Annotated in this window: 109 protein-coding genes and 1 pseudogene; 71 read left to right on the top strand and 39 right to left on the bottom strand. The window is 71.1% G+C overall.

Features of this window, described 5'->3' with window-relative positions:
* Nucleotides 1–163: 163 nt before the first annotated feature.
* Nucleotides 164–1,174 carry a DMT family transporter gene (locus CG747_RS34405; protein WP_100605798.1) on the bottom strand — a complete coding sequence of 337 codons (1,011 nt, stop codon included), beginning with the start codon at nucleotides 1,172–1,174 and terminating at the stop codon, nucleotides 164–166.
* A gap of 75 nt (nucleotides 1,175–1,249) precedes the next feature.
* Between CG747_RS34405 and CG747_RS34400 the strand changes: the two genes are divergently transcribed.
* Entirely contained in the window at nucleotides 1,250–2,215 is a 966-nt protein-coding gene (locus tag CG747_RS34400; RefSeq protein WP_100605797.1) for a LysR family transcriptional regulator, read from the top strand.
* 405 nt (nucleotides 2,216–2,620) lie between these two features.
* Here the strand turns inward: CG747_RS34400 and CG747_RS34395 are convergent, their stop codons facing one another.
* The 3 genes from CG747_RS34395 to CG747_RS34385 all read right to left on the bottom strand — a co-directional run bounded on the left by CG747_RS34395 (nucleotide 2,621) and on the right by CG747_RS34385 (nucleotide 6,283).
* On the bottom strand, nucleotides 2,621–4,063 hold the full coding sequence (locus CG747_RS34395) for a carboxyl transferase domain-containing protein (RefSeq protein WP_100605796.1): 1,443 nt from the start codon (nucleotides 4,061–4,063) through the stop codon (nucleotides 2,621–2,623).
* Nucleotides 4,056–5,561, bottom strand: coding sequence for an acyl-CoA synthetase (locus tag CG747_RS34390; RefSeq protein ID WP_100605795.1), 1,506 nt, complete (start codon nucleotides 5,559–5,561; stop codon nucleotides 4,056–4,058). Before CG747_RS34390 ends, CG747_RS34395 begins: the two co-directional genes overlap by 8 nt.
* A 221-nt stretch (nucleotides 5,562–5,782) precedes the next feature.
* Nucleotides 5,783–6,283, bottom strand: coding sequence for a pyridoxamine 5'-phosphate oxidase family protein (locus CG747_RS34385; protein ID WP_100605794.1), 501 nt, complete (start codon nucleotides 6,281–6,283; stop codon nucleotides 5,783–5,785).
* Between the two features lie 159 nt (nucleotides 6,284–6,442).
* Between CG747_RS34385 and CG747_RS34380 the strand changes: the two genes are divergently transcribed.
* Nucleotides 6,443–7,087, top strand: coding sequence for a cysteine hydrolase (locus CG747_RS34380; protein WP_100605793.1), 645 nt, complete (start codon nucleotides 6,443–6,445; stop codon nucleotides 7,085–7,087).
* 16 nt (nucleotides 7,088–7,103) lie between these two features.
* Here the strand turns inward: CG747_RS34380 and CG747_RS34375 are convergent, their stop codons facing one another.
* Together CG747_RS34375 and CG747_RS34370 are read right to left on the bottom strand one after the other, a co-directional pair.
* Nucleotides 7,104–9,266, bottom strand: a complete 2,163-nt coding sequence (locus tag CG747_RS34375; protein WP_100605792.1) for a prolyl oligopeptidase family serine peptidase — start codon at nucleotides 9,264–9,266, stop codon at nucleotides 7,104–7,106.
* Nucleotides 9,267–9,703: 437 nt separating this feature from the next.
* The gene (locus tag CG747_RS34370) at nucleotides 9,704–10,171 is read right to left on the bottom strand and encodes a hypothetical protein (RefSeq protein WP_100605791.1); all 468 of its coding nucleotides are present in this window, start codon (nucleotides 10,169–10,171) and stop codon (nucleotides 9,704–9,706) included.
* A gap of 178 nt (nucleotides 10,172–10,349) precedes the next feature.
* Between CG747_RS34370 and CG747_RS34365 the strand changes: the two genes are divergently transcribed.
* The 3 genes from CG747_RS34365 to CG747_RS34355 all read left to right on the top strand — a co-directional run bounded on the left by CG747_RS34365 (nucleotide 10,350) and on the right by CG747_RS34355 (nucleotide 13,067).
* Complete coding sequence (locus CG747_RS34365; RefSeq protein WP_100605790.1) at nucleotides 10,350–11,594, top strand: sensor histidine kinase; 1,245 nt, start codon at nucleotides 10,350–10,352, stop codon at nucleotides 11,592–11,594.
* Nucleotides 11,591–12,229 carry a response regulator transcription factor gene (locus CG747_RS34360; RefSeq protein ID WP_100605789.1) on the top strand — a complete coding sequence of 213 codons (639 nt, stop codon included), beginning with the start codon at nucleotides 11,591–11,593 and terminating at the stop codon, nucleotides 12,227–12,229. Before CG747_RS34365 ends, CG747_RS34360 begins: the two co-directional genes overlap by 4 nt.
* A 175-nt stretch (nucleotides 12,230–12,404) precedes the next feature.
* Nucleotides 12,405–13,067 carry an SDR family NAD(P)-dependent oxidoreductase gene (locus CG747_RS34355; RefSeq protein ID WP_100605788.1) on the top strand — a complete coding sequence of 221 codons (663 nt, stop codon included), beginning with the start codon at nucleotides 12,405–12,407 and terminating at the stop codon, nucleotides 13,065–13,067.
* Nucleotides 13,068–13,086: 19 nt separating this feature from the next.
* On the opposite strand, the gene CG747_RS49975 is transcribed toward CG747_RS34355, so the two are convergent.
* Entirely contained in the window at nucleotides 13,087–13,221 is a 135-nt protein-coding gene (locus CG747_RS49975) for a hypothetical protein (protein ID WP_257980925.1), read from the bottom strand.
* A 133-nt stretch (nucleotides 13,222–13,354) separates the two neighbouring features.
* Here CG747_RS49975 and CG747_RS34350 point away from each other — a divergent pair, with 133 nt between their 5' ends.
* The 3 genes from CG747_RS34350 (at nucleotide 13,355) to CG747_RS34340 (ending at nucleotide 15,422) form a co-directional block, all read left to right on the top strand.
* Complete coding sequence (locus CG747_RS34350; protein ID WP_146022198.1) at nucleotides 13,355–13,975, top strand: hypothetical protein; 621 nt, start codon at nucleotides 13,355–13,357, stop codon at nucleotides 13,973–13,975.
* 204 nt (nucleotides 13,976–14,179) lie between these two features.
* Nucleotides 14,180–14,818 carry an ATP-dependent Clp protease proteolytic subunit gene (locus CG747_RS34345; RefSeq protein ID WP_100605786.1) on the top strand — a complete coding sequence of 213 codons (639 nt, stop codon included), beginning with the start codon at nucleotides 14,180–14,182 and terminating at the stop codon, nucleotides 14,816–14,818.
* Nucleotide 14,819: 1 nt separating this feature from the next.
* Complete coding sequence (locus tag CG747_RS34340; protein WP_100605785.1) at nucleotides 14,820–15,422, top strand: ClpP family protease; 603 nt, start codon at nucleotides 14,820–14,822, stop codon at nucleotides 15,420–15,422.
* A 77-nt stretch (nucleotides 15,423–15,499) separates the two neighbouring features.
* On the opposite strand, the gene CG747_RS34335 is transcribed toward CG747_RS34340, so the two are convergent.
* Nucleotides 15,500–15,931 (bottom strand): RodZ family helix-turn-helix domain-containing protein, encoded by a 432-nt coding sequence (locus CG747_RS34335; protein WP_100605784.1) that lies wholly within the window; start codon nucleotides 15,929–15,931, stop codon nucleotides 15,500–15,502.
* Nucleotides 15,932–16,283: 352 nt separating this feature from the next.
* On the opposite strand from CG747_RS34335, the gene CG747_RS34330 reads away from it, so the two are divergent.
* Nucleotides 16,284–16,763 (top strand): hypothetical protein, encoded by a 480-nt coding sequence (locus tag CG747_RS34330; protein ID WP_100605783.1) that lies wholly within the window; start codon nucleotides 16,284–16,286, stop codon nucleotides 16,761–16,763.
* 144 nt (nucleotides 16,764–16,907) lie between these two features.
* Entirely contained in the window at nucleotides 16,908–17,561 is a 654-nt protein-coding gene (locus tag CG747_RS34325) for a PhzF family phenazine biosynthesis protein (RefSeq protein ID WP_100605837.1), read from the top strand.
* A gap of 192 nt (nucleotides 17,562–17,753) precedes the next feature.
* On the opposite strand, the gene CG747_RS34320 is transcribed toward CG747_RS34325, so the two are convergent.
* A complete protein-coding gene (locus tag CG747_RS34320) occupies nucleotides 17,754–18,410 on the bottom strand; it encodes a bifunctional 2-polyprenyl-6-hydroxyphenol methylase/3-demethylubiquinol 3-O-methyltransferase UbiG (protein ID WP_100605782.1) in 657 nt (218 codons plus the stop codon).
* Nucleotides 18,407–19,024, bottom strand: a complete 618-nt coding sequence (locus CG747_RS34315; RefSeq protein ID WP_100605781.1) for a TetR/AcrR family transcriptional regulator — start codon at nucleotides 19,022–19,024, stop codon at nucleotides 18,407–18,409. Before CG747_RS34315 ends, CG747_RS34320 begins: the two co-directional genes overlap by 4 nt.
* A 165-nt stretch (nucleotides 19,025–19,189) precedes the next feature.
* Here CG747_RS34315 and CG747_RS34310 point away from each other — a divergent pair, with 165 nt between their 5' ends.
* The 3 genes from CG747_RS34310 to CG747_RS34300 all read left to right on the top strand — a co-directional run bounded on the left by CG747_RS34310 (nucleotide 19,190) and on the right by CG747_RS34300 (nucleotide 21,606).
* Nucleotides 19,190–19,921: a nitroreductase family protein gene (locus CG747_RS34310; RefSeq protein WP_257980924.1), complete on the top strand. Its 732-nt coding sequence runs from the start codon at nucleotides 19,190–19,192 to the stop codon at nucleotides 19,919–19,921.
* Nucleotides 19,922–20,337: 416 nt separating this feature from the next.
* Nucleotides 20,338–20,922: a TMEM165/GDT1 family protein gene (locus CG747_RS34305; protein WP_100605779.1), complete on the top strand. Its 585-nt coding sequence runs from the start codon at nucleotides 20,338–20,340 to the stop codon at nucleotides 20,920–20,922.
* A 288-nt stretch (nucleotides 20,923–21,210) separates the two neighbouring features.
* Nucleotides 21,211–21,606 (top strand): glyoxalase, encoded by a 396-nt coding sequence (locus CG747_RS34300; RefSeq protein WP_100605778.1) that lies wholly within the window; start codon nucleotides 21,211–21,213, stop codon nucleotides 21,604–21,606.
* A gap of 78 nt (nucleotides 21,607–21,684) precedes the next feature.
* Here the strand turns inward: CG747_RS34300 and CG747_RS34295 are convergent, their stop codons facing one another.
* Nucleotides 21,685–22,413, bottom strand: a complete 729-nt coding sequence (locus tag CG747_RS34295; RefSeq protein ID WP_374701856.1) for a GntR family transcriptional regulator — start codon at nucleotides 22,411–22,413, stop codon at nucleotides 21,685–21,687.
* A gap of 77 nt (nucleotides 22,414–22,490) precedes the next feature.
* On the opposite strand from CG747_RS34295, the gene CG747_RS34290 reads away from it, so the two are divergent.
* Nucleotides 22,491–22,886 carry a hypothetical protein gene (locus CG747_RS34290; RefSeq protein ID WP_180985819.1) on the top strand — a complete coding sequence of 132 codons (396 nt, stop codon included), beginning with the start codon at nucleotides 22,491–22,493 and terminating at the stop codon, nucleotides 22,884–22,886.
* A 139-nt stretch (nucleotides 22,887–23,025) separates the two neighbouring features.
* On the opposite strand, the gene CG747_RS34285 is transcribed toward CG747_RS34290, so the two are convergent.
* Nucleotides 23,026–23,466: a nitroreductase family deazaflavin-dependent oxidoreductase gene (locus tag CG747_RS34285; protein WP_100605777.1), complete on the bottom strand. Its 441-nt coding sequence runs from the start codon at nucleotides 23,464–23,466 to the stop codon at nucleotides 23,026–23,028.
* Between the two features lie 250 nt (nucleotides 23,467–23,716).
* Between CG747_RS34285 and CG747_RS34280 the strand changes: the two genes are divergently transcribed.
* Nucleotides 23,717–24,493: a TetR/AcrR family transcriptional regulator gene (locus CG747_RS34280; protein WP_100605776.1), complete on the top strand. Its 777-nt coding sequence runs from the start codon at nucleotides 23,717–23,719 to the stop codon at nucleotides 24,491–24,493.
* A gap of 148 nt (nucleotides 24,494–24,641) precedes the next feature.
* Here CG747_RS34280 and CG747_RS34275 read toward each other — a convergent pair whose 3' ends face one another.
* Entirely contained in the window at nucleotides 24,642–25,148 is a 507-nt protein-coding gene (locus tag CG747_RS34275; protein WP_100605775.1) for a DUF1269 domain-containing protein, read from the bottom strand.
* A 2,307-nt stretch (nucleotides 25,149–27,455) separates the two neighbouring features.
* Here CG747_RS34275 and CG747_RS34270 point away from each other — a divergent pair.
* The 15 genes from CG747_RS34270 to ectB all read left to right on the top strand — a co-directional run bounded on the left by CG747_RS34270 (nucleotide 27,456) and on the right by ectB (nucleotide 44,655).
* Complete coding sequence (locus CG747_RS34270; protein ID WP_100605774.1) at nucleotides 27,456–27,932, top strand: hypothetical protein; 477 nt, start codon at nucleotides 27,456–27,458, stop codon at nucleotides 27,930–27,932.
* The gene (locus CG747_RS34265; RefSeq protein ID WP_100605773.1) at nucleotides 27,929–28,402 is read left to right on the top strand and encodes a GNAT family N-acetyltransferase; all 474 of its coding nucleotides are present in this window, start codon (nucleotides 27,929–27,931) and stop codon (nucleotides 28,400–28,402) included. The genes CG747_RS34270 and CG747_RS34265 overlap by 4 nt, the downstream gene beginning before the upstream one ends.
* Nucleotides 28,399–30,051, top strand: a complete 1,653-nt coding sequence (locus tag CG747_RS34260) for an amino acid adenylation domain-containing protein (protein ID WP_100605772.1) — start codon at nucleotides 28,399–28,401, stop codon at nucleotides 30,049–30,051. Before CG747_RS34265 ends, CG747_RS34260 begins: the two co-directional genes overlap by 4 nt.
* The gene (locus CG747_RS34255; protein WP_257980922.1) at nucleotides 30,044–30,955 is read left to right on the top strand and encodes an alpha/beta hydrolase fold domain-containing protein; all 912 of its coding nucleotides are present in this window, start codon (nucleotides 30,044–30,046) and stop codon (nucleotides 30,953–30,955) included. The genes CG747_RS34260 and CG747_RS34255 overlap by 8 nt, the downstream gene beginning before the upstream one ends.
* 106 nt (nucleotides 30,956–31,061) lie before the next feature.
* Nucleotides 31,062–32,705, top strand: a complete 1,644-nt coding sequence (locus CG747_RS34250) for an AMP-binding protein (protein WP_100605771.1) — start codon at nucleotides 31,062–31,064, stop codon at nucleotides 32,703–32,705.
* Nucleotides 32,696–33,388 carry a rhodanese-like domain-containing protein gene (locus CG747_RS34245; protein ID WP_100605770.1) on the top strand — a complete coding sequence of 231 codons (693 nt, stop codon included), beginning with the start codon at nucleotides 32,696–32,698 and terminating at the stop codon, nucleotides 33,386–33,388. Before CG747_RS34250 ends, CG747_RS34245 begins: the two co-directional genes overlap by 10 nt.
* A gap of 46 nt (nucleotides 33,389–33,434) precedes the next feature.
* Nucleotides 33,435–34,688, top strand: coding sequence for an NAD(P)/FAD-dependent oxidoreductase (locus tag CG747_RS34240; RefSeq protein ID WP_257980921.1), 1,254 nt, complete (start codon nucleotides 33,435–33,437; stop codon nucleotides 34,686–34,688).
* Nucleotides 34,689–34,731: 43 nt separating this feature from the next.
* Complete coding sequence (locus CG747_RS34235; protein ID WP_180985815.1) at nucleotides 34,732–35,715, top strand: DMT family transporter; 984 nt, start codon at nucleotides 34,732–34,734, stop codon at nucleotides 35,713–35,715.
* Between the two features lie 82 nt (nucleotides 35,716–35,797).
* On the top strand, nucleotides 35,798–36,352 hold the full coding sequence (locus tag CG747_RS34230) for a DUF3291 domain-containing protein (protein ID WP_100605767.1): 555 nt from the start codon (nucleotides 35,798–35,800) through the stop codon (nucleotides 36,350–36,352).
* Nucleotides 36,353–36,798: 446 nt separating this feature from the next.
* Nucleotides 36,799–38,766, top strand: coding sequence for a class I tRNA ligase family protein (locus CG747_RS34225; protein WP_100605766.1), 1,968 nt, complete (start codon nucleotides 36,799–36,801; stop codon nucleotides 38,764–38,766).
* The gene (locus CG747_RS34220) at nucleotides 38,763–39,887 is read left to right on the top strand and encodes an FAD-binding oxidoreductase (RefSeq protein WP_257980920.1); all 1,125 of its coding nucleotides are present in this window, start codon (nucleotides 38,763–38,765) and stop codon (nucleotides 39,885–39,887) included. Before CG747_RS34225 ends, CG747_RS34220 begins: the two co-directional genes overlap by 4 nt.
* Before the next feature lie 65 nt (nucleotides 39,888–39,952).
* Nucleotides 39,953–40,462 carry an N-acetyltransferase gene (locus CG747_RS34215; protein ID WP_100605765.1) on the top strand — a complete coding sequence of 170 codons (510 nt, stop codon included), beginning with the start codon at nucleotides 39,953–39,955 and terminating at the stop codon, nucleotides 40,460–40,462.
* A complete protein-coding gene (locus tag CG747_RS34210) occupies nucleotides 40,459–41,760 on the top strand; it encodes a lysine N(6)-hydroxylase/L-ornithine N(5)-oxygenase family protein (protein WP_100605764.1) in 1,302 nt (433 codons plus the stop codon). The genes CG747_RS34215 and CG747_RS34210 overlap by 4 nt, the downstream gene beginning before the upstream one ends.
* Before the next feature lie 137 nt (nucleotides 41,761–41,897).
* Entirely contained in the window at nucleotides 41,898–42,986 is a 1,089-nt protein-coding gene (locus tag CG747_RS34205) for an amino acid:polyamine antiporter (RefSeq protein WP_257980919.1), read from the top strand.
* Between the two features lie 418 nt (nucleotides 42,987–43,404).
* Complete coding sequence (ectB, locus tag CG747_RS34200) at nucleotides 43,405–44,655, top strand: diaminobutyrate--2-oxoglutarate transaminase (RefSeq protein WP_100605763.1); 1,251 nt, start codon at nucleotides 43,405–43,407, stop codon at nucleotides 44,653–44,655.
* Nucleotides 44,656–44,818: 163 nt separating this feature from the next.
* Here the strand turns inward: ectB and CG747_RS34195 are convergent, their stop codons facing one another.
* Together CG747_RS34195 and CG747_RS34190 are read right to left on the bottom strand one after the other, a co-directional pair.
* On the bottom strand, nucleotides 44,819–45,007 hold the full coding sequence (locus CG747_RS34195) for a hypothetical protein (protein ID WP_100605762.1): 189 nt from the start codon (nucleotides 45,005–45,007) through the stop codon (nucleotides 44,819–44,821).
* Nucleotides 45,008–45,188: 181 nt separating this feature from the next.
* A complete protein-coding gene (locus CG747_RS34190) occupies nucleotides 45,189–46,028 on the bottom strand; it encodes a sulfite exporter TauE/SafE family protein (protein WP_180985814.1) in 840 nt (279 codons plus the stop codon).
* A 70-nt stretch (nucleotides 46,029–46,098) separates the two neighbouring features.
* Here CG747_RS34190 and CG747_RS34185 point away from each other — a divergent pair, with 70 nt between their 5' ends.
* Nucleotides 46,099–46,902, top strand: a complete 804-nt coding sequence (locus CG747_RS34185) for a helix-turn-helix domain-containing protein (protein WP_100605760.1) — start codon at nucleotides 46,099–46,101, stop codon at nucleotides 46,900–46,902.
* A gap of 33 nt (nucleotides 46,903–46,935) precedes the next feature.
* Here CG747_RS34185 and CG747_RS34180 read toward each other — a convergent pair whose 3' ends face one another.
* Together CG747_RS34180 and CG747_RS34175 are read right to left on the bottom strand one after the other, a co-directional pair.
* Nucleotides 46,936–47,331, bottom strand: a complete 396-nt coding sequence (locus tag CG747_RS34180; protein ID WP_219621562.1) for a hypothetical protein — start codon at nucleotides 47,329–47,331, stop codon at nucleotides 46,936–46,938.
* Nucleotides 47,332–47,444: 113 nt separating this feature from the next.
* On the bottom strand, nucleotides 47,445–48,836 hold the full coding sequence (locus CG747_RS34175) for an MFS transporter (RefSeq protein ID WP_100605759.1): 1,392 nt from the start codon (nucleotides 48,834–48,836) through the stop codon (nucleotides 47,445–47,447).
* A gap of 198 nt (nucleotides 48,837–49,034) precedes the next feature.
* Between CG747_RS34175 and CG747_RS34170 the strand changes: the two genes are divergently transcribed.
* The 11 genes from CG747_RS34170 to CG747_RS34120 all read left to right on the top strand — a co-directional run bounded on the left by CG747_RS34170 (nucleotide 49,035) and on the right by CG747_RS34120 (nucleotide 59,086).
* On the top strand, nucleotides 49,035–50,519 hold the full coding sequence (locus CG747_RS34170) for an aldehyde dehydrogenase family protein (protein ID WP_100605758.1): 1,485 nt from the start codon (nucleotides 49,035–49,037) through the stop codon (nucleotides 50,517–50,519).
* Nucleotides 50,520–50,585: 66 nt separating this feature from the next.
* A complete protein-coding gene (locus CG747_RS34165) occupies nucleotides 50,586–51,518 on the top strand; it encodes a VOC family protein (protein WP_100605757.1) in 933 nt (310 codons plus the stop codon).
* A complete protein-coding gene (locus tag CG747_RS34160) occupies nucleotides 51,515–52,324 on the top strand; it encodes an aspartate dehydrogenase domain-containing protein (RefSeq protein ID WP_100605756.1) in 810 nt (269 codons plus the stop codon). Before CG747_RS34165 ends, CG747_RS34160 begins: the two co-directional genes overlap by 4 nt.
* A complete protein-coding gene (locus CG747_RS34155; protein ID WP_100605755.1) occupies nucleotides 52,321–53,121 on the top strand; it encodes an alpha/beta fold hydrolase in 801 nt (266 codons plus the stop codon). The genes CG747_RS34160 and CG747_RS34155 overlap by 4 nt, the downstream gene beginning before the upstream one ends.
* The gene (locus CG747_RS34150; protein WP_100605754.1) at nucleotides 53,112–53,633 is read left to right on the top strand and encodes a cupin domain-containing protein; all 522 of its coding nucleotides are present in this window, start codon (nucleotides 53,112–53,114) and stop codon (nucleotides 53,631–53,633) included. Before CG747_RS34155 ends, CG747_RS34150 begins: the two co-directional genes overlap by 10 nt.
* The gene (locus CG747_RS34145) at nucleotides 53,626–54,390 is read left to right on the top strand and encodes an SDR family oxidoreductase (protein WP_100605753.1); all 765 of its coding nucleotides are present in this window, start codon (nucleotides 53,626–53,628) and stop codon (nucleotides 54,388–54,390) included. The genes CG747_RS34150 and CG747_RS34145 overlap by 8 nt, the downstream gene beginning before the upstream one ends.
* A 37-nt stretch (nucleotides 54,391–54,427) precedes the next feature.
* A complete protein-coding gene (locus CG747_RS34140) occupies nucleotides 54,428–55,210 on the top strand; it encodes an SDR family oxidoreductase (protein WP_100605752.1) in 783 nt (260 codons plus the stop codon).
* Nucleotides 55,211–55,220: 10 nt separating this feature from the next.
* The gene (locus CG747_RS34135; protein ID WP_100605751.1) at nucleotides 55,221–56,846 is read left to right on the top strand and encodes a thiamine pyrophosphate-binding protein; all 1,626 of its coding nucleotides are present in this window, start codon (nucleotides 55,221–55,223) and stop codon (nucleotides 56,844–56,846) included.
* Between the two features lie 13 nt (nucleotides 56,847–56,859).
* Nucleotides 56,860–57,795: a PDR/VanB family oxidoreductase gene (locus CG747_RS34130; RefSeq protein WP_100605750.1), complete on the top strand. Its 936-nt coding sequence runs from the start codon at nucleotides 56,860–56,862 to the stop codon at nucleotides 57,793–57,795.
* A 35-nt stretch (nucleotides 57,796–57,830) separates the two neighbouring features.
* Nucleotides 57,831–58,058, top strand: coding sequence for a recombinase-like helix-turn-helix domain-containing protein (locus CG747_RS34125; protein ID WP_100605749.1), 228 nt, complete (start codon nucleotides 57,831–57,833; stop codon nucleotides 58,056–58,058).
* Nucleotides 58,059–58,060: 2 nt separating this feature from the next.
* Complete coding sequence (locus CG747_RS34120) at nucleotides 58,061–59,086, top strand: aromatic ring-hydroxylating dioxygenase subunit alpha (RefSeq protein ID WP_100605748.1); 1,026 nt, start codon at nucleotides 58,061–58,063, stop codon at nucleotides 59,084–59,086.
* A 15-nt stretch (nucleotides 59,087–59,101) separates the two neighbouring features.
* Here the strand turns inward: CG747_RS34120 and CG747_RS34115 are convergent, their stop codons facing one another.
* Entirely contained in the window at nucleotides 59,102–59,635 is a 534-nt protein-coding gene (locus CG747_RS34115; RefSeq protein ID WP_100605747.1) for a MarR family winged helix-turn-helix transcriptional regulator, read from the bottom strand.
* 322 nt (nucleotides 59,636–59,957) lie between these two features.
* On the opposite strand from CG747_RS34115, the gene CG747_RS34110 reads away from it, so the two are divergent.
* The 5 genes from CG747_RS34110 (at nucleotide 59,958) to CG747_RS34090 (ending at nucleotide 64,388) form a co-directional block, all read left to right on the top strand.
* A complete protein-coding gene (locus tag CG747_RS34110; RefSeq protein ID WP_100605746.1) occupies nucleotides 59,958–60,443 on the top strand; it encodes a CrcB family protein in 486 nt (161 codons plus the stop codon).
* Nucleotides 60,444–60,528: 85 nt separating this feature from the next.
* Entirely contained in the window at nucleotides 60,529–60,903 is a 375-nt protein-coding gene (gene crcB, locus CG747_RS34105) for a fluoride efflux transporter CrcB (protein ID WP_100605745.1), read from the top strand.
* Nucleotides 60,904–60,950: 47 nt separating this feature from the next.
* Complete coding sequence (locus tag CG747_RS34100) at nucleotides 60,951–61,394, top strand: helix-turn-helix transcriptional regulator (RefSeq protein WP_100605744.1); 444 nt, start codon at nucleotides 60,951–60,953, stop codon at nucleotides 61,392–61,394.
* Nucleotides 61,395–61,404: 10 nt separating this feature from the next.
* Nucleotides 61,405–61,815, top strand: a complete 411-nt coding sequence (locus tag CG747_RS34095; RefSeq protein WP_100605743.1) for a VOC family protein — start codon at nucleotides 61,405–61,407, stop codon at nucleotides 61,813–61,815.
* A 191-nt stretch (nucleotides 61,816–62,006) separates the two neighbouring features.
* The gene (locus tag CG747_RS34090; protein WP_100605742.1) at nucleotides 62,007–64,388 is read left to right on the top strand and encodes an excinuclease ABC subunit UvrA; all 2,382 of its coding nucleotides are present in this window, start codon (nucleotides 62,007–62,009) and stop codon (nucleotides 64,386–64,388) included.
* A 132-nt stretch (nucleotides 64,389–64,520) separates the two neighbouring features.
* On the opposite strand, the gene CG747_RS34085 is transcribed toward CG747_RS34090, so the two are convergent.
* Nucleotides 64,521–65,384 carry an SDR family NAD(P)-dependent oxidoreductase gene (locus CG747_RS34085; protein ID WP_100605741.1) on the bottom strand — a complete coding sequence of 288 codons (864 nt, stop codon included), beginning with the start codon at nucleotides 65,382–65,384 and terminating at the stop codon, nucleotides 64,521–64,523.
* Nucleotides 65,385–65,442: 58 nt separating this feature from the next.
* Here CG747_RS34085 and CG747_RS34080 point away from each other — a divergent pair, with 58 nt between their 5' ends.
* Entirely contained in the window at nucleotides 65,443–66,180 is a 738-nt protein-coding gene (locus tag CG747_RS34080; protein WP_100605740.1) for a TetR/AcrR family transcriptional regulator, read from the top strand.
* Nucleotides 66,181–66,256: 76 nt separating this feature from the next.
* Nucleotides 66,257–67,387 carry a VC0807 family protein gene (locus tag CG747_RS34075; protein WP_146022197.1) on the top strand — a complete coding sequence of 377 codons (1,131 nt, stop codon included), beginning with the start codon at nucleotides 66,257–66,259 and terminating at the stop codon, nucleotides 67,385–67,387.
* Between the two features lie 232 nt (nucleotides 67,388–67,619).
* On the opposite strand, the gene CG747_RS34070 is transcribed toward CG747_RS34075, so the two are convergent.
* The 3 genes from CG747_RS34070 to CG747_RS34060 form a co-directional block, all read right to left on the bottom strand.
* Nucleotides 67,620–68,252, bottom strand: coding sequence for a TetR/AcrR family transcriptional regulator (locus tag CG747_RS34070; RefSeq protein WP_100605738.1), 633 nt, complete (start codon nucleotides 68,250–68,252; stop codon nucleotides 67,620–67,622).
* A gap of 43 nt (nucleotides 68,253–68,295) precedes the next feature.
* A complete protein-coding gene (locus tag CG747_RS34065; protein WP_146022196.1) occupies nucleotides 68,296–68,727 on the bottom strand; it encodes a hypothetical protein in 432 nt (143 codons plus the stop codon).
* Between the two features lie 394 nt (nucleotides 68,728–69,121).
* Nucleotides 69,122–69,775 (bottom strand): TetR/AcrR family transcriptional regulator, encoded by a 654-nt coding sequence (locus CG747_RS34060; protein WP_100605736.1) that lies wholly within the window; start codon nucleotides 69,773–69,775, stop codon nucleotides 69,122–69,124.
* Nucleotides 69,776–70,006: 231 nt separating this feature from the next.
* Here CG747_RS34060 and CG747_RS34055 point away from each other — a divergent pair, with 231 nt between their 5' ends.
* On the top strand, nucleotides 70,007–70,681 hold the full coding sequence (locus CG747_RS34055; RefSeq protein ID WP_100605735.1) for an SRPBCC family protein: 675 nt from the start codon (nucleotides 70,007–70,009) through the stop codon (nucleotides 70,679–70,681).
* A 47-nt stretch (nucleotides 70,682–70,728) separates the two neighbouring features.
* On the opposite strand, the gene CG747_RS34050 is transcribed toward CG747_RS34055, so the two are convergent.
* Nucleotides 70,729–71,136 (bottom strand): RidA family protein, encoded by a 408-nt coding sequence (locus tag CG747_RS34050; protein WP_100605734.1) that lies wholly within the window; start codon nucleotides 71,134–71,136, stop codon nucleotides 70,729–70,731.
* 341 nt (nucleotides 71,137–71,477) lie between these two features.
* Here CG747_RS34050 and CG747_RS34045 point away from each other — a divergent pair, with 341 nt between their 5' ends.
* A complete protein-coding gene (locus CG747_RS34045; protein ID WP_100605733.1) occupies nucleotides 71,478–71,999 on the top strand; it encodes a DUF4232 domain-containing protein in 522 nt (173 codons plus the stop codon).
* Between the two features lie 262 nt (nucleotides 72,000–72,261).
* On the opposite strand, the gene CG747_RS34040 is transcribed toward CG747_RS34045, so the two are convergent.
* Nucleotides 72,262–72,702 carry a phage tail protein gene (locus tag CG747_RS34040; protein WP_100605831.1) on the bottom strand — a complete coding sequence of 147 codons (441 nt, stop codon included), beginning with the start codon at nucleotides 72,700–72,702 and terminating at the stop codon, nucleotides 72,262–72,264.
* Between the two features lie 254 nt (nucleotides 72,703–72,956).
* On the opposite strand from CG747_RS34040, the gene CG747_RS34035 reads away from it, so the two are divergent.
* Together CG747_RS34035 and CG747_RS34030 are read left to right on the top strand one after the other, a co-directional pair.
* Nucleotides 72,957–73,391 carry a VOC family protein gene (locus CG747_RS34035; RefSeq protein ID WP_100605732.1) on the top strand — a complete coding sequence of 145 codons (435 nt, stop codon included), beginning with the start codon at nucleotides 72,957–72,959 and terminating at the stop codon, nucleotides 73,389–73,391.
* 114 nt (nucleotides 73,392–73,505) lie between these two features.
* Nucleotides 73,506–73,772, top strand: a pseudogene (locus tag CG747_RS34030) (response regulator transcription factor); the annotation flags it as partial.
* Between the two features lie 126 nt (nucleotides 73,773–73,898).
* Here the strand turns inward: CG747_RS34030 and CG747_RS34025 are convergent.
* The gene (locus tag CG747_RS34025) at nucleotides 73,899–75,053 is read right to left on the bottom strand and encodes a YncE family protein (protein ID WP_374701855.1); all 1,155 of its coding nucleotides are present in this window, start codon (nucleotides 75,051–75,053) and stop codon (nucleotides 73,899–73,901) included.
* On the bottom strand, nucleotides 75,050–75,646 hold the full coding sequence (locus tag CG747_RS34020) for an ankyrin repeat domain-containing protein (RefSeq protein ID WP_100605730.1): 597 nt from the start codon (nucleotides 75,644–75,646) through the stop codon (nucleotides 75,050–75,052). The genes CG747_RS34025 and CG747_RS34020 overlap by 4 nt, the downstream gene beginning before the upstream one ends.
* A gap of 600 nt (nucleotides 75,647–76,246) precedes the next feature.
* Here CG747_RS34020 and CG747_RS34015 point away from each other — a divergent pair.
* Complete coding sequence (locus tag CG747_RS34015; protein ID WP_100605729.1) at nucleotides 76,247–76,924, top strand: hypothetical protein; 678 nt, start codon at nucleotides 76,247–76,249, stop codon at nucleotides 76,922–76,924.
* Nucleotides 76,925–77,077: 153 nt separating this feature from the next.
* On the opposite strand, the gene CG747_RS34010 is transcribed toward CG747_RS34015, so the two are convergent.
* Nucleotides 77,078–77,674 (bottom strand): TetR/AcrR family transcriptional regulator, encoded by a 597-nt coding sequence (locus CG747_RS34010; protein WP_100605728.1) that lies wholly within the window; start codon nucleotides 77,672–77,674, stop codon nucleotides 77,078–77,080.
* Nucleotides 77,675–77,843: 169 nt separating this feature from the next.
* On the opposite strand from CG747_RS34010, the gene CG747_RS34005 reads away from it, so the two are divergent.
* A complete protein-coding gene (locus CG747_RS34005) occupies nucleotides 77,844–78,800 on the top strand; it encodes an alpha/beta fold hydrolase (RefSeq protein ID WP_100605727.1) in 957 nt (318 codons plus the stop codon).
* Nucleotides 78,801–79,099: 299 nt separating this feature from the next.
* On the opposite strand, the gene CG747_RS34000 is transcribed toward CG747_RS34005, so the two are convergent.
* The gene (locus CG747_RS34000) at nucleotides 79,100–79,366 is read right to left on the bottom strand and encodes a hypothetical protein (protein ID WP_100605726.1); all 267 of its coding nucleotides are present in this window, start codon (nucleotides 79,364–79,366) and stop codon (nucleotides 79,100–79,102) included.
* A 257-nt stretch (nucleotides 79,367–79,623) separates the two neighbouring features.
* Here CG747_RS34000 and CG747_RS33995 point away from each other — a divergent pair, with 257 nt between their 5' ends.
* Nucleotides 79,624–83,160, top strand: a complete 3,537-nt coding sequence (locus CG747_RS33995; protein ID WP_100605830.1) for a trypsin-like peptidase domain-containing protein — start codon at nucleotides 79,624–79,626, stop codon at nucleotides 83,158–83,160.
* Between the two features lie 51 nt (nucleotides 83,161–83,211).
* Nucleotides 83,212–83,616: a CU044_2847 family protein gene (locus CG747_RS33990; RefSeq protein WP_180985813.1), complete on the top strand. Its 405-nt coding sequence runs from the start codon at nucleotides 83,212–83,214 to the stop codon at nucleotides 83,614–83,616.
* Between the two features lie 105 nt (nucleotides 83,617–83,721).
* On the opposite strand, the gene CG747_RS33985 is transcribed toward CG747_RS33990, so the two are convergent.
* Nucleotides 83,722–83,940: an EF-hand domain-containing protein gene (locus tag CG747_RS33985; protein ID WP_100605725.1), complete on the bottom strand. Its 219-nt coding sequence runs from the start codon at nucleotides 83,938–83,940 to the stop codon at nucleotides 83,722–83,724.
* A gap of 685 nt (nucleotides 83,941–84,625) precedes the next feature.
* Between CG747_RS33985 and CG747_RS33980 the strand changes: the two genes are divergently transcribed.
* A complete protein-coding gene (locus CG747_RS33980; protein ID WP_100605724.1) occupies nucleotides 84,626–85,522 on the top strand; it encodes an alpha/beta fold hydrolase in 897 nt (298 codons plus the stop codon).
* A 94-nt stretch (nucleotides 85,523–85,616) separates the two neighbouring features.
* Here the strand turns inward: CG747_RS33980 and CG747_RS33975 are convergent, their stop codons facing one another.
* Both CG747_RS33975 and CG747_RS33965 read right to left on the bottom strand, forming a co-directional pair.
* The gene (locus tag CG747_RS33975; protein ID WP_100605723.1) at nucleotides 85,617–86,087 is read right to left on the bottom strand and encodes a hypothetical protein; all 471 of its coding nucleotides are present in this window, start codon (nucleotides 86,085–86,087) and stop codon (nucleotides 85,617–85,619) included.
* A 536-nt stretch (nucleotides 86,088–86,623) separates the two neighbouring features.
* Nucleotides 86,624–86,995, bottom strand: a complete 372-nt coding sequence (locus tag CG747_RS33965; protein ID WP_100605722.1) for a VOC family protein — start codon at nucleotides 86,993–86,995, stop codon at nucleotides 86,624–86,626.
* Between the two features lie 81 nt (nucleotides 86,996–87,076).
* On the opposite strand from CG747_RS33965, the gene CG747_RS33960 reads away from it, so the two are divergent.
* Together CG747_RS33960 and CG747_RS33955 are read left to right on the top strand one after the other, a co-directional pair.
* Nucleotides 87,077–87,538 carry a MarR family winged helix-turn-helix transcriptional regulator gene (locus CG747_RS33960; protein ID WP_100605721.1) on the top strand — a complete coding sequence of 154 codons (462 nt, stop codon included), beginning with the start codon at nucleotides 87,077–87,079 and terminating at the stop codon, nucleotides 87,536–87,538.
* A 197-nt stretch (nucleotides 87,539–87,735) separates the two neighbouring features.
* Nucleotides 87,736–88,164, top strand: a complete 429-nt coding sequence (locus CG747_RS33955; protein ID WP_100605829.1) for a carboxymuconolactone decarboxylase family protein — start codon at nucleotides 87,736–87,738, stop codon at nucleotides 88,162–88,164.
* Nucleotides 88,165–88,230: 66 nt separating this feature from the next.
* On the opposite strand, the gene CG747_RS33950 is transcribed toward CG747_RS33955, so the two are convergent.
* On the bottom strand, nucleotides 88,231–89,667 hold the full coding sequence (locus CG747_RS33950) for an FAD-dependent monooxygenase (protein WP_100605720.1): 1,437 nt from the start codon (nucleotides 89,665–89,667) through the stop codon (nucleotides 88,231–88,233).
* A 115-nt stretch (nucleotides 89,668–89,782) separates the two neighbouring features.
* Here CG747_RS33950 and CG747_RS33945 point away from each other — a divergent pair, with 115 nt between their 5' ends.
* The 3 genes from CG747_RS33945 to CG747_RS33935 all read left to right on the top strand — a co-directional run bounded on the left by CG747_RS33945 (nucleotide 89,783) and on the right by CG747_RS33935 (nucleotide 91,781).
* The gene (locus CG747_RS33945) at nucleotides 89,783–90,748 is read left to right on the top strand and encodes an Lrp/AsnC family transcriptional regulator (protein ID WP_100605719.1); all 966 of its coding nucleotides are present in this window, start codon (nucleotides 89,783–89,785) and stop codon (nucleotides 90,746–90,748) included.
* Between the two features lie 181 nt (nucleotides 90,749–90,929).
* A complete protein-coding gene (locus CG747_RS48355) occupies nucleotides 90,930–91,076 on the top strand; it encodes a hypothetical protein (protein ID WP_180985812.1) in 147 nt (48 codons plus the stop codon).
* Between the two features lie 69 nt (nucleotides 91,077–91,145).
* Nucleotides 91,146–91,781, top strand: coding sequence for a DUF3558 domain-containing protein (locus tag CG747_RS33935; RefSeq protein WP_100605717.1), 636 nt, complete (start codon nucleotides 91,146–91,148; stop codon nucleotides 91,779–91,781).
* Nucleotides 91,782–92,160: 379 nt separating this feature from the next.
* Here the strand turns inward: CG747_RS33935 and CG747_RS33930 are convergent, their stop codons facing one another.
* Nucleotides 92,161–92,583, bottom strand: coding sequence for a cysteine/serine endopeptidase inhibitor (locus CG747_RS33930; protein ID WP_100605716.1), 423 nt, complete (start codon nucleotides 92,581–92,583; stop codon nucleotides 92,161–92,163).
* A 462-nt stretch (nucleotides 92,584–93,045) separates the two neighbouring features.
* A complete protein-coding gene (locus CG747_RS33925) occupies nucleotides 93,046–93,867 on the bottom strand; it encodes an NAD(P)H-binding protein (protein WP_100605715.1) in 822 nt (273 codons plus the stop codon).
* An 87-nt stretch (nucleotides 93,868–93,954) separates the two neighbouring features.
* Here CG747_RS33925 and CG747_RS33920 point away from each other — a divergent pair, with 87 nt between their 5' ends.
* Nucleotides 93,955–94,374, top strand: coding sequence for a helix-turn-helix domain-containing protein (locus CG747_RS33920; RefSeq protein ID WP_100605714.1), 420 nt, complete (start codon nucleotides 93,955–93,957; stop codon nucleotides 94,372–94,374).
* Between the two features lie 215 nt (nucleotides 94,375–94,589).
* Here the strand turns inward: CG747_RS33920 and CG747_RS33915 are convergent, their stop codons facing one another.
* From CG747_RS33915 to CG747_RS33905, 3 genes are read right to left on the bottom strand one after another with little or no spacing between them, the layout of a single operon-like run.
* Nucleotides 94,590–97,343, bottom strand: a complete 2,754-nt coding sequence (locus tag CG747_RS33915; protein ID WP_100605713.1) for a bifunctional YncE family protein/alkaline phosphatase family protein — start codon at nucleotides 97,341–97,343, stop codon at nucleotides 94,590–94,592.
* A gap of 4 nt (nucleotides 97,344–97,347) precedes the next feature.
* The gene (locus CG747_RS33910; protein WP_100605712.1) at nucleotides 97,348–98,709 is read right to left on the bottom strand and encodes an ABC transporter permease; all 1,362 of its coding nucleotides are present in this window, start codon (nucleotides 98,707–98,709) and stop codon (nucleotides 97,348–97,350) included.
* Nucleotides 98,706–99,647, bottom strand: a complete 942-nt coding sequence (locus tag CG747_RS33905; protein WP_100605711.1) for an ABC transporter ATP-binding protein — start codon at nucleotides 99,645–99,647, stop codon at nucleotides 98,706–98,708. The genes CG747_RS33910 and CG747_RS33905 overlap by 4 nt, the downstream gene beginning before the upstream one ends.
* Before the next feature lie 344 nt (nucleotides 99,648–99,991).
* On the opposite strand from CG747_RS33905, the gene CG747_RS33900 reads away from it, so the two are divergent.
* Nucleotides 99,992–101,131, top strand: a complete 1,140-nt coding sequence (locus CG747_RS33900) for an RICIN domain-containing protein (protein ID WP_100605710.1) — start codon at nucleotides 99,992–99,994, stop codon at nucleotides 101,129–101,131.
* Nucleotides 101,132–101,255: 124 nt separating this feature from the next.
* Here CG747_RS33900 and CG747_RS33895 read toward each other — a convergent pair whose 3' ends face one another.
* Entirely contained in the window at nucleotides 101,256–104,108 is a 2,853-nt protein-coding gene (locus CG747_RS33895) for a LuxR family transcriptional regulator (RefSeq protein ID WP_100605709.1), read from the bottom strand.
* A gap of 473 nt (nucleotides 104,109–104,581) precedes the next feature.
* Between CG747_RS33895 and CG747_RS33890 the strand changes: the two genes are divergently transcribed.
* The 6 genes from CG747_RS33890 (at nucleotide 104,582) to CG747_RS33865 (ending at nucleotide 109,906) form a co-directional block, all read left to right on the top strand.
* Entirely contained in the window at nucleotides 104,582–105,274 is a 693-nt protein-coding gene (locus tag CG747_RS33890) for a DUF3159 domain-containing protein (RefSeq protein ID WP_100605708.1), read from the top strand.
* Entirely contained in the window at nucleotides 105,271–106,476 is a 1,206-nt protein-coding gene (locus CG747_RS33885; protein WP_100605707.1) for a cytochrome P450, read from the top strand. Before CG747_RS33890 ends, CG747_RS33885 begins: the two co-directional genes overlap by 4 nt.
* A 53-nt stretch (nucleotides 106,477–106,529) precedes the next feature.
* The gene (locus CG747_RS33880; protein WP_100605706.1) at nucleotides 106,530–106,724 is read left to right on the top strand and encodes a ferredoxin; all 195 of its coding nucleotides are present in this window, start codon (nucleotides 106,530–106,532) and stop codon (nucleotides 106,722–106,724) included.
* 8 nt (nucleotides 106,725–106,732) lie between these two features.
* Nucleotides 106,733–107,905: an NAD(P)/FAD-dependent oxidoreductase gene (locus CG747_RS33875; protein ID WP_100605828.1), complete on the top strand. Its 1,173-nt coding sequence runs from the start codon at nucleotides 106,733–106,735 to the stop codon at nucleotides 107,903–107,905.
* A gap of 112 nt (nucleotides 107,906–108,017) precedes the next feature.
* Entirely contained in the window at nucleotides 108,018–109,217 is a 1,200-nt protein-coding gene (locus CG747_RS33870) for a sensor histidine kinase (RefSeq protein ID WP_100605705.1), read from the top strand.
* Entirely contained in the window at nucleotides 109,214–109,906 is a 693-nt protein-coding gene (locus CG747_RS33865) for a response regulator transcription factor (protein ID WP_100605704.1), read from the top strand. Before CG747_RS33870 ends, CG747_RS33865 begins: the two co-directional genes overlap by 4 nt.
* 1,655 nt (nucleotides 109,907–111,561) lie before the next feature.
* Here the strand turns inward: CG747_RS33865 and CG747_RS48350 are convergent.
* Nucleotides 111,562–111,717 carry a hypothetical protein gene (locus CG747_RS48350; RefSeq protein WP_180985811.1) on the bottom strand — a complete coding sequence of 52 codons (156 nt, stop codon included), beginning with the start codon at nucleotides 111,715–111,717 and terminating at the stop codon, nucleotides 111,562–111,564.
* Between the last annotated feature and the right edge of the window lie 219 nt (nucleotides 111,718–111,936).

The raw sequence follows: 111,936 nt of genomic DNA, 5'->3' as shown, positions 1-111,936 counted from the left end.
CCCAGGGGGGAGGGGTAGGGCAGTCGGTCGCTGAGGGGGCTTTGGGGCTGAGGGGGTGGAGGTGGCGCCTTCTGGTGCTCGGCGGCGACTTTGGCGTTGGCCTTGGCCTTGGTTGCGGTGGTGCGGTGGTGCGGTGGTGCGGTGGTGCGGGCCGGTGTGGGGGCTACGGGGTGCGGGGCTTGCTCTGGGTGAGGGCCGCGCCGGCCAGGATGATGAGGGCGCCCAGCGGGGTGTTCCAGGCGAGGTGCTCGTTGAGGAGGGCCACGCCGGACGCGGCGGCGATGACGGGGACGAAATAGGTGACCATCTGGGCGGTGGTGGGGCCGACCTCCGCGACCAAGCCGTACTGCAGAAGGAACGCGACGCCGGTGCCCAGAGCGCCGAGGGTGAAGACGGCGAGTAGTGGGACGACGGGGAACGACGTGGGTGCCGAGGTGAACAGCGCAGTGACCATCGCCAGTTGGAGGGTGGCGAGCAGTAGCTGGGTGCTGGACATGGCGAGGTGCGAGTGCTCGCCCCGGGCGAGGGTGCGGCGGACGTAGATCCAGCCGACGGGGTAGCTGAGCGCGGCGCCCAGTGCCATGGCGGTGCCCGTCAGGTCGGTGCCGGAGAAGCCCTGCCACGCGCCGAGGACGGTGAGCACGCCCAGGAATCCGATGCCGAGCCCCGCGACCCGGCGTCGGGTCGGGCGGTCCTCCGAGAGCGCCACGACCGACAGGGCCATGCCCCACAGCGGCGAGGTGGCGTTGCAGATGCTGGCCAGTGTGGAGGGGATCGTCAGCTCGGAGTACGCGAAGAGCGAGAACGGCAGTGCGTTGAGGAAGAACGCGGCGACCGCGAGGTGCCCCCAGGTACGGGCCGAGCGGGGGAGCCGTTCACGCTTGATCACGAGGAACACCAGCAACACCAGCGCGCCGAAGGCCACCCGCCCCAATGTGACCTGCAACGGCGCGAACCCCTCCGTCCCCACCTTGATGAAGAGGAAGCTGAAACCCCAGACCAGGCAGAGGACGGCGAACCGGATCTGCCAGGCGAAGGTGCGGCGCGCGGGCCCGTCCTGGATGGGGCCGGAAGCGGCCGAGGTCCTGGCGGCGGATGTCGGCGCCGGCGCACGTCCGGGGGTGGGGGTGTCGGTGGGGGTGGCGGGCGCGGTAGCCGCGTCGGTGGTGCTCATGGCGTCTACGATGCAGCGATTCAAATTCGTAGCACAAGTGATAATTAATGGCGGGTACCGCTTAGCATTGCTTATATGTTGAACCTTGATCGGCTACGGACGTTGTCTGCGATCGCTCGGCACGGCTCGGTCAGCGCGGCCGCCGAAGGGCTGCATGTGACGACATCGGCGGTCTCCCAGCAGATCGCCAAGCTGGAACGCGAGACGGGGCAGCAACTACTGGCGAAGAACGGGCGGGGCATCCGGCTGACCGATGCCGGACGCCTGCTTGCCGACCATGCGGCCCGGATCCTCTCCCAGGTGGAGCTGGCGCAGGCCGAGCTGGAAGCCCATCGTGGTCGGCCGGTGGGTGAGTTGAGGATGGGTGCCTTTCCGACCGCGGTGCGCGGACTGTTCCCCTCCGCACTGGCTGCACTGCGCGCCGAGCATCCGCAGCTCCGACCGCGGTTGCAGGAGATGGAACCGGACGATTCGGTGCGCGGCGTCGTCCGAGGTGACCTCGATGTGGCCGTCGTACTGGACTGGTACAACCGGCCGTTGTCGCTGCCCGACGGGTTGGCGAAGGAGCCGTTGCTCGACGATCCGTCCGATGTGGCGATGCCGTCGGACCATCCTTTGGCCGGGCGGCAGTTCGTAGAGCTGGAGGAGTTCGCGGACGATGAGTGGATCTCCTGGCCGCGGGCGGAGTTCTGCCATGACTGGCTGATGTTCACCCTGCGCAGCAAGGGTGTGGAGCCCCGTATTGCGCATATGGCCGAGGAGCATCAAACCCAGCTCGCCCTGATCGCTGCGGGGGCGGGCATCGCGGTGTCGCCGCGGCTGGGGCGCGGACCGGTTCCGGAGGGCGTGAGCATGGTGCCCGTACGCCATCCCATGCGGCGCCATGTATATGCCATCTGGCGTGCGGATGCCGACCGCAGGCCCTCGATCCGGGCGGCCGTGGCGGAGCTCCGGAAGGCCGCGGAGGTGGTGGAGGCCAGGGACGCCGCGGATGCCGGGAGGGGTGGGGACGGCCGGCCGCCGAGTGGGGGAGGTAGCTGACGGGTTGGGGTGGTTGACGGGTGGGGGCGGCGGTGGGGGTGGTTGACGGGTGGGGGACGGGCGGGCTGTGGGCAGGGGCTTTTGAGTCCGTTGGTTTCGTCCCCCGCCCCCGCCCCCGCCCCTCCCCCCCACCGCCACCCCCGACTCCCTCCCCCCCCGCAAGGCAGCGTCAACTGCCTTGCTCAGGCTGTGCGTAGGTGCCCCCTCCGGACCGGTGTCCAGCGCGCCTCACCCCAAGGCGGCAGCACTCCCCGCCAGCCCTTGTCATGCCCCCGCACTCCACGCCTGGCCCCATGCAAGGCTGCCCCCGCCACCACGAGTTCACCTCCTGCCCGCACCGACACCCCAGCCCGCACCGACACCCCCACGCCATCCCTCTGCCGCCCCCCCGGAACGCAAAGCCCCTCACGCCGTAGCGGAATCCGGGTGGGCGATGTCCTGGATGATTCCCAGGTCGAGCAAGTCCTGTGGGCGGATGTGGAGTTGGTCGGCGGTGTGTTGGGTCTGGTCCGGGCCGCGTTTGAGGATGGCGGCGGCCAATTCCGGGGCGATCACGGAGAAGTAGCTGTCGGGGGTGGCCCAGAGGCGGTTCGGGGCGGCCAGGGCCAGTGCGCCGCCCGAGCCGCCTTCGCCGATGAGGAGCGAGGTGACCGGGACGCGGGCGGCGGCGAGTGCGGCGAAGGTGTCGGCGATGGCCGCGCCGGCGCCTGCGCGTTCGGCAGCCGCGTCGTTGGCGGCGCCCGGGGTGTCCACGAGGGTGAGGACCGGGATGCCCAGCCGGTCCGCGAGGCGTATCAGCCTGGTCGCGGTGCGGAATCCGGCTGGTCGGGTGGCGGTGCCGCACTGGGCCGCGAAGGCGATGGTGCGGCCGTTTCGGTGGCCGAAACCGCAGCGCATTCCGGGGTCGCGCCCGCCGCACCGGTCGCCGCCGATCTCCTCCCAGTCGTCGAAGTACGCCCGCAGGTACGCCTCGGCGCGCGGGCGTCGGGCGTCGCGGGCCCGGCCCACCGCGTCCCAGCCGGTTTCCGGCAGGTCGGTGGTGCCCAGTGCGGACGGAACGGGGGCCGGGTGGGGTGGTTCGATCTCCGGCGTGGGCGCGGCGCCGAGCAGGTGGAGCCAGCGGCGGAGCGTGGTGCGGAGTGCGTCGGCGGGGACGACGGCGTCGACCTGGCCGGCCGCGAACTGTCCTTCGGCGGAGTATGCGTGGGGATCGGCGTCCGGGGGGCGTACGCGTGAGCCGGCGAAGCCGACCTGGGCGTTGGGGAGCGCGAGGATCACGTCGGCTCCGGCGCCCAGTGTCGCCCAGCCCCCGCCGGTGGTCGGGTCGCGGAGCACCGCGACCTGCGGGAGTCCTGCGGCGCGGTTGAGCGCCGACTGTCGGGCCACCCGCTGGAGTTGGGACAGGGCCCGCATGCCCTCCTGCATTCGGCTGCCGCCCGTGGCGATCAGTGATACGAGGGGGAGACGCCGCTCGCGGGCCTCGGTGTAGGCGGCCTCCAGCCGGTCGCCGGTGCGTTCGCCGAGGGAACCGCCGAGGAAGCCGAACTCGAAGGACAGCACCACGGCGTCGGTGTCGCCGATCGTGGCGAGCGCGGTGAGCACCGACTCCTCTTCGCCGGTCCGGTCGCGGGCGCGCTGCCGGGAGGCGTCGTAACCGCGCCAGCCGAGCGGGCCGTCGGGGGGAGGGAGTGGGGCGACACCTGGTGCACGTGCGGGTGTCCGCGGCTCCTCCGGGGCGGTGGTGGAGGTGAATTCGGTGTAGGAGTCGGTGACGGCCGCGATGGCTTGACGGGCCGTCAGGCGGAAGTGGGGCAGGGCGGCCGCGTCGCGCGGCGGGTGCTCATGCATCGCCGGCTCCTGCCGGGGGTGCCGCGGCCCGCAGGTCGCGCTTGAGGATCTTGCCCATGTCGTTGCGCGGGAGTGCGTCGAGGAAGTGCACGATGCGCGGCCGCTTGTGGGGAGCCAGCTGGCGGGCGACGTGGTCGGTCAGCTCCTGGGCGGAGGGGGGCGGGCCAGCGGTGGGGTCGGCCTCCGGCACGATCCAGGCGACGATCCGCTCGCCCAGGTCCTCGTCGGGCTCACCGGTGACGGCCGCCTCGGCGACACCGGGGTGCGCCAGGAGGGCGTTCTCGATCTCGCCGGCGCCGATCTTGTAGCCGCCGCTCTTGATGAGGTCGGTGGCCTTCCGGCCGACGATGCGGTAGTTCCCCGAGGAGTCCCGCACGGCCATGTCGCCGGTGCGGAACCAGCCGCCGTCGAAGGCCGCGGCGGTGGCGTCGGGGCGGTTGAGGTACTCGGTGAAGAGGTTGGGGCCCCGCACCTGGATCTCGCCGACCGATTCGCCGTCGCTTGCCTCTATGGCCTGGCCCGCGTCGTCGACGAGGCGGACGTAGACCCCGGGGAGGGGGACGCCGACCGTGCCGGTGGCGTCGGGGCCGTCCGCGCGCACGCTGGTGTTCATCAGCGTTTCGGTCATGCCGTAGCGTTCGATCACTCGGCGGCCGGTGGCGGCCGTGAGTCGCTCGTGGTCGGTGAGGGGCAGCGCGGCGGAGCCGGAGACCAGCAGCCGGGCGCGGGCCAGTGCCTTGGCGAGAGCCGGATTCTCGCCGGCGTCGAGGGCGAGGCGGTGGTACATCGTCGGTACGCCGAAGAGCATCGTGCCGTCCGCGGACAGTTCCCGGGCGACCGCCTCGGTGCTGAAGCGGCCCAGGTGGTGGACGCTGCCGCCGCGGCGCAGCGGGCCGAGGACGCCGAGGATCAGGCCGTGGACGTGGAACAGCGGCAGGGCGTGGACCAGTACGTCGTCGGCGGTCCACTGCCAGGCGTCCTCCAGGGCGTCGAGGGTGCGGGCGAGGGCGCGCCGGGGGAGGACGACACCCTTGGGCGGGCCGGTCGTCCCGGAGGTGTAGACGATCAGGGCGGGGGATTCGTCGCCCGGCTCCACGGGGAGCGGGCCGGGCGCCGGCTCCTCGGCGGGCGCGGTGACCTCCACGTCGATGCGGGGGAGCGCGGCCAGCGGGCCCGGCAGGGTGGCGTCCGGCTCGGCCAGGACCAGTGAGGGGGAGCTGTCCGTCACGATGTGGGTCAGCTCATGCTCGCCGATCTTCGGGTTCACCGGCACCGCGGCCACCCCGGCGAGCAGTGCGGCGACCACGCCGACGGACGTCTCCAGCGTGGGTGTCGCCCAGACCGCGATCCGGGGCGCGCTGCCGGGGGCGAGTGCGCCGATCCGTTCGGCGAGCGGGCCGGCCACCGCGGCGAGTTGGCGATGGGTGAGGGCACGGTCACCGAAGCGCAGCGCGGGTGCGGGCGAGCCGTCGTACAGGGCGGGGAAGAGCGCGTTCACCGGGTCTCCTTCGTTCGTGTCGGCGGCCGGCCGGCCGGCCGGGCGGGCCGGGGCTGTCCCGATCCCGCACGCGCCGCCGCGCGGAACGGGCTGACGGAGACCACTCTCGCAGAGACCGACGATGTTGTGATCGACGTGCCGCCTGCCTGTGGACAACTCGGCTCGCGCGGCGGGCCGGGGCGCGGGTCCGCGGCGGTCGTGCGACGTGAAGTCCCGTGCAGTCAGCTTTGGATCTTGCGGAAGTCCCAGGACACCACCGATTCGGGTGCCAGGCGCAGCCAGGCGTGCCGGCCGTCGTGCGGCATCTCATCGAGCCCGAAGTTCTTCTTCGCGAACAGCCTTTCCGGAGTGACGAGTTCCGGGCAGGTCCCTCCCGTGCGCGGCGCCTCGCCGACGAACTCGGCGCGGCCGGTGAGTTCGACACCGCGCAGTTCCCCGTAGTCGTGTCCGTCGTCCACGACCACCGCGATCCGGGGGTCCTTGCGCAGCTGCGCCCACCGCTTGCTGCGGGTGATCGAGTACAGCCAGAGCGCCGTCCCGTCCCAGACGAACCACAGCGCGCCCACGTGTGGCGTGCCGTCCCCGCCGACCGTGGCGACCCGGCAGGTCCGCTGCTCGGCCAGAAAGGCGTCCAACTCCGGCGGGGTCATCATGATCCGGCGGCCGCGCCGCTGGGGCGAGGCGGTCCGCGGTGTGCCGGCCGTGCGCGGTGTCTCGGTCATCCTCGCCGCCCTTTCCATGAATCTGATGGAGTGTCAGAAATCATGGGGGCTCTTCCTGCCGGACGCAATGGTCGGTACCCTCGCGCCTCCCGGTCCGCCGCCCCGGCGCCCGCCTGTATTGCGCGGACGCCGGGGCGTCTTCCGCAGAGGGGAACGCCGATGCCTTCGGACGCCCGGCTCGTCGAGCAGCTGGACCCGGCCACGACCGTGCTGCTCACCGTCGAATGCCAGCGCGGCGTGGTCGGCACCGACAGCGCACTGCCCGAACTGGCCGAAGCGGCACGCACCTCAGGAGCACTGACGCGGATCGCCCGCCTGGTGGCGGCCGCTCACGACGCCGGTATCCAGGTGCTGCACGCGATCGCCGAACGGCGCCCCGACGGCCGGGGCGCCAGCCGCAACGCCCGGCTCTTCCGCGCGGCCGAGCGGCTGCCGGTGCGCCAGACCACCGGGTCGACCGCGGTGCGCGTCGCCGACCCCATACCGGTGTCCGAGCACGACCTGGTGGTGCGCAGGCTGCACGGCCTCTCACCGATCGCCGGCACCGACGTGGACGCGCTGCTGCGCAACTTCGGGTGCCGCACGCTCGTCGTCACCGGGGTCTCGGCGAACGTGGCGATCCCCAATGCCGTGTTCGACGCGGTCAACCTCGGCTACACGGCGGTCGTTCCGGCCGACGCCATCGCGGGGGTGCCCGCCGATTACACCCCCGCGATGGTCCGCAACACCCTGTCCCTGGTGGCCACCGTGACGACCACGGAGGACGTCCTCACCTGCTGGCGGCACCCACGGCGCGCCCACTGACCAGCGGGCGGGCGCGTCAGCGTCCGGTGGAATCCTCCTCGGGGGCGGGCAGCGCGTCCTTGAGGAAGTCCCGCTGGACGCGCAGCAGATTGGCGTTGACCGCGTCGTCGGCGGGGAGGTGCGTGGCACCGGGCAGCGGCAGCACGGTGTGCGGCCGGCCCGCCGCCAGCAGCTCCGCGGAGAACCGCAGGGTGTGCGCGACGGCGACGTTGTCGTCCGCCAACCCGTGGACGAGCATCAGCGGGCGGCGCAGCAGATGGCCGTGGCCGGTCAGGGAGGAGCGCGCGTAGGTCTCCGGCTGCTCATCGGGGTGGCCCAGGAACCGCTCCTTCCAATGGGTGTCGTACATCCGCTGGTCGGTGGGCGGGGCGCCGGCGACCGCGGCGTGGAAGACGTCCGGGCGGTGCAGGACCGCCGCCGCGGCCAGGAACCCGCCGAACGACCAGCCGCGGATCGCCACCCGCCCCAGGTCCAGGTCCGGGAAGCGCTCCCCGGCCGCGCGCACCGCGTCCACCTGGTCCTCCAGCGCGGGCCCCACCAGGTCGCCGTACACGGCCTTCTCCCAGACGGGCCCCCGCCCGGGAGTGCCCCGCCCGTCCGTCACCAGGACCGCGAAGCCCTGTTCGGCGAACCACTGGGACACGCAGCCGGTCCACCCCCGCGCCCGTACGGCGAGCTGCAACGCCGGCCCCCCGTACGGGTCGAGTAGCACCGGCAGCGTCCCGGTGCCCTGCCGGTACCAGGACGGGAAATACAGCACCGAACACAACTCCCTTTTCCCAAGGGCGAGATGGATCGGCCGCGGGATGATCACCGGTTCCTCGGCGAGCGAGGCGATGCCCGGAGCGGAGCCCTCCGCCGGACCGTCGTCGTCCCGGAGGACGCGCACCTCGTGCCCCCGTGGTGTGAGGCCCGCCAGGACGGTCGTCCCGCCGCGGCCGGTGCCGGTCCAGACACCGGGCTCTCCGCTCAGCCGACGGCACCCGGCTCCGGGCTCGTGGCGCCACACATGGGTCTCCGTCGGATCCTCGCTCGCCGTGAACAGCACCCGTTCGCCCTCGACACCCAGGACCGCGCGCAGCTGTAGCCCCTCGGGCGTGACCCGCCGCCCGTCCACCGTCAGCCGGCGGGTGTCGCCGTCGTCCTCCGGGACCACCAGAGCGCCGGCGGCCGTCCGGGCCGGGGTGCCGGGCACCAGTTCCACCCAGGCGGGATCGGTGCGCTCGTGCCGCACCTCGGTGGCGCCGGTCACCGGATCGACCGCGAGGGTCCGCAGCGCCCGCTGGTCCCGGCTCTGCACGGCCACGAACGGGCCGTGCGCGTCCCAGCCCGCGTCGACGACGTACTCGTACCCCGCGCGGTCCCAGGACACCTCGGTGCGGGCGCCGTCCAGAGTGAGCAGATGCAGCGTCACCTCCGCGTTGGCGGTGCCCGCCGACGGGTAGCGGATCACCTGCGGCGGCCGGGCCGGGTCCGCCGGATCGCTGAGGTAGCGCCGCGCCACCGGCGAGGTGTCGGCCCGCGCCACCAGGAGGCCACGGCCGTCCGGTGCCCACCAGTAGCCGCGCGACCGGCCCATCGACTCGGCGGCGATGTACTCGGCGAGTCCGTAGGAGACCTCCGGCCCCTCCGGGCGCGCCAGCTGCCGGTCGTCGCCGTCCAGTTCGACGACGTGCAGCGCACGCCCGCTCACATACGCGATGTACCGTCCGTCCGGGGACGGCCGCGGATCGACCACCGGCCCGGCCGCCGGCACGGTGAACGGCGCACTACCGTCCGTCCGCACCGCCCACAGCGCACCGGACAGCGCGAACGCCACCACCCGCACCGCGTCATCGGTCGCGTACCCCACCACGCCCACCGAACGCTCCCGCGCCCGCTCCCGACGCAGCCGTTCCTCCTCGGGGACGTCCTCGGAACCGCCGCCCACCAGGAGCACCGGATCGGCCAACAGCCGTTCCTCACCTCCCTCGTACTGCCACAGCCGCCCTACGGGATCGCTGCCCGACCCGGTACGCACGAACAGCACCCGTCGCCCGTCGGGGGAGAGGGTGAACTGCCTGGGCACGCCGAGGGAGAAGCGCCGGGTGCGAGCGAACTGCTCGGGGAATCGTTCGGAGTCGGTGCCTGGATTGTTCGCGGTGTCATCGGTCTGTCGTTTCACGGTGGTGTCCTCCATGGGGGCGACAAGGACGGCAGGCGCATACCTGGACAGGCGTGCGCGGTGTGCGTGGTGTCCAGAGTGTGCGCATGCCGTAGTGAGGCGTCGCCAGGTGGGTTGACGTGCGGCCCGGCCACAGAGCCGGGGAAGTCGCCGCCGGAACGCGGCTGGTGGTCCGGGAATCCGAAGCCGCTGAGGGCTCGTTGTCGTCCTGCCGGGCGTCTGCGCGGGGACGACGGCGGCCTGCGGTGATCGCAGGGGCGACGGTCGAACGGAACCAAGGCATCATAGCGGGACGGCGCCGGCGGCCGCAGGAGAACGCAGGAATCGCAGCGTCGACCGCACCCGAGGTGACGTCGGCGCTGCGCATTCCGCATCGTTGGCAGACCGCGGCGCAACGAAGGCGCCGTCGACGGCGACCAGCCGGAGGCGGCGGAAGTCGGCCTGCCCGGTCGTCAGGACGCCCCGTCGCCCGCCCCCAAGGTGCCCCGCGCCGGCCGCGACGCAAGCCAGGCGCACAGGGCGGCCAGGGGAAGTTCGGCCGCGACGGCCATGGCCGTCGCGGCCGCCAGCTCCGGGCCGGGGGCGGTGGTGGCGAGGTCGATGCAGGCGTCGGCGAGGAGGAGCACCGCCGCGGCGGCCGCGGGGGCGCGATGGCGGACGTCGGCGCGCAGCAGACGGGTTCCGGCGGTGAGCAGGGCGGCGGCCTCCAGCGCGTCGAGGGGGACCCAGGCGGCCGCCTCGCCCGGTGGCAGGGTCCCGGCGAGGTAGCCGAGCCACGGCAGCAGGGCCAGGCCGGAGGCCGCCAGTACGCGGCCCTGCCAGCGGTGCGCGCGGCCGACGCGCACCGGACCGCCACGGCCGACGCCGGTCTCTGCACAACGTCCGTCGTCCACAAGCGGGTCGAAGGCGAGGAGGGCCATGGCGGAGGAGGTCCTTCCGATGTCACGAACCCGGCCTTCGGGCTCGTGAGCAACGCTCCACCCTCCGCCGGCCCCGGTCAGTAACACCGCTGTCCGACTTGGGGTGGCACCAGCTACACCCCCGTTCCGGACACTGGCGTGATAGCCCCTGCTGACCTGGGCGTCTACCGTCGTACCCATGACCCGACCCGACGTGCGGCCACGCCGCCCGGCCCGCATACGCAGGCAGCTCGCCTTCCTGTACACCGGCGTCCCGCTGCACGGTGCCGCCTTCCTGCTGTGGGTGTGGTTCAGCCTCACCGTGGTCTACGCCCCCGGCGGCGCCGTGGTGGCACTGGCCCTCGCCACCGTCGGCGCGACGGCCGTGACCTGGCTCCAGCGCCGCCGCTTCGCCGCCTACGCGGACACCGGCATCCCCCGCACCCCGCCCGTGAAGGGGCGCAACGACCTCCAGCGCGCCTGGCGGCGGCTGCGCACCGGCTCGTACTGGCGCCAGCTCGGCTACCACCAGCTGGCCGGTCCGGTACTGGGCGTCGTGGAGGCCGTGGCACTCGTCCTGTGGGTGGGCAGCATCGCCGGCATCACCTTCTACGGCTGGTACTGGTTGCTGCCGCAGGAGTGGGCTTTCATCCAGTGGGCCAACGTCGACGGCTGGAAGATGGCCGTGGCCGGGCTGGTCGTCCTGCCGTTCCTGCCGCGCCTGACCGGTGCCCTGATACGCCTGGAGTCGGTGATCGCCCGGCGGCTGCTCGGGCCCAGCCGGGCCGAGGAGTTGGAGCGGCGGGTCGAGGACCTGGCGGAACGCCGCGCCGAGACGCTGGCCGCCGCGGACGCCGAACGCCGCCGCATCGAACGGGATCTGCACGACGGTGCCCAACAGCGGCTGGTGTCCCTGGCGGTCAACCTCGGCCTGGCCCGGGCCACCCTCACCGATCTGCCGCCCGAGGCCCGTGCGGTCATCGACGAGGCGCACCGCGAGGCGAAGGAGGCCCTTGAGGAGCTCAACCACCTGGTGCGCGGCCTGCACCCGCACGTCCTGGACGACCGCGGACTGGACGCGGCACTCTCCGGGATCGCCGCCCGCGCGCCGCTGCCCGTCCAGGTCACCGTCGACGTGGCCGAGCGGGCCGCGCCCGCCGTGGAGGCGGTGGCCTACTTCGTCGTCTCCGAGGCCCTGGCGAACGTCACCAAGCACGCACGGGCGAGCCGCGCCGAGGTCATGGCCACACGGGCCGGTGACACGCTGCGGGTGCGGGTCACCGATGATGGCAGGGGAGGGGCGGACCCCTCCGGGGGGACCGGCCTGACCGGGCTCGCGCACCGCGTGGCCTCAGTGGACGGCACCCTCGCCATCGACAGCCCCCCAGGGGGCCCGACCGTCATCACCGTGGAGCTGCCGTGCACGCTGAGAAGCGCGCTGTGATCGCCGAGGATTCCGTTCTGCTCAGGATCGGGGTGGTCAAAGTCCTGGAGACGGCCGGGTTCGAGGTGGTGGCCGAGGCCGGGGACGCGGAGGGGCTGCTGCGGGCCGTGGAGGAGCACCGCCCGGACATCGCCGTCGTCGACGTCCGCATGCCGCCCGGCTTCACCGACGAGGGGGTGCGGGCCGCCCTGGTCATCCGGCAACAGTGGCCGGACACCGCCGTCCTGATGCTGTCCCAGTACGTCGAGGAACGCTACGCCGCCGAACTGCTCGCCGCGAACACCAGCGGCGTCGGCTACCTCCTCAAGCAACGGGTCGCCGACGTCGAGGAGTTCATCGAGGCGCTGCGCCGGGTCGCGGCCGGCGGCACGGCCCTGGACCCGCAGGTGGTGGCCCAGCTGCTGGTGCGGCGCCCCAGCGACCCGTTGGAGCGGCTGACCGAGCGCGAGCGCGAGGTACTGGCCCTGATGGCCGAAGGCCGCTCCAACGCGGGGATCGCCGCCCAACTGGTCGTCAGCGAGAGCGCGGTGGCCAAGCACATCAACAGCATCCTGGCGAAACTGGACCTGCCCAAGGCGGGGGGCGACCACCGCAGGGTACTGGCCGTACTGCGCTTCCTGGGGGTGGGCGGGTAGCGGGTGGCGGGGTGCGCGCCGGGCGGGTGACCTGCGGCGCGGCCTCGTCGGCACGCCCGGGAATCCGCGCGGCGGAACGCGGAATACGCCGCAGGGCGGCCGGAGTTACCCCTGCAACCGCTCCGGTCGACGGCAGGCGCTCGACCCGGTTCCACCGAAAGGACGTTGACCCACCATGGCTGGAACCTTCGTGATCGGCGCGGGCCCCGGCATCGGCCAGGCCGTGGCCCGCCGGTTCGCCCGGGAGGGCTCGGCGGTCGCCGTGCTGGCCCGCTCCCGGTCCACCGTCGACGGGGCCGTCGCGGCGGTCGAGGACGCCGGAGGCAAGGCCTTCGGCCTGCCGGCCGACGCGGCGGACGAGACCTCGCTGCGGTCCGGGCTCGACGCCGCCGTTGAGCGGCTCGGCGTCCCCGACGTGCTGGTGTACAACGCCGCATGGGTCCGCTACGACCGCCCCGGCGAACTGTCGGCCACGGAACTGGCGGCGACACTGCGGGTCAACGTGGTCGGCGCGGTGAGCGCGGTGACGCACCTGGCTCCGCGCATGGCGGCCGTCGGCGGCGGCACCGTCCTGCTCACCTCCGGCATGCCGACCGCCCGCGCCGCGGCGACCAGTCTGTCCATAGGCAAGGCCGGGCTGTGCGCGGCCCGGGCGGTGCTCGCCGAAGAGTTCGGACCGCAGGGGGTGCACATCGCCACCGTCACCGTCGGCGGCCCGGTCGCCCCGGGCTCCCCCCTCGACCCCGACCGGATCGCCGAGCACTACGTACGGCTCGCCCGGCAGTCGGCCGACCAATGGGAGAGCGACGTCCTGATCGACGGCGAAGCGGCGGACTAGAGCCCGTCCCTCCCTCGGATCATGATCGGAGAGACGGGCTGAGATGGGCCGCGGCGGTGACCGCGCCGAGGTAGACGCAGCCGCGGCTGTCGTACCGAGGCGCGGCGGCTCCGAAGCCGACCACGGCGGGTGTCGCGTGTGCACCGTCTGCCATGGGCCGAAGCGTCGGGGCAACTCCCGTGATCGGACGGCCGCGGCAGGGGGGCTCAAGAGTGAACTTCGGCCTCGCGGGGTCCGGGAGGGGAAGCAACCCGGTTATGGGGTCCCTTCCGCAGCCGCAGTTCCACATGCCGTTCGAGTCCCGGCTCAACCCTCATGTCGACCAGGCCCGCGCACATGCCAAGAAGTCGGCCCGGCAGATGGGCATGTTCGACGAGGAGTACTCGGAGTGGCCGCAACGGTGGAGTGAGGAGAAATTCGATCAGGCCGACTTCCCGTTGTTCATCGCGTTGACCCATCCGGATGCCGACGCCTGCGAGTTGGAGCTGGTGACCGACTGGCATGTTGCCCTGTGGTTCGTCGACGATCTATTCCTGCCGCTCTACCGGCGTGACCACGACCATGAGTCGGCCGCGGCTCAGGTGGAACGACTGATGCTGTTCCTGCCGTTGGACGGATTACCGCGGCCGCTGATCCCGGTCAATCCCGTGGAACGGGCCTTCGCAGGTCTGTGGACCGGCACGGCCGCCACCATGAGCCCGCTCTGGCGCGATCGGTTCGTCAGCAGTGTGCGGCGCTTCCTGGACGGGGTGCTGTGGGAGCTCGAACACGTCGACCATGCCCTGACCGACCTGATCGAATATCTGGGAGCCCGCCGCGACTTCGGCGGTCTGCAGTTCACCGCCGTGCTCATGGAGCACGCGATGGGCGAGCTGCGGCCGCATGTGCTTCGCCGTGGCACGAACTGACCGGCCGCTTCGGCCGGGCAACGGCTGGAACGCTGGGGAAACCCCACGGCCTGGGCACATCGGCGGCCTATGCGTTTTCAGGGATGCGCCGGGGCTGACGTCTCTGCCCGTGGCGAATCTGCGGCGGGCAGAGAAACCGCATCCGGGGACCTCCCGAGGTCGAGAGTGGAGTCGACGGCATCCCCGCCTCGACAAGGAGACAAGATGACTCCCCTCGCCATGCTCCCGCCCCGCGCGGAGGAGGGCGACACACCGCCCAGCCGCTTCGACGACCACCTCGCGGCACAGCTGCTCGCCCAGCGGATCGTCCTCCTCGGCACCCAGGTCGACGACGTGTCGGCCAACCGGGTGTGCGCGCAGCTGCTGCTGCTGTCGGCGGAGGACCCGCGCACCGACATCAGCCTGTACATCAACAGCCCCGGCGGGTCGGTCACCGCGGGTCTCGCCATCTACGACACCATGCGGCTCATCCCGAACGACGTGTCGACGCTGGCGATGGGCTTCGCCGCCAGCATGGGCCAGTTCCTGCTCACCGTGGGGGCGCCCGGCAAGCGGCTCGCGCTGCCGAACTCGCGGATCATGATGCACCAGCCCTCGGCGGGCATCGGCGGTTCCGCCGCGGACATCGAGATCCAGGCGGAGAACCTCCAGTTCACCAAGAAGGCCATCGAGCGGATCACCGCCGAGCACACCGGGCAGAGCGAGGAGACGATCGCGCGGGACGGCGACCGGGACCGCTGGTTCACGGCCGAGCAGGCCAGGGAGTACGGGATGGTGGACCGGGTGGTGGAGTCGCTCGCCGACATCCGCCCGGCCACGTCGCGCCGACGGACGGGGCTGTGACATGGGGTCGTACACGGTTCCCTACGTGATCGAGCGGACCGCGCAGGGCGAGCGGTCCTACGACGTCTTCAGCCGGCTGCTGAACGAGCGGATCATCTTCCTTGGCACCGAGATCGATGACGGGGTCGCCAACGTGGTCATCGCGCAACTCCTGCACCTGGAGTCGGCCAACCCGGAGCGGGAGATCTCGATATACCTCAACTCGCCCGGAGGATCGTTCACTTCACTGATGGCGATCTACGACACGATGACGTTCGTGCAGGCGCCGATCTCCACGTTCTGCGTCGGTCAGGCGGCGTCGACGGCGGCGGTGCTGCTGGCCGGCGGAGATCCCGGGCGGCGGTTCGTGCTCCAGCACGCGCGGGTGCTGCTCGGCCAGCCGGCCAGCGGCGGCCGGCAGGGGACGGTCTCCGACCTCACCCTCGCGGCCAAGGAGATGGCCCGCATCCGCTCGCAGGTGGAGGAGGTCCTGGCCCGGCACACGCAGCACGACGTGGCGACACTGCGCGCGGACATGGACCGGGACAAGGTGCTCACCGCCGAGGAGGCCGTCGCCTACGGGCTCGCCGACGAGGTGCTGAGCCGGCGGCTCGCGTTCGTCTGACCCCGCGCGGCCGTGGCCGCGGGCCGGTGAGCCGGCCGGTACGGCGGTTCGTCCCGCCGTACCGGCCGCCGGTTCGGTCAGGCGGCGAGGCAGAGGCCGTCGTACTGCGCGGTGGGCGTCGCGCGGCCCCGGCCCGGCCGGCTCCGGGCGTACCGGGCCAACTCGTCCTGGGCGAGCGAGAGCAGGTCGGCGAGGCCGAGCCCGAGGGCCTGGGCGGCGGCCGCGAGCACCTCGGAGGAGCCCTCCTTGCGTCCGCGCTCCAGCTCCGAGAGGTACGGCATCGAGATCCGGGCGGCCTCCGCGACGTCCTTCAGCGTGCGCTCCTGGGCGAGCCGCTCGCGCCGCAGCACATCGCCGACGAGGTCGCGCCACAGGGGTTCCCTCGGCGCGGGTGTCTGTGGGGCTCCCGCCGGTCGCTGCGGGGCGCGGGGCGCTCCACCGGAACCGGGCGGCGAGGTCTGCGGGCGCAGCGGGATGACGCGGGCTTCGTTCGACGCATGAGTGCTCACCCCTTCAGCCTAGGGATCCGGGGCGCCGGGGGAAGGGAGCGGCGTTCTGCCCTGGGTGAAGCCGGGTGAAGCGGGGGGAAGCCGTGCGGGCGGACCGGGAGTGTCGCGCGCCGGTGAACCTTTCCGGTCATGACACTGGGCGAAACGGTCGACGGAAGTCCGGCGCCCCCTCCCCGCGTTCGCGCCCGGCGGCAGAAAAAGCGGCGACCGACCGTGCGAAGAGCCCGGGATGAGGGAACTTCCCGCTCCGGCGGTACGTGTTGTGGGGGAGAGCCGTGAAGGCAGCCGCCCGCGGGCGCGAAGGCCGAGCGGACGGGCAAGCCGAGTGACGGCAGGTGGGGAAGGGGCCGGGATGGTCGAGGAAGCGCTGACGGCGGTGGCCGCGGCAGGCGGGGCCGCGGTGGTGCAGGCGGCCGGTACGGACGCGTGGGCCGGGCTCCGGCAGGCGGTGGCCCGCTGGTTCGGGCGCGGAGACGCGCGACGTGAGCGGGCGGAGTGGGAACGGCTGGACCGCAGCGCGGCCGAACTCACCGGAGACGGCGCGGACGAGCAGGCGCGGGTTCGCCAGGCGGCGGTGTGGCAGACCCGTTTCGAGATGGTGCTGGAGGCGCTGGACGAGGCCGAACAGGCCGCGGCCGTGGCCGGATTGCGGGCACTGGTGGGCGATCACGCTCCGGTTCACGGTGTGTCGGCCGACCGCGGTGGCTTGGCCGTCGGCGGGAACGTGGACATCCGGGCCACGCACGGCTCCGCCGCCGCGATCCGGATGGGCAACGTGACGCTGGGAGATCCGCCGACGTCGGGGGCGGAGCAGGAGCGCCGACCGCGATGATCGCAGCGGCCGCGGTGCTCCTGGGAAGTCCGGCCAACTCGTAGCGGATCGAAAGCAGTCGAAGGTGCCTGGTGCGTGTCCGATCGATGGACGTGGGAGGACGTCCTCGGGCCGGTGGCGGGTACCGAGTGGTTGACTGCCCGCGTGATCGATTTTGAGACGGCCCGGGTCTTCTGCGATCCCGACGGCCGCTACGGCAACGTACTCGGTTTTGTCCGGGATGGCGCCGCTGTCCCCACCCGGAGCGAGCGGCTGGCCTTCGCGAGAAGGCTCGGACTCAGCGAGACCGTTTTCGTCGACGATGCCGCCCGGGGAATCATCGACATCTACACCCCCACCGCACGGCTTCCGTTCGCCGGGCACCCCTGCGTGGGGGCCGCCTGGCTGCTCGGGGTGTCCCAACTGGTCACTCCCGCTGGGGTGGTGAGGGTGCGGCGTGCCGGGGAGTTCACCTGGATCGAGGCGCAGGCCGCTTGGTCGTCGGGGCGCACGCTGCGTCAGTACGACTCGGCGGCGGAGGTGGAAGGGCTCGCGGTGCCGCCGCCCGGAGAGTGGATCTACGCCTGGGCCTGGCAGGACGAGGCGGCCGGGCGAGTGCGGGCGCGAGGGTTCCCGGGCCGGGGGGACGGTATCGACGAGGACGAGGCCACGGGGGCCGCGGCCCTGCTGCTGACGGCCCGTCTCGGCCGCGACCTCACCCTCACCCAGGGGCGCGGCTCGCAGATCGTGACGTCGGTCGGCCGGGCGGGAGTGATCGGAATCGGCGGAAGGGTGCGCAAGGGCGCCGAAGGGCTCTGACCCGGCACCGGAAGCGAATCCCGATCGGAGCCCACCGGCCGCATGCGACGCGCGGCGAGGGGAGCCGTGCCGCGAACGGCACCCGGCGTCGGACCGCTGCTCGTGCCGGACGACCACGCCCCCGAGGCCGCCCCCGGGGCTCGGCCGGATGGCTTCGCCGTGCCAACTGGGCCGGATGGTAACGGGGTTCGTTCAGGGGTGGCGCCATACGAGTGTGTAGCGCCAGAACAGCCGGCGGCGCACCCGCGCGCCGGGGAGGACCGCACGGGCTCCGCGGACGACGTCGGGGAAGGACATGTCCGCGGGCCGGGTCGGGGCGGTCATCGAGACCGGGCGGGGTGCCGTGCGGCCCTTGTTCTTGAGCCAGCCGATGGCGGCGTTGAGGGGGCTGGCCGCGGCCCCGAGCAGATAGTCGGCGGGCGTCGTGGGGCGGGACAGCCCGACGAGCACAAGGGTTCCCCCGGGAGCCAGGTGCCGGCGGAACACCGTGAGGGCCTCGGCGAACGGCAGGTGGTGGATCGCGGCGACGCAGGTGATGACGTCGTACGCGCCGGCCGGAAGCCCGGTCAGGGCGTCCTGGGCCGTGAACGTCACCGGCGTCGCCGGAGCCGTCAGCTCGCGTGCCCGGGCGGTGATCGTCGGGTCGGCATCGACTCCGTGCACCTCGTCGGCGCGCGTGGTCAAGAGCCTGGCCAGGTCACCGCTGCCGGAGCCGACGTCCAGGGCGGTGTGGCAGTGCCCGGGGAGTTGACGCAGGATCCAGCGGTGGTAGTGGGCGTTGTGGTCCCAGGGGTGGGCGGCGTTGAAGCGGTCGAGCGCTCGTAGGACCCGGTGCGGCAGGGACGTCATGTCGGCACTTCACCACATGCCGACCCGTCCCGGGGCAGGGCGTGTTCGAGGAGTGTCTGCGCGGCCGCGCGGGCGTGCCGGCCGTAGTCCGGCTCGTTCAGCACCATGGCACGGCTGGCCGCCCCGTCCGCGAGGGTCACCAACTGCTCGGCGAGCGCTGCGGGTTCGACGCACCCCAGCTCCGCCACCAATGCCGTGACCAGCCGCACCATCAGCAGCTTCTGCTCGCGGGCGTAGGCGTGGATCGGGCTCGCCGGGTCGGGGAACTCCGCGGCGGCATCGATGAACGGGCACCCGCGCACCGAAGCCAGGTCCGTGGCCGGCTGGTCGAACAGCCGGAGGATCCGCTCCCGAGGGCTGAGCTCCGCAAGGGTCAGCACGCCCTCCAGGGTCTTCCCCGACGACGCGAGCGCCTGCAGGTGGGCGATCACGAGGTCGCTCTTGGTCCGGAAGTGGACGTAGAGCGTGCGCTTGGACACCGGCGCTTCCTCCGCGACCTGCTCCATACCGGTCGCGGTGATGCCCTGCTGCGCGAACAACCGGTCGGCGGCAGCCAGGATGCGCTCCCGCGCGCCCCGCCCCCGCTGTTGCGTCGTCTCCTTCGCCGTAACCATGCCGGAAGTATACGTCCGCGTTTACTTCGGGCGCGGCACCCGGTTAGAGTCGGCGCAACTTCGGTAAACGGTTCCGTTTACTTCATTCGTCGTGAGGAGAGTCCCGTGAATCCGTCCGCGAGCCGGTCCACGAGCCGGTCCATGAGTCCGTCCGTGATTCCACCCGTGAGCGCGCCCACGCCTGCGTCCGCGGATCCGTCCGGGCGCACCGAGTTCACCGAGTTCACCGAATTGCGTGGTTACGCGGAGAAGTTGATCCGCGGCCGGCGCGCCGTGCGTGCGTTCCGGGCCGACACCGTGGCCCAGGAGACGATGCGCGCGATCTTCTCGCTGGCCGGTACCGCGCCGTCCAATTCCAACGCGCAGCCGTGGCGGGTGGAGGTGGTCGGCGGCGCGGTGCGCGAGCGACTGGCGGACGCCCTCCAGGCGGCCCACGCCGCGCGCCGCGTCTCCGCCGACTTCCCGTACCGCCAGGACATGTACTCGCCGGTGCAGCACGACCGGCAGGCCGAGTTCGGCGCCCGGCTCTACGGCGCACTGGGCATCGGCCGCGACGATCATGCGGCACGCGGCGCCTACGACGCCGAGAGCCTGCGGTTCTACGGTGCACCGCACGTCGCCTTCCTCTTCGTCGACGGCGGCGCCGATGCCCGGCTGGCCGCGGACGTCGGCGCCTACCTGCAGACGCTGCTCCTGGCGATGACCGCGTATGGCGTGGACAGCTGCCCGCAGGGGCTGTTGAGCTTCTACGCCGACACCGTGCGCCGCGAACTCGGAATCAGTACCGGGAAGTTGCTCGTGGGGGTCTCGTTCGGCTACGCGGACGCCGCCGCACCGGTGAACCAGGTCGCCACCGAGCGCGCCGCGCTGGAGGCGACCACCACCTTCCACGGCTAGGTCGCGTCCCTGACCGGCCGGCCGGCGGGGTCGTGGCGCCGCGCCGGCGGCGCCGGGTCGCCCTGCCCGCCTGATCGGCTCCGCCGCCCTGCGCCCGCCGGGTCGCCCCGAACCGGAGTGACGGGTACCACCTGGCACCCGCCTTACCCTCCCCATACCTGCCGTTTACACTGGTGGGCGGCGAAGGGGAGTAGTCCCGAAACACCGCTGGTCGACACACTGGATGCTCCACGGGGCATCCCGGCCACCGGGCCGGCCGCAGCTGACGGGCCGGTGGACGAGACCTTCGGCCACGGCATGACCTGGCCCGCACAAACGGTGGGGGCTGCACCATCATGCCGGGCCGAAAGGGTTCTCCCGTCACCTCACTGGGTGCCGTACGAGCCGGCGGCCCGGCCCCAGCAGAAAGCACCCGGATGACCCTCGACCCCCTGGCGATCATCACCGCCTTCGGGCTGATCTTCCTCGCCGAACTCCCCGACAAGACCATGTTCGCCTCACTGGCCATGGGCACCCGCATGCGTCCGCTGTACGTATGGTTCGGCACCTCCACCGCGTTCATCGTGCACGTCGCCATAGCCGTCGGCGCCGGCAGCCTGATCGGGCTGCTGCCCACCATCGCGGTCAAGCTCGTCTCCGCCGCCCTGTTCGCCTTCGGCGCCGTTGTCCTGCTGCGCAGCGGCGGCGACGACGAGGACGACGAGGCGGGCACCAAGGCCGTCACCGGGTTCTGGCCCGTGTACGGCACGGCCTTCATGGCCGTCTTCATCGGCGAGTGGGGCGACCTGACCCAGATCACCACCGCCAACCTCGCCGCCACCAACGGTTGGCTGCCCACCGCCATCGGCTCCGCCGCCGCCCTGATGTCCGTCTCCGCGCTCGCGCTGATCGTGGGCCGGTTCATCGCCAAGCGCGTCCCGCTGAAGACCGTGCAGCGCATCGGTGGTGTCTGCATGGCCGGCCTGGCGGTCTGGACCCTCGTCGAAGCCTTCATCGGCTGACGCGGAACGAACCGGGGGAGCCCGCCGGTCCGTGTCGGACGGCCCGCTCCCCCGGGCGCGGCGTTTGCGTGGCTCGGTGGCGCACCACGTACGCAACGGGTACGGCCGCGAGAGTCGCTGCTCCCACGGCGGCCAGGGTGCCGAATGGGGGATTCACTCAGCCCGGGGCGATGTCTGTGCCCTGTCGATTGTCTTCGACGTGAAGGGGCATCGGTGCCGGGTCGGTGCCTCTTGTCGGGCCCGGCCGACCCCACTATCTTGACGTCAAGATTCCACGGAGGGGGAGACGTGGCTCAGGAAACCCTCGGATACGCCCTGGGCGGCCTGCATCACGTGCAGCTTGCGATTCCTCCCGGTGCGGAGGGGCTCTGCCGCGAGTTCTGGGGAGGCGTACTCGGCATGGCGGAGCTCGCGAAACCGCCGGCGCTGGCGGCGCGCGGCGGGTGCTGGTTCCGGGGCGGCGGCCTGGAGGTCCATCTGGGGGTCGAGGAGGACTTCCGTCCGAACCGGAAGGCGCACCCCGGGATGATCCTGGTGAGCTCGCTCCAGGCCCTCGCCGACCGGCTGACGGCCCACGGAGTGGACGTCACCTGGGACGACGACTTCCCCGGGCACCGGCGCTTCTACGCGTGCGACAGGCTGGGCAACCGGCTTGAGTTCCTCGAACCGGTGCGTGAGCGCTGACGGCGCGGCCGGATCGTCCGTTGCCCGTTGCCCGTTGCCCGTTGCCCGTCGGTCCGGCCGGTGCCCCGCGTCGAGGTCTCAGCGACGGGACGCCAAGGACAGCAACGGGGCGCCGGCCGGGAAGAGGTATTTGGCGGCCAGGACGGGGCGGCCGGCGGTCCAGACGGTCTGGGTGAGGAGCAGGGCCGGTGTCTCGGGTGGGCGCGAGATGGCGTGGCCGCGTTCGGTGCCGAGCATGGTCGCGCCGAGGGTGCTGCGTGCGGTGAGCCCGTGGCCCGGCTCGGCGTCGAGGAAGGCCGCGAGCATGGTGCCGTCCGGTGTGCCGGTGGCGTCGTGAGGGGTGGCGTCCGGCTCCGCCAGTGAGGCGCGGAGCGCGTCGGGGAGGTCGCGGCCGGCCGTCGTCCGCAGGACCTTGTCGTCCACGGCCCACTCGTGCGCGAAGCAGGCCGGTGAGCCGTCCACCTCGACGACGGTCTCCCAGAAACAGGCGCGTTCGGCCGGGGCGAGGCGCAGGTGGTAGCCGGAGAAGTCGGTGGGTTCCTCCAGTTCGGCGGCGAGCCGGCGGCAGCGGACCGTACCGGGACCCAGCAGGGCCTCGACGGGCAGCAGACGTTCCAGGCCGGGGGCCGGAGGGAGCTGGTTGACCGTGCTGCCGACGCCCTGGCGGCGGGTGATCACCCCGTCCTCCTGGAGCAGGATCAGCACCTCGCGCAGTCCGGAGCGGCTCACGCCCAGCTGCCCGGCCAGTTCCGGCTCGGGTGGCAGTCGCGCGCCGGGAGGGAACGTGCCGTCGTCGATGGCGGCCACGATGCGCTGGTACAGCTCGACACGCGAGGAGTGCCGGCGCGCTCCCTGGCCTGCCGATCGTCCTCCTCGGCCATTCCATGGGCGGCCGGGCCGCGCTGCGCGCCGGCGGTCACCCCGCCGTCCGCGGCGTCGTCGTCCTCGCGCCCTGGTGCCCACCGGAGGAACCCGTGGCCCATCTCCGGGGAAAACGCCTCGCGTTGCTCCACGACGCCCGCGACCGCACCACCGACTACCGCGGCTCCCGCGAGTTCAGCGAACGCGCCCGCCGGGCCGGCGCGGACGCGCAACTCCTGACCATGCCCCGCGGCCGGCACACCATGCTGCGGGGCGCCGGCCAGTGGTACCGGACCGCCGCCCGCCTCACCCGCGCCATGCTCGCCGGTTCTGGTTCGGGCTCTGTTCCTGGTCTTGTTCCTGGCCCTGGCCCTGGCTCTGGCCCCGGTGCCGACCCCGGTGCCGACCGCGGCGCCTGACCCGCGCGGACGGCCCGCCGGACCACGCCACCGACCGGTGATCACGGCCGGGGTCCGCACGGTCCGTGCTGTCTGCTGGGAGCCGATGTCCGGACGGTGGTCTTGACGCTCATCACCCGGTCAATGTCCCGGCCACTGCTCAGGACTCGGTGATGCGGAAGACGGGATGGCGGGGGGCCGCGGCGACGAACTCCGCTGTGCTGGAGTCGGCGGTGAGGTCGCCGAAGTACGCCTTGACCTCCCAGCCCCAGCGGTCGAGGTAGGTGCGCAGCAGCTCCGGGGTCTCGGCGGGCGGCAGTTCGACCGCGACGAACGGGCGGGTGCGGCGGCCGACGCGGAGTTCGCCGCCGCCGGCCGCCCGCATGTTGCGCACCCACTCGGATTCGCCGCGCGTCGAGACGAGGTAGCGGGAGCCCTCGTACGCCATGGGGTTGACCGGTACGCGGCGCCATTCGCCGCTCTTGCGGCCGCGGACGGCGAGGTCGGCGGAGCCGGCGAGGCTGATGCCGCGACGGGCGAGCCAGCCGATCGTGCCGTTGAGTCGGACGGCGAGACGGCGCGGCTTCAGGTAGTGGGACATGAGGGCCTCGGTTTCGGTGTGCTGGTGGGGCGGGGTCGCCGCGGGGCCGGGCTGGTGTCGTGCACCGTGCGATGGCCGGTGAGTGCTCGGCACGGGTTGCAGGGTGCGCTGTCAGCCAGACTGCGGGTCGTTGCTCTGATTCGAGAGCGGTGCTCTCGCTTAGGAGCAGTGTGCACGTGAACCGTGCGCCAAAGCAAGAGCAGTGCTCTCGTTTTTGTTCGGCGCTCTGAGAGCTGTCACACTGCTCTTCATGACAGCGATTAGAGGAGCCAGGGAACGGGCCCGTAGCGAAATCACCGAGGCCATCAAGGACGAGGCCCGCAAGCAGCTGGCCGCCGAGGGGGCCGCCAAGCTCTCCCTCCGGGCCGTAGCACGCGCACTCGGCATGGCCTCATCCGCGCTCTACCGCTACTTCCCCAGCCGCGACGACCTGCTCACCGCCTTGATCGTCGACGCCTACAACGCGCTCGGCGCGGCCGCCGAGCGCGCCCGCGACGCCCACCCCGCGCCCTCCACCGCTCCGCCCTCCACCACTCCGGCCTCGACCACTCCACGCGGTCGCGCCGCCGAGCGTGCCACCGCCCAGTGGTGTGCCATCTGCACCGCGGTACGCGACTGGGCCCTGGCCCATCCGCACGAGTACGCGCTGATCTACGGATCGCCCGTCCCCGGCTACCACGCGCCGCACACGACGACGGAGCCCGCCGCCCGGGTCGGGCTCACGCTCATCGGCGTCGCCCGGGACGCGTACGCCGCCGGCCTGCTGAAGGAGCCCGCGGAGCCGTTGCCCGATGCGGTGGTGGCCGATGCGCTGGCGCTCGGCGCGGAACTGGGTGTCGAGCTGCCGCCCGCCGTACTGGCCCGTCTGATCGGGGCCTGGGCGCAGCTCTTCGGGCTGCTGAGTTTCGAGCTCTTCGGCCAGTTCAACCGGGTCGTCGAGGCCCGCAGCGCCTTCTTCGACCAGGCCGTCCTGCAACTCGCCGGAAGTGTCGGCCTCACCGCCCAGGGCCGCGGCACCTCGGCCTGAAGGGTCGTCACCCACCGACGGACGACCACGCCGCCCCTGCCCGGCGAACCGGCCCATCCCCCCATCGCCGAACGGCCGAACCGCCCAACTGCCCAGGCTCCCGGAGGTGTCCCACGATCCTCGCGCCGCCGTCGACGCCCCGGACCGATCAGGCCGGCTGCGGGCTCCCGATGAGCTGCTGCTCCAGCTCGTGTTCGTCGGATTGCGACAGCGACGTCTTCAGCACCGTTCCGCCCAAGGGCTGCAGGGCGGCGGCGAACTGGTCCTCCTTGAGCTTTGTGGTCATGACGACGACGGCGGCCTTGCCCGGTTCGAGCAACTCGTGGGCGCGGTCGCGGAACCGCTTGTCGAGACCGGACTGGCTGAGCTTGCCCGCCAGTCCACCGACTGCGGCGCCCAGCAGCCCGATGACCGGCATGAGGAACAGCATGCCGAGGACCAGGCCCCACAGCGCTCCCGCGGTGGCGGAGGTGGCGATGGCCCGACGCGGGATGTCGTCGTGTGTGTCGACGTATATGTGTCCGTTGGCGTCGGCGGAGATCACGGCCAAGCCGGTGAGGACGACGACGTGCTGCCGTTCGAGATCCTGGATGCGGTTTTCCGCCTTCCTGGCCTGCTCCGCGTTCTCGTACCCGATGATGATCAAGTCTGACATGGGTGGCTCCCTCGCCTCAGAAGGTGATGGGCTCACTAATGACCGGACACGTCACGCGGTGTCGGCGCCTGGCGTCCACGATCAGGTGCGATCGCCTCCTCCCTCTTCAAGCTAGACCCCGTGCACCATCGTGTGCATTTCATGTGCGCTGCGTAGACCGCCGAAAACCATCCGTGTCGGCCTTGTCCTGCGGCTATTCCATGCAATGCCGATTTCCTCAGGTCGAGGCATTGTTGCCGGAGTAATAATTGTCGATGAATGTTCGGGCGGCCCGGAATTCAATGGGGGAGGGGAGTTCGGCCCCAGTCTTGGCGCGCTGGTCGGTGCCACGATTTCCACTTCGTTCCCACGGTGCATCACGTGGCGTGTGTGGCGATCCTTGAACCGCCCCCAAAGGGAGCCTGACCTGCAATTTTGTCGGTGCATATGGCGTGCGGTGCGGGTGGTGCGAGCGATATCCCGATGCTGATGTGGCGCTCATTGGGCGCCTCTCCTGATGACCTGTCAGTTGTGTTGCGTCGCTGGTCAGGTGGTCGGATGGCCGACCTCGGTAAGGCGGGGCCGGCGATAATTTCGTGGGTGCCTGGCGGGCGTGCTCCGTCATGTGTGCGGGGCACTTGACGGAGGCGATCGACGGGGCGTCCCCGGGCCTTCGACCGCAACACCACGAGCGGCGCGCGACGCGGCGGAGCGCACCTTCCGGCTCATGGGCCAGGTGCCGGGCCGGGCCGCCCCGAGGGGTCGCCGCGCGGGCGCCGTCGGCCCGCGGGCCTGGCTGATTGTCGCCGCTCGCGCCCGGCTCCGCCCCGCCCGCCCGCTGGTCGAGGGCTTGCGCCGCCCCTGAGAGCGCCTGGCCGGGCCTTGCCTCGACCCCGCGCGGGTGCGAGGGGAGATTGGGTGATGTCCGGGCGACCGCGGCTTGTCCGGCGGCCGCGCCGCAGCCGTCCCGGCCGGGATCGGGGCGACCTCCGGGCTCGAAGAACGGGCGCGGGGGCCGGCGTCGTGAGGTCGGTGAGATGGTCGAGCGCGCCGCACGGATCAAGGGGCGTCAAGCCCGGCGATGTTAAACATCGAGTTAATACTCGCGGCCTGTGCGCAGGTACCCGTACTGGTGGCGCACGGGCTCATCTGGCGGGCAGGTGGATCCTTGCACGCGCGTTTATCAAGTCGCAAGGCCCGGAGGCAAGTTGATGGTCGGTCAAATACCGAATCTATGAGGGTTGATGGCAAACCCTTATGTCAACTGGCGCTGTGGATCTCAATGTTTGGGAACTCGCCTGCCAATGCTTGACATGATCCATCGGCACCGATCTACAGTTGCACGAGTGTCGGCAGTTCGGCCTCTGGTTGGCGGATCCTCCAGAGGGCCAACAGCCGTCATGACCCAGCCCTCCATAGAAAATGACGGTTACTCAGGCCGACTCGACCATTTACCGCATCCGCCCTAGCCCCTATGATCCGGTTAGCTTCTTAACTGTGAGGAGTGGTCAGCTTTCGTGGAGTGCAACGATGGAGGGGGCTGTCATGGGGAGTCTCGCGGCAGAAGCCGGGACTTTTGACAGTGCACTTGCGGAGGGAGCCTCGGACGTCTCCTGTGCATAGCGGAGGGCGTGGCGCGGTTCTGCCGCGATACCCGGTGGAGGTTGAGCTCCGCGGAGCTTCTCGCCGGAATGAACGCTGATCCGCCCCGGACCTGCTTTCAGGGGTCGCGGTGCTGTTCATTCCCAACTCTCCCGAGGGGTACTGCCCTTTGGGCTCGTTTGATGTCTCGCCATGACCGACGCAAGGCCGTCCGAGGTGCATCCCGCCGAGGTCGACCTCGTCTGCCGGTGGCGGCTCACCGCCCTGCCAATATCCGCCTGACCAGCGGCAATGACATGAACGACAGGAACGAGGACCGCCTCGGCGCGGTCGGAGTCGGTGCGTACCCGGGCACGCCGGGAACGCCCGCACGCCCCGACCGGAAGGAGATATGGGCATGACGTCGAAAGGCGGGCTCCAGTGCAATCAGTGAGCAGACCTCAAGGTATCTGAATGTTTGCGGCCAACGGCGCAATGAACTTTTACGCTCCCAGCCGTTAGTACCTACACGGACAGCAGAGTAGCTTTCTCATGGATCGCCACTCTGGGCGCAGCCAAGAGAGATCCAGATCGAATACCGCATGAGTCGTGAAGCGGATGAATAACTTCCGTATCGACGATCTGAGGCAGTTCGGAGGCGAACGAGCGCATGATGGAGATGGCCACATTGCCTGGGGGCGGAGAACGCCGTCAGTCAAATGACCTGCGGATGGGGAATACCGTCTCGTGAACCCGCTGACGTACTCGCCGCGCCTGGTCAAGGCGCTTCCGCCGCTGGATGTGTGCGGCCGGACTCTGAAGGTGTACGGGATGTTCGCGGAGCCGGACAGCTCCGCCACCCTCCCGGAGCCGGAGTGGCTGCGGCAGCAGGCCGCCTCGGTGCTGAGCGAACCCCTCCAACAGGGGGACCACCCCGTCGGCTTCCTGATCCTGCACTACGGGACGGAAGGCACCTACCTGCTGGTGAGCCAGTGGTACGACGCCAACATGCTCAAGCACTGGGTGCGCGGCTCGGCGGTCGACGCCGAGGGGAACAGTACGGTCACCCCGCTTGTCCAGCGTGACCTGATCGCCTGCGTCTGGGAGCTGGAGGTCATCAAGTTCGAGCGCGACGCCTGGGTCAACACCGTGCTGGCACAAGGCCGGTTGGACCGGACCTCGCTCGACGCGTACCTGGACACGACCTTCTCGGGGTGGGTATGAGCCGCGACATCAAGGTGCAGCCGATCGAGCCGAGCCACTTGGACGCGCTGCTGGCGCTCTGCCGCGAGCACGCGGCGTACGAGAAGGCGGAGTTCGTCGAGAACGGCCAAGTCGAACGCTGGCGTTCGGCGTTCTTCTCGGAGCGGCCGGCGCTGTACGGCTGGATCGCGACGGACGGCGGGGAGCCCTGCGGCTTCATGACCGTCACCATCGACTTCGCCACCTGGGGCGCCGAACCGTTCGCCTACATGGACTGCCTCTACCTCTGCGAGCCGTATCGCGGGAGGGGGCTCGGCCGCACGTTCTTCGAGCGGCTGCGGGAGTTCGCGGTCGCGCATCGATGCGGCTGGGCCGAGTGGCAGACCCCTCCGGACAACGAGCTCGGCATCGGCTTCTACGGGCGCATGGGTGCCACGGCCAAATCCAAGGTTCGCTTCCACTACGACGTTGAGGGGCAGGGCGTCTCGTGACGGAGACTTCTATACCCATGGCAGCGCCCGCGGCGCTGCCTCCATGGTCGCTGGACTCCGCCGACCGGGCCTTACCGCCGCCCGAGCTCGGCGACCTGGTCCGAGCGGCGGCGACGAACTGGCCGGACCGCCCGGCGCTCCACGACGGACGCGGCGGCCTCACGTTCGCCGAGCTGGAGGGGCAGGCCCGGGCGCTCGCGGCCTGGTTGAGCGAGCAGGGTGTCGGCCGCGGCGACCGGGTCGCGATCCTGGCCGAGAAGTGCGCGCTCATGCCCGTCCTGGCCATCGGCATCTGGAAGTGCGGGGCCGTCTATGTCCCGCTCGACGCCGCGCAGCCGGTGCCCCGCCTGCGCAGCCTGCTCGGCCGCCTGCAGCCGAGTGCCGTGATCGCGCTGGACGACCGGGAGCCGTCGGTCGCCGACGTCCGCTGGGTGGGCCGGACGCAACTCGACGGGATCCTGTCGCGGCCGGCCCCGGACCGGCCGGCCGTGGCGAAGCGGCCCGAGGACACGGCGTACATCATCTTCACGTCGGGGTCGACGGGAGAGCCGAAGGGCGTCGAGATCAGCGTCGCCAGCCTGGTCGCGTACTTCGGGAACCACAACGAGGTGCTCCGGTTCACGCCGGAGTCACGGGTCTTCAGTCTGTCCCCGTTCCACTTCGACGTGTCGATCGAGGACACGCTGCTGCCCCTGTCGCTGGGCGCGTTCGTCTACCAGTTCCGCGGCGTCCATGCCGGCGCCATCATGCGCGCGATCCTCAAGCGCGAGCGGATCACCCATGTGATCGCGGTGTCCACGCTCCTGACCATGATCACTGAGGACGGGCGGCACGTCACCCGGGAGAACTTCCCCTGCCTGCAGATGGTGATGACGGGCGCGGAGGTCTGCGACCCCGGTGTGATCAACGTCTGGAAGACCGGCCTCCCCGAGGTGCGCGTCATCAACGCCTACGGGCCGACCGAGGCGACGATCGTCTGCGTCACCCACGAGATCGAGCGGGCCGACGCGGAGCGGATGAGCTCGTACCCGATCGGCCGGCCGCTGCGCGGGGTGGCGGCGCGGATCGTGGACGACGGGGCCGAGGTCCACGAGCAGGGTCGGGCCGGCGAGTTGTGGATCGGCGGCGAGCAGGTGATGAGCGGCTACTTCGACCAAGTGGAGGAGACCGCCCGCCGTGTGGTCGAGGTGGACGGCGTCCGCTACTACCGCACGGGCGACATGTGCAGCTATGACCAGGACGGCAACATCGTGTTCCACGGCCGGAACGACGACGAGGTGAAGCTGGCCGGCCGCCGGATCCACCTGGGCGAGATCCGGCAGATCGTGCTGGGCTCCCCGGGCGTCGAGCGGGCGGCCGTCGCGCTGGTCCCGCGCAACGGCCACGACGTGATCGCCCTCGTGGTGATGGCGCCGGACCGGTCGGTGGTGACGGACGTCGAGAAGCGCCTGGTGGACCTGCTGCCCGAGTACATGCGCCCGGCGCTCGTCGCCTGGTCGCCCGAGCTCACGGTGTCCTCGACGGGCAAGACGGACGAGAACCGGCTGATGCGGCGGCTCGCCGAGGCGGCCGAGGGGTCGACGGCGACCCACTTCGCGCTCTCGCCAGGTGGGGACGTCCGGCCCATCGACGGGGACGGCGATGCCTGACCCGGCCGGGACCCTGAACGTCGAGTTCGGCCGCCTGGCCGCCGCCAGGAAGATCATGGCGGTGAAGGCGTCCACCGGCTCGCTCGCGGACGACCGGGTGAACGCCGAGCGCTGGATCTCGCGCTTCGGAAGCGTGGTCGATCCGGACGACGGCGCGTCGGTCGAAGAGGGCGAGCACTCGGTGGTCGTCCGGCCGGCGCAGGAGGCCGCGGACAGCCCCTACGTCCTGTATGTCCACGGCGGCGGGATGGTCTACTACTCGACGGCCGTCTTCCAGCCCTTCCTGCGGACGCTGGCGGGCGCCCTGCGCGCGCCCGTTGAGGCGTTCGACTATCTGAAGGCGCCGGAGCACACCGTCGAGCAGTCGGTGGAGCGGCTGTCGGGACACATCGCGGCACGATGCCGCACGTTGGGGGACCGTCAGCTCGTCATCGCCGGCGACAGCGTCGGCGGACTGCTCGCGCTCTACCTCGGCCTGCGCGTCCTGCCCGACGTCTTCTCCCGCATCGTGCTGATCTACCCGGTCCTCGACCTCGGGGCGGAGCGCGAGTCCTACCGGGCGTTCGGCGAGGGCTACTTCCTCGACAGCGGCAGCATGCGGCTGTTCAAGTCGGTACTGAAACCTTTCTTCTCGGGGCGCGCCTTCGATCCGTTCGCCCTGACGGAGAGGGATCTGGCCCGGCTGCCGGCCTGCTCGATCGTGACGACCGGCTGCGACGTGCTCCGCGACGAAGGGCTCGCCTGGGCGGGGCAGTTGGCCGACCGGTCGGTCGGATTGCGGCATCAGCACTTCCCGGATCTGCCGCACGACTTCTGCCTGTACGCCGGGAAGCTGGATTCCGCCAGGAGTGCCGTGGCCGAGATCGCCGAGGCCGCATTTCATGTCGATGAAACACATGTTTAGCCGCCCATCGAATTCACGGCACCGTGGTTATCAATTTACTTGACGGCCGATATCGCCGGTCATTAGCATTTATGCGAGAAATGCGGACGGAAGGGCAGGATTGAGAGTGGCATTCCAAGCCGAGTCGTTAGCATTACCACCGTGGTCGATCGATCCTGCCGACGAGAACAATCCGGCGCCCGCGCTCGGTGATCTGCTGGTGGCTCCGGCCCGCAAGTGGCCGGACCGCACGGCGATCAACGACGGGGATGTCAGCTACACGTTCGCCCAGCTCGAACAGGGCGCGCAGGCCGTTGCGGCCCGGCTGACCGAGCAGGGGGTCGGCGCGGGGGATCGCGTGGCGATCCTGGCCGAGAAGCGCGCGGTCATGCCGATGATCGCGCTCGGCGTCTGGAAGTGCGGAGCGGTCTACGCCCCACTCGACGCCTCCGAACCGGTGGACCGGCTGCGCGGACTGCTCACGCGCCTGGAGCCGGTGGCCGTGATCGCGTTGGACGACCGGGATCCGATCGTTCCCACCGACCGCTGGCTGGGCAAGAAGCAGCTGGACGCGGTCCTTTCCGGGCCGGCGACGCATTCCACCGTGCCCCATCGGCCGGACCAGGCCGTGTACATCATTTTTGCCTCCGGCTCGACCGGTGAGCCGCAAGGCGTCGAGAACAGCGCCGCCGGCCTCCTCGCCTATTTCGGCAATCACAACCAGGTGCTCCGCTTCACGGCGGAGTCCCGCGTTCTGAGCCTTTCTCCCTTTCATGTCGATGTGTCGTTCGAGGACACGCTGCTCCCCTTGTCGCTGGGAGCCTTCGTCTATCAATTCCGGAATCTGCCCGCCGGCGCCATCATGCGTTCCGTACTCGGCCGTGAGCGGATCACGCATCTGATCGCGGTCTCGATGCTCCTGGCCATGATCACCGGGGACGGACGTCAGATCACCCGGGCCAAGCTGCCCGGCGTGGAGACGGTGATGACGGGGGCCCAGGTCTGCGACCCCGCCGTCATGCGCATCTGGAAACAGCAACTGCCGGAGACCCGCGTCGTGCACGCCTTCGGCCCGCCCGAGGCCACGATCTTCTGCCTGACCTACGAGATCGAGGACGAGGCCGCGGAGGGCGGGGCCGCGTACCCCATCGGGCGACCGCTGCGGGGCATGGACGCGAAGATCATGAAGGATGGGGTCGAACTCCATCAGCCCGGTGCGCAGGGGGAACTCTGGGTCGGCGGCGCGCAGGTGATGCGCGGCTACTTCGACGATCCCGGGGAGACCGCCCGTCTCGTCGTCGATGTGGACGGGACGCCCTACTTCCGGACCGGGGACATCTGCAGCTACGCGGACGACGGCAACATCGTGTTCCACCGTCACGACGACGGTGAGATCAGGTGGTTGGCGGGCCGCCGTACCCACCTGAGTGAGATCCGCCGGGCCGCCCTGAGCTGTCCCGGCGTCGACCGGGCGCTGGTGGCCGTGGTCCAACGCAACCAGCGCGACGTGGTCGCTCTCGTCGTCACGTCGGAGGCGCAACGGGTGGTGGCCGACGTGGAGGCGCACCTGGGCGGTCTGCTGCCCGGCTATATGCGTCCGACCCTGTTCGCCTGGTCGCCCGCGGTATCAGCCGCATCGACCGCCGAGGCCGATGAGCGTCAGTTGGTTCAACGGCTCGCGGCAGCAGCTCAGCAGTCGAACTCCAACTATTTCGCACGGTCGGCCGATGGCGCCGTCGAGCCTATTGAGAAGGTGGAGCCATGTCTGTAGCGGTGAAGGATAAGGTCGCCGAATATCTGGAGGCGGCACTGGGCAAGCCGGTGGACCTCGACCCGCTGCCCGACGACACGACACTCAACACCCTTGGCCTGGACTCCCTGTTGACCATCAGTGTCCTGGTCACGCTCCTGGAAGACTGCGGCGTCGACATGGGAGAGCACGCGGACTCCCTGGTCACTCCGAGCAGCCTCGGTGACCTTTTCGCCATTGCCGACCGGTTCATGGAAGTCGAAGACTCGACCTCAAGTGAGAGTGACATGTCCCGAGAACAGCGCTCGCAGTTGGACTACTACCAGGAGAAGCTGGCCTACGAGATCGACTCCGCGGACCTGAAGGCGGCTCTCGAAGAAGGCCAGGACCTGGTCGTCGTCGACGGCCGGAGCACCGAGTCGTATGAGCTCGCGCATATTCCCGGCGCGATCAGCATTCCGCATCGCTCGATCTCCCAGGAGTCGCTGGCCGGTCTCTCCAAAACGCCGCTGTACGTCGCCTACTGCGATGGCATCGGCTGCAACGCCTCCACCAAGACGGCGATCAAACTGGCGACCTCGGGCTTCCGGGTCAAGGAGCTGATCGGCGGTCTGGATTGGTGGAAGCGGGACGGCCATGCCATCGAGGGACTGGCGTCCCAATGCGAGGCCCCTGTCCACGTCGACTGCGGATGCGCCGGCTAGGCAGCAGGGACAGCGTCAGCCCGAGCAGAGAGATGGTAGTCGACCTGTGAGCACTCAGAAGTTCGACCAGTCGCAGTTGGATGTCGCGGTGGTGGGCGGCAGCATCGCCGGCTGCGCCACCGCAATCCGCTTCAGCCAGATGGGATACCGGGTCGCGGTCTTCGACAAGAAGGCGATGAACGACCAGTCCCACAAGCGGCTCTGCACCCACTTCATTCAGCCGCACTCTGTGCCGATACTGGCCGAGCTCGGGCTGTCCCACCTCTACGAGCCTGACTCGTCCGTGCTCACCAAGGCCGTCTTCGTGACGCCCGGGGGAGTGGTCGAGGGCCCCGGCGGCTATGTCCCCGGGCCGCCGGACTCCTACGCGCTCAATCTCGAACGGCGGGTGCTCGACCCCGCACTGCGGGCGGGCGTGCGGGCGCAGGGCGTCCAGTACCTCGACGCCACCACCGTGGAGAGAATCGAGGAGGACGACTCCGGCTGGATTCTCGACACGAGCAACGGGACCGGATCCCAGCGCTTCCGGGCCCGTCTGGTGGTGGCCGCGGACGGGCGCCGTTCGCGGCTGGCCAAGGAGCTCGGCAACGCGACCGAATCCCATCCGAACGAGCGCGCTGCCCTCTTCGGCTATTTCTCCGGGATCAAGACCCGGCCGGACAACCGCTCGGTCTTCATCATGAACGAGCGGGACCTGGCCTGCGTCTATCCGCTCGTCGAAGGCAGGACCCAGCTCGTCCTCTTCGCGGACAAGGCGCGGGTGGAGGGGTGGCAGGGCGCGGACGGCCGGCTCCAGGAGTTCCTGAACTACTTCGACGGCCTGCCGGACGCACCATCGATGTCCGATGCGGTCCCGGAGACGGGCCTGCTGGGCTACAGCGACTATCCGAGCCAGATACGTCAGCCGGTATCGGGCTCGATCCCCTTCGTCGGGGACGCGGCGCTGTCGCTGGACCCCATGAGCGGCGTCGGTTGCGGATTCGCATTGGTGTCGGCAGATCTGCTGGCCCGCTCGTTCGCTGACCGATCGTTGGACAAGACCGATCTCGGAGACGGATTGGCCGAGTATCAGAAGCGGTTCGAAGACGTCATCCTCCCGCATGCCGAGGGTATTTGCGGGGACTCTCTCGTCGACAAGAACGAGGCGTCCCGGCGGAGGATGTTCCAGGCTATCAGCGGCAATCAGGAACTGAGCCAGAAATATCTGGCCCTCACTGGTCGCATGCTGATGCCGGGAGAGTTCCAGCGGGACCTCATGCGCGCGCTGATGTCCCGGGGTGCCGCTGGTCTCAAACGCTAGCCCGACCCATAGGCCCGTAGATTCAAGAAACTGTGATATGCGTATGACTAAAGCTCCGTCACTCGTCATCGGGGTGCTGTGCGGCATCAGCGCCAACCTGCTCTGGGGTCTGGCATTTCTGATCCCGGTGCTGCTCCCCACCTCGGATTCCGTCGCCGTCGCGCTGGGCCGGTACCTCTGCTTCGGAGTGGTGTCGGTCGGTGTCGTGATATTCACCCGCGGCGCTGCGATGCGCGGCTTGGACCGGCGGATATGGCTTACGGCCCTGGCGTTCGCATTCGCCGGTCACGTGGGCTACTACTTCTTTCTGGTGCAAGGGATCACGCACGCAGGGTCGCCCATCTCGACGGTGATCATCGGAACGCTGCCGGTGACCGTTGCGCTGACCGGCAACTGGGTCCGCAAGGAGTTTCCGTTCTCGCGGCTGCTGCTTCCGCTCGGATTCATCACGGTCGGTCTGGTCCTGGTCAACCTCAAGGAGGTCGACTGGGGAACCGCCTTCAGCGGTCACTCCGGAATGACGTGGGTGATGGGTATCGCGTCGACGCTGGTGGCGCTCGGCCTGTGGACCTGGTACGCGGTGGCCAATGCCAGTTTCCTCAGGAGGCACCCGGAGATCTCGTCGGCCAACTGGTCCACGCTCATGGGTCTGTGCGCGCTGGAGCTTTCACTGGTCGCCCTGCCGATCGCCGGCGTCTCCGGCGGAATGCACATCGACGGATCGAGCCTCCTTCCCGTAATTATCGGAAGTGTGGTTCTCGGGGTGCTCGTCTCATGGGTCGGAACGGTACTCTGGAACCGTTCCTCAGGATTGGTGCCGATTTCCATCGCGGGACAGCTTGCCGTTGTCCAGATGATTTCTGGATTGATCTACGTCTTCGCGTGGTATCGCCGTATGCCACCGCTGTTGGAGCTGTTCGGAATCGTACTGCTCATCGGTGGCGTGCTGTTGGCCATCCAGCGCACCCGGAAGATTCCGCCGGTGGCCGCGGCCCAGCCCGCCGACAAGGCCGAGGTGGCTTCGTAAACCGCCGGGGGACCGCGGCGAGAGACAGCGACCTTTAGGGCTCAGACCTGGCAGGGTACACATAAGGGGAGGACAGAGACTGATGTCGCGCGTCGCGTTCACGACTTTCGCGATCCTGAAGAAGCCGTACGGGAATCCTGAGGTTCAGGAGTTCGACGACCTGACGCCGCCCACGTTCGAAGAGGCGGAAAACAGCTCGGGATTCATCGCTCGGGCGAAAGAGGACCCCGGTCAGAGTCATCTCACCAACTTCGAGCGGGACTGGGGGGACTGGGGCAAGTTCGACGTTCCGCGCTTTTACACGGGCGGCCGGACCAATGAGACCGACAGCCGTGCCTCCACCCTGTCGCTGTGGACCGATCTGGACTCCGTCTTCTCCTTCGTCTACACGGGCCTGCATCGCAGCACTCTGAGCAGGCGACACGAGTGGTTCCTCAAGCCCGAGTGGCCCAGCTACGCGATGTGGTGGGTCTCCGACGACACCATCCCGACCTGGTCGGACGCCTGTCATCGGCTGGAGCACCTGCACGACAACGGTCCCACGCCCGTCTCGTTCAGCTTCCGCCGGCCTTTCGACTCCGACGGCACCCCGACGCGGCTGCGCGGCATGGCCGAGGGACGAAAGGCCGGCGCCTGACGAGTGAGGGCCGCTCCTGGCTGCCGGTCGTCGGCACCGGCAGCCAGTAGGACCGCGACAGCCGCTTTTCCTCGTGGAGACCGGGTACGTCGTCCGGCAGACGACCCGGCTCTGCACGACCCGGCCTTCCTCGACCTCCCGGACCGCGCCCACCCGACGCTCGGCCGCCGCCACGGCAAGACGTGTGCGGAGACCGTGTCCACCTCGCGCGGACCGGTGGTGAGGGCGGCGGTGCCGCCGGCCCGGGTGGGCACCGGGCCGCGCCGTCCACCCGCCGCGTACGTGTCGCGCTTCGCCCGCCCTGCCGCCGTGGGGGCCGGCCGCGGAGACTGCACGGCTCATCCCGACCGTCGCCAACAGGCCGTCCGCTTGCCCAGCGGGCCCGCGGTCTGCGTCGCCGGAGCGCTGAGCCACCTCATCCATTCCACACCACCCAGGGAATTTCTGTGATCACGCGTGCCTTCGACAGGTCGGCGATGACCTGGTCCTACGAAATGCACCTTCAACCCATGCTGTCCGCCGCCGACATCGAGGGGCTGCCCTTCGGGTCCGTCTTCGGCAGCGTCCCCGCGCACACCGTCTCGAAGCGGCACGCCCACCAGGACGGCGAGATGTTCATCGTCCTGGCCGGCAAGGCCGTCGTCGTACTCGGGGACGAGGAGCGGGAGTTGGGCCCCGGTTCGGTCTGCTACCTGTCGCCCTTCGGCTACCACGAGATCCGCAACGAGTCCGACGAGGCGTTCGACATCGTCTCGGTCTACTGGGAGCACATCCCGAGCGCCGTCAAGGTCCTGGAGCAAGCCCCGCCGCGCGACGCGCTCCCCGAGCGGACGCTGGTCTTCTGCCCCCCGCCCACGCCCAACGGCGGCCTGCACCTGGGCCACCTCGCGGGCCCGTACGTCCGGGCCGACATGCTGGTGCGCGCGCTGCGCAGCATGGGCCGCGACGCCCGGTACGTCACCGGCACCGACGACCACCAGTCGTACGTCGCCGCCGCCGCGCGACTGCGCGGTACGGAACCGGTCGACGTGGCCACGGCCGAAGGCGACGCCATCCTGGCGACCCTGCGCGCGGCCGCCGTCGGCTGCGACCGGCTCACCCGTCCCGCCGGGGACCCGGAGCACGCCGACCGGATCCGGGAGCTGCTCGCCCGGGTGGCCTCCTCGCCCGCGGCCACGGAGGAGGAGCGGGAGACCGCCTACTGCCCGAAGTGCGACCTGTCGCTGCACCAGGCCTTCGCACGCGGCTGCTGCGGGCACTGCGGCGCGGCCAGCGACGGGGAGATCTGCGAGGCCTGCGGCCGGCCCAACGAGGCCCGGGAGCTGACCGGTCTGGAGTGCCGGATCTGCGGCACCCCGGCCGTCACCCGCCCGGAGCGGGCGCTGTGGCTGGACCTCAACGCCTACGCCGACCGGCTGCGCGACTACCTGCGGAGCTCCTACACCTCGCCCGACCTGCTGGCCCTGGTGGAGCGGCTGCTGGACGAGGGGCTGCCGCCGTACCGGCTCGGCCGGAGCAGCGAGTGGGGCGTCGCCCTGGGCGACGGCCAGGCCCTCGACGCCTGGGCGGACCTCGCGCTGACCTTCCTGGACGCGGCCCGAGCCGAGTCCGAGCAGGACGGCCCGGCGAAGATCACGCTCTTCCTCGGCTACGACAACAGCTTCTACTACGCGGTCCTCCTGCCGGTCCTGGCCTTCGCGGCCGAGCTCTCCGAGCACCTGCCCACCGCGTTCGTCACCAACCAGTTCCTGCACCTGGAGGACGCGAAGTTCTCCACCAGCCGGGGCCACGCGGTCTGGGCCGACGACGCGCTCGCCGCCGCGGGACCGGACGCCGTACGCCTGGCCCTGCTGCGAAACGCCCCGGAAGGACGCGTGACGCGGATCACCCAGGAGCGCGCCGGCGAGCTCGAACAGGACCCGCTGTACCGCGGTGCGCGGGAGTGGCTGGGCGGCTTCGCGGCGCTGACCGAGGAAAGCGGCGGCCAGGTGCCGGGCACCGGTGCCTGGACCGACGCGCACCGCGAGTTCTACCGCTACCTGAATCTGACCACCCGTCAACTCGACGGTCTGCTGCTCCCGGAGTCGTTCAGCGCGCGTGGCTACGTCCAGCTGCTGGAGTCCTTCGTGGCCCGCGCCGCGGAGTTCCGGGCGACGGAGGAGGCGCTGCGCCGGCTCCCGTCGCTGGCGGAGGAGGCGCGCACCAGCCTGGCCCTGGAGTACCTGGCGGCCAAGGTGTTCGCCGCACTGGCCTGGCCGGTCACCCCCGAGCTGTCCCAGCAGGTCTGGGACTGGCTGAGCCTGCCCGCACAACCGGTGCGCGAGGCCGACTGGTCCTTCCTGCCTTCCGGCACCCGGTGCGCGTCGAGCGCGCCCGCAACGGCCGCCGTCCCCGCCGCGAACGAGCGATCGTGAGCCAGGCCGGCACGGCGGCGCCCCCGCACGGCGGGGACTTACCCGCCGATGCGGACGTCGTGGTGGTGGGCGCCGGGATCACCGGTGCCTCCCTCGCGCACCACCTGGCACGCCGGGGAGTGTCGGTCGTCGTGGTCGAGCAGGCGCCGCAGCCGGGCGCCGGGGCCACCGGCAGCTCCGGCGGCATGGTGCGCGCCTACGACGCCGACCCGATGATGGCGGAACTGGCGCTGCCGAGCCTGGCCACGTACCGGGATCCCGGGTGCTGGGCGTCGGGGCGGGCCCCGCTGCACGCCGTCGGCGCCGTGACCGCGGCCCACCCCGACCAGGAGCCCGCCCTCCTGGCGGCCGCCGGGCAGATCAACGGCGCGCTGCACACCTCGGCGCACGTGGTGGCAGGGCGCGACGAGGTGGCGGGGATACGCCTGGCCGGCGGCGTCGCCCTCGTCGAGCCGGAGGCCGGCTGGGTGGCACCGGCGGAGGTCACCGCGGACTGGCTGGTACAGGCACGCGCCGACGGTGCCGTCGTGTGCCACGGAGTGCGCGTGCGCGCCGTGGAGGCACGCGGCGGACGCCCGGTGGTGGTCACCGACGCGGGCGTGGTCCGGGCCGGGGCCGTGGTCGCCGCGGTCGGGCCCTGGGCGGCCGACCCGGTGCCCGGGTTGCGGCCGGCCGCGCCGGTCCGCTCGCGATCGATCCAGGTGAGCGTCGTCGAGCGCCGCCCTCCCGCGCCGTCCCACGCGACCTTCGTCGACCTGCGCACCGGGCTGTACGCCAAGCCGGTCGGCCCGGACCGGACGCTGATCGGGATGCCGCATCTGGTGTGGGACGCCCCCCTCGACGCGCCGCCGGACCCCGCGCACGCGCAGGCCACCGTTTCCGCGCTCACCGCCCATTTCCCGTGGCTGACGACAGCGGTGCACCTCGGCACGGTCCGGGCCGCGGACGCCTACGGCTCGCCCGAGGGCGGCGGGCAGGCGTCCGGCCTGCTGGAGACCACCGGCGTGCCGCGCGTGTGGTCGGTGCGGGGCTGGAACGGCGGCGGTGTCAAGACGGCCCCCGAGGCCGGCCGCCGCCTCGCGGACGCGTACGTGGCCGACGCCTTCTCCGACGTCGCCTGACAGCCGCCCGCCCGGCGGCACCGACACCACCCGACGCCCCCCTCAACACAGCATCGAGGTGTTCCATGCCGGACGCAGCCGCTCCACGCTTCCTCGTCGAGCGCGTGGACGCGTCCCATTTCGAGGCAGTGCTCCCACTCATCGCCGATTACCAGAGGTTCTACGGCCGAGATCCCGACGACTCCGCGAACCGGCGGTTCTTCGGCGAACTGCTCGGAGAAAACCCCCACGGACTCCAGCTGGCCGCCCGTCAGGGGCCGCACACGATCGGCTTCGCCACCCTTTTCTGGGTGCGCGTCTCCACCAGCGCCACCACCGTCGCCCTCCTCAACGACCTGTACGTCCATCCCGACCACCGGGGCGGTCGGGAGGCGGGCGTCGGAACGGCGCTGCTGCACGCGGCCGCACGCGAGGCCCGCGACCGCGGCCACTCCCGCCTCACCTGGGAGACCGCGCCCGACAACCGCTCGGCCCAGGCACTGTACGACCGCTTCCTGCGCGAGGCCGCAGCTCCCGGGGCGCCCTCGACCTGGCTCCACTACTCACATTCGCTCTCCATCAAGGGGGAACAGTGACCCGCTGCCACGATGTGCTCGGCATAGGTTTCGGTCCGGCCAACCTGGCTCTGGCCATCGCCCTGGAGGAAGAGGGCCACGACCTCGACGTCCGCTTCCTGGAAGCCAGGCCGGCTCCGTCCTGGCAGAGCGCCATGATGCTCGACGGGTCGGACATCCAGAACCACCCCGTGCGCGACCTCGTGTCGCTGCGCAACCCGCGCAGTCGCTACAGCTTCATCAACTACCTCTTCGAGAACGGGCGGTTGCTGGAGCACCTCAACGTCCCGATGGAGTTCCCGCTGCGCAAGGAGTACGCGCAGTACGTCTCCTGGGCCGCCGGCCACTTCGGCCACCTCGTCGACTACGGCGTGCACGTCCGCGACGTCGCCGTCGGCCGGGACGCCGAGGACCGTCCGGTCTACACCGTCACCACCGCAACAGGAGACACCCACCAGGCGCGCGCCCTGGTGATCGGCACCGGGCGTGCCCCCTTCATCCCGGAACCGTTCGACGCGGTGGACTCCCCGCGCGTCTTCCACCTCACGCGCTACCTGCCGGCCCTGCAGCAGCTGGAGGAGCTGGGCGTGGCGGGACAGGGCGACGGGTCGCCGCGCGCCGTGACGGTCATCGGGGGCAGTCAGAGCGCGGTGGAGCTCACGCTCGACCTCGCGCGGCGCTATCCCCGCACCCGGGTGGACACCCTCGTACGCTCGCTGACGCTCCGTCAGAAGGACACCAGTCCGTTCAGCGAGGAGGGGTACTTCCCCGAGTTCACCGACTACTACTACCGCGCCTCCCGCGAGCGCAAGAACGCCGTCGACTCCTTCATGCGCCTGACGAACTACTCGTCGGCCGACGGCGACGTGCTGCGAGAGCTGTACCGGCTCATCTACGAGCAGCGCCTGGACAACGACCAGAAGGTGTTCGTCAGCGGCAGCCGCCAGGTGCGCGGCCTCGAAGTGCGCGAGGACGGCGTCCACCTCGACGTCGAGGAGCTGAACACCGGGGAGTCCGAGCGGCAACGGGCCGACTTCGTCGTCCTGGCCACCGGATTCCGCGACCTCGGCCCGGCTGCCCACCAGGAGCGCGTCCCCGCACTCATGCGCGGCATCGCCGACGACTTCGCCTTCGACAGCCACGGCTACCTGGCCGTCGGCCCGGACTACGAAGTGCAGCCGCTGGGCGCCGGCACGCCCACGCTCTTCCTCAACGGCCTGTGCGAGTCCTCCCACGGAATCGGGGACGCCGGTTCGTTCAGCCTTCTGTCGCTCAGGGCGAAGGTCATCGCAGAGGGCCTGCGGAAGCGTCTTCGGTAATGGAGCCGGCAGGCACCTCCGTCCCCGGCGCGGCGTTCCCGCCGCGCCGACCGGGAACGGTTACGGGTGACCGAACGGCGCGGCGGCCGGAGCTGGAGATCGCCGGGCACCTCTCCGGCGGGGTCCTCGGAGCCGGGATGCTGATCATGCCTCCCGTCGTCGCGGCCCTGGCGGGCGGCGACAGCCTCCTCGTCTGGTCGGGCCACCTCCTGCTCGGTGCAGCGGTCAGCCTCGTGCTGGCCCTGCTGGTCCGCGCGAGGGTGCGGTCGACCACGTTGGCGGGTGCCGTCGGGGCCCTGCTGGGCCCGTGGGCGGAACGGGCGGTGGACGGCGCCTTCGCCATCGCCTTCACCGCGGGGCAGGCGGCGATCGCATGGTTCGCCGCGACCTGCCTGCTGACGGCCGCCGGTGGTGCTCTGCCGCGTCCGGGGACCGGCGGTCTGCTGCTCGCCCTCGGCATCCTCGTGGTGGCCGTGCTCGCGGCGCTCGGTCCGCTGTCGCTGCCGGCCGTCGTGCTCCGGCTGCGTCCCTGGGTCACCGGGGTCCTGGCACTGGCCTGCGCCGCATGGGGCTGGCCCGCCGCGCCCGCGGCGGGTGCGCACACGCCGCTCGCGCCGCCGGGACTCTCGTCCGGCGGTGCCGAGTGGCTGGCCCTCGCGGCGCTGTTCTTCGCCGGTGTCGGATGGGAATCGGTCACCGCCGTCGTCCCCAAGGCCGCTGCCGGGCGGCGGCGCACCGCCGCGGGCGTGGCCCTGGGAGCGGCTTCGGTGGCCGTCGTCTACCTGGGGCTGGCCGCGGTCCAGCGGCTGGCCGCCGGGGCACCGGCAGCCCAGGATCCGGTCTCCGCGCCGCTGCGTTGGGTGTTCGCCGTCGCGACGGCGACCGTGCTGGCCTCGTACTGCTTCACCAACGTGCGCACCGCCGCCCGGATCGCCGCGCGGCTGCGCCCGAGCGGGCGGCTGCCCGCCGAACGAGGCCCCGCCAAGGCCGTCATCGCGGCCGTCGGCGCCGCCTGCTGCGCCTTCGCCTGCGCGGGGGCGGCTGCGGACGGTGCCGTCCCGCTCCTGCTGCTGGGGCCGGCCGCGGCGGCACTGATCGGCTACGCCCTGGCGGCGGCCGCCGCCGTGCGCCGCGGTGGGCCGCTCCTGCGGTCCGCCGGAGCCGCGGTACTGCTCGTGCTCGTGGGCATGACGGTCCTCGCCGTGCCCCTCCTGTCCGGTGGATGAGTGATGGCCAAGCTCCTACGCAGTTGTCCGGCAGGTCCCACTCGCCGCCTCGCCGTGGTGGCCCTGGGGGTTCCGATGCCCGGGGCCACCGGCCGAGGGCGGCGGCGTACCGCCATGGGCCTGGTGCCGTGTGCGTCCGCGGAGGCCGCGCCGTGACGGCGCGCGGTGCCGGCGTGGGCGTGCCGGGGCTGTGCCGTTCGGTGGCCAGGTCGATGGGCGTGGCGGTCGGCGCCTGCGCCCTCGGCCCGGACCACCGGTTCACCCGGCTGCCGTCGGCGGCCGTGCGGTCGACCACCGCACCCGGCCGCCACCCCCTCCTACCCCGCGCCGCCCACGCCCACGACGGCGATGGGCATCCGTGCGCACCTGCTCCGTTCACCACGGATTCGTTATCCGGTTCCATCTCCGAGGAGACATCATGAACGCCCCCACAATCGAGTCCGAAGTCCGCAGCTACTGCAGGAACTGGCCTGTGGTGTTCGAGCAGGGGCGCGGCAGCCGCATGTTCGGCCGCGACGGCCGCGCCTATCTGGACTTCTTCGCCGGTGCCAGCGCCCTGAACTACGGTCACAACCACCCCGTGCTCAAGCGCGCGCTGCTCGACTACCTGGAGCGGGACGGGGTCACCCACAGCCTGGACATGCTGACCGCCGCCAAGGAGGACTTCCTCACCGAGTTCGCGGCGCGGGTGCTCGATCCCCGCCGACTGGACTACCGGGTGCAGTTCCCCGGTCCCACCGGGACCAACAGTGTGGAGGCCGCGCTCAAGCTGGCCCGTAAGGTGACGGGGCGTCAGACGATTGTCGCCTTCACCGGCGCCTTCCACGGCATGTCGCTGGGTTCGCTGGCCGTCACGGGAAACGCCGCCAAGCGCGCGGGCGCCGGCATTCCGCTCGGACACACCCTGCACCTCCCCTACGACGGGTTCTCCGGGGACCAGGTGTCCGGGCTGAAGCTGCTGGACAGCCTGCTCGCCGACAGCAGCAGCGGTGTGGACCTCCCCGCGGCCGTCATCGTGGAGACCGTGCAGGGTGAGGGCGGCGTCAACCCCGCCAGGCTGACCTGGCTCGCCGACCTCGCGGAGCTGTGCGGCCGCCGGGGCATCCTCCTGATCGTCGACGACATCCAGATGGGCTGCGGCCGCACGGGGCCGTTCTTCAGCTTCGAGGCCGCCGGGATCACCCCGGACATCGTGTGCCTGTCCAAGTCCATCAGCGGATACGGCCTGCCGATGTCCCTCACGCTCTTCCGCACCGAGTTGGACGTATGGCAACCGGGCGAGCACAACGGCACGTTCCGCGGCAACAACCCGGCCTTCGTGACGGCGGCCGCCGCCCTGCGGGAGTTCTGGGCGGACAGCACCCTGGAGAAGCAGACCGAAGAGCGGAGCGTCCTGTTCGAGCAGCGGCTGGGCGATCTCGCCGATCAACACACGGAGTACGTGGCCGAGTTGCGCGGTCGTGGCCTGGTGTGGGGGCTGGCCTTCCGGGAGCCGCGCATGGCCAGGCAGGTCGCCGACGCGGCGTTCGCCCGCGGGCTCCTGGTGGAGACGTCGGGCTCCAGCGACGAGGTGGTGAAGCTCATGCCGCCCCTGACGTCCACGGACGAGGAACTGGCCGAGGGGCTCGGCCTCCTGCAGGACTCGTTGGCGTCAGCCGTGGGTGCCTGAGCACACCGGAGCCGTCGGCGGGGTGGTGACCGGATCCCCGCCGCGGCTCCCGCGATGGACGTGCCGGGACTGCCAGGACAACCTGAGGAGGCGAACTCCCAGGCGGCGTAGGGCAGTTCATGGCAACGGGTCACCCGACCGCGACCCGCCGCACGAGATCACTTCACGAGACGACCGGGACGCGGGGCGCCGCGCGCCGACTGCGGAGCAGCCAGAGTCCGCCGGCCGCCGCCAGGCAGAGCACGCCGGAGCCGACACTCATCAGAGCCTGAAACGAGCCGTCCCAGAGGAAGTACGAGCCGAGGTTGAAGAGGAAGGCGGCCAGGAGCAGCAGTCGGAGCAGGACCTTCATGCGGGGACTCCCTGGGGACGGAGCAGTGAGTGATCGTCACAACGACTGTATGGGAGCCCCTCGCCGCACCGTATGACGGTCCCGGTCGTCGTGAGCGCCTGGGCCGGGTCCGCAAGGTCCCGCCTGCCGTTCGGCGCCCGACCCGCCCTCCGGGCGAACGACGGGACTGCGCGGACCCGGCCTATCCCGACAGCAGCATCGCCACCCCCACCAGGGCGAGCAGCCCGACGTAGGCGCGGGCGTGGACCCGGTCCGGGATCCGCGGTGGGCGCCGTCGCAGCACGGCGATCACCGGCAAGGCCCCCACGAGCAGCGCCGCGGCGGCGCCGAGGTCGACGAGTCCCACCAGGTGCACGGGTGCGCCGCCGGCGGTCGGGAGCGCGGCGCCGCCCAGGGAGACCGCGGTGGCCGGGAGCGCGATGGCCAGGGTGAGGGGGTTGGCCAGCGCGGTCGCCACGTGCATCGTGTGGCCGGCCCGCCGCACCGCGGGCACGGTCATGACGCTGCCGCCGACGCCGAGGAAGGCCGCGACCGCACCGATGGGCGCGCCGAGCAGGGCCGGTAGCGGCCGCGGCGCGGGGGAGGCCGTCTCGACCCCTGCGCGCGGGCGCAGGAAGCCGGGGCGCGCGAGCAGGTCGACGAGGGTGAGCGCCACGTACCCGACGAACGCCCAGCGGACCAGGGCGCCGGGGGCCAGGCGGGTGGCGAGCGCGCCGGCCGCGGCGCCGGCCGCCAGCAGGAGGAGCAGCCCGCCGCTGCCGCGGAGGGCGCAGAGCACCCGCCGCGGCGTGACGGCCGTGGCGAACCCCGCGTTCACCACCATCACCAGGGCCGAGGTGGCCGTCGCCACCCGCATCGCGTCCGCGCCGAGCGCGGCGTCCGCCCACACCACCACCGGGACCGCGACGAAACCGCCGCCGAACCCGAACAGCACGGTGGTCACCCCGGTGAGGAGTCCGATACCGATCAATGCCACAACGTCCACGGGACCACCCCACCAGCTCCACCGGCCTGCCCGCATGCGAAGCTCGGCACCAAACCTTCGCGTCCCGGCCGGCGTCCGGCCAGCGCCCGGTCAGTACCGTGGCCGGGTGAAGAACGTCTCCCTGGACGCCGTCGACCACGTCGACCGGGCGGTCCTCCCGATCGGCACCGACTACCCGCCCGGCCACGTACTGGACTGGCACGAGCACCGACGCGCGCAGTTCCTCTACGGCGCCACCGGCGTCATGGTCGTCGACACCGCCGAGGGCACCTGGACCGTTCCGCCCGAACGCGCCGTGCTGATTCCGGCCGCCACCCGGCACCGGGTCCGCATGCTGGGGGTGAGCACCCGCAGTCTGTACATCGAGCCGGACGCCGTCCCCTGGTGGCCTGCCACCTGCACGGTCGTGGACGTGCCGGCACTGCTGCGGGAACTGCTGCTGAGCGCCGTCGAGTTCGAGGCCGACTACGGCCTGTCCGGGCGGGAGGGGTGCATCGCCACGCTCCTCCTGCACGAGATCGCCGCGCGCACGCCCCTCCCGTTCCACGTCGCGATCCCGGCCTCGGCCGACCTGGCCGCGCTCTGCCGCGGGTACCTGGCCGCCCCGGACGTCGGCGTCGGCAACGCCGAGTGGGCCGGCCGGGCGGCCATGAGCGAGCGGGCCTTCACCCGCCGCTTCCGTGCGGAGACCGGCGAGAGCCCCGCCGTCTGGCGCGGCCGTGCCCGCCTGCTCGCGGCCGTTCCGCTGCTGCGCACCGGGTCCGTCAGCGAGGTCGCCGGCCGCCTCGGCTACGCCTCGCCCGCCGCGTTCACCGCCGCCTTCACCCGCGCGTTCGGCCTGCCGCCGTCCCGCTTCACCGTGGCCCACCAGGGCGGCGACCCCGGCCGCACCCGCCGTGCGGCGCTCTGACCCCCGGACGCCGGACGGTCCCCGTGCCCGGCGTCAGGCCAGTGCCAGCGCGGTCGCGAACGGCGCCGGAAGCAACCCGGCCGCGCCGAGCCACCATCCCAACCGCCCGCGCCGCCGCAGCGGCAGCAGCACGTCCACCACCGCCACCAGTACCAGCACCAGCAGTCCCGACACCGCCAGCAGGAACATCACCCCATCCGCGTGATCGAGGGTGCTGTAGTTGCAGTGGGTGAGGCCGGGCCGGGTCGCCTCGGCCACCGTCCGGCAGTCCATCGGCAGGTACTCGACCAGCAGCCACCGCGCCAGGAAGAGCGGGACCATCGCCGGGACGCCGAGGAGCAGATTCACCAGGGCCGGCCACCACAGGCCGCCCCGCACCCGCCGGCCGCCACCGCTCCGCACGTCCGTCCCGACCACTGTCACCGTCACCTCTCCGCACAGGGAACACGCTGCTGCGGATCATCTTGCCGTCCGGGCGCCCTCCTGCCGACGGCTTGGCCCCGCGCCCGGTGCGTGGCGGGTGGCCGAGGAACCGCCCGGGTTCAGGAGTTGAGCTCCTCCAGGGTCCTGCCCTTCGTCTCGACGGCGAACAGGGCGATCACCGTGCCCACCGCGGCCAGGCCCGCCAACTGGGCGAAGACCAGGGTCAGGCTGCCGCCGGCCCCCAGGATCGTGCCGACGACGATCGGTCCGAGGATGACGCCGGCCCGGTTCCAGAGTCCGCCGAAGGCCGCGCCCTTGGCGCGGTTGCGCGTCGGGTACAGCTCGGGGGAGTAGAGGTAGAGCCCGGCGTTGATGGCGTAGACGAAGAACGTCGTGCCGGACGCGAACACCGCGACCTGGCCGCCGGAGACGGCGCCGGCCAGTGCGAGGGTCGCCAGTGCCAGTGCGGTGCCGCCGAACGCGGCGACCAGGGCCGGGCGCCGGCCGATCCGGTCGATCACGAGCGCGACCACCAGCGTGCCGAGGAGGCCGGTGACGTTGCTGAGCAGTGTGTAGACCAGCGCGGTGGTCAGGTCCAGGCCGAAGTTCCTGGTGTAGAGGGACGGCAGCCAGGTGGAGATGCCGTGGTTGACGTAGAAGGCGGCGAACCAGAGGCCCGAGACGACCGCGGTGCGGCGCAGGTAGCGCCCTTGGAACAGTTCCCGCAGGCGTCCTCGGCGGTCTGCCGCGGCTGCGGCCGCCGCCGCGGGGGTGGGGGCGGCCGGCTCCGGCAGGGGTGCGGCGGTGGCCCGCGCCACCTCGGCCTCGATCCGGGCGAGGACCTCTTCGGCCTCTGCCGTCCGCCCGCGTGCCTGGAGCCAGCGCGGGGACTCGGCGACCTGCCGGGGGAGGGCGGCGGCGAGCAGTGCCGGCAGTGCGCCGATCACGAACATCGCCCGCCAGCCCAGGTGGGGCACCACCCACACGGCGATCAGGGACGCGGCGGCCAGGCCGGCCGGGAAGACCATCTCGTAGAGCAGTACGAAGCGGCCGCGCTGGTCCGAGCGTGCGATCTCGTTGATGTAGGTGGCGGCGACGGGGACGACGCCGCCGATGCCCAGGCCCTGGACGAACCGGAAGAGCGCGAACGTCCCGATGTCGTGGGCGAGGGCGACGGCGAGGCTGGCGAGCGCGGTGACGGCGACGCCCAGCGCGACGGTCCGCACCCGGCCGATCCGGTCGCCCAGGGAGCCGGCTGCCAGGGCGCCCAGGAGCATGCCGACGGAGCCGGCGGTCACGGCGAAGGTGGCCTGACCGGTCGTCAGGTGCCAGTCGTGGACCAGGACGGGGAGCGCGGAGGCGGCCATCAGCTGGTCGAACGCCTCGAAGAAGGTGACGGCGCCGATCAGGAAGCGGACCTTGACGTGCCAGCGGGAGTGCGGCAGCCGTTCGAGTCGTGCGGCGATTGATCCCGTTGGTCCCGCGGCGGGTCGGCCGGCCACAGTCGTCATGGAGGGGTTCCTTCCGCGAACAGAGAAGTTGCGGAGACAGTAGGAACAGTTACCTAAGCGGTCAATGGTTAAGGGCAAAGTTATTTTCCGCCTCCGCGGGTCTTGTCCGCGAGATATTTAAGCCCTTAGATTCCTAGCGCTCAGGGTCGCCAACGCTCGGAGCAAGACCCATCCGCTGACCGGTCCGGGAGGTCCGTCGTGCCGCGTTTCTCCACCGACATCCTGATCGGAGGGCAGTGGCGCCCCGGTGCGGGCGCCCCGCTTGAGACCGTGGACCCGGCCACCGGGCAGGTCCTCGCCGTCCTCCGCGCGGCCTCGGTGGACGAGGTGGACGAAGCTGCCAGGGCTGGTGCGCGCGCCGCCGCCGACCCGGCCTGGCGCGCCCTCCTGCCCCACCGGCGCGCCCGACTGCTGCACCGCGTAGCCGAGTTGATCGAGGGCGCCGCGGACGAACTGTCGGCCGTCCAGACCGCCGACACCGGCAAGACCCGCACCGAGACCCGGGCCCTCGCCCTGAGCGCCGCCGCCACCTTCCGCTACACCGCGGCCGCGCTGGAGACGGCACAGGACGCGCTCACCCCCTCGCGCGGCGCGTACCTCACGATGAGCGTGTACGAGCCGATCGGTGTGGTCGCGGCCATCAACCCGTGGAACTCGCCGGTCGCCGGCGACGCACAGAAGATCGCCCCCGCGCTCGCCGCCGGCAACGCGGTCCTCCTCAAGCCCGCCGCCTGGACGCCGCTGGCCTCCCTCGTCCTCGGCCGCCTGATCACCCGCGCACTGGACGAACTGGGCCTGCCGACCGCGCTGTTGTCCATACTGCCGGGCAGCGGCCGGGTGGTCGGCGCGGCGCTCGCCGGCCACCCCCTGGTCGGCCGGATCGGCTTCACCGGCGGGACGGACACAGGCCGGTCCGTCGCGGCGGTCGCGGCCGCCAGACTGATCCCCGCCTCGCTCGAACTGGGCGGCAAGTCGCCCACCATCGTGCGGGCCGACGCCGACCTCGAACAGGCCCTGGCCGGTGTGCTGTTCGGGATCTTCTCGTCCAGCGGCCAGTCGTGCGTCGCCGGGTCGCGACTGTTCGTGGCGCGGGACGTCTACGACACCTTCGTCGACGAACTCGTGTCACGGGTGAGGAAGTTGCGTGTCGGGCCCGGTACCGACCCCGGCACCCAGGTCGGTCCGCTCGTCCACCACCGGCACCGGGACGCGGTCGCCGCGTACGTGGACCTCGCCCGCGCGGAGGGCGGCCGGGTGCGGTGCGGCGGCGCCGTGCCCGAGGGCGACGCGTACCGGGACGGCGCCTACTACCTGCCGACGGTCATCGACCGGCTCCCCAACTCCGCCCGGGCGTGCCAGGAGGAGATCTTCGGCCCGGTGCTGATCGCCCTGCCCTACGAGGACGAGGACGACCTGGTCCGCCAGGCCAACGACTCGGTGTACGGACTGGCGTGCGGCATCTGGACCCGCGATCACCGGGCCGCCTGGCGCCTGGCGCGCCGCATCGACGCCGGCACCGTCTGGATCAACACCTACAAGCAGTTCAGCATCGCCACCCCCTTCGGCGGCATGAAGGACAGCGGCCTGGGCACCGAGAAGGGACGCGACGCGATCCGCGCCTACCAGCGGCAGAAGTCCCTGTACTGGGGCACCTCCGACGCGCCCCTGCCCTGGGCCGGCTGACCTCCCAGCGGCCACCGCGACCGCCACCAACTCCACAGCCCCTGAGCCAAGTTGCCGGAGAACCCCATGTCCCAACCCCCCGTCGCCCGACTGCGCGCCCTACGCTCGGTCGAACTGCTCACCCCCGCACTCGGCGAAGCCGCCGACTTCTACGCCGAGGCGTGGGGGCTCACCGTCGCCGAGTCCCAGCGCGACGCCGTATGGCTGCGCGGCACCGGCGAGGAACACCACGCGCTCCAGCTGACCCGCTCCCACCGCCTCGGCCTCGGCCGGATCTCCTTCGCGGTCGGCACCCCCGCCGAGGTCGACGAGGCCGCCCGCCGCCTGCTCGCCCGCGGCATCACACCGGTCGCCGGGCCCGGCCGACTCGACCAGGTCGGCGGCGGCTACGGGCTGCGCTTCACCGACCCCGAGGGACGCCTGGTCGAACTCTCCGCCGAGACCTGGGCCGTCCGGCTCGGCGGCCGGGACCGGGCGGTACCGGTCGGGGTCACCCACGCCGTGCTGAACACCACCGACATCGACGCGTCCGTCGCCTTCTACCGCGACGTCCTCGGCCTGCGCGTCTCCGACTGGTCCGAACACCAGATGGCCTTCCTGCGCTGCAACGCGGACCACCACTGCATCGCCTTCAACCAGGCCGAGTGGGCCTCGCTCAACCACGTCGCCTACGAGATGCGCTCGGTCGACCACTTCATGCGGGGCCTGGGCCGCCTGCGCCACCACGGCATCACCCCCCAGTGGGGACCCGGCCGGCACGGCCCCGGCGACAACACCTTCTCCTACTTCACCGACCCGACCGGCCTGGTCTGCGAGTACACCTCCGAGGTCGCCCAGGTGGTGGAGGACCGCTGGATCGCCAAGGTGTGGCGGCGCACCCCCGAACTCTCCGACCTGTGGGGCACGGCGGGCCCGCCCTCCCCGGAGATCCGCCGCCACATGGCGGGCACCCCCGATCCCGGCCCGCTCGCCGCACCCGACGAGGAGGCGACCGCATGACCCCCCGCACCCCTGGGACCCGCAAGATCGGCCTGGTCGGCTGGGGCGCCATCGGCCGCGTCGTCGGCACGGCCCTCGCCGCACACCGCATCCCCGGCGCCGCGTTGGAATGCCTGGTCGGCAACCACCCCCTCGGCGACAGCGCGCCCGCGCCGCACGTCACCTTCGAGGAGGCCCTGCGGCGCTGCGACCTGATCGTGGAAGCGGCCGGACAGGACGTCGTCCGCGCCTGGGGCGAACGGGTCCTCACCTCCGGCACCGACCTGCTGATCGCCTCCACCGGCGCACTGACCGACCAGGACCTCGCCAAGCGGCTGCTCGCGGCCGGACCGGGCCGGGTGTACTTCACCGGCGGCGCCGTCGGCGGCCTCGACCTCCTCCAGGCCGTACGCGCCCTCGGCCCGCTGCACGAGGTCCGGCTCACCACCACCAAACTCCCCGCAACCCTCGAACAGCCGTGGATGGACGAGGAGTTGCTCACCCGGTTGCGCACCGCGACCGGGCCGGTCGAGGTCATGGCGGGCACCGCCCGCGACATCCCGGCGAAGTTCCCCAGGTCGACGAATGTCGCCGCCTCGGTCGCCCTGGCCGTCGGTGACCTGGACACCGTGCGGGTCCGGGTCGTCGCCGACCCCGGCGCCCACCACACCCGCCATGTCATCGAGGCGTCCGGGCCGCACGGGACGTACCGCTTCGACGTCGCGCACCTGCCCGACCCCGGCAACCCGGCGACCAGCCAGGTCGTTCCCCATGCCGTGCTGCGCAGCCTCGCCGCCCTGGCCGGGCGGACGGGACAGATCCTGTGACCGCCACCGTCCACCTTGACGAGGCCGGCGACCGGGGACCGCTGCTGCTGTGCCTGCACGGCATCGGCTCCTCGTCGGCCGCGTTCGCCCCGCAACTCGCCGAACTGGGGCGGTACGCCCGGGTCGTCGCCTGGGACGCCCCCGGATACGGCAAGTCACCAGACCCCGAGAGGCCGTTGACCCTCGACGACTACGCCGACACGGCGGCCGACCTGATCCGGACGCGCGGCGGACAGGCCCATGTCCTGGGCGTGTCCTGGGGCGGCGTGATCGCCCTGCGGCTCGCCGTCCGCCACCCCGGACTCGTCGCGTCCCTCATCGTCGCCGACTCCGGCCCGGGCTCCGGGGCGGACCCGGCGAAGGCCGCCGCCATGCGGGCCCGCGCCACGGAACTGGCCGAGATCGGGCCCCGGGCCTTCGCCGAACGGCGCGCGCCCCGCCTGCTCTCCGCACAGGCACCCGCCGCACTCGTCCGGCGGGTGACCGACACCATGGCGGACGCCGTCCGGCTGCCCGGCTACGGATCCGCGGCCGCGTCGATGGCCGCCGCCGACCTGCGCGGCGAACTCGCCCGGATCACCGCGCCCACCCTCGTCCTCTGCGGCGACCAGGACCGCGTCACCGGCCCCGACGCCTCCCAGGAGATCGCCGGTGCCGTCCACAAGACCGCCTACGTGATCGTCAAGGACGCCGGTCACCTGGCCAACCAGGAGCAACCCGCGCGCTTCAACGCCTGGGTGCTCGCCCACCTCCGCATCACCGCCCGCATCCCCGAACAGGAGCCACCATGCCGCTGACCACCACCGACTACGACAACGGCGGGGACCTCGCCGCGTACACCGACTCGCTCATCGCGACCAAGGACTCCCGCGAACCCGACTGGAACACCCTCGCCTTCCAGGCCAAGGCCGGGGACCAGTACCGCCGCGCCCAGATCCGCTACGTCGGCTCCGGCGCCACCGGCAACCACGAGGGCGACAACCGGATCATCCCCTCCGGCGGGTTCACCTTCTCCAACATGCTGCTGCCGCCGGGGGCCGAGGGCCCCGAACACACCCACCGCGACGTCGAGGAGGCGTTCTTCGTCCTGGAGGGCCGGGTGCGGGTCGGGATCCACCGCGGCGAGGACGAGGTGGAGTACCGCACCCTCGGCTACCGCGACATGATCGTCGTCCCGGCGGGGGTGGCCCGTTCGCTGAAGAACGAGGGCGACACCGACGCGCTGTTCTGCGTCGTCATCGGCACGCGGAAGCCGCAGGTGCCGACCTACCCCGCGCACTCGCCGATGCACGGCGTCACCCGTGACTGAGCACTGCGCGACCGGCGGCCGGACCGTCGTCGTCACCGGGGCGGGTCGCGGCCTGGGACTGGCCATGGCCCGCCGGGCCGGGCAGGACGGCTTCCGGGTCGTCCTCGCCGAGGTGGACGAGGAGCGGGGCCGGGCCGCACAGACCTCGCTGCGCAGGGAGGGCATCGACGCCCACTTCACGCGCTGCGACGTCGCGGACCCGGAATCGGTAGATCAACTCGCCGTATTCACAGGGCAGTTGGGGCCGCTGTACGGACTGGTCAACAATGCGGCGCTCGCCAACGGCATGGGCGGCAAGGAGTTCTGGGACATCGACGTCGCGGACTGGGACCGGCTGATGACGGTCAACGCACGCGGCCCCTGGCTGGTGTCCAAGGCCCTGCTGCCGCGGCTCCTCGCCCACGGCGGACCGGGCCGGATCGTCAACCTCGCCTCCGACGCGGCCCTGTACGGCTCCCCGCGCCTGGCCCACTACATCGCCTCCAAGGGCGCCGTGATCGCACTGACCCGGGCCATGGCCCGCGAACTCGGCGACCGGGGCATCACCGTCAACGCGGTCGCCCCCGGCCTGACCGAGTGCGAGGCAACCGAGACCGTCCCCACCGAACGACACGACCTCTACCGCGCCAACCGGGCGATCTCCCGCCCCCAGCGGCCCGACGACCTCACCGGGGCGGTCGCCTTCCTGCTGGGCGAGGAGTCCCGCTACCTGACCGGACAGGTGATCGCCGTCAACGGCGGCTTCACCATGCACTGACCACGGTGCACCGACCGCACGACAGGAGACAACTGACATGGATCTGGGCCTCGCCGACCGCACCATCGTGGTCACCGGCGGCAGCTCGGGCGTCGGCCTGGCCACGGTCCGCGCCCTCCTCGACGAAGGCGCGCGGGTCGCCACCTGCGGGCGCGACGCCGACCGCCTCGCCCGGGCGGCGGCCGACCTCGACGGCGACCGCCTGCTGACGGCCGTCTGCGACGTCCGCGACCCGGACGCGGTCCGCGCGTTCACCGAGCGCGCCGCCCGCACGTTCGGCGGCATCGACGGACTCGTCAACAACGCCGGCCAGTCCCGGATGACGGGCCTGGAGGAGTCCACCGCCGACGACTGGCGCGACGAACTGGAGCTGAAGTTCTTCGGCGTCCTCAACCCGCTGCACGCGGCCCGCCCCCACCTGGCGGCGGCGCCCGCACCGAGCGTCGTCAACGTCAACGCCGTCCTCGCCAAACAGCCCGAGACCCGCCTGATCACCACCAGCGCCGCCCGGGCCGGCATCCTCAACCTCTCCAAGTCCCTGTCCGTGGAACTCGCCGCCGACGGCATCCGGGTCAACTCCGTGTGCCTGGGCCTGATCGACACCGGCCAGTGGACCCGCCGGCACGCCGCGGCCGACTCGGGCCGGAGCTACCCCGACTGGCAGGCGGACCTCGCCGCCGACCGCGGCATCGCGCTCGGCCGGCTCGGCCGGGCCGAGGAGGCCGCCTACGCGATCGTCGCCCTGCTGTCGCCCCGCGCCTCGTACATCACCGGCACCAGCATCGACGTCTGCGGCGGCGTCGGCCGCTCCATCCTCTGAGGAGACCCCCATGCGATACGACAACGGAGGCGATCTCCTCGTCGCCGTCCTACGGGAACTCGGCATCTACACCGTCTTCGGCATCGTCAGCGTGCACAACCTGCCGCTGGTCGAAGCCGTCGACCGGGAGCTGCGGTTCGTCCCGGTACGCCACGAGGCGACCGCGGTGAACGCCGCCGACGCCTACGGGCGCGCCCGCGGCGGCATCGGCTGCGCCCTCACCTCCACCGGCACCGGCGCGGGCAACGCCGCCGGATCGCTGATCGAGGCGCTCAGCGCGGGCACCGCCGTACTGCACGTCACCGGACAGGTGGAGAGCCGGTACCTGGGCGGCGGCCGCGGCTACATCCACGAGACCAAGGACCAACTGGGCATGCTGACGGCGGTCTCCGCGTACGCCGCCACCGTGCCGTCCGCCGCCGACGCCGGCCGGATCCTGCGCCGGGCGGCGCACGCCGCACGGACCGCGCCCGGCGGGCCGGCGAGCGTCGAGTGGCCGATCGACCTCCAGTACGCGGCCCAGACCGACGCGGCGGTGGCGCACGCCGCCCCCGTAGTGCCGACCCCCGCGCCGGAGCAACTGGCCGCCGCAGCAGCCCTGTTGGCCTCGGCGCGCCGACCCCTGATCTGGGCCGGCGGCGGCGCGGCCGCGGCCCGGACCGCACTCGCCGAGCTGCTGGCCGCGACCGGCGCCGGACTGCTCACCTCGAACTCCGGGCGCGGCGCGGTGCCCGAGGACCACCCCCAGGTCATCGGCAACTTCGCCACCACCCCGCCGGTCCGCGCCCTGCTCGCCGACGCCGATCTGCTGCTGACCGTCGGCACCCACTTCCGCTCCAACGAGACCGCCGACTACGCACTCCGACTCCCCGCCGCCCACGTCCAGATCGACCTGGACGCCGCCGCGCTGGGCCGGGTGTACCCGGCCCGGCACCCGCTGCACGGTGACGCGGCCGACGTCCTCGCGGCGCTGCTGCCGCACGCGGCACCGGCCGAGCCGGCCTGGACGGACCGGATCACCGCGGTCCGCGGACAGGTGCGGGCCGCGCTCCACGACGCCATCGGCCCCCAGGCGGCACTCTGCGACGCGCTCCGCGCCGCACTGCCCCGCGCGGCCGTCGTCGCCCGCGACGTCACCATCCCGTCCAGCAGCTGGGGCAACCGGCTGCTGGAGCTCTACGACCCGCGCGACAACGTCTTCCCGCGCGGCGGCGGCATCGGGCAGGGCCTCGGCATGGGCATCGGCGCCGCCCTCGCCCGGCCGGAGGCACCCACCGTCGTCCTCGCCGGCGACGGCGGCCTCGCCGTCCACCTCGGCGAACTCCTCACCCTCGCCCAGGAGCGGCCCCGGCTCACCCTGCTCGTCTTCAACGACGGCGGCTACGGTGTCCTGCGGAACATGCAGGACGCCCACCGCGAACGCCGCTCCGGAGTGGACCTCACCACCCCCGACTTCGCACGGCTGGCCGGCGCCTGCGGGCTGCCGTACCTGCGGATCGCCGCCGAGGAGCACGCCGCCCCCGTGCTGGCCCAGGCCGTCGGATCGGACGGGCCGGTGCTCGTCGAGGTCGACCTGGCGGCGCTGGGCCCGATGAAGAACCCGTTCACCCCGCCCGTGAAGATCCCCGGCCAGTGAGGAGCCAGCCGAGATGAGCGAGACGCCCGTGCACCTGATCGTGCGCCGGATGACCTGGGAGGCCGACGGGGTCCTCTCCGTCGAACTGGCCCACCCCGACGGCAAACCCCTCCCCGCCTGGACCCCCGGCGCCCATATCGACGTCGAGGTCGGCGGCCGGATCCGCCAGTACAGTCTGTGCGGCGACCCGCGGTCCGCCGCGACGTACCGGATCGGCGTGCTCGACGCACCCGCCTCCCGCGGCGGTTCGCGCCACGTCCACACCCGGCTGCGCCCCGGCCAGACCGTCCCGGTCCGGCCGCCCCGCAACCACTTCGCCCTGGAGGACGCCCCCGGCTACCTGTTCGTGGCCGGCGGCATCGGCATCACCCCGCTGCTGGCGATGGCCCGCGAGGCCGCCCGGCGCGGCACCCCCTGGCGGATGGTGTACGGCGGCCGCAGCCGCTCCTCGATGGCCTTCACCGACGAACTGGCCGCACTGGGCGGCCCGGTGACGCTCGTCCCGCAGGACGAGCACGGCCCCCTCGACCTGGACGCCGCCCTCGCCGACCTGCCCGCCGGCACCCTCGTCTACTGCTGCGGCCCGGAACCGCTGCTGGCCGCGATCGAGGGAAAGTGCCCGGCCGACCGCCTGCGCGTGGAGCGCTTCACGGCGCCCGTGGTGCCGCGCACCGGCGCCGACCAGGCGTTCGAGGTCGAGTGCCGGGCCTCCGGCCGCACCCTCACCGTCGGCGCCGACACCTCGATCTTGCGGGCCGTGGAGGACGCGGGCATCCTCGTCAACAGCTCCTGCCGGGACGGCATCTGCGGCTCCTGCGAGACCCGGGTGCTCGCCGGCGCCCCCGACCACCGCGACTCGCTCCTCAGCGCCGCCGAGCACGCCGCGAGCGCGACCATGATGATCTGCGTCTCGCGCTGCGCGTCCGACCGCCTCGTCCTCGACCTGTGACCCGACGACCCGCGCCCCGCCCGCTGGAGGCCCCGATGACCACCGCCCCCCGGCCGTACCTGGACCCCCACCAGTCCCGTACGCGCGAACCCACCCCCTACGAGTACAAGCTGGCCGCCACCCTCGAAGAGGTCTTCACCAAGGACGGCCACGAACTCGCCGACGTCATCCGCGGACTGAATGCCCGTCAGGTCCATGCCCCGGACGGCACCCCCTGGACCGAGGAGTCCTTCCGCGCCGAGATGCACCGCTTGGGAGCCTGACCATGACCCTGTCCACCACCGACACCGCCGAGCACATCTACGCCAACGGCCTGCGCAACCAGTGGCACCCCGTCGTCCCGTCGTCGTTCGTCGCCCCCGGCGCGATGCGCAAGGTGACCGCACTCGGCGAACAGTGGCTGCTGTTCCGCCGCTCCGACGGCACCCTCGCCCTGCTCGCCGACCGCTGCCCGCACCGCGGCGCCCCGCTGTCCCTGGGCAAGCACCTGGGGGACCGGGTCGCCTGCTGGTACCACGGCGTCGAGGTCGCGCCGGACGGCACCGTCGTGTCCGTGCCCGGCCTGCCCGGGTGCGCCCTGGAAGGCAGGAAGCTCGTCACCTCACTGCCGGTCCGCGAGGTCGCCGGCGCGGTCCTCGCCTACTTCGGGGACGACCGGCACCCCGAACCGGCCGAACTGACCCTCCCCGACCCCCTCGACGACCCCGACATCGAGCCGATCCTCTGCTACGCCGAGTGGGAGGTCCCCTGGCGGTACGCGATGGAGAACCTCCTCGACCCCATGCACGGCGCGTTCCTGCACCGCGAGTCGCACACCATGTATGACGGGGACACCACGGCCAAGTTCCGCATCCGTGAAACCGATCGCGGCTACTTCTTCGAGAAGACCGACCAGCGGGGCGTCAACTTCGACTGGGTCGAGCTGTGCCGCACCGGTGTCGACTGGGTGGACCTCTCCATCCCGTACCCGCCCTCCGCGGGCCCCGGCGGCGCCTTCGGGATCGTCGGCATGGTCTGCCCGGTGGACGCCGGACGCACCGGCGTCTTCTTCTGGCGCTACCGCCGCGTCCAGGGCTGGCAGCGCGACACCTGGCGGTTCCTCTACAAGACCCTCATCGAGGAACGGCACTGGCAGGTCCTGGAGCAGGACCGCGTCATGCTGGAGGCCATGCCGGCCGACGCCGACCAGCACGAGAACCTCTACCAGCACGACCTGGGCGTGGTGCGGCTGCGCCGCCTGCTCCGCTCCCAGGCCGAGCGGCAGACCACGGCGACCGCCCCCGAGGGGTGACCCGAACCCCCGGCCTCAGCCGGCGGGCTCCTCGTCCGACGCGAGGATCGAGTGCTCCAGCTTGTGCAGCAGCCGTGCGAGCTGGCGGCACTCGGCCGGGGACATCCCGCCGAGCATCCGGCGCTCGTTGTCGAGGTGCTCGGCGAACACCTCGTCCACCTTGGCCAGCCCCTCGTCGGTGAGGCGCGAGTACACCACGCGGCGGTCCTCGGCGTCCCGCTCCCGCACGATCAGCCCGTCCTTCTCCAACCGGTCGATCCGCAGGGTGACCCCGGCGGACGAGACCAGTCCCGAGTCGGCGAGCTGCCCGGCGGTGAGCCGGTACGGCCGACCGGACCGCCGCAGTGCGGTCAGCACGTCGAAACCGGCCACCGAGAGGCCGTGGCGCTCGATGGACGCCGTCAGGCGGGTGCTGTAGCGCAGGAACGAGCGGTGCAGCCGGGCCAGGACCTCCAGCGGAGCGGTGTCCAGCTCGGGCCGCTCCCGCGCCCAGTCCTCGACGACCGTCGCCACGGCGTCCCGTTCCGCCGTCGCCCTGCGCTCCGCCATCCCCGTCCCCTCGTAAGACGTCCAGGACCGTGTCGCCGCAGGTCGGCCGGCGGCGGGCAGGTCCCTCACCCCTGAAAATCCTACCCCTGAGGCGATGGAGCCGTCAGTCGCGGTGACGGGTCCACCTCAACAGGAAGGCCGTGTACGCTTGCGCCGCAGCGGCCGTCGCTCCGGGCACACGGTTCCGGACATCAGGACGGTCGCGCGGCGGTGGGGCCCGCCGTACCCGAACCGCGGCAGTCGGTGCCGCCAACGGTCCCTACTTGCGATGTGGCGTACCCGCCTCGGGGCGGGTGCCTGGCGAGTAGGAGACGTGTACCGCATGAAGACCCCGAAGACGCCGGCCGTGGTGGAACCCGCCGATCCGGATGCCGAACTCCCGCCGTCCGCCCGGCGCCCGGCTCCCCGGCACGCGCAGCTGCCCGTCGTGGCGGTCGTCGCGTGCGGCGGCATGCTCGGCGCGGCAGCCCGCTACGGCGCGACCCTCCTGCGGCCCACCACCGGCACCGGCTTCCCCTGGACGACACTGCTGACCAACGTGGTCGGCTGCGCGGTCATCGGCGCGTTCATGGTGCTCCTCACCGAGGTGTGGACCGCCCACCGGCTGGTGCGCCCGTTCTTCGGCACCGGCGTCCTCGGGGGATTCACCACGTTCTCGACCTACACCGTCGACGTCCAGCGCCTGCTGACCGGCGGCCGGGCCGGCGCCGGGCTCGGCTACCTGGTGCTGACGCCCGCTGCCTGCCTGGTCGCGGTAGGGGCGGCCGCGTGGGCCACCCGGACCCTCGTGGCCCGGAGGGGCACCTGACCCACCGGCCCGAGCACACCAGAAGCCGACCCGTCCGCACCAGCCGCACCCGGCAACCCCTGAGCCGCGACAAGGAATCCACGAAGTGAACTGGCTGCTCGTCATAGCCGGCGCCGCCGTCGGCGCGCCCCTGCGCTACCTGGCCGACCGCGCCGTCCAGAAACGGCACGACACCGTGTTCCCCTGGGGGACCTTCACCGTCAACGTCGCCGGCTGCCTCGTACTGGGCGCCCTGACCGCCGCCACCACCCGCGGCGCCGCCCCGAACTCCCTCCAACTGCTCCTGGGCACCGGCCTGTGCGGGGCGCTGACCACGTACTCCACGTTCTCCTACGAGACGATGCGGCTGGCCGAGTCCGGGGCGCTGCGCTACGCCGCCGCCAACGTCGCCGGCAGCATCGTCGCGGGGCTCGCCGCGGCCTTCGCCGGCGGCGCGCTGGTGGCGGCGCTCGGGCACTGACCCGGACCTTCGCCCCCCGTTCCGGGGCGTGTGGCACGATTTTCCAGGTGACCGAAAATCCACCCTCGGCGCAGCGTCTGCGCGACCTCGCGCTGCTGCGGCGCGTCCGCGACCGGATCGACCGGGAGTACGCGCAGCCACTGGACGTCGAGGCGCTCGCCCGTGGCGTGCACATGTCGGCCGGGCATCTCAGCCGCCAGTTCCGGACCGCCTACGGCGAGTCGCCGTACAGCTACCTCATGACCCGGCGCATCGAGCGCGCCATGGCACTGCTGCGCCGCGGCGACCTCAGCGTCACCGAGGTCTGCTTCGCGGTCGGCTGCGCGTCGCTGGGCACCTTCAGCACCCGCTTCACCGAACTGGTCGGCATGCCGCCCAGCACCTACCGCCGAAAGGCGGCGCAGGCGACGGCGGGGCTCCCGTCCTGCGTGGCGAAACAGGTCACCAGACCGATCAGGAATCGAGAAGCGCCACCCCGGGGCCGGGGCTAGCGTTTCGGCCATGGACATCACCATTCACGTCAGCTCCCTCCCGCACGACGACCCGGACGCGTCCCTGGCCTTCTACCGCGACATCCTCGGCTTCGAGGTCCGCAGCGATGTCGGCCAGGGCAAGATGCGCTGGATCACGGTCGGCCCCGCCGGCCAGCCCGACACCTCCATCCTCCTGGCGCCGCCGGCCGCCGACCCCGGCATCACCGACGACGAGCGCCGCACCATCGCCGAGATGATGGCCAAGGGCACCTACGGCTGGATCCTGCTGGCCACCCGGGACCTGGACGACACCTTCGAGAAGGTGCAGGCCGGTGACGTCGAGGTCGTCCAGGAGCCGACCGAGCAGCCGTACGGCGTCCGCGACTGCGCCTTCCGCGACCCGGCCGGCAATCTGATCCGGATCCAGCAACTGCGCTGAGCCGCCCCGCGCCCCCGGCGACGGCCGTCCGCCGGGGCACACGGGCGCCCCGGCCACCCACCGCCGGTTCCGCCGTCACCCCGCGCCGCCGCCAGGACCGGCGCGCGGTGCACCGGCCGCCCGCCCGGTCCCGGCGACGCCGACACCGGACGAGCGGCCCCTCGCGACGCACAGATGGAGACACGAAGAGCATGGCCAAGAGGACGGACCCGCAGACGCCCGCACGGCACGCTGCTGACAGCCACGATCTGATCCGCGTGCACGGTGCGCGCGAGAACAACCTCAAGGACGTCAGCATCGAGCTCCCCAAGCGCCGGCTGTCGGTGTTCACCGGAGTCTCCGGCTCGGGCAAGAGCTCGCTGGTGTTCGACACGATCGCCGCGGAGTCGCAGCGGCTGATCAACGAGACCTACAGCGCCTTCGTGCAGGGCTTCATGCCGACCCTGGCGCGGCCCGAGGTCGACGTCCTCGAAGGACTGACCACCGTCATCACCGTCGACCAGCAGCGGATGGGCGCCGACCCCCGCTCGACGGTCGGCACCGCCACCGACGCCAACGCGATGCTGCGCATCCTCTTCAGCCGGCTCGGGAAGCCGCACATCGGCCCGCCCAGCGCGTACGCCTTCAACGTCCCCTCGGTCCGGGCGTCCGGCGCGATCACCGTCGAGCGCGGGAACAAGAAGGCGGTCAAGGCGACCTTCAACCGCACCGGCGGCATGTGCCCGCGCTGCGAGGGCCGCGGCTCGGTCACCGACCTCGACCTCACCCAGCTCTACGACGACGCCAAGTCGCTCGCCGAGGGTGCGCTGACCGTCCCCGGCTACAAGGCGGGCGGCTGGAACTACCGGCTCTACAGCGAATCGGGCTTCTTCGACCCCGACAAGCCGATCCGCAAGTACACCAAGAAGGAGCTGCACGACTTCCTCCACCGCGAGCCGACCAGGATGAAGATCGCGGGCATCAACATGACCTACGAGGGTCTGATCCCGCGGATCCAGAAGTCGATGCTCGCCAAGGACAAGGAGGCGATGCAGCCGCACATCCGGACGTTCGTGGAGCGGGCGGTCGCCTTCGCCACCTGCCCCGACTGCGACGGCACCCGGCTCAGCGAGGGCGCCCGGGCCTCGAAGATCAAGCGGATCTCCATCGCGGACGCCTGCGCGATGGAGATCAGGGACCTGGCCGCATGGGTCGGCGGGCTCACCGAGCCGTCGGTGGCGCCGCTGCTCACGGCGCTGCGGCACACCCTGGAGTCGTTCGTGGAGATCGGCCTCGGCTATCTCTCGCTCGACCGGCCCGCGGGCACGCTGTCCGGCGGCGAGGCGCAGCGCGTCAAGATGATCCGCCACCTCGGCTCCTCGCTCACCGACACCACGTACGTCTTCGACGAGCCGACCACCGGCCTGCACCCGCACGACATCCAGCGGATGAACGAGCTGCTGCTGCGGCTGCGCGACAAGGGCAACACGGTGCTCGTCGTGGAGCACAAGCCGGAGACGATCACCATCGCCGACCACGTCGTCGACCTCGGCCCCGGCGCCGGTTCGGGCGGCGGCAGCGTCTGCTTCGAGGGCACCGTCGAGGAGCTGCGGGCGAGCGGCACCGTCACCGGCCGCCACTTCGACGACCGCGCCACACTCAAGGAGGCGGTGCGCAAGCCCACCGGCGCGCTGGAGGTCCGCGGCGCCTCGGCGCACAACCTGCGCGACGTCGACGTCGACATCCCGCTCGGCGTGCTCGCCGTCGTCACGGGCGTCGCCGGCTCCGGCAAGAGCTCGCTCGTGCACGGTTCGATCCCGGCCGGCGAGGGGGTCGTCTCGGTCGACCAGAGCCCCATCCGCGGCTCCCGGCGCAGCAACCCGGCGACGTACACCGGACTGCTCGACCCGATCCGCAAGGCGTTCGCCAAGGCCAACGACGTGAAGCCGGCCCTGTTCAGCGCCAACTCCGAGGGCGCCTGCCCGACGTGCAACGGCGCCGGGGTCGTCTACACCGACCTGGCGATGATGGCCGGCGTCGCCACCACCTGCGAGGACTGCGAGGGCAAGCGGTTCGACGCGTCGGTCCTCGAATACCACCTGGGCGGCCGGGACATCAGCGAGGTGCTGGAGATGTCGGTGGCCGAGGCCGAGGAGTTCTTCGGCGACGGTGCGGCGCACACCCCGGCCGCGCACCGGATCGTCCGGCGGCTCGCCGACGTCGGGCTCGGCTACCTCAAGCTCGGCCAGCCGCTCACCACGCTGTCCGGCGGCGAGCGGCAGCGTCTGAAGCTGGCCACGCACATGGCCGAGAAGGGCGGCGTCTACGTCCTCGACGAGCCGACCGCCGGACTGCACCTCGCCGACGTCGAGCACCTGCTCGGCCTGCTCGACCGGCTCGTCGACGCCGGCAAGTCGGTGATCGTCGTCGAGCACCACCAGGCGGTCATGGCGCACGCCGACTGGATCATCGACCTCGGCCCCGGCGCCGGCCACGACGGCGGCACGGTCGTCTTCGAGGGCACGCCCGCGGACCTTGTCGCCGCCCGCTCGACCCTCACCGGCGAGCACCTCGCGGAGTACGTGGGGGCCTGAACGGCGCGCCGCGCTCCGCACCGCGGGGTGCGGCGCCGGCCCGCACGGCGGCGATCCGCACGCGCCGTCCGCCGCCGTGCGCCGGGCCGACCGGGAACTGCCGCGCCACGGTGCCGAGGGCCGTTCGCCGGGCTACTCGGTGTCCGCCGGGAGCGCGACGGGGTACTCCGCGCCGAAGTCGGCGGAGACGGACACGGTCTGCCACTCCTCGGCCTCGGCGAGCTGCTGCCGCGAGTGGCCGAGCGCCATCCGGACCGCGGTTTCGCCCAGCAGCAGGTGGGTGGGGAGGCGGTCGCGCTTGACCACGCGTACCAGGATTCCGGCGGCGCGGTCCGGGTCACCGGCCATGCGGCTGCCGCGGGCCCGCTCGGTGAAGGCGCCGACGGTCGCCTGGTACTCGGGCGGGATGTCCTGGATCTCCATGGAGGACCCGGCCCAGTCGGTGGCGAAGCCGCTGGGTTCGACGACCAGGTAGCGGATGCCGAACGGCGCGGTCTCGGCGGCGAGCACGCGGGTGAGGCCGTCGAGGGCGAACTTGGCCGCCTGGTAGGAGCCCAGCCCGGCACTGCCGCCGACCCGGCCGCCGACGGAGGAGAACTGGACGACGATGCCGCCGCCCTGCGCCTTCAGCAGGGGCAGGGCCGCCTTGGAGACGTTGTACGCGCCCCAGAAGTTGGTCTCGAACTGGCGGCGGAAGTCGTCCTCCGGGGCCGTCTCGACCGGGGCGACGTTGGCGTAGCCGGCGTTGTTGACGAGTACGTCGATGCGGCCGAAGCGGTCACGGGCGGCGTCGAGCGCGGCCGCGGCCGCGGCGGCGTCGGTCACGTCGAGCGCGACCGGGAGGACCTTGTCGCCGAACCGCTCGGTCAGGTCGGCGAGTTGCTCCGGCCGGCGAGCGGTGGCGACGACCTGGTCGCCCGCCTCCAGGGCGGCGAGTGCGAGGGAGCGGCCGAAGCCGCGGGACGAACCGGTGATGAACCACGTCTGGGTTGCCATGGCGATAGCAAAACACAGTTGCGTTAATAGTGCAACCGGGTTGCGTTAGAGTGCCCGTATGGCCAGCCGCAGTGAGCCCAGCCCCAGTCAGTCCAGCCCCAGTCAGTCCGGCCGCAGCCGGTCCGGTCCCGGTCGGTCCGCGCGAGCCCGGAGCCCCGAGGCCAAGCGCGCCCGTGAGGCCGCGATCCTCGACGCGGCGGCCCGTCTGGCCACGGCGCACGGCATCCGGTCGGTGACCCTGACCGACATCGCGGCGGAGGTCGGCATGCACAAGTCGGCGATGCTCCGCTACTTCGAGACCCGGGAGGAGATCTTTCTCCGGCTGGCCGCCGCCGGGTGGGTGGAGTGGTCGCAGGCGGTGCGCGAGCGGCTCACCGCCGCCTCGCCCGAGGCGCCGCACGGCCCGCACGCGGTCGCCGGTCTGCTGGCCGAGTCGCTGGTGGCGCGGCCCATGTTCTGCGACCTGCTCGCCCAGACACCGATGAACCTGGAGCGCAACGTCTCACTGGAGAGCGTCCGGTCCTTCAAGGTGACCGCCATCGCCGAGGTCGCGGCCGTGGGCGAGGCGCTGCGGGGGGTGGTGGTGCTGAGCCCGGCGCAGGCCGGCGACGTCGTCGCCACGGCCACGGCGATGGCCGGAGCGCTGTGGCAGATGGCGGCCCCGGGAACCGAACTGCGCCGCCTCTACGAGTCGGACCCCGATCTCGCCCACGCGGTCGTCGACGTCGCCCCCCGACTGACCGGCATCCTGAGCGCACTGCTTCGGGGCTACGGCACCGGCGGCGAAACGGAGTAGACGGGGCGCCGCCCGGGCCGAGTGCCGTGCCGTCGAGCGATCCGGCCCTTGCCGCGTCCGGCCGCATCCTCTGGTCTTGCCCGAGCCTGCCGGTGACCGGGGCGAAGGAAGCTGCCCAGAGGCGATCGAGGCCATCGCGGACCTGGGGTTGCACCGGGCGTCACTGGCCGAGATCGCGCGGCGGGCGGGGCTCACCAAGCAGGCGATCTTCTACCACTTCGCCACCCGCGACGAGTTGATCCACGAGGTCCTGGCCGTGGTCACGCAGCACGGAGCGGAGTTCATGGCCGCGCGTGCACGCCGAGCGCCCACACCCGCCGACGAGTTGCGGGCGTACATCGAGGCCAACGTCGAATACCTCGGCAGCCACCGCGAGCGGGTCAAGGCGCTGGTGGCCATCGCGATGAACTTCACCGACGAGGACGGCCGCTCCCGACTGCTGCCGCTCGACGCGTCGGTCTACGGCGACAGCCTCGCCCCACTGCGGGACATCCTGCAACGCGGCCAGGAGCAGGGCCAGTTCGCCGAATTCGACACCCGCACCACGGCCATGTCGATCCGTGCGGCCATCGACGCGATCGGACCGCCACCGTCCGGAACACGGGCGTGGACCGCGCTGGCACTCGATGTGGCAGTGCCGCTCGCGGTGTTCTACGGGAGCCGGGCCGCGGGGGTCGACCAGTGGCTGGCGCTGGTCCTCGCGGGCATAGCCCCGCTGGCCGGCGTCCTGACGACATGGGCGCGACAGCGACGCGCGGATCCGACCGCGTTGTTCGTGATCGCCGCGATGGTGCTCTCGGTACTGGTCGCCATGGTCACCGGTGACCCCCGAGCACTGCTGGCACGGGAGAGCTGGGTCACCGCGGCGCTGGGTCTGTGGATCCTCGGCTCCCTGGCGATGACCCGCCCCTTCCTTCTGGACGTGGCCGTCAAGGTCACTCCGGCCGGTACGGCGCAACGCCTGGACCGCCTGTGGCACGACGCCCCCGCCGTCCGCCGGTGGATCCAAGTGGCCAGTGCGGCATGGGGGAGTGCGTTCCTCCTCGACGCCATCGCCCGCGTGGTGATGGCCTACACGCTCCCCGTCGACAGCGTTCCCTCGCTCGGCGTCGTGGTGCTGGTCGTCTTGCTGAGCCTGGCACAGGCCCTGGTGATGCTGCACGGCCGCCGCAGCGGCGCCCTCGCCCTGATGCGCGGCCGCGCATGACCTGAGGGAACCGGGCAAGCTCAAGCCCCACCAACCAACCGACCAACCAACCGGCTGACTGGTTGCCTGCCTGTTTCAGAGGCCGTATCTCATCCGCACGACCACCCATCCAGGTCCCCTGTTCGAACTGCACATCCCAAGACCGCTTGAGAGACCGCTTCCGGCACCAGGTGGAGTCCTGATCAGCGGCAGTCAAGGATCAGAGACACGTACGGGGACCAGCTACCGGTCGTCAGCTTCGCTGAATGCCTGCGAGCAGGATGTCCGCGAGTCTGTCGGCGTAGTCGTCAGGGTCGACATCGGGGTTGCTTCGGAGGTATCCGAGCATCATGTCGATCGCTCCTTGGTAGGTGACGGCCATCACGCGGGTGTCGAAGTCGCGCAGCGTTCCCTCGGCTTGGCCGCGCCGGAACAGCGACTCCTGTGCCTGGTAGGTGTCCTCGTAGGCAGCAAAGGTCAGGCGCGGGGTGCCGTCGGGGTGACGCAGGTTGTGCACGATGCTGTTGAGTGCGGTGAGTTCCACCCGGTGGGTGACGTTCAACGCCGCAGCCCGGCGCAAGGCTGCGCGCATGATGTCCGGGACCGGCTCGGTCAGGTCGAGCGAGTTCGCGATGCGGCCCCTGATGGTCGTCATCGTCGCCTTGGCGGTGGACTCCATCAGGTCGTCCTTGCCGGAGAAGTAGTGCCAGATCAGGCCCTTGGAAACGCCGGCCCGTTCGGCGACGCGTGTCAGCGTGAGGCCGTCGTACCCGCGGTCGGCGAGCTCCTCCACGGTCGCGGTGATGATCTGTGCTCGGCGTTCGTCCTCGTCGAGCCGCTGTCGGCGCGCGCCCGACCCCGAGGTGTGTGAGGGCAAGCTGGTCATGGGGACAAGCTTGTCATGCCGTCGCTGTCCGAGGATGTGCTGGTCATCGGTGGTCGGTGGGCGGATTGCGGCGAGCCCGGACCGACAGGGTCGCAAGGGCCAGCATCATCGCCGCGATGACCAGCATCTCCACCCGCATCCACGACGGGAAGACGCCCGGCAGCGCGGCCTCGACGAGATTCACCACCAGCAGGACACACCCGATGATGGTGAGTGCGCGGAGGCCGGAACCACTCCCTCTGAGTGCCCCGCGGGTCCGCAGCGGGAGCACGATCGCGAACACGGCAACGATCACGGCGTGACCCCATGCCTCCGAGGTGGCCAAAGATGGCGCCACCGCCGTCATAACGGCCAGCGCCACCAACGTGCCGAAGGCAAGCGCGACATAGATGCCCACCAACCGCTGCACCCTCGCGAGCGGTTCGGAGGCGAGTGCTGCCGACTTGAGTTCGTCCGTTCCCCGTTTATTGACCATACGGTCAACGCTAACCACTATTGACCCGCTGGTCAATGGTAGGGGGGTCCTCCGCCGCACCCGCACCGTTGCGCTTGCCGACAGGCCAACACCGCTGGAAGCGCAGTCAGTTGGCTTGGAGGGTCTCCGGCTCTCCCGCCGCCTTCGCCGCCCGTATGCCCACCGTCCGCAGCGTGCCCCCGACGGGCGCACTTCCCCACGCGATCCAGGCGCTGCGGACAGCGTCCGGATCCTCACCCGCCGCCAGGACCTTCGTGCAGCTGCTCCACGGACGGACGCCGAACGAGCCTGCCCCAGGCTGCATTTGAGACGGCAACGTCGGCGCCGACGTCGAACGTCGGTCGCCCAAGGATGGACGGGGTGCGCGCGTCGAGATCGGTCCCGCCGCGCGACGTCACTCTCCGAGCGACAGCAGGCCGTCCAGTTCGGCTGCGAACAGGAGGGCGGGGTCGAGGTCCATTCCGGCGAAGTGGCCGGCGAGTTCCAGGGACAGCGCGCCGTGCAGTCGGGTCCAGAAGGCCAGGGCCCGGCGGAGGGCCGCGGGCGGGGCGGGGTGGCCCTCGGCCCAGTCCCGGTGCTCTGCCAGGTGGGTGCTGAACGGAGTCGCCGGGGCGTCCGGGGTGAGCGCCGCACAGACATCGAGCAGGGTGCCCATGATCTGGGCGGAGATGCCGGTGATGTCGTCGGGAGCGTGGTAACCAGGCACGGGAGTGCCGTAGATGAGGAAGTACCGCTGGGGGTCCGCCAGGGCCCAGTCGCGTAGGACGTGGGCCAGCCCGGCCAGGTCGGTACCGGTCGCGGCGGCCGTGCGGAACGTCTCGGCGAGACTGCGGTACGCGTCCCGGATGAGTTCGGTGAGCAGCTCGTCGCGGCTGGCGAAGTAGCGGTAGAGCGCCGGTCCGCTCATGCCCATCTGTTTGGCGACCGCGTTGAGGGAGAGTGCGGGCACCCCCGCCGCGGCGATCTGCTCCCAGGCGCGTTCCTTGATCTCCGCGCGGACCTGGCTGCGGTAGCGCTCCCGAGGGGTCTGCGTGTCCGACTTCCCCACGGCCTGCCGCCTTTCCCAGTCGTCGCATGGCTACGCATTCAAGCTTTCGTTAGAAGCTATCACGCAAGCTCTTGACCGCTCATTCCGCGGCTCGTTATAACTTCTAACGAACGCATGAGGCTCTATCTCATGCGGAGTGTGGAGTGCGGAGTGCACAGGGGGCGCGGCACGGGCCGACGCCCGCGCGCTCGGCACACCACACCTGCCCACCACCCGGCAAAGGGGAAAGCCATGCTCGGAATCCGCAACACCCCTGTCCGCAACACCCCTGTCCGCAACGCCCGTGTCCGCACTGCCCTGTTCACCGTGCCGCTCGTCGTCGGCGCTCTCGGCGCCGCGGCCGTACCCGCCGGGGCCAGTCCCCGCAGTCCCCACCATCCCGGCGCGTCCCTGACGTGCCGCGGCAAGGGCGTCGACCCCGATGCGCAGGTGCGCTACAAGACCGAGACGGTGATCCATGCGCCCTTGCGCACCGTCTGGAAGCTGCAGACCGATGTGGCGCGCTGGCCTGCCTGGCAGGCGTCCGTCGAGAGTGTGGAACGCCTCGACCACGGGCCCTTCCGCACGGGTTCGGCGTTCCGGTGGACCATGCCGGTGCCTCCCAACCCCTCGACTCCGGCCACCCGACTGGAGATCACCTCGACCGTCGAGCAGCTCAAGCGCAACTCCTGCATCCGCTGGACCGGTCCCGCAATCGGTACCGGACTGCGCATCGACGGCGTCCACGTGTGGAACTTCACCGAGGTCGAGGGTGGCGTCCGCGTGAGCACCGAAGAGACCCACACCGGTGCCCAGGTCGACGCGGACGTTCCCACCGCCACGGCGATCCTCCGCAAGGGGCTCGACACGTGGCTGAGCGAGCTGAAGACCGCGGCGGAAGCCCGGACCGACCACGAGCCGAGCTGAGTCGAGGAAGGCCCCGGACCTGCGCCGCGGCCCTCCTCGCCGGCCGTTCAGTCGATGACCGCGACGGCCTCCACTTCGACCAGGTGTTCCGGGATGTCCAGGGCGGCCACGCCCAGCAGAGTGGCCGGTGCGGCCGGAGCGGACCCCAGCGTCTCGCCGGCTCGGGAGATCCCCTCCAGGAGCAGCGGCATCTTGTCGGGGGTCCAATCGACCACGTGGACGGTCAGTTTGGCCACGTCGTCGAAGGACGCACCGGCCGCGGCCAGGGCGGTGCCGATGTTGAGGTAGCACTGCTCGACCTGCGCGGCCAGATCGCCTTCGCCGACCGTGAGGCCCTGGGCGTCCCAGGCAACCTGCCCGGCGATGAACACCAGTTTCGAGCCGGCGGCGATCGACACCTGCCGGTAGACGTCGATCTCCGGTAGTCCGCTGGGGTTCACCAGGGTGATGGCCATGCCGCCGCCTCCTCGTCGCGAGAGACCCGTTGGTCTCTTGTGGATACTCGGGAACCGTAAGAGAGTTGCCGCTGACGTGGAAGAACGCACTTTTCGGTGACTGGGGAACCTAGTGGTGACCAAGCAGTTCAAGGGCTCGACCGACGAGCCGCGGCTCGCACCCGCTCGTACCGGCAGAAGTCGCGGGACGCCCGGGAACCAGCGGATTTGCGGAGGTCGGGAGCGCTGGTCCATTCGTGACGTACTTATGACATTTGTCGGTCCGGTGGGAGGGGAGGAATGGAGGTGACCAGGGACCCGGGCGGAACACCCGTTGTCCGCCGAGCAGAAGGGGAGTCTTCATGATGCGTACCACTGGGAAGATCGTCGGCACCGCTGCCGCCGTCGCGCTGGTGGGTGCGGTGGGAGTGGGCGGGGGAGTGGCGCAGGCGTCGTCGACGGCCACGCCCGCCGGCAACGAGGCGCCCTCCGCATGCCGTCCGGCGAACCACACCGCCAAGATCACCGCGGCGCCCGCCACCGCCGGGCACCACCACTACCGCGTCACCCTGACCGCGGCACCCGGATACGACCCGTGCCGGCTGGCCGGTTCCCCGATCGACGTGCGCTTCTACCACCACGGTTCCCTCAAGGGCGTCACCGCCGGGCACTACGGCGCGCAGGGCACGGTGGTGACCTTCGGCCCGGGGCACCCGGTGCACTTCGACATCCAAGTGCCCAACACCGGCGGCGGTGCCCCCGCCGACGAGGCGGACTTCACCCTCAAGGCTCCCGGCGGGGTGATCCCCGGCGAGTCCACCGCCTACGGCCGGCTCACCGTCGACGTCGGCACCGTCATCGGCCCCGTCCGCCCAGGCGCCTGACCCCGCCCGCCGCCCGATGAGACCGTCGCCCCCGAGGTCCGTCCATGTGGAGACGGACAGCGATCCCGTACTCCCGCCGAGGCGGCCCCGCAGGGCGTGTGGCCCGGCGGCCCACGCCCCAACGGTCCATCAACCGGATCACGAACCTTCCGCGCCGTGGCAACCCGCCACGAGAAGCGGGCCTGCCTCTTCCCCGACTTCGCCACCGTCACCGCGTTCCGGTGAAGGCTCCGGACGTGATCCGCCAGGCAGAGCTCGATCGCTACTCGATGGTGAGGTCTTCGTAGGTGATCGTCACCTGTTCCGTCGCGGGCCCGGACTCGGCGGCTCCCAGCGACGGTCCCTCCCAGCGGGACGCCCAGGCGTTGCTGAGGTGGATGCGGCGGACGGTCTCCTTCTTCGCGTCCTTCACCGCGATCGTGATGTTCTGACGGGCGGCGTCGAGGTCGGCGTCGACCAGGGTCGCCTTGATCCAGTCGGTGAACGCGGTGCTCTTGTCCATGCCGCGGGTGATCGTGATCTCGCCGGTCCTGCGTGCCCCAGGCTGCTTGCGGATGAGCAGTTCACCGGTGGGTGAGACCTGCCGGACTTCGACGACGTCCTGCTCCAGTTGCAGCCCCGACACGTCCTGGACGGTCTCGACCTGGAACTTGCCCAATTCGATGGCGAAGGTACTGCTGCCGAACGAGTCACCGGTCAACACGATGTACGCCTCCACTGCTCATGACTGGATGGCCGGTGGCCATTTCCTCCGGCCGCTACGCAGGTACCTAACGCCACAGACACAAGGAGGTCACAGTGTCTGCCGGACAGGCACCAGCTGCCCTGCGCCCGGGCTTGAGGAGCCGTCGCCAGTGTCTGGCGGTGTCTGGTGGTGCCTGGTAGTGGTCGTACGCCCGGCAACACACCGTTCCGCAACGGGACATGAGCGTCAGAGCCCCCTGCTATGGTGCGCCGATGGCATCGATCAAGAAGGTCCAAGTCACCTTCGACTGCGCGGAACCTGAGCGCGTCGCTCGATTTTGGTGTGAGGTGTTGGGGTACGTCGTACCGCAGCCACCGGAGGGGTGCGCCACTTGGGATGATTTCGACCGCACCCTGCCTGCCGAGCATCAGGGTGCATGGTTCGCCTGCAGCGATCCCTCGGGTGAGGGGCCGCGGCTGTTCTTCCAGCGCGTTCCCGAAGGCAAGGTCGTCAAGAACCGGGTGCATCTCGATGTGCGGGTCGGCACCGGACTCGTGGGTGAGGAGCGCCTGGCCGTTCTTGAGGCCGAATGCGCACGACTCGTCGCGCTCGGCGCGGTGTGCGTGCAACTTCTGCGGGCCGACGGCATCAACGAGTCGTGCATCGTGATGCAGGACATCGAGGGCAACGAGTTCTGTCTCGACTGAGCATCTCCGCGACGGTGAGGATGCGAAGCGGGGCGACGCCGGGCTTCGCGTGTGCGCGGCGTCGTCCAGCTGTGCCGCCGCCTGCTCGCGCTCCGCGGCTCCCGGCCGCCGCAGCGGTACGTCACCCAGCCGCCCACTGCGGGCGTAGGCGCGGGCCTGGAGGAGTTGACCGTGCGCGAACGGGAGGCCGTCTTCCTGGTCGCGCAGGGCCTGTCCAACGACGACATCGCCCGCCGCATGGTGATCACCCCGATGACGGCGAAGACCCACGTCAACCGGGCGATGACCAAGCTCCGGGTCCGGGACCGCGCCCAACTCGTGGTCCTCGCCTACGAGTCCGGCCTCGTGACCCCGCGCATGCTTCCAGTTCCCGGGACGTAGTCCTCGGCGATGCCGACAGGGTGCCACCAGCCCCCCACGGTCAGGAGTCCCGTTGCGCCGAGCCGGAGACCGGGGTCACGCCGGACATGACCACGGGCAGATCTTCCCGGTCCTCCTGGCCGGCGGTCAGAGAATCGCGATGCCCAAGGGGCGGTCGCCCGCGGCGAGGCGCCGGACGGTGCCGGAGTCCACGTCGACGACGGAGATGCCGTTCCAGTAGCCGTCGCGGGTGAAGCCTCCCGTGACGTAGGCGGTGCGACCGTCGGCCGAGACCGCGACGTTCTCGTGGGGACCGTCCAGCCGGATCACCTTCTCCCGCCCCTGCGGGGTGCGCACGGTCAGCGACGGGCCCTTGTCCCGGGAGGGGTCGATCGGGCCGGTGCCGACGGCGAACAGCGTGCCGTCGCCGGTGATCGTGACGCCGTGCTGATGGGTGTCGGCGGTCATCCGCTCGATGCGCGTACGGCCCGTCTCCGGGTCGACGACGGCCAGCCGCTCCCCCTCGAACGGCAGCAGCAGCTTGCCGTCGGAAGGGCGTACGGCGGTGTAGTGCGGCTTGAGCCAGGAGCCCAGGCCGCCCTCGGTGCCGTAGGGCGCGACCTCGATGCGCCGGGTGCGCAGGGAGCCCGGGGTCACCACGGTGACATCGAAGGAGTCGTGATCCGTGGCGTACACCTCGCGCCCGTCGCGTGCGACATCCACGTCGAACGGACGGCGGCCCACCTCGGTGACCCCGGTGACCTTCAGGCTGCGGGTGTCGATCGCCTCGACGGTGCCGTTGCGGCCGGGCCGGTTGACGCCGACGTACGCATGACGGCCGTCAGGGGCGAGCGCGATCCCCATGCCGCCGCCGCGGTACTCGCCGTAGGTCGGCGCCCCGATGCCCTGCGTCTCGTACGGGATACGGGCGATCCGCTTCCGCTCGGCGGTGTCGACGACGGCGACGTCCTCGGCGGTGGCGACCCAGGCCCGCCCGTCGCCGCCAACGGCCAGCCCGTACGGGGCCGTGCCGACGCGTACGGAGTCGAAGGCGCCACGGGCGGGATCGACGAAGGTCACGGTGTCGGCGCCGAAGTCGGCGACGAGCACGGTGCCCTCGGGCGTCCGGCCGGAGGGCGCGGGGACCTTCTTCGCCGCGGCGGACGGCGAACCGTCGTGCGGTGCCGCCGCGTCGTCCGCCGCGCCCCCGGAGCACCCCGCGACCACGAGCGCCACAGCGGCGAACGCGGCCGAGGCGCGCACGGCCGACCGGACCCGCCGTAGGGCCGCGGCCCGCCTCACCGGATCGCCTTGAGCAGATCGGCGATCTCGGTGTACCCGTGCCGCACGGCGTGCCCGAGGGCGGTGACGCCGTCCCCGTCGGGCAGGTCCAGGGTCGCTCCGGCGGTGATCAGCAGCTCCACGATCTCCTGGTGGGCGCTGCCGCCGTCGCCGAGGATCACGGCCTCCAACAAGGCGGTCCAACCCAGCCGGTTCACATGGTCGACGTCGATGTCGGTCTCGCGGAGCACGGCACGGACATAGGCGACGTGACCGCGCTCGGCAGCCGGGATGAGGGATGTGCCGCCGAAGCGGTTGGTCACCGTCAGGTCGGGCCCGGCCGGGAGCAGGGCACGCATCATGGCGACGCTGCCGGTGACGCCGGTGACCAGCCACGAGCTGTCGTGCCGGTCGTCCTGGGCATCGGGGTCGGCACCGGCGGCCACCAGCACCTCGGCGGCCGGCACGTGGTCGCCGAGTGCGGCCAGCAGCAGGGGGGTGCGGCGGTGTCCGTCGCGGGCGTCCACTGCGGCGCCTCCGTCGAGGGCGGCGCGCACGGCGTCGGTGTCGCCGTGCGTGCCGGCCGCCAGCAAGGCGCGGTCTAGGGCATTCATCGTGGTGCGCCTTGAACTCCAGGGGGCGCGGGTGCGCAGCACGGACAGCGTCGCCGCCGCCTTCGTACGGACCGCGATCCCGATGCCTGCCCGCAGCCCGGCGCGGATGCGGGCTGCGGACAGGCGGGGCCGACGGGGCTCGGCACGGGGGGTTCCGGGCGCCGCCGGGGTCGGGGCGGCCGGCGTGGAGGCGTTCGCGGACCAGTCAGCGACACCCCTGGTGACGGCCCGGCCACGCCCGGCAGCCTTCCCGCCATGCTTCACGGAGGCCAATTCCAATCAACTCCGATACGTTTCAAGGGTGTTGGTGCGGTCTCCTGGCTCGGCGCCACTGCGCCCGACGCTCCCCCTCGGCGGGCCGGGGCCTGCTCCGCTCCGTCTCCATCCTGGACCGCCTCCGGCCGCAACCCGTCGTCGGATCGGCTCCCCGCGACGCACGGATCGGTGGACACCGATGTCATCCGATCGGTTGACGCGGCTGCCGCCCTGGAGGTTGTGGCGCAACCAGGAGGCAACCGATCGGCCGATCGCCGAAATCCTGCCTGTGGTAGCGTCGCCCCCTTCTCCGGAGCTTCCGGACGGAGTCCTGTCAGGCACCGCATGACCGACCCGCACCAGCAACTCCAGGATGCCCTGGACGCTTTGGACGCTGCCTTCGCACCACGCACCGAACTGCCGGTTTCCGTCGGCGGCTGCACCTGCTGCTACGGCAGAGAAGCGCTTGAAGCCCTGGCCGGTCCCGTCCACCGGATACCGGACAACCTGATCCCCTGCGTCGCACACGAGGTACCAAGCCACTGGGACGACTTCCCCGGTCTGTACCGCAAGTTGACGCCCCGGATCGTCCGGCTCCTCATCGCCGACCAACTCCTGCACAAATCGGTCGCCTCGCAGTTCCTCGCCGCCCGCTGGCGGGAATGGACCGCGACGGAGCGCACGGCGCTGGAGAACGTGTGGCAGGCATGGTGGCGGTCGTTCCTGCACAGCCACCCGGGCACCGGAGACGTCACCCGGGTAATCGAAACGCTCGCGACCATCACAGGCACCCTCGCCCCCTGGCTGGCCATCTGGGCCCGAACCCGCACCCGGGCAGCGGACCTCCACCTCGGCGACGCCCTCGACCGATGGCTCATCGAGGACGAACTCGCCGATCTCCACTTCGGCTTCTACAACGAAGTGCACGCCACGCCGGAACTGCTGCCTTGGCTGCTGTCCCTGGAGGACGGCCGCATCGATGCAGCCCAACTGATGGGGATCGAGCGCATCGCCTACAGCTGAGCGTCCGAGGGCAGACGGCCGGGCAGCCGAACCGCAGGGCGGCGTGGACGCGGTGTCCATGACGGCTACCGATCACTCTCCTCCCTCGCGCCCAGCCGTGGCCTCCTGGGCGGACTGACCGCAGGATGGTGATCCACGGTGCGCTCGTCGGCCTCACGGCGTTTGCGGTCGCCGGAGCCCCTGGAGGAGGAGGGCCACCAGGCGTCGGGGGTCGTATCGGGGGTCGTTGTCGCGCCCGATGCACAGGTTGCCGATGCCGCGCATCAGCTCGTAGGGCTGTGTGCCGGGCTTGATGTCGCCGGTCTCGACCGCGGCGTCGAGCAGCTGGGCGCAGACGGGCAGCAGGCGGTCGAGGAAGTAGGCGTGCAGCGCGGCGAAGCGGTCGCTGTCGGACTGCAGGGCGTCGGCGAGGCCGTGCTTGGTGACGAGGAAGTCGACGAAGAGGTCGATCCATTGGTGCAGTGCGTCGAGCGGGGAGTCGGCGCCGGCCAGCAGGTTCGGGCCGGCTTCGGCGCATGCCTCGATCTGGTGCTGGTACACGGCGGTGACGAGGTCCGCCCTGGTCGGGAAGTGGCGGTAGATCGTGGCCATCCCGACGCCCGCCCGGGCCGCGATCTGGCGGATCGGCGCGTCGACACCGGCGGTGACGAACACCTCGGCTGCGGCGGTGAGCACCGCCTCCCGGTTGCGCTGGGCGTCGGCCCGCTTGCTGCGGGACGGCGAGTCCCCGGCAGGACCCTCGGCGGCCATCGCGTTCTCCTTCGACACCGATTGACAAAACGGATCAGTGCTCCGAATACTAAATGGAGCAGCGTTCCGTTTCAGCTTAGCCGAAGCGGGACGCCCCTGACCGCCTTGTCCGCCCGCCGGCCGCAGGAGACCGGCGGGCGGCAGGCGCCACCGAAAGGGAACCCACACCGTGAGCACATCCACCACCGACGCCCTGGGCGCGCCCGTGCCGGTCCTGTCCCTCAGCCCCGTAGTCCTGACCGTGCCCGGACGTCCCGTGGATCTCCAGGTACGCGTCTCCGCACCCGCGACCGGAACCAGCCTCCCCGTCATCCTGCTCTCCCACGGCCACGGCCCCTCGAACAACCTCTCTTCGCTCAACGGCTACGCGCCGCTCGCCAACTTCTGGGCGGCACACGGATTCGTCGTCGTCCAACCCACCCACCTCACCTCCAGCACACTGACCCACCTGGTCGCCGACGCCCCCGGCGCACCCGACTTCTGGCGTTCCCGCGCCGAGGACATGGCCCACATCCTCGACCGGCTCGACATCATCGAGAACGCCGTGCCGCAGCTCGCCGGACGGATCGACCGCACCAAGGTCGCCCTCGCCGGACACTCGCTCGGCGGCTTCACCGCCGCCCTCCTGCTGGGTGCCGGACTCACCGACCCCGACACCGGCAACGTGGTGCGCCTCGTGGAGCCCCGGATCAAGGCGGGCGTACTGCTCGCCGCGCCCGGCAGGGGCGGCGACGTCCTCAACGGACCCATGGCCGAGCAGTGGCCGATCATCGGGGCCGTCGACTTCTCCACCATGACCGCACCCGCGCTGGTCGTCGCCGGAGACAAGGACGACTCCCGGCACTTCACGGACATCGGGCCGGACTGGCACGCCGACCCCTACACCCTCGCCCCGGGCCCCAAAACCCTGCTCACCCTGTTCGACGCGGAACACGGGCTCGGCGGGATCGCCGGATACGACGCCGCCGAGACCACCGACGAGAACCCCGCCCGAGTCGCCGCCCTCGCCCGGCTCACCGCGGCCTACCTCCACACCCGACTCCACCCCGGCGCCCCTGCCTGGCAGACCACCTGCGAGGCACTGACGACCGGACCCGGCGCGGTAGGACACGTCGAATCGAAGTAGCCCCGCAGCCGCAAGGGGCGGGGAGTCGCCACGCCGAAGTCGTGGTCGGGAACGACGAAGGTCACCTACTCGCGCGAGTAGGTGACCTTCTGATGGAGCGCCCGGCAGGCCTTGCACCTGCATTTCCCACCGGTTGGTGGACGTCTTTCCTTGGACCACAGACGCATGACTCCCACCCGCCGACCGCGGGCCGAAGCTGCGTCATGATCATATCGGATCCTGGGAGCGCTCCTGAACAAGTAGCAGCCGTGCAGGTCACGTGCGTGCCTGCAGTCGCACTCGGAGCCGTCAGGTCCGGCTCACCCGTCGGAGCCGACCGGCCCTTCCGGTAACGCGTCCTTGAGCAGCAGCGCCAGCGTCAGCGCAGTCTGGGTGGGCATCCTCAGCACCACCTCCTGGCCGTCCGCGCCGACCTGGTGACGCTGGCCGTGCAGGACCAACGCCCGGTGCAGCAACTCGGCGGCGTCGAGGACGGGGTTGCCGCCGGCCTGTTCTTCGAGCTCGTCGAGGGCGTCGGCGACGAGGTTGTCGAAGGACGGCTCGGGTGGGTCGTAGGAGTACGACATGGGTGGATCCTGCCGCGCGGGGAGGGGTTGTGGGGGATGGACACGCCCCGGGCGAGGGGATTCTGCTTCGTCGAGCCCGCCCCGGAGGCCGGGTCGGCTCACGGGGCGTGGGATGCGCCCACCAGATCCGAGACCCTACGACTCCCCGTAATCCCCGCTGCCGCTCTGCCGCGTAGCCGCCGGCCGCTCCGGGAAGACCCGTTGAAGACTATGGCCCGAGGTGCGTCGCGCGTCGGGTGGAGACGGGGGAGACGGTGGTGGAATCGGGCACCAGGGGGCTGGGGGACGAGGCCGTGGTCCGGGTGGTGGACGGGGCCGGGCGGCCTGCGGGGGCCGGGTTCCTCACCGCCGACAACGCCGTGGTCACCTGCGCCCATGTGGTGGCCGCCGCCCTCGGTTTGCCGGAGACGACGGCGGAGCGGCCCGATGAGCCGCTGTGGCTGGACTTCCCGCTCGCCCGGCCGGGGCAGTTGTACGAGGCCCGGGTGGCGGCCTGGGTGCCGACCCGGGACGACGAGTCGGGAGACATGGCCGTGCTCACGCTCCGCACCGAGCCGCCGGCCGGCGCGGTCCTCGCCCAGCTCGTCGAGTACGGCGGCGAGCCGGGGCTGCCGGTCCGCACCTTCGGCTTTCCGCGCGGCAACGACAGCGGTGTGTGGAGCGCGGGCGTACTACGGGGTCGCCAGGCCACCGGTTGGGTGCAGTACGACGCCGACCCCGCGAGTCAGTACGAGGTGCAGCGCGGCTTCTCCGGGGCGCCGGTGTGGGACAGCGAGCACGGCGGCGTGGTCGGCATGGTGGTGACCGCCGACGCCCGCCCGGGGCGGCGCACCGCCTACCTCATCCCCACCGCGATCCTGTGCGCCACTTGGCCGCCGCTGCGCCAGGCCGTGTCGGAGCGGTCGCCCTTCCGCCCGCTGCGGCAGTTCCAGGAGGCCGACGCCGAGCTGTTCCACGGGCGTGGGGAGCCCGCGGGGCGGATCGTCGCCAGGCTCGACGCCGACTCCGGCACGGGAACAGGCGTCGGGACCAGTTCGGGCATCACCCTCGTCGGCGTCTCCGGCTGCGGCAAGTCCTCCCTCCTCCACGCCGGTGTGCTGCCCCGGCTGCGCCACGACGGCGCCCTCGCCATCGTCGCCTTCCAACCCGGCCCCACCCCGCTCCCGTCGCTGGCCCGGGCGCTCGTACCCCTTCTCGACCCCGAACTCCCGGCCCCCGCACGGCCCGCCGCCGAAGCGCGTCTCACGAGGCTGTTACGCCAACGCGAGATGCCCGAGGTCGTGCGGCAGCTGCTCGACCGGCAGGGCAGGCGCCGACTGCTCCTCATCGCCGACCAGTTCGAGCAGGCGCTGCTGCACACGGACGACGACCTCGACGCGTTCGCCGCCGCCCTCGACCACTGCCGGGAGCCGGACTCGCCGTTGCAGGTCGTCATGGCGCTGCGCGCCGACTTCCTCACCACCGCGCTCAACCACGCCGGGCTCGCCCCGCTCCTCGACGACGGACGGCTGTTCACCCTCGGGCCGATGTCCCGGGACGAGGTGCGTGCCGCGATCGAGCAGCCGATCGCCCGGGCCGGGGCGCGCTACGAGCGGGGCCTCGTCGACCGGCTGCTCAACGCCTCCGGACATGACGCGAGCCGGCTGCCGCTGCTGGAGTTCACCCTCGGCAAGCTCTGGGACCTCCGGAAGCACGGGACCATCGGCCACGCTCAGTACGACTCCCTCGGCGAGCTCGGCGAGGCGCTCGCCAACCATGCCGAGGACATCTGGGGCAGGCTGCGCGAAGAGGAGCGCCGCACCGCCCGCACCCTGCTGGTCCAGCTCGCCACCCCCGGCGGCGGTGACCGCACCCCGACCCGGCGCACCGTGGCCCGTACGGACCTCGACGGCGAGCAGTGGCGGCTCGCCCAGCGTCTGATGACCACCCGGCTGCTCGTACCCGGCGAGGAGCGGCGCGGCCGGGACGGCACGGTGGTGGAGAGCGTCGAACTCGCCCACGAGACGCTGCTGACGCAGTGGACGCTGCTGCGCGACCTCATCCGCGAGGCCGAGGGGTTCCGCCGCTGGCAGGAAGACCTGCGGCAGCGCATCGCCCGCTGGGAGAAGGAGGACCGCGCCCGCAGCCGCCTCATCCGCGGCTCGGACCTGCGCGACGCGAAGAGCTGGCAGTCCCGGCGCGGTGGCGAACTCACCTCTGGAGAGCGGGAGTTCGTCGCCGTCAGTCGTGCTTCCGCCCGCCGCCGACGGGTGACCGCGGCGGCCGTGGCCGCGGCGTTGGTGCTCGTCCCCAGCGGCGGGATCTGGGCATGGCGGAACGCCTCGGAGGCGGCGACCCGCAGCGAGAACACCGCCACGGCGGCCGACGCCCTCGTGCAGCAGGCGCACGACGCCGCCGCCGAACAGACCCAGGGCGCCCCGTACACCGCCCTGCTCCTCGCCATGCGCGCCTACCGCACCCACGCCACGCCCAAGAGCGAGGCACTGCTCGGCGAGGAGTACGCGACGTACGGCTCCGCCGACGCGATCGTGCCGGACTACGACGCGGACACACCGCTGCACCTGACGGTCGCCGGCCCGAGTGCCGGCGGCAGCGGGGTGCCCACGATCAGCGCCGACGGCCGAACCGCGCTCGCCGTGAATGCCGAGGGCAAGCTGATGGCGTGGCGGCTCGGCGGGCGGACCCCCGTCGGCTCCGACACCGGCCAGCATCAGGAGATCACCGCGGTCCCGCCGGACGGCTCGCTGATCGCCATGACCCACGACGTCGGGCACTCCGCCGGCCTGGCGGACAAGGGCGGCTCGCCCGTACTGCTCTACGACACCCGCAGCCACGCCGTACGGAAACTCCAGCCCCCCGCCCAGGGCGACCTTCTCGCCCTGCCCGACTGGCTCCGGAAGAGCCTGCCTTCCAACATCCCGCCCGGCATGTTCCCGCCCGGCACCACCGTCCCCACCCAGTACCGGTCGCTCGCCTTCGACCCGAGCGGCAGGCGGCTCGCCGCGCTCACCGGTTCCCTCGGCGGGCGCCTGATCGTCTGGGACGTGGCGAGCGGCCGGATCCAGAAGGTGATTCAGGGTCTTGAGAACGCGGCGGTCTCCTACTTCTCCTTCTCCGCCGACGGAAGCAGCCTGATCACCATCGGCTCGAACTCCGCAGCCACGCTGACGCCGCACGCGGACATCACCGTCGAGAGCTGGCCGCTCGACCAGCCGTCTCCACGCCCCCGCAGACTCCTCACCCTCTCGACGAAAAAGGGGGCGCCGGCGATCGGACTGAGCCCCGACGGCAGCGCGCTCGCGATCGCCACCCCGTACACCGGAGAGCGGGAGATCCACACCACGGTGACGGTGTACGCGCTGCCGAGCGGCAAGCAGCTCCGTCAGGAGCAACTGCCCGGTACCTACCTGCTCACCGGAGTCGCGCTGACGCATGGGGGCACGCTGGACGTCCCGTACTTCGCGTCACGCGACGCCAACCCCCTGTACGAAGCGGCACTGCAACTCGCCCGGCCCTGGCAGGGCGTGGCGCTGCTCGGGGACTCGGAGACGGCTTCCGGTCCCGCCGGTCCCGCCGGTTCCGTGGTTCTCGTCGACCGCGGGCTCACGGCCTTCGTCCCTCTGAACGGCGTGCACGACCCCCGGTCCCGCATCCCCACCGGCGCGCCGAAGCCCTCCGGTGGGCCCGCGCAGTGGATACGGCGGCTCTGCCAGACCGTGGCAGACGGCAACCTCCCACCCGCGGCCCAGCACAAGCTGCCGCCAGGCGCCTATCTGGGACCGCTGTGCCCGTGAACACGACGCCCGACGCACGCCTGAACCACGCCGAACCCGAAGGGAACACCCATGTCCGGTGAGACCATCCTCGTCCGCACCCCGCTCACCCCGCCCGAAGGCGACTCCCCGACCGCGCAGGTGGTCGTCGAGGTCGGGACGGAAGAGACGGGGGTCGTGCGGGCCGCCAGGCCCGGTGCGATCGCGGCCACCGCGGCGCACTCACTGGCGGAGAGCTTCGATCAGATCCGTGCCGCCGCAGAGGTCGCCCTCAGCCAGCTCACCCGGCTCTCCGTCCGCCCGAGCACGATCGAACTGGAGCTGGGCGTCAAGCTCAACGCCGAGGCGGGCGCGGTCATCGCCAAGACCGCCGCCGAGGGCAACTTCGTCCTCAAACTGGCCTGGCAGGCCGACCGTGCGACCGGCGAGCGCCAGGCCGACATCGAGGGCCCTGGCGGTGAACCCGGACGCGACTAGGCACGCCACCCATGCCTCTGCAGCGGAAGCGCCCCGCTCCGACCGCACATCGATCCCGGGATGACGAACCAGGTCCGGCACGTTCACGTGCCGGACCCGGCAGCGTCAGCCATTCATGGCCGCCCAGAACTCCTCGAAGGACATCATGCGGTCGCCGTCGGTGTCGACGGAGTCGATCAGCTCCTGAGCCTGCGCCTCGGTGATCTCCGTGCCCTCCAACTCCGCAACGACCTTCCGGTATTCCTCCGCGGTGACCTGGCCGTCCCCGTCGATGTCGTAGCGCTCGAAAACCTTCCGCGCCGCCGTCTCCACGATGTCTGCCATGAGCTCCGCCCTTCTGTGATCTTTACTGACGGGCCCAGGTTATCCGTCCGCCCAGACGCAACGCGGGGGCGCCCGACAGGCCCGGCTGCCGCGGCCTGGGCTCGCTCCAGGTGCGTGACTTCCGCTCCGGAGGGCATGCGCCCGCTGGGGCAGGTCGGCGCAGTCCCTCACGACCGGGCCTTCTCGAAGCGATTCCAACGGAGCGCGCTGCAGGCCCAACCAGGCGCGGACGTCGGGGAGTTCGAGGTGTCGGCTGCCCTGCCAGGACGCGAATCGACTTCGGTGGTGATCCGTGTGCGAGTAGGGTACTTGTCATGTCCTACATGTTCGCCCGCATCCGGACCTGAGGCGGCATCTGCCGCAGTCGCTCTGCGACCGGCGCCGGCTGACGACCTCGCAGGAGAGCTTCGCGGTCTCGCGGCACTGCCCTGCGGGCATCGCTCGGCCCCGGCCGTCGACGCGCACCGATGCCGGTGAGCGCATCCGCGTCGAGTGCCGCCCCTTGCCGGGTGGCATGCGGCGGTTGAGCGCCGACGCCGGCTCGGGCGCACCCGGCTACTGAACCGCACGCCTGGTGACAGGTGTGCCCTCTTTCTCCCTTCAGCTTCGGCGGCGCACGGTACCCGCATCGGGCCCGCAGGCATGCCTGCCGCAACGCCGCCCACCGGACATTGGACCAACCCGTATGACCTCTGCATCCAGCAACTCCCCCCGACTGCGCCGGGCCCGCGAGGTGAAGGCGACGTTCGTGCTCGTGCACGGCGTGTGCACCAGCTCCTTGATGTGGGCCCCCGTCCAGCGCGAACTGGCCCTGCTCGGCCATCGCAGCTTCGCCGTGGACCTGCCGGGGCACGGTTTCGACGCGCAGTACCCGACCGCCTACCAGGCACCGCAGGACCTCGACGCATGGGCGGCCGAGCCGTCGAAACTGGCCCAGGTCACCCTGCAGGACAACATCGACATGGTCGTCGACGTCGTCCGGCGAGTGGCCGAGCACGGGCCGGTGGTCCTGGTCGGCGCCAGCCTCGGCGGAACCACCATCACCGGCGTGGGCAACACCATCCCCGACCTGGTGAACCGGCTCGTCTACGTCTCCGGCTGGTCATGCGTGCAATGCGCCAACCCCATCGAGTACATGCAGGAGCCCGAGTTCGGCGACAGTCTGCTCGCACCACTGGCCGCACTGAACGTCGGCGACCCCGCCGAACTCGGCGTAGGCCGCGCCAACTACCGCACCGCCGACCCGGTGATGCTGGCCGGGCTCAAGGCGTCGATGATGGCGGACGGCACCGATGAACAATTCCGGGCCTTCCTCAACATCCTTCAGCCGGACGAGTCCCTGGCGGTGATGATGGCCGATGCGCGCGGCCACGCCGACACCTGGGGAACCATCGCCCGCACCTACATCCGTCTCACCGACGACCGGTCGCTCCCCGTGGCCATGCAGGACCGCCTCATCGCCGAAGCCGACGCCTTGACGCCCGACAACCCGTACGACGTGCATACGTTGGCCACCAGCCACGTCGGGTTCCTGCTCAAGCCGGCGGAGGTGGCCGGCATCCTCGACCGACTGACCGTCTGACCCCCGAACGCGCCAACTACCGTCCATCGCTTGTATGGGGGGCAGCGAGCCGGCTGCGCCCCCCGTAGAGGGAAAGGCACAGGCACAGGCACCGTCAGGCGTGGGAGTCGAAGTATGCGGCGGCAGCGTCGATGAAGCGGTCGTGGGCGGCCCGCGCGGTGTCCTGTGCTGCCGTCAGCTCCTCGATGCTCGTGGTGGCGTCGACCATGTCGTAGGTGGCGACAACCATGGCCTGCGCGGTGGCGTGGACGGCCGGGTCGGGTACGAGGAGCCGCAGCGCAACCAGGGGGTGGGTGATGGCGGAGCGGGTGGTGTGGGACTTGGCCCGCAGTTCTTCCAGCTCATCGCTGCCGGCGCCGCGCAGCCGGGCCTCCCCGCGCATCCACAGGGCCCGACGGTGGTCGGAGCCGGCGGACGCGAGTGTGGTCACCGCGTCGAGCCGGTCGCGGCGCAACTGCGCTGCGGCGGAAGCGCGTTCGGCGCGGCCGGCCGCCAAGTGTTGGAACGTGCCGGTGACAATCGATCCGAGGATCGTCCCGATGACAGCAAGGAGAGTGGCGTTCACGGTCTGCTTTCCGGTCGGGCGACTGGTCCCAGGCAGGTGCGGAGACAGGTGAGGCCGCCGCTGGGCATCGTGAGTGGTGTGGAATGACGCTGAGACGGTGGTCGCGGGCCACAGCGTAGATCCTCTCGGATGGCGGGAGGCGTTGGAGGGGGCTATGGGCCGGGGGCGAAGCCATGATCGGGGCAATGCCTGTGCGAGAGCGCGCGAGACGTCGAACCCCCGCCGGAGTGTTCTGGCGGGGGTTCGACGTGTAGTGGGGCCAGTGCCGTATCAGGCAACGTTCGTTCTGTTCGGGGACATGGTGAAAGTCGGGTGCGGGACACCTGGTCCATGGCCATGATGGGCCGACTTCCTGGTCGCCGAGGGGGCGGTCGACGACATCGGTCAAAGCACACCGGGCGCAGCCCCGGGCAGTCCGCCATGAGCCCTGCCGCCACAGGATCCGCGGCAAGGGCCCGGGAATCCGGTGCCGTCGACGTCGACGTCGACGTCGAGGGAGAAGGGCCCGGCCGGGGCGAGGGAGACGGCGGTCACGGTCAGCCTCCGTGTGCGGTGAGCACGTAGCCCTCCGGGCCCTCGAAGGAGAACACCGGCCCGAAGGGGCTGTCCGCCATCGGGGTCACGATCTTGATCTGGGCGGCGGTGAGTTGGTCGTGGAGCTTGTGAGCGTCGGAAGTCCGGAACCAGAGCGCCACTCCGAGGCCGGGTCGTGCGGTATCGGCGAGGTCGACGCCCGGGAGGAGCTCGCGGAGGGCGAACGGGGTCGGCTTGGTGTCGAACACGACCGCGTGCGGCGGCGAAACGCGGGCCCGGCGCAGGCCCAGGTGCTGCTCGCAGAAGGCGGCCGCAGCCTCCACGTCGCGGACCTGCAGGGCTACGAAGTCGGGGCCGTCGATGGTGACAGACATGGGGGTTCCTCGATCCAGTGGTGTCAGGACTTTGACATCGCTGAGGCTAGGATGCCGGAACGGCTATGTCAAAATGCTGACATGGAACAGAACATGCCGGCCGAGCCGCCCCACCCCGCGAAGGACGTCACCCACCACGTGGGATACGTACTCAAACGCGCCCAGGCCGCCCTGCGCGGCGCCATGGACAAGGTCTTGCGCGAGCACGGACTGACGGTGCCGCAGTACTCCACTCTCGAACTCCTGGCCCTGCACCCCGGTATGTCCAACGCCGACCTCGCCCGCGCGACCTTCGTCACCCGGCAGTCCGCAAACGTCGTCCTGCGGGGCCTCCAGGAAGCGGGACTGATCACCCGCCCCGCCACCGCCGACCACGGCCGCGCCCGGCCCGCGCACCTCACCGAGGAGGGCCAGGCACGCCTCGCTGCGGTCCAGGCCGCCGTCTACGCCATCGAACAGCGCATGGTCGAGGCGATCCCGCCGCAACGCGTGGCAGCGCTCCTCACCGACCTCGACCACATCGCGACAGCCCTGGAGGAATGACCCCGGTTCTTGACCGGCCCGCCCCAGGTGTTCACCGCGTCGCCGTCCTCGCGCTGGTGCAGGTGCTCCGTTACCGGTGAGCGGCGCGCCGCCGCGGCCGCCTCCTGGCATCTCCCGGCGGCTACAGCTCAACACGGCGTCATGTGCCGCGAGGTCGACGCAACCCTCGGCCCGCCCGACTCGCCGGTCTCGACGCGATCGACGCGATCCGCGCGGTCAGGCACGACCACTTGCAGAAGGCGATCGCCGCCGGGGGAGTCGACCCGAAGCTGCTCGCGCTGGTCCACCTGCGCGCCAGCCAGATCAACAGCTGCTCGGCGTGCGTCCACGCCAGTGTCGCCGGGGGGAGGAAGGCCGGTGACACCGACGAGCGGCTGCACAACGTGGCGGCGTGGCGTGAGGCGCCGTTCTACACCGATGCGGAGCGCGCGGCACTGGCGCTGGCCGAGGCCGCCACCCGGCTGCAGGACGGTGCGGAGGGAGTCACCGACGCGATCTGGGAAGAGGCCAACGCCCACTTCACCGAGGAGCAGATCGGCGCGATCAACCTGGAGATCGCGCTGACCAACTTCTTCAACCGGATCAACCGCACCATCAAGGAACCGGCCGGCCGGACCTGGGGCTGAGCCCGGTGTGGCTCCTACCCACTGACCGCGCAGTGGCGACTGGCGGCCGGTGTCCTCAACGCCGGCTCAGCGGGGTTCGCCGAACCAGCGGTCGAGCGCCGGTTCCAGGTCGGCCGTGCCTGCCCAGCACACGTAGCCGTCCGGCCGGATGAGCATCGGTTCGGTGTGCGCGCCCTGGCCCACCCGGTCCACCCGGTCCGACCAGGGGCCGGCGGTCCTGGCGAACGTGTCGGCCGGGTCCAGCAGGATGCCGTGCCCGGACCGCAGCAGTTCGTGCACCCGGGTCGGGCCGAGGTCCAGGTCCGGTGCGGGTCGGCCGACGAGCGGGTGGGTTTCGGTGCCCGGCATCGGATAGCGGATGGCCATCCCGGACATCAGGTCGGCGAGATGGCGCTGGACGTCCGGGAGTTGGGCCATGGCCGTGAAGATCTCCCGGGCGGCCAGCACGTCCGGATCGCGGGTGCCGGCCCAGTCCATCAGCAGGCTCTGGGCCCGGACGTTGCCCAATACGGCGGCCCCGGCCGGATGCCGTTCCGCGTGATACGTGTCGAGCAGGCTCTTCGGCGCCCAGCCGTGCACGGCGGCGCCGAGTTTCCAACCGAGGTTGAGCGCGTCCTGCATCCCGGTGTTCATGCCCTGCGCGCCGAGCGGCAGGTGGACATGGGCGGCATCGCCCGCAAGGAACACCCGCCCGTGCCGGTAGTGCTCAACCTGCCGTGACGCGTTGGTGATACGGCGGGCGTAGCGCAGTTCGAGCAGGTGCACCCGCGTTCCGAACACGGTGTTCAGGCCATGGCGGATGTCGTCCTCGGTGACCGGGATCTCCCTCGGCACTGACTGGCCCGGTCCGCCGAGGACCAGTCGGCGCAGCTGCCTGCCCTGCGGATCGGTGCCGAGCGGGAACAGTGCCGCCCAGTGTCCGTCCTCGTTCCAGGTGTGCGACGTGGACGGATCGACGCCGCCCAACCGCACGTCGGCGGCGATGATCGTCTTCGTGCCCGGCTGACCGGGGAACCCGGCCCGCAGCAGCGACCGTACGGCGCTGTGGGCTCCGTCGGCGGCGACGAGGTAACGGGAGCGGAGAGTGGCGCCGTTGGCGAAGGTCGCGGCGACCCCGTTGTCGTCCTGGGCGAGGCCGACCAGTTCGTGGTCCCGCCGGGCGTGGAGGCCGTGCGCGGCGAGATGCCGCTCGAAGAATCCCTCGATCACCACCTGCGGTATGGACCGCCACGGCAGACGGTGCCGGTTGGAGTGGAGCGGAAGCGGGATACCGGCGAAGTGGCCAGTGGTGACGGGGTGGTCTCCGGTGGCCAACAAGGGCTCCAGCAGCCCTCGTTGGTCGAGTGCCTCCAGCGTGCGGGACTGCACGCCGCCTGCCTTGGACAGGTCGCTGCGCTGCGACAGCTTGTCGACCAGTACGGTCGACACCCCCGCCGTCAGCAGCTCGTTGGCCAGCGTCATTCCGGTCGGGCCGGCGCCGACGATGAGCACATCGGTGTCCACGGACTCTCCTCTGTCTGTGTCGATCAGGACACGGGCAACGCTCTGTCGGCCGAGCCATCCGAGCCAGAAACCGGCGCCGTTGCGTTGGTATCTGACGCCGTCTACCCTCGGCTCGGTGGAATCCGACTACGACGAGCTGGACCGGCGGCTCGTGCACGCCCTGCAGATCGACGGCCGTGCCCCGTTCAGCACCATCGCCGAGGTGCTCGGCGTGTCGGATCGCACCATCGCCCGCCGGTACGCCCGGTTGCGGTCCACCGGGGCGGTACGCGTGCTCGGCGGGGTCGACCCGACCGCGCTGGGCGCCGTCCTGTGGTTCCTGCGGGTGCGCTGTGCGCCCGCCGCGTCGCTCCCGGTCGCCGAGGCGCTGGCCAGACGCCCCGACACGTCCTGGGTGAGCCTCAGCTCCGGCGGCACCGAGATCACCTGCGTGGTCCGAACCGAGAGCGAGGCGGACAGCGAGGCACTGCTGCTGGCCAAACTCCCGCGCACCCCGCGTGTGGAGGGCGTGACCGCGCACTCCGTGCTGCACGCCTTCTACGGCGGCCCGGACAACCTGGTGGGAAAAATCGGGTCGTTGGACGCGGAGGCGATCGAGCGACTGCGCCCGCCTCCGGTGCCGCATCGACCGGGACCGGTGCGGCTCGACGACGGTGACCGCAAGCTCCTCGCCCTGCTCGCCACCGACGGCCGGGCCGGACTGGAGCAGTTGGCCACGGCGACCGGCTGGTCACCGACGACGGTCCGGCGCCGGATGACGGAGCTGCGCGAACACGGCCTGCTCTACCTCGACATCGACGTCGACTGGCGCATGTTCGGCGTGACCGCCCGAACCCTGCTCTGGCTCTCGGTCGCCCCCGCACACCTGGAGCAGGCCGGTCAGGAGCTGGCCGGGCATCCGGAGATCGCGTTCGCCGCCGCCACGACCGGCCCGACCAACCTCTACGCGAGCGTGGTGTGCGCGAACCAACAAGAGCTGTACCGGTACCTGACCACCCGGATCGCCGCACTCCCAGCCATCACACACGTCGAAACGGCACCAGTGATCAGGACCGTCAAGAAGGCGGCCAACCAGGCATAGCAACCGACCAGTCCCGTGCCTTGCCGACCGGGCACGGACGGGGAGGAGTGGACCCACTGTGCCGGTCGCCGGGGCGCCCGACGTGGTCCTCGACGCTGTGTCGCGGTACGCGCTGCCCGACGGGCCGGCCGCGTAAGTGCGGGAGCGGGAACGGGGGGAGGACGTTTCTCTTTTCCAGGAGATGGACATCGGCCAGTATGTGAAGACGCTCCAGGACCGGAACTCAGGTGGATTGGTCCGGGCGCTGCATGCGGAGGGCGACGAGACGGGCGGCTTCGAGCATTACGTCATCAATGTGAGCGGGGCGGCGTTTTCGTTGGGGAGATAGGCAACAGCCCAGTCTCCGTGGGCGAGAAGTCGTCGGCGAAGCAGGCATCGGCGGGCAGGGGTAGGCGTCGTGGATCAGTGGGACGAGGACAGGCAGGACTGGACGAAGTCGAATGTCCCGGAGGGGCCGCAGCCGGGCACCAGGACCGCGCGGGTGGCGGTGGTGGCGGCGTCGGCGGTCGTGTTGTGCGTGGCGGTGGGCGCCGGGATCTGGGCATGGGCGCCGGACCGGGAGCCCGACGCCTCGGGGTCTCGTCCACCGGTCCAGACCGGTCCGAGTGCGTCCGAGAGTGCTCGAACCGGGCCCGGGGAAACGGCCGGTTCCGGCGAGACGGCCGGTTCCGGCGGCGTTCCGTCGGACCCGTGCGCGGCGGTGGACGACGCGCTGACCCAGGAGTGGGGTCTGAATCGCGTCGACGCCGACAATAAAACCAACTGCCGCTGGAGCTCGACGAAGCACCGGATGTTCTTCAGGCTGAGTTATTTGAGTGAGCCGCCGGCGAAGTGGAGCGGCGTTTCGTCGATCAAGGTCGACGGTGTCCCCTCGGCGACGAGCTTCAGTACCGGCATGACATGCATGATCATGTGGCCGACGTCGTATGGCAGCGTGAACCTGTCCGCCAGTGAGGTCTCCAGTGGTGACGAGGACCTGTGCGGCGTCGGTGCGGAGTTCGCGGCGGCGGTGGCTCCTCACGTACCGCACTGATCAACTTCCGTTCTGTTCCGTCCCGTTCCTTCCTGTTCCATTCTCAAGTCGCTTGTCGTGGGCCTGGCGTGAGTGGCCATTGGCGTGTTTGCGCCCAGGTGACCGCCTTCCCTGACGAGTACACCAGGGGAACTTCAGCCCCCTCGCGCGCAACCACTCGTGCCCGAGCTGGCATTGGCCCCGTCCAGCCCCAACGAGCCGCGCCCACCCCGCACAAGGCATGACGCCCGGGTGACCGTGACCCATCGCGTCACGGTCACCCGGCGCGGCAGGCGCATGCCGCTCCCGCGGCGGTCGCCCACTCCGGGCTGCCTGGCCGGAGTGGGCGGCCGCGGACCCGGTCCCTGGCGCGGCAGGCGGTATGGCGCCCCTGGGGTGGTCAGCCGTTGACGAACTTCCAGGTGACGCTGGGGACCATGTCGGTGCCCGGCGGGACCAGTTTCCGGAAGGCCGACTCGCTGAGGTCTATGTGGTTCGGATCGCAGGAGAAGCACTTGTCCCTGACCGGGACGGTGATGGTTCTGCCCTGATAGCTGACCTCCACCGAGACTCCGGAACACAGGGGGTCGTTGTTCGGGTTCGCCGAGGTCCACCAGGTCGGGGAAACCGCCACCAGATCCTGGGCGGTCGGGTCTATGGAGGTGCCGCAGGCGCCGTAACCCTTGTCGTTGTAGTAGGTCATCTTGCCGGTCAGCGGTTGGCCGATCGGGACGGCAGCCGCGGGGCCGGTTCCGAGGGCTACGCCGGTGACGGCCGCGGCCAGCACGCTGACCGCCCGTCCGATGCCCCTGGGTGTGCGCATGAGGTCTCCTCGTTCGAAGTTGCTTGCCGGCAGCCCTTGCCGCCCGACGGGTTGCCGCAGCCGAAGGTCCGGTAACGCAGGAAACCGTCGACTTCTGGCAACCGCAGGCGAAAGGGCACCAATGGACACATGAGTGCCACAAGCCGCAGCAACCTCACAACCCCCACCTCGACTGCCAATGTCTCGAACTGACCGATGTGCACGGTTACTTGACTGAGGGCCGAGGGCGGCATACGCGCCAACGGGATTGCGGATCAGGTGGCATCGCCCTCGCTGCCTGGGCCGATCCGCCGAGTGGCCGATGCCGGGTCGCCGTCACAGGGGCACGCTCACCCGCACTTCCTCGCGTGCGGAAAATGACGCGAATGCCGACCGTCGAGACGGCGAAGGACGGGTCACGCCACTGAGCGCGCCGTTCCCGTACCGGGCCGCACCAGCAAGATGACATCTACGGCTGGAGCACTAGAGGCTTGCCTCCGGCCTTGTGGCGGACGCGGCTGCAACGGCCGTAGCCAGTGGATCGCGGGCCGGGCGGCCAAGAAGGTCCGTGAGATCGGGAGCGGTTCCGTCCAGGAAGCCGTGCCGGATTCCCGTGGCGATCGAAGCGAGCATGGGCGGCTGGAACGGCAGGAGCCCCGGCGTCTCATCGAGGAGCCTGCGCCGGTACTCGCCCAGCCCGATGGTGCGGTGCGGGACCCCGAGCCGGTCGGCCACCTGACCCGCCGTGATCGGCGTACCGACAAGGTCATAGGTCCGCCCACCGTGTCGGGCCGGATTCGCCGCGACGGCCGCCGCGGCATCGGCGAGATCCGCCCGCACGACCGCCGCCAGGGCACCATCCCCGAACGCGGACTCCACACCGTCGCCGGCCCACCTCAGCAGGCCGCCGAAGAGTTCGGCGTACAGGCCGTTGCGCAGGATCGTCCACGGCAGTCCGCCTGCCCGCACCAGGCGCTCGGTGGCACGGTGCGCGGGCGCGAATCCGAGATGGTCGCCGGCCGTGGTCAGGCTGGTGTAGACGACGTGGTCGACGCCGTCGCGCACGGCGGCGTCCAGGACCGCCGCGTGCCGCCCGATGACCTGGTCGTCCTCGCCGTAACCGGCGGAAATCAGCACCAGGGTCGACACCCCGGTGAGGTCGAGGCTCGCGTGGTCGTCGAAGTCGAGGTGCCGCGTCCCCTCGCCCGGCGTGCGGCTGCCGCCCGTCGCGGCGGCGCCACTGGCACGCAGCGCCGCAAGGGTGGCCGAGCCGAGACTCCCGCTTGCTCCCGTCACCAAGATCATGTCAGTCGCATTCTTCCGTCGTGGTTCTCATCGGTAACTACGCTTGATCCTTGATCGCACGCCTACCGGCCACAAGAAGGCAGTCTGATGTCACTCACGCACACCGGGGTAACCGCCCCCGCCGACCTCGACCCCTGCGGGCGTGAAGACCACCCCGACTGCGGCATCCGCGACGTCCTGGACCGCATCGGCGACAAATGGTCGGTGCTCGTGATCGTTGAGCTTGCGGGCGGGCCGCGCCGGTTCCGTGAACTGCAGCGCGCCATCGACGGCATCTCCCAGCGCATGCTCACCCTTACCGTCCGCAGGCTCGAACGCGACGGCCTTGTGCTGCGCACCGTGTACCCGACCGTCCCCGCCAAGGTCGACTACCGCCTGACCGGGACCGGAGCCGGCCTGACCCACCTGGTCAAGGCACTTGCCGACTGGTCACTCGCCCACCGCGCCGTCATCGCCGAAGCACGGCAGGCATACGACCGGACCCACCCCGACCACGACATCCGCTGACGAGAAAACGCCGCGACGGCACGCCGGTCCGCCGGCACGGGCGCGCTGTCGACAACGTTCATGACCCGCAACAAGCAACCGGAATCGCGCCGCAGGCTGTGGGACCGGAACACCTCTCCCAAGGTCGCAGGACGCGGCCGGGGCCCGCAAAAAGGGGGCCCCGGCTGTGCTCCGGGCAGTGGCGAAGCCACTCGCCCCTCAGCCTCCGGCAGACATCAGCCGTCGTTCTCCGAGGAAGGAATGTACGCCCCAGGCACGTCCTGCGGCGCGAAGATCTTGTTCTCGCCCGGGTACGGCCGGTTCCAGTTGTGCGTCGCGTACCAGGTGAGGTGGTTCATCTGGGCGGGGTTGGCGTAGTCGGGGACGGCGTGGGGGCCGGTCAGCCGCTGCTTGGACTTCCACTTGTCCCAGGTTGCGGCCAGGTCCTGCTTGTCCGCGGGGACCTTCGCGGGTGAGACGGCCGCCGCCGTGGAGCTCTGCGGTGCCGGGGTGTCCGTGCCGCAGGACGGCTGGGTCTTCAGGCCGTCGGTGAGGGGGACGCGGTTGGGCTGCGCCTTGAACGGGGTGGTGTCCGGGTGGGTGGCGAAGGCGCCGCTCATGGGGCTGGCCGCGCTGTCCTTCTGGTTCATCGGGTGGATCCCGAGGATCTGCTCGATGGTCCGGATCATCGTGATCTGGGTGTAGTAACGGCTGTCGGTCTTGCCGTGCTGTGCCCAGGGGCTGATGATCTGGATCGGGGCCCGGTGCCCGTCCACGTGGTCGAGGCCGGCCTGGGAGTCGTCCTCGACGACGAAGATGGCCGAGTCCTTCCAGTACTTGCTGTGCGAGATCTTGTCGACCATCTTGCCGACCGCGAGGTCGTTGTCCGCGACCTGGGCGGACGGGCTCGCGGGACCACCGGTGTGGTCGTTGGAGAACCAGAACATGTTCAGGTTCGCCGGCCCGTTCTTCTCGAAGTCCTGCTTCCAGATCTGGTACTTGTAGACGTCCGGGACGTCGAGGTCGAACATCGGGAAGCCGGGCACCGACACGTCGTTGAGCGAGGGGATCGCCGACCCGGTCCTGATGGGATAGGCCGTGGGCTTCCCGGTCGCGTCCATGGTCCTGGCGTCGCAGTACAGGTTCTGCCAGGTCGCTCCGGACGGCTTGCTCTCCACCGACTGGAACTCACCGAAGTCCTTGACGGACCTGCCCGCGGCCTGCGCACCGGTCCACAGGAAACCGGACTTCTGGTGGCCGAGAGCGTCGTTCTCGGTGTCGTAGCTGCGCTGGTACTCACCGGCCGAGGACTCGGTGTACTCCGGATTGTCGCTCTGCATCAGCCAGTTGTGGCCCTCGGCGGAGTTCGTGCCGATGTCGTAGGTGTTGTCGTACAGCCCGAACTGCTTGGCCATCGCATGCTGGTTCGGCGTCACGTTCTCGCCGAACTGCGCCAGCTTCGCGTCGCCGTTGCCCTGCGGGATGTCGCCGAAGACCTGGTCGTAGGTCCGGTTCTCCTTGACGATCAGGAAGACGTGCTTGATCGTCGAGGGGTCGCCGAGCCGCTGCGGGACCGCTGTCGGCTTCGCGTGGTTCTTGCCGTCGGCCTTCTTGACCGCGTTGCCCGTCCAGCCGTTCTGCTTGAAGACCTTGGCCGTCTCGGACCTGATGACGCTGTCGTCCGGCAGGGTGAACCGCTGCAGGCTGGAGGTGGTGTCGTGGGTGCCGTGCGCGCCGCTGGTGTTGGGGCGGCGGGCGTCGATGCCGCGGGTGTTGGAGACCAGCACCTGTTTGCCGACGGTGGCGATCTCCGAGGGGAAGTAGTCCGTGGGGAGCAGGCCGACGTAACTGACCGGCTCCTGCGGGCTCTTGTACTTGTATACGGCGACCGCGTTGGCGCGGCCCAGCGTCACCAGCAGATGACCGTCGTCGGTGAGCGTCACCGCGTTGGGCTCGTAACCCACCGACGCCTCCGGCCAGGGACGGGTGGCGATGGTCTGCACGACCTTGTCGCGGGCGGTGCTGATGACCGACACGTCGTTGGTGGCGGTGTTGGTGACGAACAGTGCCCCGCCCTTGGCGTACAGGGCGGTCGGGTGCAGACCGACGTCGATGCTGCCGACGGCGGCATCCGGCTTCGCCAGGTCGATGACGCTGACCGTGCCGGTGGTGGTGGCGCCGGTCTTCGGGTCGGCCGGCACCTGGGTGTTGTAGGAGTTGATGGTGGTCTCGCCGGGCTTGGCCGGACGGCCGCCCTCGTTGCTGACGTAGAGCTTGTCGCCGACCTTGACCATGTCACGCGGGGCGTTGCCCACGTCCCAGCTGCGCTTGACGGCCCCGGTTGCCGCGTCGAGGGCGACCACCTTGTTCTGGCCGTTGACCGCGGCGTACACGGTGGCGCCGTCGGACGAGAACACCGGCTCGCCCACCAGCGCGTGCTTGGACCCGTCCGCCGGGATCTTGACGAACGCCGGGGCGCTGACGCTGCCGTCCGGATTCACCGTGAACTTGGTGTAGCCGTCGGTCTGGCCCAGCCACAGCTGCTTGCCGTCGGGCGAGTACGTGGGGCCTTCCTGGCCCACGGAGTTGCCGCTGATGCGCGGGTTCGACGAAGCGGAGGCGCTGACGAGCTGCTGCACCTTCCAGTTCTTGCGGTCGACGATGGCCAGCGCCGCCCCGCCGTCGGTCAGCGAGGCCGCGATGTGGGTGCCGTCCGGGCTGGCCGAGGACGACATGATCTTGCCGTTGTCGATGACGAGGCGGTCGCCGTACGGCGCGATGTACTGGTCGCTGGAGACGACCTGGCCGTCAGCCGTCTTCTGGCCGACCTGGGCGGTGCCGAACTGGTGCGTCTGGGCGTAACCGATGCCGGCGGTGGCGGCGAGTACGACCGCGGTGGCCGTGGCCAGGGTGCCGCGGCGGCTGAAACGTCTGCGGAGTTTTCCGGCACGCTCGTTCTCGTCATGCCGGCGGCGGCGTATGACCTGCATGGAGTCATCCCTTCGAGGTGGAGAGAAGTTCGACATCGGCGTCGAACTGCCACAGCGGGTTCGGTGCGTCGCCCTCGGGGGTCCGCACCAGGAAGTAGCCGTTGACCTCCTTCGGCCCATCGCCGTCGGCCATGAACCGCCCGTCCGGGGTCACGTCGAGCTGGTAGACGGCCTGGCCGGCGGCGTCGACGCCGGGGAGGTGCCAGGAGACGACGCAGCGCCAGTCGTTGCCCGCCCCTTGCGCGGCAGTCCGGAGACCACCCTTGGTGCACGTCGCCTCGGCCTTCAGCTGGGCTTCGGTGACGTGGGGCCGGTGGAGCTGCTCGGTCTGCATGCGGTACAGGTGGGCGAACGCCGTGGCGACCGAGCGCTGCACCTTGTCCTGCTCGATCCCGGAGCCGGTGGCCGTGGACGACGCGGTGAGGACGGCCACCGTCACGGCGACCAGCCCGGCCAGCGGCAGGACTCCGACGGTGACCGTGCGGCGCCCCGAGCCGTCGTAGCTCAGGTTGGTGAAGTCGCGCCGCAGGAACAGCAGGTAGGCCAGCGCCGTCGCCAGCACGGCCCAGGCCAGGCTGACACCGATGCCGATCAGGAGCGGGGCGAGCTGGGCCGGGCCGGTGAACAGCCCGTTCCAGGCGATGAAGGCGTAGCTGGGCAGGGCGAGGCGGACGGCGACGGGCAGTGGCATCATCTGGGCGAGCTGCATCGCGAGGGCGACGAGCACGGGCAGCAGCAGTCCCATCGGGGAGCGCCCCAGCGCGACGGACCCGAGCAGTCCGATCCCGGCCAGGGCGAGGGTCGGAGCGAGGACGCAGACCCAGGCGAGCAGGACTCTGACGGCGGCGTCCGCCGGCGTCAGCAGGTGGCCGTCGAGGCCGACCAGCGGCTGGTTGCCGACCGCCACGACCCCACCGGCCGCGCTGGAACAGGCCAGCCCGGCCACGAGCAGCATCAGGACGGTGAGGCTGGCGAACGCCTTCGCGGCGAAGATCCGCCTGGGCGAGCGGACCGCCACGAGCAGGTGGCGCCAGGTACCGAGCCGGTCCTCGGCGGCGAACACGTCGCCGGCGACCACCGAGGTCAGCAGCGGAAGCGCCCAGGTGCCCGCGAAACCGAGCACCACCAGCGGCCCGGCCCATCCCGTGGCGTGCATCCAGCGGCCGAAGAGGGTGTCGACGGGGAGCGTGCTCTGCTGGCTCACCGCGGCGACGAAGAGTGCCGGCGCGATCCAGCAGGCGAGAACCAGCAGGCGGATCCGCCACTGCGAGACCAGCTTGACCAGCTCGAAGCGGTAGCCGCGCGCCACCGAGGCGCGGCGGGTACCGGCACCGTGGGGCTGGGCGTGGGTGAGGGTCGCGTTCATCGCCCGGCCTCCTCGGGTTCGGTGAGGGTGAGGAACGCTGCCTCCAGCGGCGATACCACGGGGGAGAGCTCGCGTACCGCGACGCCCGCCTGCACCAGCCGCACCACCAGTTCGTCAAGGGCGGGCACCGGCGCGCGCACGACGAGCACCTGCGCGTCGTGCCGTGCCCCGGTGTCGTCGACGAGGCGGATCCCGGCTGTTTCGGCGGCCAGTCGGCGGGCGGCGTGCGCATCGGAGGTGCGGACGCGGTAGTCGAGTTCCCGCTCCTCGGCGGCCAGTTTGCTCAACGGCCCGGAGAAGACGAGCCGCCCGGCGGCGAGGATGCTGACGTCGGAGCACAGGGCCTCCACGTCGTCCATGCGGTGACTGGAGAGCACGATGCCGGTGCCGTCCGTCGCGAGCCGGGTCAGGACAGCGTGTACGTGCTTCTTGCCGGCCGGGTCCAGGCCGTTGGACGGCTCGTCGAGCACGAGCAGCCGGGGCTTGGTGAGCAGCGCCGCGGCCAGCCCCAGCCGCTGTCGCATGCCGAGGGAGAAGCCGCGCGCCCGGTCGTCGGCGACATCGGTGAGCCCGACCTGCGCGAGCGCGTCGTCGATCGCCGTCGTCCGCGCGCCGTCACCGCGGAGGGCGGCCAGCGCGGCGAGGTTCTGCCGGGCGGTGAGCGAGGGGTAGAGCCCGGGTCCGTCCACGAAGCCCGCGACACCGTCGGGAGCGTCGAGTGCCCGCCCGACCGGCGTACCCAGGATCGCCAGGCTGCCGCTGTCGGCGACGGCCAGACCCAGCAGGAGGCCGAGCAAGGTCGTCTTGCCGGCGCCGTTCGGGCCGACCAGGCCGTGAATCTGCCCCTGCGTCACATCCAGGTCGACGCCGTCGAGTGCGACGACATCGCCGAACCACTTGGTGATCCCGCGAGCCCGGACTGCGAGGAGTGCGTCCATGAGTCCCTTCCTTCGAAAGCCTCAAGGACCGTAGGTGCGGTGCGCGACAACGTTCAGGAGCAGTCAGTTGAATGCTCATGAAACGGTTGACGACCGGTACGCGCCTCGACGATGCCCGGGCGGGCGCCGAGGAGCGCCGGGGTGCCACCGTCCCTCAAGCCTCCGTCAGTTGACGGATGTAACGGCACGTGGCGGCCCGTACGTTGACACCGCCGCAGCAGGCCGCAGCCGGGGGCGGAGTGCTTCCTCGCCTCCTTTCCGGAACAGGTTGCCGCGTTGCGGCGCAAGGGCGGTCGTCGAACCCGCCCTGCAGGCAAGAACTGCCGAAGGAGAACAGACCAATCATGATCACCGAGTCGACCCCCCACGGGCCGGTGCGGCGCACGATGGCCGCATTCGCCGCGGTCGCCTTCGCCACGCTCGCCGCATCGGTGTCTCCGCTGACGACCGGAACGGCCCACGCGGACACCCCCGCACTGGCGGGCCTGTCCCTGTCACCGCGGTTGCCCCAGGCGGACGGCCTCGCGCCGTCCCTGGACCTGGCGAAGGACTCACCCGACTACGGGACCGAGATCGTCGTCAACAAGACGCCGATGGCGAACTGGAGCATCCTGCCCAACGGTGACGGGAGCTTCCTGATCCGCAACGACAAGACGCAGAAGTGCCTCGACTTCAACACCGACAACAACCATCTCGTCGAGCCGCGGTACTGCGACCAGACCAACACCAAGCAGAACTGGTACTTGCAGCCCTCACGTGGTGGCGGCGGCTACTACCTGATCCGGAACGTCAACACCGACAAGTGCATGGACGTGTTCGGGGGAAGCGGCAACGACGGCACGACGGTCGGCATCTCGGGCTGCAACGGCAACAGCAACCAGGAGTGGATCATCGGGCCGACGCCCAGCCCCGGGTACACGGGCCCCACACTGTCGGATCTGGCCACCGCGTACGCCCTCAAGCAGTGCAGCAACAGTTCCAGCATCATCAAGTCCTGTGACTACGCGGTCACCGGCGACAGCGTGGCGTCCGTGGGCAACCTCAAGCGGGTCAGCTCCAACGTGTGGAACAACAGCACCGACCCGGCGGACCGGACCATCACCTGGACGCAGACCTCGTCCCAGACCAACACGGTGGGCAGCTCCATCACCGTCACCAGCGAGGTCGGGGTCAACATCGAGATCGTCACGGCCAAGGTCAGCAACGCGATCAGCGCACGCTACGAGCACTCCTGGACCCAGACCGACACCGTCAGCGACGCCAACAAGATATCCGTGAAGCCGAACAACTACAGCTGGGCGATGCGAGGCCAGCTGATGAAGACGGTGACCGGCAAGTGGACGTTCACCAACGACCTCGGTGACAAGTGGTCCGGCGACGGCACCGCCACGGTCCCCGCCGTCGACGGCACCGACCAGCTCAGCAGCAACCTGGTGCTGTGCACAAGCGACAGCCTCGCCAAGGAGTGCGTCGACAACCGGTGACCGGCGCACCGCGCGCCACCTCGTGATCTGACGGCACACCGCCGTCGGACGGTTCCCCGGCCTCCGCGAACGGAGCCGGGGAACGATGCGTGGGGCCCGCGCGCCCCGGCCCCCGGCGGACGGCTCAGTCCTGCGAACGCGACCGCCCGGACCGCTGCCGACGGGTCACCTCCGCGGCGATTTCGACCCGGGAGGTCATCGCCAGCTTTCTGAGGATGCTGGAGACATGGGTGCTGACGGTGCTGCGCGCGATGGACAGCCGAGCCGCGATCTCGGGGTTGGAACACCCTTCGGCGACATGCTCCGCGACCAGGCGTTCCGTATGTGTGAGCGCCTGCCAGCCGTCGCGTGCGCCGGCTCGGGGCCGGTGCGATCCGCGGCGGACGGCGACCGCCCGCAGGCGGGATTTCGCCTGCGCCGCGTCCCAGACCGCGCCGAGCCGGGTGAACGTCGCCAGCGCCTGGTCGAGCAGGACCCGGGCGTCGTCCAGGCGCCCTCGGCGGGCCAGTGCTTCGGCCGCATCGGTGCAGGCGTGTGCCGCGTTGAGCGGCCGCGGGGCGTTGCGGTAGCAGCGGACCGCCTCCATGAGCAGATCGGGGTCCCCGCTGAGCAGACCTGCGCAACGGTAGGCGTCACCGAGGTGGTAGAGGCCGCCGCTGTCCTCGGCCCGGCGTTGCGCGGCGGCGGCGTAGCGCCGTGCGCTGTCGTGATCCCCCTGGGCCAGGGCGAGTCGGACCAGATCGGGGGTGAGGAAGCCCAGGATCAGCTGGCCGGGCAGATGGCCGACGCCCTCGGCGAACGCCTCGGCGAGCCGGGAGTACGCGCGTCGGTCGTCGCCCCGCGCCTCGTCCAGCAGGGCGCCGGCGCACATCGGCAGGTACTCGTAGAAGGCGGCGACCGTCGCGTTGTCGAGCTCGGGCAGCACGGCCGCCAGGTGTGCTTCGGCGAGGGGGCGACGACCTCTGTGGGCGGCGATCACCGCCGCCGTCGCCCGTAGCGCCCGGCTCATCGCGGCCTCGTCTCCGCAGTCGAGACCCGCTTCGATCTCCGCCAGCGCGTCGTCCCAGCGCCCTGTGTGGAACGCGAGGAGCGCGCAGGACAGGTGGTACCAGGGCAGGAACATCCCGCCGATGCGCTCCGCCGGTTTCTGCACGGCGGCGAGGGTCCGCTGGGCGTCGGGCCCGCGGTCGAGGTCGATATAGCAGTTGACCAGGGAGAGTTGCAGCCCCAGCCACTGGGCGGGGTGCATCGTGTCGGGGGTGATCCGGGTGGCCTGCCGCGCCAGTTCGACCGCTTCGGCGTCGGGGGTTTCGATGAAGCGCTTGGCGGCCAGTACGTGCAGGGTGCTGGCCAGGGCGGAGCTGTCACCGGCCTCGTCGGCGGCGGACCGGGCCCGTGAGGCGACGGCGCCGGCCTCGGCGAGGTCGCCCAGCGCGAAGAGGCACACCGCGCTGAACGCCTGGAACTGGATCCGTTCGATCGCCTGGACACCGGGGCTCCGGCATCCGGCCCGCGCCTCGGCCAGCGCCAGGTCGGGCCGGCCGCGGGCGAACGCGGCCTGGATGACGATCCAGCGCAGTACGGATTCCAGCCCGGAGTCGGGCGCCTTGGCCAGGGCGGATCGGGCGCTCTCCTCCGCCTCGGCGAGCCGGCCGCAGGAGAGCTGCGCAACGGCGAGGTGCAGACGGAGGTTGCCGTATCCGGCGTCCGCGGGGTCGCCGATCTCCAGCGCCGTGGTGAGGAGCCGCAGAGCCATGGCGGGGGCCCGTGTGGTGAGCCGGGCGGCCGATCCTTCCAGCCAGGTGATCAGGAATTCCGGGCTCGGCACCCCGTTGAGCAGGTGCTCGGCAACGCGTTCCGGAGCCGCGCCGGCCTCGGCGAGCCGCTGGGCCGCCTTCATGTGCAGCATGGCCCGGACCGACCCCGGCACGGCGTCGTACAGCGCGTTCCGGATGAGCTCATGGCGGAAGCGCAGGCACTGGCCGGTGTCTCTCAGGATTCCGGACGCCTCGGCCTCGGCCATGGCGGTCAGCAGGTCGCGCAGCGGGATGTCCATGACCGCGGCGAGTTCGGCGGTGGTGCAGCCGGCGCCCAGTACGGAGACGACGCGCAGCATCTGGAGCAGGTCTTCGCGCAGGTGGCGGAACCGGTGCGTGACCAGCGCGGTCAGCGGCGGCAGCGCACAGTCGGAGGAGATCTCCGCCATGGTTCCCCCGGTCTCGATGGCGTGCTCGCGCCGCAGCGCGGCGATCAACTCCGTGAGGTACAGCGGGTTTCCGGCGGCTCCCTCGGCCATCCGCCGCAGTCGGGGGCCGGCCTCCCGGCCGCAGCGGTCTGCGAGCAGGGCCGCCACGGCCGGGGCATCCAGTGGTGCCAGTTCCAGCCGCGTGCGGTTGCCGGCGATCGTGCTCCGCGACAGCTGGGCGACATCCCCCGCTCCGGGCACGGGGCGGTGGGCGCCGACCACGAGAAGCGGCAACTGGTGCACCGAGCGCACCAGTTTGTGCAACACGGCAAGGCTCGCCGGATCGGCCCACTGCAGATCGTCGAGGAACAGGGCCAACGGCCGCTGCGCGCACAGGTCCTCGACCAGTCCGACCATCGCCTCGATCGTCGCCGCATCCGCCCCCGCGGCCTCGCTCCTGGCGCCCGCCACACCGTAGCGGGCATCGCCGCGCAGGACCTCGGCGGCCTGCGCCCGCCGTTCGTCCGAGGGGGAGTCCTCCAGCCGCAAGCAGCTGGAGATGACAGCGAACGGGCATGGCTGCGCCAGGTTCTGGGCGCTCGCGGAGAGCAGCTGCATGCCCCTGCGCCGGACGTCCGCCGCGGCCTGCTCCAGCACCGCGGTCTTCCCGAGACCGGCCTCCCCCACCACGAAGGCGGCCTGCCCCACGCCGGCGAGTGTGGACTCCGCCAATCGGGACAGCTCCGCCAGCTCGGCCGCCCGCCCCAGAAGGCGACCTTCGAAAGAAGTCATTCGATCCCCCACGCGCCATGCAATGTCAGGGATTTAATAGCACACGTCTTGGATATGCCTAGCGATTGCCCGTTCCCCGGACAGAACGAAGGCGCCCCGCGATCGAACGCGAGGTCCGCGTCCCGTACGGCGGCGGCCGGCTCAACCGGCCTCTGCCCAGGACCGATCGGCCGACCCCAGTAGCGTGGCGAGCCCTGAGCCGCCCCACCTCGCCCGCCCCGCCACTGCCTCGCGGCGCAGAGGCGATCCGGCCGGGCGGCGCACAGCGAGGAAGGGGCCTTACGGAGTCCGCCCGGCCGGTCTCCCGCTCCGGCCGGTGTCTGCGTTCGTAGCAAGTGCTCCCGGCCGCCTACTGCGTTTGCAGCAGGTCAAGTGTCTGCGGACGCGCGACGACGGCCGTGCGGCCGCACGGCACTGTGGACAGTGCTCAAGCGGCCGAAAGAAGGGCCGTCTGTCGAGGAGTTGGAGCAGTCGTGCATCCTGGGACCCGCCATGCGGACGTCGCTGGAGAGGCGGTCCGCCGTCGGCTGCGTGACGCTGTGATCGATGTCGCGCCCGTCTTCGGTTTCACCGTGGGCTTTGCGCTCACCCACCGGGTCGTCGTCGCTCTTGCGCCGGCTGTCGTGGCCGGGGTGGGGATCTGTGTCTACCGGTTGGTGCGTGGGGAGCGCGTGCGGCGCGCTCTGGCTGTTCTCGGCCTGATGGGTGTCGGAGGTGTGCTGGCTGCCTGCAGCGGACAGGCCACGCATTTCTTCCTCCCCGCCCTGGTGGTGCACTGCGTGATGACCGTGGTGACGCCGGTGCTGTTGCTGCTCGGATGGCCGCCGATGGGCTTGGCGGTCGGGCTGATCACGGGTGAGCGGACCCGATGGCGACGGTGTGCGGTGCGTCGGCGGGCGCTCAGCAGGGGCAACCTGGTGATGCTTGCCGGGCACGTGGTGATGCTGTCGGTCCAACTCCCGCTGTTCTTCTCCGGTCAGGCGGTCGCCCTCGGCGCGGTCGACGTCTTCGGCCCGATCGTTCTCGCACTCACCGCACTGCTGGGCTGGCGCATCTACCGGCGGGGTGTCGGAACGCACCGCTGCGAGGTCTCCGCCCTTCCCGGCCCCTTGGGCATCGAGATATCCCACCCTTCCCACCGTATGGAAAGGACTTCCCAGTCATGACCGAAGCTCAAGCACAGCCTGTTCCCAGGACGCAGCCGATGGCGCGGACCTGTCCGTTCGATCCCCCGCCGGAGTACCGCACGCTGCGGGAGCAGGACCCGGTCGCGGAGGTGACCTTGCCGGATGGCCTGACCGGCTGGCTGGTCACCGGCTATGAGGAGGTGCGGGAGATGCTGGCCGATCCGCGGTTCAGCTCCCGGCGCCGTCAGCTGCGGACCGGCGGCGCCGCCGATGGCGATGGCTCGCCGCCCCCGCCGGCGCCGGGGATGTTCATCATGATGGACCCGCCCGAGCACACCCGGTTCCGCCGGCTGCTCACCGGCCGGTTCACCGTGCGCCGGATGCGGCAGTTGACCCCCGCGGTGGAGAAGATCGTCGCCGAGCAGCTGGACGCGATGGCCGCCGCCGAGGGCCCGGTCGACCTCGTGCAGGCCTTCGCCCTGCCGGTCCCCTCCCTGGTGATCTGCGAACTGCTCGGGGTGCCCTACGCCGACCGAGAGGAGTTCCAACGCACCTCCGCCACGCTCATCAGGCTCGACGCGAGCCCCGAGGAGGTCCAGCAGGCCCAACAGGCGATGAACCAGTTCATCGGCCGACTCGCCGTCGCCAAGCGGGCCGAGCCCGGCGATGACATCCTCAGCGATCTGGTGCGCTCCGGAGAACTGACCGATGCGGAACTTGCCGGTGTCGGGGGGTTGCTGCTGCTCGCCGGGCACGAGACGACGGCCAACATGATCGCGCTGGGCACCCTGTGCCTGCTCCACAACCCCGACCAGTGGGAGGCGCTGCGCGCCGATGCGTCGCTGTTGGACACCGCCGTCGAGGAACTGCTGCGATATCTGAGCGTGATCCAGTACGGCGTGCGCCGCACGGCTGTTGAGGACGTGGAGTTGGGCGGCCACCGGATCCCGGCCGGCTCCACGGTGGTGGCTTCCCTCTCCTCGGGGAACCGCGACACGGAGCACTTCGGCGACGACCCCGACCAGTTGGACGTGGGCCGCACCTACAGCCCGCACCTGGCGTTCGGCCACGGGATCCACCAGTGCCTGGGACAGCAGCTGGCCAGGGTGGAGATGAAGGCTGCCTTCTCCGCCCTGCTCGACCGGTTCCCCACCTTGCGGCTGGCGGTGCCGGTGGAGGACGTGCCGATGCGCGACGACATGCTCGTCTACGGCGTCCACAAGCTCCCCGTGGCCTGGTAGACGACCGCTGTCCGCGGCGCATCACCGAACACACCCGAGAAAGAACTTCCCTGATGAAGATCACCATTGACGAGGACAAGTGTGTGGGGGCCGGGCAGTGTGTGCTGGCCGCCGCCGAGGTCTTCGACCAGCGCGATGAGGACGGCATCGTCGTCCTGCTCGACCCCGCCCCGCCGCAGGAGCTGCTGGCCCAGGTCCAGGACGCCGCCGCCCGCTGCCCCGCACTGGCCATCGAGGTGGAGAAGTAGTGCCCACCATGGACCGCATCGTCGTGGTGGGCGCGTCGGCCGCGGGCCTGACCGCGGCCGACGCCCTGCGCCGCGAGGGCTTCACCGGCACGCTCACCATGGTCGGCGACGAACTGCGGCTCCCCTACGACCGGCCACCACTGTCCAAGCAGATCCTGGCCGGCGAATGGGAACCCCACAAGGCCACGCTGCGCCCGGAGCAGGACGTCCAACGCCTGGAACTGGACCTGAAGTTGGGCTGCCGGGCGACGGGGGCGGACTCGGTGGCACGTACTGTCACCCTGGACAACGGGGAACGCCTGGACTACGACGGCCTGATCATCGCCACCGGGCTGCGCCCCCGCCGGCTGCCCTTCGGCCACGATCTGGCCGGGGTGCATGTGCTGCGCACCCTCGACGACGCGCTGACGCTACGCGCCCAGCTGCTGGCCGGACCCCGTGTGGTGGTGATCGGCGCCGGGTTCCTGGGCAGCGAGATCGCCACCACCGCACGCGGCCTCGGCCTGGACGTCACCCTCGTCGACGTCGAGCCCACCCCGCTGGCCCGGCAAGTCGGCTCGGAGATCGGGCAGTTGGTGGCCGAGACGCACCGCGAACACGGGGTGTCTCTCCACATGCGCCGCCACGTCACCAGCATGACCGGCGAGAACGGCCGGGTCACCGCGGTGGTCCTCGATGACGGCACTCGACTTCCCGCCGACGTGGTCGTGGTCGCCATCGGCTCGGTGCCGGCAACCGACTGGCTGGCCGACTCCGGGATCCCGCTGGGCGACGGTGTGCTGTGCGACCCCACCTGCCGAGCCGTATCCGGCGTGTACGCGGCCGGCGACGTCGCCAACTGGCCGCACCCCCTCGCCGTTGGACGGATCCGGCTGGAACAACGTACCAACGCCACTCAACAAGCCATCATCGCCGCCCGGAACCTCCTGGCCGGCCCGAACCGCGCGCTGCCGTACGCCCCGATCCCGTTCGGCTGGACCGACCAGTACGACACCAAGATCCAGATCCATGGCTGGTGCCCGTCCGACGCGCCCATCGAAGTCGTCGACGGCGATCCCCGGTCACCCAGGTTCGTCGCGCTCTACCACGCAGACGGCAAGGTCGTCGGCGCACTCGGCTGGAACAGCCCGCGCGCCCTGCTCCAGCACCGCAACCGCCTCACCGAGCACGCCACCGCCTGACCCCGTGCCCGGGCCGAGCCCGCCGCGCCGGGGACAAAGCCCAGGGCGCGCAGCCCCGTCCGCACACGGGATCCCGGGTGCGGACGGGGCTGCGTACGCTGAAGGAGTGCACATGATCGACCATCCCACAGGGTGGCTGCGGGCCTCGCCGTGGGTGGCCGACCTGGCAGCCGCACTCGGTTGCTTCGCCCTGTCCGCCCCGGTGGCGGTGTTCACCGCCTACCGACATCACAGCCCGATCGGGTGGGCCATCGGCGGCCTGGCGCTTGCCTGTGCGCCGCTGGCCGCCCGCACCCGCCGGCCGGTCCCGGTCGTCGTGGCGACCCTGGCCGTCAACATCGCCCAGATCCTCCTGATCTCCTTCCCCGGAGGCTCGCCCATCCCCACCGTGGTCGCGGTCCATGCCGTGGCCAGGCGGTCCGACCCGCGCTTTGCCTGGCGCGTAACCGCATACGCGACCGCGGCGATCGTGGCCGCGTCGCTGATCCGCGAGCCGGGGCTGGAGAACCTCTGGCAGCATCTGGCCGTGATCGCCGGGATGTGCCTGGCGGTCGCCAGCGGCGACGCCGCCCGAAGCCGCCAACGGCTCCTCGCCGCCGCCATCGAACGCGCCGAACGGGCCGAACGCACTCGGGAGGAGGAAGCCCGCCGCCGCGTCATCGAAGAGCGCCTGCGCATAGCCCGAGAGCTCCACGACGTCGTCGCCCACCACATCACCCTGGTCAACGCCCAGGCGGGCGTCGCCCATCACCTGATGCGCAGCGACCCCGACCACGCCTACCAGGCCCTCGAACGCATCCGGGACACCAGCCGTACGGCACTGGACGAGCTGCGCGCGACAGTAGGACTCCTCCGCCACGGCGACGACCGGGCCACTCCCCGCGAGCCCGCACCCGGCCTCGCCGACCTCGACACCCTGCTGGAGTCCTTCCGCCACAGCGGACTTGGCATCACCCTCGAACGCACCGGCCGGCAAACCGGGTCGCCGGTGCCGCCGATCATCGACCTCGCCGCCTACCGGATCGTCCAGGAAGCCCTGACCAACACCCGCAAGCACGCGGGCCCCGTCCCGGTGCGCGTCCACCTGGACCACCGGACCGACGCCCTGCGGATCACCGTCGAAGACAACGGCACCGGAACACCGGAAGCCGGCAGCAACGACAGTGCCGGCACGGGGCACGGCATGATCGGGATGCGCGAGCGGGCCAAGGCCGCGGGCGGAACCCTCGCCGCCGGGCCCCGCCCCGCCGGAGGCTTCCGCATCCACACCGAACTCCCGTTGCCCGCCGCCCGGAAGGACCTGACCTCATGACGATCCGCGTCCTGCTCGCCGACGACCAAGCCCTCCTGCGAGGCACCTTCCGCATGCTCATCGACTCCACCCCAGGCATGGAAGTCGTCGCCGAAGCGGCAACCGGACGCGAGGCCGTCCAACTGGCCCGCAGCCACCACGTCGACCTCGTGGTGATGGACATCCGCATGCCCGACCTCGACGGCCTCGCCGCGACCAAACTCATCAGCGACGACGAGGACCTCGCGGGCGTGCGGATTCTCATCCTGACCACCTTCGAGAACGACGAATACGTCGCCGAGGCCCTCCGCGCAGGCGCCGGCGGCTTCCTCGGCAAAGGCGTCAACCCCGACGAACTCCTCAACGCGATCCGGGTAGTGGCCGCAGGCGACTCCCTGCTCTCCCCGACCGCGACCAAGGCCCTGATCGCCCGCTTCCTGGCCCAACCCGCCCCACCCGGCCGCAACATGCCGCCGCAACTGGCCCCCCTCACCCCGCGCGAGAACGAGGTGGTCACCCTCGTCGCGGCCGGCCTGTCCAACGACGAGATCGCCCAGCGGCTCTTCGTCACCTCCGTCACCGCCAAAACCCATGTCAACCGCGCGATGACCAAACTCGGCGCGCGAGACCGAGCCCAACTCGTCGTCATCGCCTACCAGACCGGACTGGCCTGCCCCGAACCAGGGCGACCGGCGGGGACCCGCCGCTGAGGAACATCACGGACATCTCGGGAACGCCGCGAGGTTTGGTTATGGGAGACGGCGCTTCGAGTTCGTGACGTGATCAGCTCAAGGACGGTTTTCACGTGCTGCGGCACACCTGTGCCTCCCTCTGTCTCCCTCTTGCCGGCGGCGGGGAGTCCGTAGTGACCGTCGGGCGGTGGCTCGGCCACTCATCCCCGGCCATCACGCTCGGTTACTATGCTCACTTCATGCCGGAGGCCGGAAGCAAAGGGCGAAGCGCCATCGACGGGCTGCGCGGGCGAGCGGGGTGTTCTGTGCGCCAGTCGGTTCTCCCCGGATTCTCCCCAGGGTTGGGCGGGGGCAGTTCCGGGCCGTGAGCCTCTTTGAAGTCGACCATTGAAACTAAGGAAAATGACCCTTGAGTCGTGAGAAAGCTTTGCGAGAGGTGGTTGCGACCCGCTATGTCACGCCCCTGCGTGAGGGTGGGTCGCTCCCCGGGATCGTCGAGGGGGACGACCTCGGTACCTACATCATGGAGTTGCCCAGGCGCCGCCCTTGACCTGCGGTGTTGGCGCTAAGTAGGTCGCTGACCTGCGCGAATGGTTCTTTCTCTGTCTTTCAGCCTCGTGCTGATTTATGCAGCGGATTCTCCCCACGCGCTCCCCAGCGGCCGTGATACTCCCCAGATTCTCCCCAGGAAGCTCCGCGACCACGGCCGGAACTGAGGTGCGCGAGCCACCTTGCCGCGGGCACGCCCAGTGATCGCCGGCAGGGGCGAGGGCGCAGTGGTCGCTACCGACGAGCGCCTCTTCGGCTGGGGTGGTCGCCCCAGCACACGGGTGATCCGACCTGGAGGTTCTTGGACTGCTGGTGGTACAGCGCTCATAGCGGTGCTCACCTGCTGTGATGGAGGTCGAGGAGACCGTCCGGAGGGAGTTGGTCCGTGCGTGGTCCGGATCTTGGCGTCAATCGCCGAAAGCCGGGAAGGGCTGTCGGCGCCGTTGGAGAGGGCGACCATCCGCCGTCGCCAGTGCAGAGGAAGAACGGCGTGGCGACTCTTGGTTGACACGGCGATGTCCGCATCAGTGCCATCGCGGTACCTCTCGTCTCTGCAACTGGAGCGGTAGAGGCTGGCGTGCTGCGCACAAGAGGGGCTTGGGGGCGCTGTGCGCCAGGCTCTTCAACCCGGCGGGCGACGTGACGGCGATCCGCCAGTAGGTCTTCACCTGCGCCTGGCTCAGCCTCAGCACGCGTGCCGAGCCAGCTGGCAAGGCGCGTTGTCGCCAACAGCTACCTCTGCACGACGGACCGTCGGTGGTGGAACGACATGGCACAGGTTGTAACCCCCGTCCACAGGCGTCCAGCAGGTCCAGGGAGGGCGCTTAAGGCCAAGTCAGAGCCTTGTGTCCGGGGGAGTACGCCCAGTTGGTGAGATCTGCGTGAGAGCTCGTGGCATGTCGAGGCCCCGCCGGAGTGTTCCGGTGGGGTTTCTGCACGTGGCAGGCTACGGCGGTGTGTCGCCGATGAGGCAGGCTTCCACTCCCTGTGCTCGGGGAGCGGCGCGACATCCCTATAGGCCAGAGCCGGGCTATCTGGGACGCCGCCTTCCTGAAGAGGCTGGCGAGGGTGCTTCCGCCCCGCTGGAACTCTGCGGCGCTCCCAAGGTTCGGCAGTTCTGGTTGTCAGATGCCGGGATCAACAGTGAGATTGCACAGCTGAGCGTGCTTACCTGCCAGCTTGTCGCAGAGTTCGTCCAGTCGCTTTCGCTGCTTGCTGCTGGCCGTCGTGAGCTTGGGATCCGGCTTCGCCGCCACATTCACCTGGACGTTGTTCGGCATTTCAGGCTCCTCCTGCCTCTCACGGACGGCCTTTCAGCGTTATGCCGCTGTGCCGCCCTCCGACATATCGCTGCTCTCCGCACAGCACGCTTACTTCGGGGAGTAGGTCCTCGATCGTGTGAAGTGAGGCGGGGCTGCGGAGGCCACTAGGTCGTTTCTGATGGCTCTTGGACGGTGTCGCGGAGCCAGATGACGATTGCTGCGACGGTGAGGGTGCCG

It is taken from the genome of Streptomyces sp. CB02959 (genome assembly GCF_002803155.1).
Taxonomy (GTDB): domain Bacteria; phylum Actinomycetota; class Actinomycetes; order Streptomycetales; family Streptomycetaceae; genus Streptomyces.
Note: the sequence above shows the minus strand (reverse complement) of the source record. Positions and strands in the feature narration are given on the sequence as shown.

Coding starts and splice junctions, on each gene's coding strand:
- CG747_RS34080 (WP_100605740.1), top strand. CDS start 65,443: ATGGCCAGCCGCAGTGAGCCCAGCCCCAGTCAGTCCAGCCCCAGTCAG.
- CG747_RS34110 (WP_100605746.1), top strand. CDS start 59,958: ATGAAGACCCCGAAGACGCCGGCCGTGGTGGAACCCGCCGATCCGGAT.
- CG747_RS34165 (WP_100605757.1), top strand. CDS start 50,586: ATGTCCCAACCCCCCGTCGCCCGACTGCGCGCCCTACGCTCGGTCGAA.
- CG747_RS34395 (WP_100605796.1), bottom strand. CDS start 4,063: ATGCATGAGCACCCGCCGCGCGACGCGGCCGCCCTGCCCCACTTCCGC.
- CG747_RS34115 (WP_100605747.1), bottom strand. CDS start 59,635: ATGGCGGAGCGCAGGGCGACGGCGGAACGGGACGCCGTGGCGACGGTC.
- CG747_RS33965 (WP_100605722.1), bottom strand. CDS start 86,995: ATGTCTGTCACCATCGACGGCCCCGACTTCGTAGCCCTGCAGGTCCGC.
- CG747_RS34055 (WP_100605735.1), top strand. CDS start 70,007: ATGCTCGGAATCCGCAACACCCCTGTCCGCAACACCCCTGTCCGCAAC.
- CG747_RS33885 (WP_100605707.1), top strand. CDS start 105,271: ATGACCGAAGCTCAAGCACAGCCTGTTCCCAGGACGCAGCCGATGGCG.
- CG747_RS34195 (WP_100605762.1), bottom strand. CDS start 45,007: ATGAAGGTCCTGCTCCGACTGCTGCTCCTGGCCGCCTTCCTCTTCAAC.
- CG747_RS34095 (WP_100605743.1), top strand. CDS start 61,405: ATGGACATCACCATTCACGTCAGCTCCCTCCCGCACGACGACCCGGAC.
- CG747_RS34400 (WP_100605797.1), top strand. CDS start 1,250: ATGTTGAACCTTGATCGGCTACGGACGTTGTCTGCGATCGCTCGGCAC.
- CG747_RS34330 (WP_100605783.1), top strand. CDS start 16,284: ATGGTCGAGGAAGCGCTGACGGCGGTGGCCGCGGCAGGCGGGGCCGCG.
- CG747_RS34120 (WP_100605748.1), top strand. CDS start 58,061: ATGACCCTGTCCACCACCGACACCGCCGAGCACATCTACGCCAACGGC.
- CG747_RS34285 (WP_100605777.1), bottom strand. CDS start 23,466: ATGTCCCACTACCTGAAGCCGCGCCGTCTCGCCGTCCGACTCAACGGC.
- CG747_RS34320 (WP_100605782.1), bottom strand. CDS start 18,410: ATGACGTCCCTGCCGCACCGGGTCCTACGAGCGCTCGACCGCTTCAAC.
- CG747_RS33875 (WP_100605828.1), top strand. CDS start 106,733: ATGGACCGCATCGTCGTGGTGGGCGCGTCGGCCGCGGGCCTGACCGCG.
- CG747_RS34160 (WP_100605756.1), top strand. CDS start 51,515: ATGACCCCCCGCACCCCTGGGACCCGCAAGATCGGCCTGGTCGGCTGG.
- CG747_RS48350 (WP_180985811.1), bottom strand. CDS start 111,717: ATGCCGAACAACGTCCAGGTGAATGTGGCGGCGAAGCCGGATCCCAAG.
- CG747_RS33980 (WP_100605724.1), top strand. CDS start 84,626: ATGACCTCTGCATCCAGCAACTCCCCCCGACTGCGCCGGGCCCGCGAG.
- CG747_RS33960 (WP_100605721.1), top strand. CDS start 87,077: ATGGAACAGAACATGCCGGCCGAGCCGCCCCACCCCGCGAAGGACGTC.
- CG747_RS33985 (WP_100605725.1), bottom strand. CDS start 83,940: ATGGCAGACATCGTGGAGACGGCGGCGCGGAAGGTTTTCGAGCGCTAC.
- CG747_RS34245 (WP_100605770.1), top strand. CDS start 32,696: ATGTCTGTAGCGGTGAAGGATAAGGTCGCCGAATATCTGGAGGCGGCA.
- CG747_RS34405 (WP_100605798.1), bottom strand. CDS start 1,174: ATGAGCACCACCGACGCGGCTACCGCGCCCGCCACCCCCACCGACACC.
- CG747_RS34190 (WP_180985814.1), bottom strand. CDS start 46,028: ATGCGGGCAGGCCGGTGGAGCTGGTGGGGTGGTCCCGTGGACGTTGTG.
- CG747_RS33910 (WP_100605712.1), bottom strand. CDS start 98,709: ATGAACGCGACCCTCACCCACGCCCAGCCCCACGGTGCCGGTACCCGC.
- CG747_RS33915 (WP_100605713.1), bottom strand. CDS start 97,343: ATGCAGGTCATACGCCGCCGCCGGCATGACGAGAACGAGCGTGCCGGA.
- CG747_RS34385 (WP_100605794.1), bottom strand. CDS start 6,283: ATGACCGAGACACCGCGCACGGCCGGCACACCGCGGACCGCCTCGCCC.
- CG747_RS34215 (WP_100605765.1), top strand. CDS start 39,953: ATGCCGGACGCAGCCGCTCCACGCTTCCTCGTCGAGCGCGTGGACGCG.
- CG747_RS34380 (WP_100605793.1), top strand. CDS start 6,443: ATGCCTTCGGACGCCCGGCTCGTCGAGCAGCTGGACCCGGCCACGACC.
- CG747_RS34070 (WP_100605738.1), bottom strand. CDS start 68,252: ATGACCAGCTTGCCCTCACACACCTCGGGGTCGGGCGCGCGCCGACAG.
- CG747_RS34265 (WP_100605773.1), top strand. CDS start 27,929: ATGAGCCGCGACATCAAGGTGCAGCCGATCGAGCCGAGCCACTTGGAC.
- CG747_RS34375 (WP_100605792.1), bottom strand. CDS start 9,266: ATGGAGGACACCACCGTGAAACGACAGACCGATGACACCGCGAACAAT.
- CG747_RS48355 (WP_180985812.1), top strand. CDS start 90,930: ATGGACATCGGCCAGTATGTGAAGACGCTCCAGGACCGGAACTCAGGT.
- CG747_RS33865 (WP_100605704.1), top strand. CDS start 109,214: ATGACGATCCGCGTCCTGCTCGCCGACGACCAAGCCCTCCTGCGAGGC.
- CG747_RS34290 (WP_180985819.1), top strand. CDS start 22,491: ATGGGCGGCCGGGCCGCGCTGCGCGCCGGCGGTCACCCCGCCGTCCGC.
- CG747_RS34150 (WP_100605754.1), top strand. CDS start 53,112: ATGCCGCTGACCACCACCGACTACGACAACGGCGGGGACCTCGCCGCG.
- CG747_RS34305 (WP_100605779.1), top strand. CDS start 20,338: ATGACCCTCGACCCCCTGGCGATCATCACCGCCTTCGGGCTGATCTTC.
- CG747_RS33920 (WP_100605714.1), top strand. CDS start 93,955: ATGTCACTCACGCACACCGGGGTAACCGCCCCCGCCGACCTCGACCCC.
- CG747_RS34000 (WP_100605726.1), bottom strand. CDS start 79,366: ATGTCGTACTCCTACGACCCACCCGAGCCGTCCTTCGACAACCTCGTC.
- CG747_RS34015 (WP_100605729.1), top strand. CDS start 76,247: ATGACCGACCCGCACCAGCAACTCCAGGATGCCCTGGACGCTTTGGAC.
- CG747_RS33905 (WP_100605711.1), bottom strand. CDS start 99,647: ATGGACGCACTCCTCGCAGTCCGGGCTCGCGGGATCACCAAGTGGTTC.
- CG747_RS34065 (WP_146022196.1), bottom strand. CDS start 68,727: ATGGTCAATAAACGGGGAACGGACGAACTCAAGTCGGCAGCACTCGCC.
- ectB (WP_100605763.1), top strand. CDS start 43,405: ATGAACGCCCCCACAATCGAGTCCGAAGTCCGCAGCTACTGCAGGAAC.
- CG747_RS34035 (WP_100605732.1), top strand. CDS start 72,957: ATGGCATCGATCAAGAAGGTCCAAGTCACCTTCGACTGCGCGGAACCT.
- CG747_RS33990 (WP_180985813.1), top strand. CDS start 83,212: ATGTCCGGTGAGACCATCCTCGTCCGCACCCCGCTCACCCCGCCCGAA.
- CG747_RS34230 (WP_100605767.1), top strand. CDS start 35,798: ATGTCGCGCGTCGCGTTCACGACTTTCGCGATCCTGAAGAAGCCGTAC.
- CG747_RS33870 (WP_100605705.1), top strand. CDS start 108,018: ATGATCGACCATCCCACAGGGTGGCTGCGGGCCTCGCCGTGGGTGGCC.
- CG747_RS34370 (WP_100605791.1), bottom strand. CDS start 10,171: ATGGCCCTCCTCGCCTTCGACCCGCTTGTGGACGACGGACGTTGTGCA.
- CG747_RS33900 (WP_100605710.1), top strand. CDS start 99,992: ATGATCACCGAGTCGACCCCCCACGGGCCGGTGCGGCGCACGATGGCC.
- CG747_RS34085 (WP_100605741.1), bottom strand. CDS start 65,384: ATGGCAACCCAGACGTGGTTCATCACCGGTTCGTCCCGCGGCTTCGGC.
- CG747_RS34350 (WP_146022198.1), top strand. CDS start 13,355: ATGCCGTTCGAGTCCCGGCTCAACCCTCATGTCGACCAGGCCCGCGCA.
- CG747_RS34140 (WP_100605752.1), top strand. CDS start 54,428: ATGGATCTGGGCCTCGCCGACCGCACCATCGTGGTCACCGGCGGCAGC.
- CG747_RS34135 (WP_100605751.1), top strand. CDS start 55,221: ATGCGATACGACAACGGAGGCGATCTCCTCGTCGCCGTCCTACGGGAA.
- CG747_RS34205 (WP_257980919.1), top strand. CDS start 41,898: ATGCTGATCATGCCTCCCGTCGTCGCGGCCCTGGCGGGCGGCGACAGC.
- CG747_RS34125 (WP_100605749.1), top strand. CDS start 57,831: ATGACCACCGCCCCCCGGCCGTACCTGGACCCCCACCAGTCCCGTACG.
- CG747_RS34355 (WP_100605788.1), top strand. CDS start 12,405: ATGGCTGGAACCTTCGTGATCGGCGCGGGCCCCGGCATCGGCCAGGCC.
- CG747_RS34315 (WP_100605781.1), bottom strand. CDS start 19,024: ATGGTTACGGCGAAGGAGACGACGCAACAGCGGGGGCGGGGCGCGCGG.
- CG747_RS34255 (WP_257980922.1), top strand. CDS start 30,044: ATGCCTGACCCGGCCGGGACCCTGAACGTCGAGTTCGGCCGCCTGGCC.
- CG747_RS34130 (WP_100605750.1), top strand. CDS start 56,860: ATGAGCGAGACGCCCGTGCACCTGATCGTGCGCCGGATGACCTGGGAG.
- CG747_RS34340 (WP_100605785.1), top strand. CDS start 14,820: ATGGGGTCGTACACGGTTCCCTACGTGATCGAGCGGACCGCGCAGGGC.
- CG747_RS34175 (WP_100605759.1), bottom strand. CDS start 48,836: ATGACGACTGTGGCCGGCCGACCCGCCGCGGGACCAACGGGATCAATC.
- CG747_RS34020 (WP_100605730.1), bottom strand. CDS start 75,646: ATGAATGCCCTAGACCGCGCCTTGCTGGCGGCCGGCACGCACGGCGAC.
- CG747_RS34345 (WP_100605786.1), top strand. CDS start 14,180: ATGACTCCCCTCGCCATGCTCCCGCCCCGCGCGGAGGAGGGCGACACA.
- CG747_RS34050 (WP_100605734.1), bottom strand. CDS start 71,136: ATGGCCATCACCCTGGTGAACCCCAGCGGACTACCGGAGATCGACGTC.
- CG747_RS33925 (WP_100605715.1), bottom strand. CDS start 93,867: ATGATCTTGGTGACGGGAGCAAGCGGGAGTCTCGGCTCGGCCACCCTT.
- CG747_RS34365 (WP_100605790.1), top strand. CDS start 10,350: ATGACCCGACCCGACGTGCGGCCACGCCGCCCGGCCCGCATACGCAGG.
- CG747_RS34010 (WP_100605728.1), bottom strand. CDS start 77,674: ATGGCCGCCGAGGGTCCTGCCGGGGACTCGCCGTCCCGCAGCAAGCGG.
- CG747_RS33930 (WP_100605716.1), bottom strand. CDS start 92,583: ATGCGCACACCCAGGGGCATCGGACGGGCGGTCAGCGTGCTGGCCGCG.
- CG747_RS34275 (WP_100605775.1), bottom strand. CDS start 25,148: ATGTCAGACTTGATCATCATCGGGTACGAGAACGCGGAGCAGGCCAGG.
- CG747_RS34280 (WP_100605776.1), top strand. CDS start 23,717: ATGACAGCGATTAGAGGAGCCAGGGAACGGGCCCGTAGCGAAATCACC.
- CG747_RS34235 (WP_180985815.1), top strand. CDS start 34,732: ATGACTAAAGCTCCGTCACTCGTCATCGGGGTGCTGTGCGGCATCAGC.
- CG747_RS33880 (WP_100605706.1), top strand. CDS start 106,530: ATGAAGATCACCATTGACGAGGACAAGTGTGTGGGGGCCGGGCAGTGT.
- CG747_RS33895 (WP_100605709.1), bottom strand. CDS start 104,108: ATGACTTCTTTCGAAGGTCGCCTTCTGGGGCGGGCGGCCGAGCTGGCG.
- CG747_RS49975 (WP_257980925.1), bottom strand. CDS start 13,221: ATGGCAGACGGTGCACACGCGACACCCGCCGTGGTCGGCTTCGGAGCC.
- CG747_RS34045 (WP_100605733.1), top strand. CDS start 71,478: ATGATGCGTACCACTGGGAAGATCGTCGGCACCGCTGCCGCCGTCGCG.
- CG747_RS34090 (WP_100605742.1), top strand. CDS start 62,007: ATGGCCAAGAGGACGGACCCGCAGACGCCCGCACGGCACGCTGCTGAC.